The sequence below is a fragment of the Microbacterium sp. 1.5R genome, assembly GCF_001889265.1.
Taxonomy (GTDB): Bacteria; Actinomycetota; Actinomycetes; order Actinomycetales; family Microbacteriaceae; genus Microbacterium.
Genome location: NZ_CP018151.1, coordinates 1,250,496 through 1,365,838 on the forward strand (window position 1 = coordinate 1,250,496; position 115,343 = coordinate 1,365,838).

The 115,343-nt window shown below is 68.0% G+C and carries 103 protein-coding genes and 1 tRNA gene (2 of these 104 cut by a window edge); 62 read left to right on the plus strand and 42 right to left on the minus strand.

All coding sequences use genetic code 11. From position 1 onward, the window contains the following. The 4 genes from BMW26_RS05830 to BMW26_RS05845 form a co-directional block, all read left to right on the plus strand. On the plus strand, window positions 1–456 hold the final stretch of the coding sequence (locus BMW26_RS05830; RefSeq protein WP_072591018.1) for a hypothetical protein. Its footprint begins 864 nt before the window's first position; only the last 456 of its 1,320 coding nucleotides appear in the window; the start codon falls outside the window, past its left edge; the stop codon is at window positions 454–456. A gap of 4 nt (window positions 457–460) precedes the next feature. After that, the gene (locus BMW26_RS05835) at window positions 461–928 is read left to right on the plus strand and encodes a hypothetical protein (RefSeq protein WP_053095607.1); all 468 of its coding nucleotides are present in this window, start codon (window positions 461–463) and stop codon (window positions 926–928) included. Window positions 929–1,563: 635 nt separating this feature from the next. Further along, window positions 1,564–2,010, plus strand: a complete 447-nt coding sequence (locus tag BMW26_RS05840; protein WP_198032387.1) for a hypothetical protein — start codon at window positions 1,564–1,566, stop codon at window positions 2,008–2,010. Window positions 2,011–2,192: 182 nt separating this feature from the next. Continuing rightward, entirely contained in the window at window positions 2,193–3,761 is a 1,569-nt protein-coding gene (locus tag BMW26_RS05845; RefSeq protein ID WP_083569301.1) for a DUF5677 domain-containing protein, read from the plus strand. Window positions 3,762–3,961: 200 nt separating this feature from the next. On the opposite strand, the gene BMW26_RS05850 is transcribed toward BMW26_RS05845, so the two are convergent. Next, window positions 3,962–4,035: transfer RNA gene (locus BMW26_RS05850), tRNA-Met, on the minus strand. Between the two features lie 79 nt (window positions 4,036–4,114). Here BMW26_RS05850 and BMW26_RS05855 point away from each other — a divergent pair. Beyond that, window positions 4,115–4,936 (plus strand): carbon-nitrogen hydrolase family protein, encoded by an 822-nt coding sequence (locus BMW26_RS05855; protein WP_072591021.1) that lies wholly within the window; start codon window positions 4,115–4,117, stop codon window positions 4,934–4,936. Window positions 4,937–4,946: 10 nt separating this feature from the next. On the opposite strand, the gene BMW26_RS05860 is transcribed toward BMW26_RS05855, so the two are convergent. Then, window positions 4,947–6,146, minus strand: coding sequence for an aminotransferase class I/II-fold pyridoxal phosphate-dependent enzyme (locus tag BMW26_RS05860; RefSeq protein WP_072591022.1), 1,200 nt, complete (start codon window positions 6,144–6,146; stop codon window positions 4,947–4,949). Between the two features lie 100 nt (window positions 6,147–6,246). Between BMW26_RS05860 and BMW26_RS05865 the strand changes: the two genes are divergently transcribed. The 3 genes from BMW26_RS05865 to BMW26_RS05875 are packed head-to-tail and all read left to right on the plus strand — an operon-like array spanning window position 6,247 to window position 10,579. Further along, on the plus strand, window positions 6,247–7,839 hold the full coding sequence (locus BMW26_RS05865; RefSeq protein WP_072591023.1) for a S1C family serine protease: 1,593 nt from the start codon (window positions 6,247–6,249) through the stop codon (window positions 7,837–7,839). Window positions 7,840–7,892: 53 nt separating this feature from the next. Next, entirely contained in the window at window positions 7,893–9,146 is a 1,254-nt protein-coding gene (locus tag BMW26_RS05870; protein WP_072591024.1) for a CDP-glycerol glycerophosphotransferase family protein, read from the plus strand. Beyond that, the gene (locus BMW26_RS05875; RefSeq protein WP_072591025.1) at window positions 9,143–10,579 is read left to right on the plus strand and encodes a CDP-glycerol glycerophosphotransferase family protein; all 1,437 of its coding nucleotides are present in this window, start codon (window positions 9,143–9,145) and stop codon (window positions 10,577–10,579) included. The genes BMW26_RS05870 and BMW26_RS05875 overlap by 4 nt, the downstream gene beginning before the upstream one ends. Before the next feature lie 21 nt (window positions 10,580–10,600). Here the strand turns inward: BMW26_RS05875 and BMW26_RS05880 are convergent, their stop codons facing one another. Next, window positions 10,601–11,626 carry a glycosyltransferase gene (locus tag BMW26_RS05880; protein ID WP_053099055.1) on the minus strand — a complete coding sequence of 342 codons (1,026 nt, stop codon included), beginning with the start codon at window positions 11,624–11,626 and terminating at the stop codon, window positions 10,601–10,603. A 153-nt stretch (window positions 11,627–11,779) separates the two neighbouring features. Between BMW26_RS05880 and BMW26_RS05885 the strand changes: the two genes are divergently transcribed. From BMW26_RS05885 to BMW26_RS05910, 6 genes are all read left to right on the plus strand, one after another. Further along, window positions 11,780–13,063 (plus strand): CDP-glycerol glycerophosphotransferase family protein, encoded by a 1,284-nt coding sequence (locus BMW26_RS05885; RefSeq protein WP_072591026.1) that lies wholly within the window; start codon window positions 11,780–11,782, stop codon window positions 13,061–13,063. A gap of 1 nt (window position 13,064) precedes the next feature. After that, a complete protein-coding gene (locus BMW26_RS05890) occupies window positions 13,065–13,829 on the plus strand; it encodes a biotin--[acetyl-CoA-carboxylase] ligase (RefSeq protein WP_072591027.1) in 765 nt (254 codons plus the stop codon). Between the two features lie 57 nt (window positions 13,830–13,886). Continuing rightward, window positions 13,887–14,441, plus strand: coding sequence for a PH domain-containing protein (locus tag BMW26_RS05895; RefSeq protein ID WP_053095615.1), 555 nt, complete (start codon window positions 13,887–13,889; stop codon window positions 14,439–14,441). A 90-nt stretch (window positions 14,442–14,531) separates the two neighbouring features. Further along, window positions 14,532–15,656 carry a 5-(carboxyamino)imidazole ribonucleotide synthase gene (locus BMW26_RS05900; RefSeq protein ID WP_072591028.1) on the plus strand — a complete coding sequence of 375 codons (1,125 nt, stop codon included), beginning with the start codon at window positions 14,532–14,534 and terminating at the stop codon, window positions 15,654–15,656. A 109-nt stretch (window positions 15,657–15,765) separates the two neighbouring features. Continuing rightward, window positions 15,766–16,233, plus strand: a complete 468-nt coding sequence (gene purE / locus BMW26_RS05905) for a 5-(carboxyamino)imidazole ribonucleotide mutase (protein WP_053099056.1) — start codon at window positions 15,766–15,768, stop codon at window positions 16,231–16,233. A gap of 80 nt (window positions 16,234–16,313) precedes the next feature. Continuing rightward, a complete protein-coding gene (locus BMW26_RS05910; protein WP_232224533.1) occupies window positions 16,314–17,684 on the plus strand; it encodes an LCP family glycopolymer transferase in 1,371 nt (456 codons plus the stop codon). A 189-nt stretch (window positions 17,685–17,873) separates the two neighbouring features. On the opposite strand, the gene BMW26_RS05915 is transcribed toward BMW26_RS05910, so the two are convergent. Next, window positions 17,874–18,455, minus strand: a complete 582-nt coding sequence (locus BMW26_RS05915) for a hypothetical protein (RefSeq protein ID WP_072591030.1) — start codon at window positions 18,453–18,455, stop codon at window positions 17,874–17,876. Window positions 18,456–18,598: 143 nt separating this feature from the next. Then, complete coding sequence (locus BMW26_RS05920) at window positions 18,599–20,359, minus strand: DUF4012 domain-containing protein (protein WP_072591031.1); 1,761 nt, start codon at window positions 20,357–20,359, stop codon at window positions 18,599–18,601. Between the two features lie 109 nt (window positions 20,360–20,468). Here BMW26_RS05920 and BMW26_RS05925 point away from each other — a divergent pair, with 109 nt between their 5' ends. Continuing rightward, window positions 20,469–21,542, plus strand: coding sequence for a glycosyltransferase (locus BMW26_RS05925; protein WP_072591032.1), 1,074 nt, complete (start codon window positions 20,469–20,471; stop codon window positions 21,540–21,542). A gap of 55 nt (window positions 21,543–21,597) precedes the next feature. On the opposite strand, the gene BMW26_RS05930 is transcribed toward BMW26_RS05925, so the two are convergent. Both BMW26_RS05930 and BMW26_RS05935 read right to left on the minus strand, forming a co-directional pair. Then, entirely contained in the window at window positions 21,598–22,341 is a 744-nt protein-coding gene (locus BMW26_RS05930) for an ABC transporter ATP-binding protein (protein WP_053095621.1), read from the minus strand. After that, window positions 22,325–23,158 carry an ABC transporter permease gene (locus BMW26_RS05935; RefSeq protein WP_053099057.1) on the minus strand — a complete coding sequence of 278 codons (834 nt, stop codon included), beginning with the start codon at window positions 23,156–23,158 and terminating at the stop codon, window positions 22,325–22,327. The genes BMW26_RS05930 and BMW26_RS05935 overlap by 17 nt, the downstream gene beginning before the upstream one ends. Before the next feature lie 231 nt (window positions 23,159–23,389). On the opposite strand from BMW26_RS05935, the gene BMW26_RS05940 reads away from it, so the two are divergent. The 4 genes from BMW26_RS05940 to BMW26_RS05955 are packed head-to-tail and all read left to right on the plus strand — an operon-like array spanning window position 23,390 to window position 28,795. After that, window positions 23,390–25,075, plus strand: coding sequence for a glycosyltransferase (locus BMW26_RS05940; protein ID WP_056278150.1), 1,686 nt, complete (start codon window positions 23,390–23,392; stop codon window positions 25,073–25,075). Then, window positions 25,069–25,971 carry a glycosyltransferase family 2 protein gene (locus BMW26_RS05945; RefSeq protein WP_056278153.1) on the plus strand — a complete coding sequence of 301 codons (903 nt, stop codon included), beginning with the start codon at window positions 25,069–25,071 and terminating at the stop codon, window positions 25,969–25,971. Before BMW26_RS05940 ends, BMW26_RS05945 begins: the two co-directional genes overlap by 7 nt. Then, on the plus strand, window positions 25,968–27,908 hold the full coding sequence (locus BMW26_RS05950) for a DUF6541 family protein (RefSeq protein WP_072591033.1): 1,941 nt from the start codon (window positions 25,968–25,970) through the stop codon (window positions 27,906–27,908). The genes BMW26_RS05945 and BMW26_RS05950 overlap by 4 nt, the downstream gene beginning before the upstream one ends. After that, window positions 27,905–28,795, plus strand: coding sequence for a glycosyltransferase (locus BMW26_RS05955; RefSeq protein ID WP_072591034.1), 891 nt, complete (start codon window positions 27,905–27,907; stop codon window positions 28,793–28,795). Before BMW26_RS05950 ends, BMW26_RS05955 begins: the two co-directional genes overlap by 4 nt. A 31-nt stretch (window positions 28,796–28,826) precedes the next feature. Here the strand turns inward: BMW26_RS05955 and BMW26_RS05960 are convergent, their stop codons facing one another. Together BMW26_RS05960 and BMW26_RS05965 are read right to left on the minus strand one after the other, a co-directional pair. After that, window positions 28,827–29,600 (minus strand): glycosyltransferase, encoded by a 774-nt coding sequence (locus BMW26_RS05960; RefSeq protein ID WP_053095626.1) that lies wholly within the window; start codon window positions 29,598–29,600, stop codon window positions 28,827–28,829. Further along, window positions 29,593–30,855, minus strand: a complete 1,263-nt coding sequence (locus BMW26_RS05965; protein ID WP_072591035.1) for a lipopolysaccharide biosynthesis protein — start codon at window positions 30,853–30,855, stop codon at window positions 29,593–29,595. Before BMW26_RS05965 ends, BMW26_RS05960 begins: the two co-directional genes overlap by 8 nt. 110 nt (window positions 30,856–30,965) lie before the next feature. Here BMW26_RS05965 and BMW26_RS05970 point away from each other — a divergent pair, with 110 nt between their 5' ends. Further along, window positions 30,966–31,967 (plus strand): glycosyltransferase, encoded by a 1,002-nt coding sequence (locus BMW26_RS05970; RefSeq protein WP_072591036.1) that lies wholly within the window; start codon window positions 30,966–30,968, stop codon window positions 31,965–31,967. 27 nt (window positions 31,968–31,994) lie between these two features. Here BMW26_RS05970 and BMW26_RS05975 read toward each other — a convergent pair whose 3' ends face one another. From BMW26_RS05975 to BMW26_RS05990, 4 genes are read right to left on the minus strand one after another with little or no spacing between them, the layout of a single operon-like run. Beyond that, on the minus strand, window positions 31,995–32,924 hold the full coding sequence (locus BMW26_RS05975) for a glycosyltransferase (RefSeq protein WP_072591037.1): 930 nt from the start codon (window positions 32,922–32,924) through the stop codon (window positions 31,995–31,997). Continuing rightward, window positions 32,921–33,319 carry a DUF2304 domain-containing protein gene (locus tag BMW26_RS05980; protein ID WP_053095630.1) on the minus strand — a complete coding sequence of 133 codons (399 nt, stop codon included), beginning with the start codon at window positions 33,317–33,319 and terminating at the stop codon, window positions 32,921–32,923. Before BMW26_RS05980 ends, BMW26_RS05975 begins: the two co-directional genes overlap by 4 nt. After that, on the minus strand, window positions 33,316–34,071 hold the full coding sequence (locus BMW26_RS05985; protein WP_053095631.1) for a glycosyltransferase family 2 protein: 756 nt from the start codon (window positions 34,069–34,071) through the stop codon (window positions 33,316–33,318). The genes BMW26_RS05980 and BMW26_RS05985 overlap by 4 nt, the downstream gene beginning before the upstream one ends. A 37-nt stretch (window positions 34,072–34,108) precedes the next feature. Then, window positions 34,109–36,394 (minus strand): hypothetical protein, encoded by a 2,286-nt coding sequence (locus tag BMW26_RS05990; RefSeq protein WP_072591038.1) that lies wholly within the window; start codon window positions 36,392–36,394, stop codon window positions 34,109–34,111. 104 nt (window positions 36,395–36,498) lie between these two features. Between BMW26_RS05990 and rfbA the strand changes: the two genes are divergently transcribed. The 8 genes from rfbA to BMW26_RS06030 all read left to right on the plus strand — a co-directional run bounded on the left by rfbA (window position 36,499) and on the right by BMW26_RS06030 (window position 46,868). Further along, window positions 36,499–37,368 carry a glucose-1-phosphate thymidylyltransferase RfbA gene (gene rfbA, locus BMW26_RS05995; protein WP_053095633.1) on the plus strand — a complete coding sequence of 290 codons (870 nt, stop codon included), beginning with the start codon at window positions 36,499–36,501 and terminating at the stop codon, window positions 37,366–37,368. Further along, a complete protein-coding gene (gene rfbB, locus BMW26_RS06000) occupies window positions 37,368–38,366 on the plus strand; it encodes a dTDP-glucose 4,6-dehydratase (protein WP_053095634.1) in 999 nt (332 codons plus the stop codon). Before rfbA ends, rfbB begins: the two co-directional genes overlap by 1 nt. A gap of 4 nt (window positions 38,367–38,370) precedes the next feature. Continuing rightward, window positions 38,371–39,786 (plus strand): dTDP-4-dehydrorhamnose reductase, encoded by a 1,416-nt coding sequence (gene rfbD, locus BMW26_RS06005; RefSeq protein WP_072591039.1) that lies wholly within the window; start codon window positions 38,371–38,373, stop codon window positions 39,784–39,786. Then, window positions 39,783–41,927 (plus strand): acyltransferase family protein, encoded by a 2,145-nt coding sequence (locus tag BMW26_RS06010; RefSeq protein ID WP_072591040.1) that lies wholly within the window; start codon window positions 39,783–39,785, stop codon window positions 41,925–41,927. Before rfbD ends, BMW26_RS06010 begins: the two co-directional genes overlap by 4 nt. Before the next feature lie 67 nt (window positions 41,928–41,994). Further along, the gene (locus BMW26_RS06015; RefSeq protein WP_072591041.1) at window positions 41,995–44,073 is read left to right on the plus strand and encodes an acyltransferase family protein; all 2,079 of its coding nucleotides are present in this window, start codon (window positions 41,995–41,997) and stop codon (window positions 44,071–44,073) included. Window positions 44,074–44,165: 92 nt separating this feature from the next. After that, on the plus strand, window positions 44,166–45,302 hold the full coding sequence (gene glf, locus BMW26_RS06020; protein WP_072591042.1) for a UDP-galactopyranose mutase: 1,137 nt from the start codon (window positions 44,166–44,168) through the stop codon (window positions 45,300–45,302). Window positions 45,303–45,312: 10 nt separating this feature from the next. Beyond that, the gene (locus tag BMW26_RS06025; protein WP_056278189.1) at window positions 45,313–46,134 is read left to right on the plus strand and encodes an ABC transporter permease; all 822 of its coding nucleotides are present in this window, start codon (window positions 45,313–45,315) and stop codon (window positions 46,132–46,134) included. Next, the gene (locus BMW26_RS06030; protein ID WP_056278192.1) at window positions 46,131–46,868 is read left to right on the plus strand and encodes an ABC transporter ATP-binding protein; all 738 of its coding nucleotides are present in this window, start codon (window positions 46,131–46,133) and stop codon (window positions 46,866–46,868) included. The genes BMW26_RS06025 and BMW26_RS06030 overlap by 4 nt, the downstream gene beginning before the upstream one ends. Before the next feature lie 25 nt (window positions 46,869–46,893). On the opposite strand, the gene BMW26_RS06035 is transcribed toward BMW26_RS06030, so the two are convergent. The 3 genes from BMW26_RS06035 to pseB are packed head-to-tail and all read right to left on the minus strand — an operon-like array spanning window position 46,894 to window position 49,738. Further along, window positions 46,894–47,736: a glycosyltransferase family protein gene (locus tag BMW26_RS06035; protein ID WP_269635022.1), complete on the minus strand. Its 843-nt coding sequence runs from the start codon at window positions 47,734–47,736 to the stop codon at window positions 46,894–46,896. After that, a complete protein-coding gene (locus tag BMW26_RS06040) occupies window positions 47,622–48,746 on the minus strand; it encodes a DegT/DnrJ/EryC1/StrS family aminotransferase (RefSeq protein WP_056278194.1) in 1,125 nt (374 codons plus the stop codon). Before BMW26_RS06040 ends, BMW26_RS06035 begins: the two co-directional genes overlap by 115 nt. A 2-nt stretch (window positions 48,747–48,748) precedes the next feature. After that, a complete protein-coding gene (pseB, locus tag BMW26_RS06045; RefSeq protein ID WP_056278197.1) occupies window positions 48,749–49,738 on the minus strand; it encodes a UDP-N-acetylglucosamine 4,6-dehydratase (inverting) in 990 nt (329 codons plus the stop codon). 106 nt (window positions 49,739–49,844) lie between these two features. Here pseB and BMW26_RS06050 point away from each other — a divergent pair, with 106 nt between their 5' ends. Continuing rightward, window positions 49,845–51,329, plus strand: coding sequence for a bifunctional UDP-2,4-diacetamido-2,4,6-trideoxy-beta-L-altropyranose hydrolase/GNAT family N-acetyltransferase (locus tag BMW26_RS06050; RefSeq protein WP_072591044.1), 1,485 nt, complete (start codon window positions 49,845–49,847; stop codon window positions 51,327–51,329). A 10-nt stretch (window positions 51,330–51,339) separates the two neighbouring features. On the opposite strand, the gene pseI is transcribed toward BMW26_RS06050, so the two are convergent. Continuing rightward, window positions 51,340–52,401, minus strand: a complete 1,062-nt coding sequence (pseI, locus tag BMW26_RS06055; protein WP_072591045.1) for a pseudaminic acid synthase — start codon at window positions 52,399–52,401, stop codon at window positions 51,340–51,342. 92 nt (window positions 52,402–52,493) lie between these two features. Between pseI and BMW26_RS06060 the strand changes: the two genes are divergently transcribed. Next, entirely contained in the window at window positions 52,494–53,183 is a 690-nt protein-coding gene (locus BMW26_RS06060; protein ID WP_198032389.1) for a hypothetical protein, read from the plus strand. A 43-nt stretch (window positions 53,184–53,226) separates the two neighbouring features. Beyond that, the gene (locus tag BMW26_RS06065) at window positions 53,227–53,592 is read left to right on the plus strand and encodes a hypothetical protein (RefSeq protein ID WP_053095645.1); all 366 of its coding nucleotides are present in this window, start codon (window positions 53,227–53,229) and stop codon (window positions 53,590–53,592) included. Between the two features lie 29 nt (window positions 53,593–53,621). Here the strand turns inward: BMW26_RS06065 and BMW26_RS06070 are convergent, their stop codons facing one another. The 4 genes from BMW26_RS06070 to BMW26_RS06085 form a co-directional block, all read right to left on the minus strand. Further along, window positions 53,622–54,242 carry a hypothetical protein gene (locus tag BMW26_RS06070; protein WP_053095646.1) on the minus strand — a complete coding sequence of 207 codons (621 nt, stop codon included), beginning with the start codon at window positions 54,240–54,242 and terminating at the stop codon, window positions 53,622–53,624. 4 nt (window positions 54,243–54,246) lie between these two features. Further along, complete coding sequence (locus BMW26_RS06075; protein ID WP_053095647.1) at window positions 54,247–55,203, minus strand: glycosyltransferase family 2 protein; 957 nt, start codon at window positions 55,201–55,203, stop codon at window positions 54,247–54,249. A gap of 98 nt (window positions 55,204–55,301) precedes the next feature. Then, window positions 55,302–56,600 carry an O-antigen ligase family protein gene (locus BMW26_RS06080; RefSeq protein WP_053095648.1) on the minus strand — a complete coding sequence of 433 codons (1,299 nt, stop codon included), beginning with the start codon at window positions 56,598–56,600 and terminating at the stop codon, window positions 55,302–55,304. Next, window positions 56,597–58,012, minus strand: coding sequence for an O-antigen ligase family protein (locus BMW26_RS06085; protein ID WP_072591046.1), 1,416 nt, complete (start codon window positions 58,010–58,012; stop codon window positions 56,597–56,599). Before BMW26_RS06085 ends, BMW26_RS06080 begins: the two co-directional genes overlap by 4 nt. Window positions 58,013–58,096: 84 nt before the next feature. Here BMW26_RS06085 and manA point away from each other — a divergent pair, with 84 nt between their 5' ends. The 4 genes from manA (at window position 58,097) to BMW26_RS06105 (ending at window position 64,168) form a co-directional block, all read left to right on the plus strand. After that, on the plus strand, window positions 58,097–59,239 hold the full coding sequence (gene manA / locus BMW26_RS06090; RefSeq protein WP_072591047.1) for a mannose-6-phosphate isomerase, class I: 1,143 nt from the start codon (window positions 58,097–58,099) through the stop codon (window positions 59,237–59,239). Window positions 59,240–59,397: 158 nt separating this feature from the next. Beyond that, entirely contained in the window at window positions 59,398–59,715 is a 318-nt protein-coding gene (locus tag BMW26_RS18030) for a WhiB family transcriptional regulator (protein ID WP_072591048.1), read from the plus strand. 92 nt (window positions 59,716–59,807) lie between these two features. After that, entirely contained in the window at window positions 59,808–62,789 is a 2,982-nt protein-coding gene (locus BMW26_RS06100) for a glycosyltransferase (protein ID WP_083569303.1), read from the plus strand. Beyond that, entirely contained in the window at window positions 62,786–64,168 is a 1,383-nt protein-coding gene (locus BMW26_RS06105; protein WP_072591049.1) for a DUF5719 family protein, read from the plus strand. The genes BMW26_RS06100 and BMW26_RS06105 overlap by 4 nt, the downstream gene beginning before the upstream one ends. A 30-nt stretch (window positions 64,169–64,198) precedes the next feature. Here the strand turns inward: BMW26_RS06105 and BMW26_RS06110 are convergent, their stop codons facing one another. Next, a complete protein-coding gene (locus tag BMW26_RS06110; protein ID WP_072591050.1) occupies window positions 64,199–64,540 on the minus strand; it encodes a metallopeptidase family protein in 342 nt (113 codons plus the stop codon). Window positions 64,541–64,705: 165 nt separating this feature from the next. Here BMW26_RS06110 and BMW26_RS06115 point away from each other — a divergent pair, with 165 nt between their 5' ends. The 4 genes from BMW26_RS06115 (at window position 64,706) to BMW26_RS06130 (ending at window position 68,014) form a co-directional block, all read left to right on the plus strand. Continuing rightward, on the plus strand, window positions 64,706–64,912 hold the full coding sequence (locus BMW26_RS06115) for a DUF3499 family protein (protein WP_053095653.1): 207 nt from the start codon (window positions 64,706–64,708) through the stop codon (window positions 64,910–64,912). Window positions 64,913–64,992: 80 nt separating this feature from the next. Beyond that, on the plus strand, window positions 64,993–65,952 hold the full coding sequence (locus BMW26_RS06120) for an efflux RND transporter periplasmic adaptor subunit (protein ID WP_232224534.1): 960 nt from the start codon (window positions 64,993–64,995) through the stop codon (window positions 65,950–65,952). Beyond that, on the plus strand, window positions 65,949–66,803 hold the full coding sequence (locus BMW26_RS06125) for an ABC transporter ATP-binding protein (RefSeq protein ID WP_083569439.1): 855 nt from the start codon (window positions 65,949–65,951) through the stop codon (window positions 66,801–66,803). Before BMW26_RS06120 ends, BMW26_RS06125 begins: the two co-directional genes overlap by 4 nt. After that, complete coding sequence (locus BMW26_RS06130; RefSeq protein ID WP_072591051.1) at window positions 66,800–68,014, plus strand: ABC transporter permease; 1,215 nt, start codon at window positions 66,800–66,802, stop codon at window positions 68,012–68,014. Before BMW26_RS06125 ends, BMW26_RS06130 begins: the two co-directional genes overlap by 4 nt. A gap of 32 nt (window positions 68,015–68,046) precedes the next feature. On the opposite strand, the gene BMW26_RS06135 is transcribed toward BMW26_RS06130, so the two are convergent. Then, window positions 68,047–68,856 (minus strand): RDD family protein, encoded by an 810-nt coding sequence (locus BMW26_RS06135; RefSeq protein ID WP_053095655.1) that lies wholly within the window; start codon window positions 68,854–68,856, stop codon window positions 68,047–68,049. Window positions 68,857–68,872: 16 nt separating this feature from the next. On the opposite strand from BMW26_RS06135, the gene BMW26_RS06140 reads away from it, so the two are divergent. Further along, the gene (locus BMW26_RS06140) at window positions 68,873–69,865 is read left to right on the plus strand and encodes a stage II sporulation protein M (RefSeq protein WP_053095656.1); all 993 of its coding nucleotides are present in this window, start codon (window positions 68,873–68,875) and stop codon (window positions 69,863–69,865) included. A gap of 10 nt (window positions 69,866–69,875) precedes the next feature. On the opposite strand, the gene BMW26_RS06145 is transcribed toward BMW26_RS06140, so the two are convergent. From BMW26_RS06145 to BMW26_RS06165, 5 genes are all read right to left on the minus strand, one after another. After that, the gene (locus BMW26_RS06145) at window positions 69,876–71,183 is read right to left on the minus strand and encodes a DUF58 domain-containing protein (RefSeq protein WP_072591052.1); all 1,308 of its coding nucleotides are present in this window, start codon (window positions 71,181–71,183) and stop codon (window positions 69,876–69,878) included. Continuing rightward, entirely contained in the window at window positions 71,184–72,107 is a 924-nt protein-coding gene (locus tag BMW26_RS06150; protein ID WP_222839202.1) for an AAA family ATPase, read from the minus strand. 99 nt (window positions 72,108–72,206) lie between these two features. Then, on the minus strand, window positions 72,207–73,400 hold the full coding sequence (locus tag BMW26_RS06155; RefSeq protein WP_083569304.1) for a DUF4350 domain-containing protein: 1,194 nt from the start codon (window positions 73,398–73,400) through the stop codon (window positions 72,207–72,209). After that, window positions 73,397–74,038, minus strand: coding sequence for a DUF4129 domain-containing protein (locus BMW26_RS06160; RefSeq protein ID WP_072591053.1), 642 nt, complete (start codon window positions 74,036–74,038; stop codon window positions 73,397–73,399). Before BMW26_RS06160 ends, BMW26_RS06155 begins: the two co-directional genes overlap by 4 nt. Further along, window positions 74,035–75,459, minus strand: coding sequence for a hypothetical protein (locus BMW26_RS06165; protein WP_072592250.1), 1,425 nt, complete (start codon window positions 75,457–75,459; stop codon window positions 74,035–74,037). Before BMW26_RS06165 ends, BMW26_RS06160 begins: the two co-directional genes overlap by 4 nt. A 96-nt stretch (window positions 75,460–75,555) precedes the next feature. On the opposite strand from BMW26_RS06165, the gene mtrA reads away from it, so the two are divergent. From mtrA to hpf, 5 genes are all read left to right on the plus strand, one after another. Continuing rightward, window positions 75,556–76,236 carry an MtrAB system response regulator MtrA gene (gene mtrA, locus BMW26_RS06170; protein WP_053095661.1) on the plus strand — a complete coding sequence of 227 codons (681 nt, stop codon included), beginning with the start codon at window positions 75,556–75,558 and terminating at the stop codon, window positions 76,234–76,236. A gap of 7 nt (window positions 76,237–76,243) precedes the next feature. Continuing rightward, a complete protein-coding gene (gene mtrB / locus BMW26_RS06175; RefSeq protein ID WP_072591054.1) occupies window positions 76,244–77,920 on the plus strand; it encodes an MtrAB system histidine kinase MtrB in 1,677 nt (558 codons plus the stop codon). Continuing rightward, window positions 77,917–79,635: a GerMN domain-containing protein gene (locus BMW26_RS06180; protein WP_053095663.1), complete on the plus strand. Its 1,719-nt coding sequence runs from the start codon at window positions 77,917–77,919 to the stop codon at window positions 79,633–79,635. The genes mtrB and BMW26_RS06180 overlap by 4 nt, the downstream gene beginning before the upstream one ends. Window positions 79,636–79,744: 109 nt before the next feature. After that, a complete protein-coding gene (locus BMW26_RS06185) occupies window positions 79,745–80,434 on the plus strand; it encodes a ComF family protein (protein WP_072591055.1) in 690 nt (229 codons plus the stop codon). A gap of 94 nt (window positions 80,435–80,528) precedes the next feature. After that, window positions 80,529–81,185: a ribosome hibernation-promoting factor, HPF/YfiA family gene (gene hpf, locus BMW26_RS06190; protein ID WP_053095665.1), complete on the plus strand. Its 657-nt coding sequence runs from the start codon at window positions 80,529–80,531 to the stop codon at window positions 81,183–81,185. A gap of 63 nt (window positions 81,186–81,248) precedes the next feature. Here hpf and BMW26_RS06195 read toward each other — a convergent pair whose 3' ends face one another. Further along, window positions 81,249–82,586 (minus strand): hypothetical protein, encoded by a 1,338-nt coding sequence (locus BMW26_RS06195; protein ID WP_072591056.1) that lies wholly within the window; start codon window positions 82,584–82,586, stop codon window positions 81,249–81,251. A gap of 62 nt (window positions 82,587–82,648) precedes the next feature. Further along, window positions 82,649–83,251, minus strand: coding sequence for a PadR family transcriptional regulator (locus BMW26_RS06200; protein ID WP_072591057.1), 603 nt, complete (start codon window positions 83,249–83,251; stop codon window positions 82,649–82,651). 175 nt (window positions 83,252–83,426) lie between these two features. Here BMW26_RS06200 and secA point away from each other — a divergent pair, with 175 nt between their 5' ends. Continuing rightward, window positions 83,427–86,234 carry a preprotein translocase subunit SecA gene (gene secA / locus BMW26_RS06205; protein ID WP_072592251.1) on the plus strand — a complete coding sequence of 936 codons (2,808 nt, stop codon included), beginning with the start codon at window positions 83,427–83,429 and terminating at the stop codon, window positions 86,232–86,234. Between the two features lie 67 nt (window positions 86,235–86,301). Next, window positions 86,302–87,528: a pyridoxal phosphate-dependent aminotransferase gene (locus BMW26_RS06210; RefSeq protein WP_053095668.1), complete on the plus strand. Its 1,227-nt coding sequence runs from the start codon at window positions 86,302–86,304 to the stop codon at window positions 87,526–87,528. Here the strand turns inward: BMW26_RS06210 and BMW26_RS06215 are convergent. Both BMW26_RS06215 and BMW26_RS06220 read right to left on the minus strand, forming a co-directional pair. After that, a complete protein-coding gene (locus BMW26_RS06215) occupies window positions 87,452–88,693 on the minus strand; it encodes an AAA family ATPase (protein ID WP_072591058.1) in 1,242 nt (413 codons plus the stop codon). The genes BMW26_RS06210 and BMW26_RS06215 overlap by 77 nt on opposite strands. Continuing rightward, complete coding sequence (locus tag BMW26_RS06220) at window positions 88,690–89,310, minus strand: hypothetical protein (RefSeq protein WP_072591059.1); 621 nt, start codon at window positions 89,308–89,310, stop codon at window positions 88,690–88,692. Before BMW26_RS06220 ends, BMW26_RS06215 begins: the two co-directional genes overlap by 4 nt. A 97-nt stretch (window positions 89,311–89,407) precedes the next feature. Between BMW26_RS06220 and BMW26_RS06225 the strand changes: the two genes are divergently transcribed. Continuing rightward, on the plus strand, window positions 89,408–89,686 hold the full coding sequence (locus BMW26_RS06225) for a helix-turn-helix domain-containing protein (protein WP_056278255.1): 279 nt from the start codon (window positions 89,408–89,410) through the stop codon (window positions 89,684–89,686). Here BMW26_RS06225 and BMW26_RS06230 read toward each other — a convergent pair. After that, window positions 89,674–90,285 carry a hypothetical protein gene (locus BMW26_RS06230; protein WP_072592252.1) on the minus strand — a complete coding sequence of 204 codons (612 nt, stop codon included), beginning with the start codon at window positions 90,283–90,285 and terminating at the stop codon, window positions 89,674–89,676. The genes BMW26_RS06225 and BMW26_RS06230 overlap by 13 nt on opposite strands. A gap of 127 nt (window positions 90,286–90,412) precedes the next feature. Here BMW26_RS06230 and BMW26_RS06235 point away from each other — a divergent pair, with 127 nt between their 5' ends. Further along, the gene (locus BMW26_RS06235; protein ID WP_198032390.1) at window positions 90,413–90,799 is read left to right on the plus strand and encodes an Rv3235 family protein; all 387 of its coding nucleotides are present in this window, start codon (window positions 90,413–90,415) and stop codon (window positions 90,797–90,799) included. A gap of 24 nt (window positions 90,800–90,823) precedes the next feature. After that, window positions 90,824–92,308, plus strand: coding sequence for a sensor histidine kinase (locus tag BMW26_RS06240; RefSeq protein ID WP_053095672.1), 1,485 nt, complete (start codon window positions 90,824–90,826; stop codon window positions 92,306–92,308). 71 nt (window positions 92,309–92,379) lie between these two features. Here BMW26_RS06240 and BMW26_RS06245 read toward each other — a convergent pair whose 3' ends face one another. Continuing rightward, entirely contained in the window at window positions 92,380–92,628 is a 249-nt protein-coding gene (locus BMW26_RS06245; RefSeq protein ID WP_028503730.1) for a WhiB family transcriptional regulator, read from the minus strand. A 235-nt stretch (window positions 92,629–92,863) separates the two neighbouring features. On the opposite strand from BMW26_RS06245, the gene BMW26_RS06250 reads away from it, so the two are divergent. Continuing rightward, window positions 92,864–93,247 (plus strand): hypothetical protein, encoded by a 384-nt coding sequence (locus BMW26_RS06250; protein WP_053095673.1) that lies wholly within the window; start codon window positions 92,864–92,866, stop codon window positions 93,245–93,247. Window positions 93,248–93,250: 3 nt separating this feature from the next. Here the strand turns inward: BMW26_RS06250 and bcp are convergent, their stop codons facing one another. The 3 genes from bcp to aroA are packed head-to-tail and all read right to left on the minus strand — an operon-like array spanning window position 93,251 to window position 96,126. Continuing rightward, window positions 93,251–93,724: a thioredoxin-dependent thiol peroxidase gene (gene bcp / locus BMW26_RS06255; RefSeq protein WP_072591060.1), complete on the minus strand. Its 474-nt coding sequence runs from the start codon at window positions 93,722–93,724 to the stop codon at window positions 93,251–93,253. Between the two features lie 9 nt (window positions 93,725–93,733). Then, window positions 93,734–94,804: a ribosome small subunit-dependent GTPase A gene (rsgA, locus tag BMW26_RS06260; RefSeq protein WP_053099066.1), complete on the minus strand. Its 1,071-nt coding sequence runs from the start codon at window positions 94,802–94,804 to the stop codon at window positions 93,734–93,736. Further along, a complete protein-coding gene (gene aroA, locus BMW26_RS06265; RefSeq protein WP_072591061.1) occupies window positions 94,801–96,126 on the minus strand; it encodes a 3-phosphoshikimate 1-carboxyvinyltransferase in 1,326 nt (441 codons plus the stop codon). Before aroA ends, rsgA begins: the two co-directional genes overlap by 4 nt. A 69-nt stretch (window positions 96,127–96,195) precedes the next feature. Between aroA and BMW26_RS06270 the strand changes: the two genes are divergently transcribed. The 3 genes from BMW26_RS06270 (at window position 96,196) to BMW26_RS06280 (ending at window position 98,475) form a co-directional block, all read left to right on the plus strand. After that, entirely contained in the window at window positions 96,196–96,864 is a 669-nt protein-coding gene (locus tag BMW26_RS06270) for a sigma-70 family RNA polymerase sigma factor (protein WP_053095676.1), read from the plus strand. Beyond that, on the plus strand, window positions 96,861–97,106 hold the full coding sequence (locus tag BMW26_RS06275; protein ID WP_053095677.1) for a zf-HC2 domain-containing protein: 246 nt from the start codon (window positions 96,861–96,863) through the stop codon (window positions 97,104–97,106). The genes BMW26_RS06270 and BMW26_RS06275 overlap by 4 nt, the downstream gene beginning before the upstream one ends. Before the next feature lie 64 nt (window positions 97,107–97,170). Next, entirely contained in the window at window positions 97,171–98,475 is a 1,305-nt protein-coding gene (locus BMW26_RS06280; RefSeq protein WP_072591062.1) for a GNAT family N-acetyltransferase, read from the plus strand. A 62-nt stretch (window positions 98,476–98,537) separates the two neighbouring features. Here BMW26_RS06280 and BMW26_RS06285 read toward each other — a convergent pair whose 3' ends face one another. Continuing rightward, window positions 98,538–102,221 (minus strand): multifunctional oxoglutarate decarboxylase/oxoglutarate dehydrogenase thiamine pyrophosphate-binding subunit/dihydrolipoyllysine-residue succinyltransferase subunit, encoded by a 3,684-nt coding sequence (locus tag BMW26_RS06285; protein WP_072591063.1) that lies wholly within the window; start codon window positions 102,219–102,221, stop codon window positions 98,538–98,540. Between the two features lie 159 nt (window positions 102,222–102,380). Between BMW26_RS06285 and BMW26_RS06290 the strand changes: the two genes are divergently transcribed. From BMW26_RS06290 to BMW26_RS06300, 3 genes are all read left to right on the plus strand, one after another. Then, on the plus strand, window positions 102,381–103,835 hold the full coding sequence (locus tag BMW26_RS06290; RefSeq protein ID WP_053095680.1) for a GuaB1 family IMP dehydrogenase-related protein: 1,455 nt from the start codon (window positions 102,381–102,383) through the stop codon (window positions 103,833–103,835). Window positions 103,836–103,949: 114 nt separating this feature from the next. Next, entirely contained in the window at window positions 103,950–105,266 is a 1,317-nt protein-coding gene (locus BMW26_RS06295) for a hemolysin family protein (RefSeq protein WP_053095681.1), read from the plus strand. Next, complete coding sequence (locus BMW26_RS06300) at window positions 105,263–106,324, plus strand: hemolysin family protein (RefSeq protein ID WP_053095682.1); 1,062 nt, start codon at window positions 105,263–105,265, stop codon at window positions 106,322–106,324. Before BMW26_RS06295 ends, BMW26_RS06300 begins: the two co-directional genes overlap by 4 nt. Window positions 106,325–106,384: 60 nt before the next feature. Here BMW26_RS06300 and BMW26_RS06305 read toward each other — a convergent pair whose 3' ends face one another. Continuing rightward, window positions 106,385–107,452 (minus strand): NADH:flavin oxidoreductase/NADH oxidase, encoded by a 1,068-nt coding sequence (locus tag BMW26_RS06305; RefSeq protein WP_072591064.1) that lies wholly within the window; start codon window positions 107,450–107,452, stop codon window positions 106,385–106,387. Between the two features lie 56 nt (window positions 107,453–107,508). Between BMW26_RS06305 and BMW26_RS06310 the strand changes: the two genes are divergently transcribed. From BMW26_RS06310 to BMW26_RS06330, 5 genes are read left to right on the plus strand one after another with little or no spacing between them, the layout of a single operon-like run. Next, complete coding sequence (locus BMW26_RS06310; RefSeq protein ID WP_072591065.1) at window positions 107,509–108,345, plus strand: NAD(P)H-hydrate dehydratase; 837 nt, start codon at window positions 107,509–107,511, stop codon at window positions 108,343–108,345. Continuing rightward, window positions 108,342–109,580, plus strand: a complete 1,239-nt coding sequence (locus tag BMW26_RS06315) for a glycosyltransferase 87 family protein (protein ID WP_072591066.1) — start codon at window positions 108,342–108,344, stop codon at window positions 109,578–109,580. The genes BMW26_RS06310 and BMW26_RS06315 overlap by 4 nt, the downstream gene beginning before the upstream one ends. A gap of 4 nt (window positions 109,581–109,584) precedes the next feature. After that, window positions 109,585–109,917, plus strand: coding sequence for a thiamine-binding protein (locus tag BMW26_RS06320; protein ID WP_072591067.1), 333 nt, complete (start codon window positions 109,585–109,587; stop codon window positions 109,915–109,917). Between the two features lie 9 nt (window positions 109,918–109,926). Continuing rightward, a complete protein-coding gene (locus BMW26_RS06325; protein WP_053095686.1) occupies window positions 109,927–111,147 on the plus strand; it encodes an MFS transporter in 1,221 nt (406 codons plus the stop codon). Between the two features lie 28 nt (window positions 111,148–111,175). Then, the gene (locus tag BMW26_RS06330; protein WP_072591068.1) at window positions 111,176–111,784 is read left to right on the plus strand and encodes an NUDIX hydrolase; all 609 of its coding nucleotides are present in this window, start codon (window positions 111,176–111,178) and stop codon (window positions 111,782–111,784) included. Here the strand turns inward: BMW26_RS06330 and metX are convergent. From metX to BMW26_RS06345, 3 genes are all read right to left on the minus strand, one after another. Further along, a complete protein-coding gene (gene metX / locus BMW26_RS06335) occupies window positions 111,781–112,989 on the minus strand; it encodes a homoserine O-acetyltransferase MetX (RefSeq protein WP_053095688.1) in 1,209 nt (402 codons plus the stop codon). The two genes, BMW26_RS06330 and metX, sit on opposite strands and share 4 nt — an antisense overlap. Before the next feature lie 83 nt (window positions 112,990–113,072). Next, entirely contained in the window at window positions 113,073–113,918 is an 846-nt protein-coding gene (locus BMW26_RS06340) for an endonuclease/exonuclease/phosphatase family protein (RefSeq protein WP_232224555.1), read from the minus strand. A gap of 209 nt (window positions 113,919–114,127) precedes the next feature. Next, on the minus strand, window positions 114,128–115,343 hold the 3' portion of the coding sequence (locus BMW26_RS06345) for a bifunctional o-acetylhomoserine/o-acetylserine sulfhydrylase (protein WP_056278296.1). 107 nt of this gene lie beyond the right edge of the window; the window shows 1,216 of its 1,323 coding nt (coding positions 108–1,323); the start codon falls outside the window, past its right edge; it ends in the stop codon at window positions 114,128–114,130.

Below are 115,343 nucleotides of genomic sequence, written 5' to 3' on the forward strand. Positions count from 1 at the left end.
GAGAACGAGCTCAACGACGCGATGGCCGAAGCCGCGAGCATCATCCGCTCCGACAACGCCACCTACAATCTGGACGCGTTCGCTCTCGGCCCGTACCCGGTCGGTGACGGCACGATGAGCATGGACAGGAGCAATGCGACCGTGGTGTCGAACAGCATGGGCCGGATCGATACGGAGCTCGCCAGTGCCGCAGCGGCGCTCGGGAGCGCGCCGGCGTCGAACCCGACTCCCCGCGGCGCCGGTGTCGGGCGCTCGTCGAACGGCACGCATTACGCGGCGAGCGACCTCTACGCGCTGACGGCGCGCTGCCTGGCCCTCACCGTGGCCGAGTATGCCCGAGGGCATCAGCTGTTCGACGCGACTGTCGAGGACTTCTTCTCGTCGGATTCCGCGGCTTCGCAGGAGGTCTCGCGCCTCCTTGCCGAAGAGATCCTCAGCGCGAATCTGGGGGTGTGAGCTGATGGAGAGCCGTCATCTCGGACAGATCACCCTCGACGGCGGAACCGGAGGAGGCGCGATGAACGGCTCGGTGCCGTTCGACGGAGACGATGTGCAGGTGCGCATCGAGATCGACTATCCGGACCGCTTCGACGAGTCCGTCCTCAACGACGTCGATATGGTTCTCGACAATCTCGCCTTCCTCGACGAGATGGCGCGCACCACCATCTCCGAGGGAGTGCAGCGCGACAGCTCACCCGCGGCGAGTGTCTTCCGCACCTGGGAACAGGGCCGGGTCGGGGGCGCCTCGGCGGGTGACTTCGTGGACGCGCTCTCGGTCGCGCGCGTTCTCATCCTGCCGGACGGCGGAACCGCGAACAGGGACCGCGTCGTGATGAGCTACGTCGCGGCCGGCGCGGCGGCGCTGGGCAGCGTCCGAGTCAAGTTCGTCGAGCCGACCGGTCCTGAGCTCACACTCAGCTACCGCTGATCCTTCGCAGCCGAGCGATCTCGATGTCGCTCGGCTGCGAGGCCGGCGTGAGGTACACATGCGAAAGGCCCCTGATCGGAATATCTCCCGATCAAGGGCCTTTCGTGTGTCGCATTCTCGTTGCGGGGACAGGATTTGAACCTGCGACCTCCGGGTTATGAGGCCAGCGAATTGCCGAATGATTCCCTCTCGATGCAAACTTGCGGTCTAAGGCGAACAAGGTTCAAATAATTTGTCGCTGCTACGACGGCGTACTTACCGCTCCTTGCCTTTGCTCACATGGGTTCTAGTTCAGGCTGATTGCTGGAGGGTCGAGCTCAATCTGCCTCGGATAACTCCTGAGGCCGATGCCTCGGCCACACCCAACTTCGCATCTATGGGTAGTGCTGGAGCCACAAAGAGAAAAGTTTGTGTCCACTTTTGTGTCCAACTTTTTGTGTCCATATATACCCAAAACCGCTGTCTAGCCGCGCTCAAGCTGACTCGTTGAAGAGTCGTGCGCACCTTCTTGAGTCATGATTCGATGCGAGTCGGCTGTACTTGTCGTGTTGCATCACGTCGTGGTGCGGTCTAATACCGGGTGGACCGAGAACATCGCGCTGCGCAACGGGGCGCACCGATGGGTGCTCGAGGCGATGCCCATCATTGAGACACGGCTGCCGTTCCGCCCGACTGGGATTGACAGCGACAACGGCGGGGAGTTCATCAACGAGGCCATCATAAGCTGGGCGCAGGAACGTGACCTGTTCTTCACCCGCTCCCGCCCCTACCACTCCAACGACAGCGCCCACGTCGAGCAGAAGAACGGCGACGTAGTGCGCCGCCACGCATTCCACTACCGCTGCGACGCAGCGACCGAGCTACGGCTGCTGAACGAGCTCTACACGCTCGTCAGAGTCAGACTGAACCTGTTCACCGGGACCACCAAAGCGATCGGATACCGAACCAACCGCAACGGCAAGAGTGTCCGCGTCTACGACAAACGACGCGCCGAGATCGAACACCGCGACAATGTCGGCGATGAGGCACAGGACGCCGCGGAGCTCGCCGACGACCCCAAGAGCGCTCAGTGCCCAGGCTGAGCGCCGGTCGGGATCATCGGTGACCTGCGCCGGCAGTCAGCGTGACAATCCTTTCTGGGCGAGCGGCCACCGGTGTCGGATCAACGCGCTACGTTCCTCATATGAGCCTGCCTAAGCCAAACCAGCATTCGGGACCGATGGCTGACCATGTGCGAAAGGGGCGTGTATTCGAATCTCCGCTCATGGCCACTGGGTCACTGATCATCGGGAACTGGATCAAGGACGACCTGCCGGACCTTCTTTGGCCAGCCCTTGTCTTGGCAGAGCAGAGCAATGCCAGCATGCGGCAGTTCATCAAGTGGCAGAAAGCCGTCCAAGAGGCGCTGGTCGACCACGACGACGCCGCGTCCGTGGCGGAGTTGCTAGATGGGCGTCTAACGAATCTTGCTCGTCTTGCCGATAAGTATCCCGACGCGATCGAGATCGTCACAGATCAGGGCAAGCATCATGGATTGCTTTCCACGGCGGTGCGACGCGCGCTTGCGTCGTACTCGATCCACCCGGCACCGTGGCTTGTTGGCGAGATCGTCGTGGACGCTCCAGAGCAGGCAGATATGGAGTTAGTCGCGGACGCGCTGTGGTCCGTAATGCGTGATGGTCATCGACAAGCCCTCATCAAGTGCATGCGGATCTGGAGCACAGTCCAGGCTGGCACATTCAGCTCAGATGCCCAGACGATCGAGTTCCTACAGGACTATCCGGTCAACCTGAGTAGGCGTGATTCCGTGGACTCCATGGTTCGTTCTCTCTGGGGAGCCCACAAAGGGTTGCTCGAGGGGGACAACCCGAACCCCTTTGACGAGTCAATCAAGTGGGCAAAAATGTTCTGGGGAATGAATTCGATGACATCCAGATGCCTTCGAAAGCGTGAGGTCGAAGCTTCGGATAAAGCTCAAGCTGAATCCGCTGATGGTGAGCTGGCCGATCCGCAGGCGTCTGCAATACCCACTGAGCAAGCAGAACCCACACCCATGCCAGACGGCGGTGAGAATCTGCGCAGGTTCACAATGGACGTCTTCAGCAGCTTCGTCGAAGCACTCGAGACGGCACCAGCTCACCTGTATGAGAACGAGCGACAAGAGGTCGTCTCCGGGCTTGTGGCCCGTGCCGGACGCGATGTCATCGCGGTGCTGGGCGTGCCTGACATGTGGTGCCTCGAGCACGGAGCGCACGTCGGACGGATGCTTGTGGAGACCAAGATATATCTCCGATGGATGGCCCGGCAGGACGCGTCGATCTACAAGCAGTTCAAGGAGTACGGCGCAGGCAAGGCCAAGTTGTATGCGCGAATCGTGGATGAGATACCCGCCGAGGCGCGCACGGTCGGTTTCAACGAAAGCATCGACGAGCTCAAGAGGCTCAGCTACAACGACGACGTATTGGACTACCGGACGGTGGACACTCGGGACACTTTCGCCGGTGGCAAGTCGGTCCGTGCAATGGCGGAAGAAGCAGGCCTCATTGACCTCTACCGACAGGCATATTCGATGTCGAGCGGCGTTGTCCACTCAGAGTGGTGGTCAGTCGAGGCGCAAGCCATGGAGCGGTGCATGAATGTGCTCCACGGCGGCCACCTCATCCCCAGCATGTCGCTGAACCAGGGTGGCAACGTTCCGTTCGCTCAGGCTTGGGTTGACCAGTTCTACTCACTCGCGCTGGACGGGCTGACCATCCTCCGCACCGACGAGGAAGCGGTAGCAGCAGCCTTCGCCTGGATGAACGACGATGAAGAATCGAAAGCGGCGTCGTAGACGACTGCGCTGCCCAGTTTTCTAAGGCGGACGTAGCCAGAAGAAGCAGTGACTCGCGCCGGCAAGGGCGGGCACTACTTCTTCCGTTATCTGAGGTTCAATAACCACTGTGTCCACTTTTGTGTCCACTTCGCAGTTTCAGAGGGCAAAGCAAAAGGCTCCTGATCGGGATAAATCCCTGATCAGGAGCCTTTTCTTTGTTGCGGGGACAGGATTTGAACCTGCGACCTCCGGGTTATGAGCCCGGCGAGCTACCGAACTGCTCCACCCCGCGGCACGATCAATAGCCTAACACGCGAATCAGGAGCGCGCGAATCGAGGCCGCGAGGACGCGTGTGCGAGAGGATGGGAGCATGCCAGAGACCCCCGCCGTGCCCGCCGCTGTGCCCGTCGCCGTCTGTCAGTTCGCCCCCACCGCCTCCCGTGCGGCCAACCGTGATCGGATCGCGGAGCTGACGGCGGAGGCCGCCGCACGCGGTGCCAGGCTGGTCGTGTTCCCCGAGTACTCGAGCTACTTCGTGGATCCGATGGACGCCACTCTCGCCGAGAATGCGGAGCCACTCAATGGTGAGTTCGTGTCGACACTGACTGCGCTGGCCTCCGACTACGCAGTGGTGATCGTGGCGGGGCTGGCCGAGCAGGCCTCGGACGCCGCTCATGTGAGGAACACGGTGGTCGCGGTGCGCGGCGACGGCATCCTCGCGACCTATCGCAAGCAGCACCTGTATGACGCCTTCGGCCAGACCGAGTCCGACTGGGTCGAGGCGGGGGAGATCGGGGGAGCGGCGACGTTCGAGCTCGCGGGCATCCGATTCGGACTGATGACCTGTTACGACCTGCGATTCCCCGAGGTGTCGCGCACTCTGATGGATGCCGGCGCCGACGCCCTGGTGGTGCCGGCCGAGTGGGTCCGCGGTCCGCTCAAGGAGCACCACTGGACCACGCTGCTGGCGGCACGCGCCATCGAGAACACCGCGTACGTGATCGCCGCCGACCACCCGACCCCGATCGGCGTCGGGCACTCGCAGATCGTCGATCCGCAGGGCGTCGTGCTCGCCGGGGTGGGAACGAACGAGGGCATCGCGGTCGCGACAGTCGAGCGGAGCACGATCGATCGCGTGCGGGCAGTGAACCCGTCCCTGCGCGGGCGCCGATACGCCGTCGGTCCGCGCTGAACGAGAGCGTTCAGAAGCTCGTCGCGAGCCTCGTCGCCGCGTCCTCCAGGATCTCGACGCGTTTGCACGCCGCGAAGCGGACGAGCCCGGCGTACTCGCGTCGGCGTGACTGCGACACGAAGGCGGTCAGCGGGATCGCGACCACTCCTGCGCGTTCGGGAAGTGCGCGGCAGAACTCCGCGGCATCCGCTCCGCCGAGCGCTGACGCGTCGGCCACCGTGAAATAGCCGCCCTGGGGCGGATGCACGGTGAACCCGGCGGCGCGCAGGCCGGCGCCGAGTATCTCGTGCTTGCGCGCCAGCGTCGACGCGGCACCCGCGAAGAACGCATCTCCGAGGCGCAGACCCACGGCGATCGCCGGCTGGAACGGCGAGCCGTTCACGTATGTCAGATACTGCTTCACGGTCAGCACAGCGGTGATGAGATCGGCGGGGCCGTGCACCCAGCCGATCTTCCAGCCGGTCGCGGAGAACGTCTTGCCCGCCGACGAGATCGTGAGCGTGCGCTCGGCGCCACCCGGCAGGGTGGCGACGGGGGTGTGCGGGATCTCGAACGCGAGATGCTCGTAGACCTCATCGGTGACGATGATCGCATCGTGCAGATCGGCGAGACGGACGACCTCCGAGAGCACCTCGCGACCGAAGACGGCTCCGGTGGGGTTGTGGGGGTCATTGACCAGGATGATGCGCGTGCGGTCGGACACCACGTCCGCCAGCTGCTCGAGATCGGGCTGGAAGTCCGGAGCGCGCAACGGCACCGTGCGCAGTCGCGCGCCGGCGAGAGCGACCGCCGCCGCGTAGGAGTCGTAGTACGGCTCGAAGACGACGACCTCGTCGTCAGGACCGTCGATGAGGGCGAGCAGCGTCGCGGTCAGCGCCTCGGTGGCACCGGCCGTCACGATCACCTCTGTGGAGGGGTCGACCTCGAGCCCGTAGAAGCGCCGCTGGTGTTCGCTGATCGCGGCGAGCAGGTCGGGGTTCCCTCTTCCGGGCGGGTACTGGTTCACCCCGCGGGAGATCGCGTCCCTGGCAGCGTCGAGCACCTCTGCAGGACCGTCCTCGTCGGGGAAGCCCTGGCCGAGATTGATCGCACCGGTTCGGGCCGCAGCAGCGGACATCTCTGCGAAGATGGTGGGCGCGACGGTTCCGTCTGGTGCGAGCAGACCGGCTCCCGCTGCCGTGCGCCGCCATGCGCCGGGGATGACACTCATGAAGAACAGGCTAAGGCCATAGGTGAAACTCATCTTCGCCATACGAAACGCACAGATACAGGCGTCACTCTGAGAGGGCGTTGTTGAAGGAGCACACACCATGAACGAAGACAGCACCCAGGACCACACGGCACCTGCGTCGAATGACGCAGCGCCGTCCACCGAGGCAGCAGAGGTCGTCGACCGTTCGACGACGGATGCCGCCGCTCAGACCCCCGGCATCGTCGCCGCCCCGGGGCCATATCAGGGACACCACGTTCCCGCGACGTTCACGTCGTCACCCGCGCCGGCATTCGAGGCGCCGGCCGCCCCGGTGGCGCCGGACGCCCAGACCGTCCCGCAGCAGTACCTCGGAGCGCCGGGACACCACCCTGGCCACGCATCGGGACCGGTCGGCGGACCGGCCGCGGCCTCTCCCGGTGCGGCGTTCGGTCTGCACACCGGAGCGCAGCCCGGGCAGCCGGTCGACGGCTCCGTCAAGGTCAAAGAGCAGAAGCCGCGCGCCGGAGTGAAGTTCGCCGCAATCGTCGTGGCGGCTGCGCTCGTCGGCGGTGTCGCGGGCTTCGGCGGCGGAGCGATCCTCAACGGGATCTCCGACCAGAGTTCGACGGGCGTCGCCCAGGGTCCCGAGACCATCACCGTCAACAACCCCGGCTCCGTCAACGAGACGACGGCCGTCGCGACCGCGGCGCTCCCGTCGGTCGTCACCATCGAGGTGGCCGGCTCCGATCAGGGCGGCAGCGGATCGGGCGTCATCATCAGCGACGACGGCTACGTGCTCACGAACACTCACGTGGTGACGCTCGGCGGCGCAGTCGCCGATCCCACGATCCGCGTCACCACGTCGGACGGCCGCATCTTCTCGGCGACCGTCGTCGGGACCGACCCGATCTACGACCTCGCCGTCATCAAGCTCGAGGACGCGACAGATCTCACCCCGATCGACTTCGCAGACTCCTCCAAGCTCAACGTGGGGGACACCGCGGTGGCTCTGGGCGCGCCGCTCGGCCTGTCGAACTCGGTCACGACCGGAATCGTCAGTGCTCTGAACCGCAGCATCCAGATCGCGTCGTCGGCGCTTCCGGACTCGTCCTCGGAAGATGCTCCGCAGAACGAGCAGCAGACGCCTGAGGAGGGCGAGGGCCCGTTCCAGTTCGATCTGCCCGGCAACACCTCGCAGCAGACGTCGGAGTCGATCTCGATCGCCGTGATCCAGACGGATGCCGCCATCAACCACGGCAACTCCGGCGGCGCGCTCGTGAACAGCAAGGGCGAGCTCATCGGCATCAACGTCGCGATCGCGAGCTCCGGGAGCTCGGAGGAGTCGGGATCCATCGGGATCGGCTTCGCCATCCCCGCGAACATCGCTCAGCGGGTGTCGGAGGAGATCATCGCCGACGGCGCAGCCACCCATGGCCTGCTCGGGGCGTCGGTGCAGGATGCGGCCAGCGTCAAGGATGCCGACGTGTCGGGTGCCTACATCGCGGATGTCACCGGTGGCGGCGCCGCCGCGGCCGGCGGGCTGAAGGCCGATGACATCGTGACCGCGTTCAACGGCGTGCCCATCACGAGCGCCAGCGACCTCACGGCGCAGGTGCGGGCGGCAGCCGGGGGCAGCGACGCGAAGGTCACGTACATCCGTGGCGGCAAGGAATACGAGGCCGATGTGACCCTGGGCGACCTCGCCGGCTGACTCCGGCAACCGTGCTCACCGAGAAGGACGCCACCCCGCGATAGGCTCGCGGGGTGGCGTCCTTCTCTTTCGGCTCCGGCAATGCGGCCAAGCTGCTTCGGATACCGCTCTACCTCGCCGGACGCGCCGGCACCCTCGTGATTCCGCGCGGGGCCCGATGGGTGTTCGGGTGCGGTGCAGGCGTCGGGGATGGGGCTCTCGCCCTGCACCGTGTCGCCGCAGCAGAGGGGCACGACACCGTGTGGCTCACGTCCTCCGATCGGGAAGACCGCGATGCCGCGGCGCTCGGCCTCCGCACGGTGCGCAAGGGCAGCCTGCGAGGGTGGTGGGCGACGGCGCGTGCCCGCGTCGTCGTCGTCACGCACGGCCTCGGCGACGTCAACCGCTATGCGGTGTCCGGTGCCTTCGTCGTGCAGCTCTGGCACGGCATCCCCCTCAAGCGGATCGGATTGGACTCACCCGCGACCACGCAGGTCCCGGACGTCCCCGGTGCGCCGCTGCTGCGTCGTCTCGTCGGCTTCCTGTACTGCCGAGCCGCTCAGCGGATCCGAGTCTTCCCGGCCGCATCGCACCGGTCGAGGGGTCGGCTCGAGTCGGCCTTCGCGCTCGGCGACGGCCGCGTCGTCGTCACGGGCGAGCCGCGCGTCGACGTGCTGTCCGCAGGCGACCCGACCGAGCGTCGGGCCGCCGCGTCCGATGCGCTGGCGCGCGTCGTCGGCGAATTGCCGACCGCATCTCGGACGATCCTCTACGCCCCGACCTGGCGCGACGGAGCCGATGATCCGGCAGTCCCGTCGGCGACTCAGTGGGTGCGGATCATCCAGATGCTCGAGCAGCGGGATGCCGTGCTGCTCGTTCGCTCCCACCCGCTCGGAGAGGGCGGGTATGCGCCTCCGCTGCCCAGCAGAAGGGTGCGGATGCTCGGCTCCGGCCTGCTGACCGACGTCACGCCGGTGCTGCCGGCGATCGATGTGCTCATCACCGACTACTCCTCGCTGGCGTACGACGTGGGACTCTTGAGAATGCCGGTGCTGTTCCTCGCTCCCGACGCCGAGGACTACGCGCGGACGAGAGGCTTCTACGGTCGGTTCCAGGACGTCGCCGGCGACGACGCCGCGACCGGCTGGGACTCGCTCTTGCCGCAGCTGTCTGCACTTCTGGACGACGAGGACCTCTTCTCTGCACGCGCCGAGCGTTCGGATACGCTCAGCGCGGAGATGCACGCCTTCCGCGACGGCGGCAACACCCGGCGCGTCTACGAGACAATCCGTGCGCGGGGGATCCCCGCGCCGAAGGGAGCAGCATGACCACGGCCCGGATCGATGAGGCGGCAGAGACGCTGGTCATCGCAGGCGCCGGCCAGCGCCCCACCACCGCCGAGCTGATCGGGCCGCGCGCCCGGGTCGGCGCGCGCATCACCGGCGGAGGCAAGACCTGGAAGGCGACGTTCCCGCTGCGCGCAGCACGGTGGGGCGGCCCTGAGCTTCCCCTGCCGACTGGGGACTACGAGCTGCACATTGCAGACGTGGAGCTCGGTGATCTCCTCGTCGCAGCGGAGGTGCTGACCGGCGTGCGCGTCGCCGTCGACGGGACGACCGTGCGCATCGCGGCGCCGATCGATCCCGCCTATGAGACGAGCGAGGGGCAGGCGACGCTCGAGGGCCGCTACCTCGCGCATCCCGGGGCGACCGAGAACGCCGTCTTCTTCGAGAGCTTCTACGGACGTGCCGTCGGCTGCAACCCGCAGGCGATCGACCGCGCCTTGTTCGCGCAGGCGCCGGACGTCACGCGCTACTGGAGTGTGGTCGACCTGTCGGTTGCGGTTCCCGACGGGGCGATCGCGGTGGTCGAGGGCAGCCCGGAGTGGTGGCGTGCCCGCGCGGCATCCCGCCTGCTCGTGGTCAATGACTGGCTGCGCCGCCGCTTCGCTCGCAAGCCCGGCCAGAAGGTGCTGCAGACCTGGCACGGCACGCCCCTGAAGCGGCTGGCGCTGCACCGTCCGGGGTTCGCTCCTCGACGGATGGCGGCGGTCATCAAGGAGTCTCGACGCTGGGACGTGCTTCTGGCACAGAATACCTACTCCGAGCGCATTCTCCGCAAGGCATACGCATTCTTCGGACGGCCCATCTGGGTCGAGGGGTATCCGCGGAACGACGCTCTGGTCACCGGGGATGCCGCAGCGATCCGCGCCGCCCTGGGCATCGCCGACGGCGAGCGCGTGCTGCTGTATGCGCCCACCTGGCGCGACGACCGACCCGAGATGGTCGACTTCATCGACGCGGAGGAGCTCGCCAGGCAGACGGACTCCGTCGTGCTCGTGCGCGGCCACTCGCGCACGATCGACACGGGACGGGACCGAGCGGGCGCTCGCGTGATCGACGTCACCGGATACCCCGAGACCTCGCAGCTTCTGCTCGCCGCGGACGTGTTGATCACCGACTATTCCTCGGTGATGTTCGATTTCAGTGTCACGGGCAAGCCGATGTTCTTCCTCGTGCCCGACCTCGACCACTATCGCGGAGAGCTCCGTGGGTTCTACTTCGATCTCGAGACCCGCGCCCCCGGCCCTCTGGTCCGCACGCAGGATGAACTGGTCGCGGCACTCGCCGACGGCGAGCACGGGAACGTCTATGCCGAGCGATATCGTGCCTGGCGGGCGCAGTTCAACCCGCGGGATGACGGTCGCTCCGCCGAGCGGGTCGTCGCGCGGATCCTGGACCAGGGGTACGTCACCCGGTGAGCCGGTCGGCGGTGCGGCGCGTCAGGGGAGTGGCGTGTTGCGGGTGCCGAGTCGGGACGCGTCGACCGTGTCGCGAGCGCCGCGCAGCACGCCCTCGATGAAGCCGAGGCCCCAGGAGAGGTGCATGGTGGGCAGAACCAGCAGTGTCCACAGTCTCTGGCGCAGCCCGCCACCGCCGGGGAGGCAGGCGACGCCCACCACGAGCAGCAGATACGCCACCAGCGGCAGATAGACCACGGCCCCGACGACGAGCGAGAGAGCGCCGGAGAGGATGCCGGTCAACTGCAGGACGCCGGTGAGGAGAGCGGCCGCGACGAGGACGACGAGCGCCGGGGGAGCGAAGTACCGGATGCCGTTGCGGCGTCCGTATCGTCGCACGAGTTCGCCGCGCCACGCGCCCGTGGCCCGGAACTGGCGGGCGAGGCGCAGCCAGCTCTCGCGAGGCCAGTAGGTCACCGAGAGATCGGGATCGAACCAGACGAGATGTCCTGCCTGGCGGATGCGGAGGTTGAGCTCCCAGTCCTCTCCGCGGCGGATCGACTCGTCGAAGAGCCCGACCTCGTCGAGCACCGACCGACGCATGACGCCGAGGTAGGCGGATTCGGCCTCGCCCTCGTGGGTGCCGCCGTGGTAAGCCCCGCCGCCGAGGCCGACGGGGGAGTTGTAGAGGCGCGCGACGGAGGTCTGGAACGGCGTGCGCCCGTCAGCGCGCATCACACCGCCGACGTTCGCGGCACCCGTGCGTTCGAGAGTCGCGAGGGCGAGGGCCGCATAGCCCGGAGCGAGTTCGGAATGGGCGTCGACGCGGACGATCGTCGCGAAGCGGCTGGCCCGGATCGCGGCGTTCAACCCGACCGGGATGTGAGCTGCGGGGTTGTCGACGAGGCGGATCCGCGCGTCCCCGGCGGCCAGGCGCTGAGCGAGTTCCGTCGTGCCGTCGGTGGAGGGCCCGAGCGCGAGCACCAGCTCTGCGGGGACAGTGAGCTCCTGCTGGAGCACGGAGGCGACTGCGTGCTCCAGATAGGCGCGCTCGTTGAGCACGGGCATGACGAAAGACACTCCGTTCTCCGGGGCGGCGATGTCGTTGTCAGGCACATGACGATCATGGCATGCGCTTCTCGCGCGTTCGCTGATTCCCGGCACCGGTGATCTCGGAAGGCGTCAGGCGGGGCGAGCCGCCGCACTCGGTATCCTGGAGGGATGGGTGCTGTGTCCGATGCGAAGAAGGCCTACCGTCTGCTGAAGCGGGCGCTCGCCTCGCGCAAGGCTGTGCAGCGAGTGCGGCGGCGCCTCGCCGAGCGCGAACCGCACCCGCCGGAGCACTACCAGGTGGCGGTGTACTTCGCCGACGGCGACGTGAACATGTACCAGATGCGGCAGTGGTATCGCCCTCTCGTGGAGCTGTCGAAGCACTGGCCCGTCGTCGTGCTGTCCCGGTCGGCGACGGGCGCCGACAAGCTGCTCGACGAGGCCGGTCCTCCCGTCGCCTTCGTCCCGACGATCCGCGATCTCGAACGGTTCCTCAGCACGCAGGACATCCGTGTCGTCCTCTACGTGAATCAGAACACCCGCAACTTCCAGATGTTCCGCTACGGCAGGCGCTGGCACGTGTTCATCAATCACGGCGAGTCGGACAAGATGTACATGACGACCAATCAGTACAAGGCGTACGACTACGCCCTGGTCGCAGGACAGGCTGCCCGTGACCGCCTGTCACGGACTCTCTGGGACTGGGACATCGATCGACGGACGATCGAGATCGGCCGGCCGCAGGCCGACCACTACTCGGGCACGCTGCCGTACGTTCCGGACGAGCGCACCGTGGTGCTCTACGCCCCGACGTGGGAGGGCGACCGCCCGAGCGCGCACTACGGGTCGATCGCCACCCACGGCGAGACCCTCGTCACGACGCTGCTCGCCTCGGAGAGGCACCGCGTGATCTACCGCCCGCACCCGCGAAGCGGCGTGATCGACGACGCGTACGGTGCCGCGCACCGACGCATCATCGCCGCCATCGCGGCCGCCAACGCCGCGGATCCGTCCGCACAGCACGTCTACGACGACGGCGCGGAGCTCGGATGGCAGCTGGCCGCCGCCGATGTCGCGATCGTCGACATCTCGGCGATGGTCTACGACCGCCTCGCAGTAGGCAAGCCGCTGATGATCACACGGCCGGCCGACGAGAGGGCATCGATCGACACCAACGGCTACCTGTCGGACTGTGAATGGCTCGACGCCGGCGCTGCGGGTGACATCGTCGCCGAGGTGGAACGCGTGCGTGCCGACGAGGTCGCCATCGCGAGGCTGCGCATGTGGGTGCAGCACTACTTCGGAGACACGACCCCCGGAGTGGCCACAGAGAAGTTCCACGCCGCGATCGCGCAGCTCATGCAGAAGTGGGATCGTTGGCAGGCGAACGAGATCGGGGCAGTGCGCACCGATGAGGACGATGACGACGAAGAGGCCGACGAAGAGGAGGTCTGACGTGGACCTTCCACTCACTGCCGCGGTCGCCTCATGTCTCGAGGTGCTGACCGAAGCAGGCTCGACGAACGACATCTTGAGCGAGCGAGCGCGCGATTCGCCGTCGACGCCGCACCTGTCCGTTGTCGTCACCGACAACCAGACGGCGGGGCGCGGCAGACTCGGCCGCTCCTGGACATCCGCGCCTGGCGCATCGCTCGCCGTCTCCGTGCTGCTGCGGAGGCTGCCCTCGGCGGCGGATTCGCGAGGCTGGATCCCGCTCGCGGCCGGAGTGGCGATGGCGGATGCGATCGCCGAACAGCTTCCCGACCACGACGTGGCGGTCAAATGGCCGAACGACATCTTGGTCGACGGTCGCAAGATCTGCGGAATCCTGGCGCAGGCGACTCAGGATGCGGTCGTCGTCGGAACCGGTGTGAACACGGCGATGACACGGTCGGAGCTTCCGGTGCCGACCGCGACGTCCTTCGCGATCCTCGGCGTCGAGGCCGACGCCGACAGGCTTCTCGCCACCTACCTGCGCGCACTCGATCAGCTGGTCGCCGAGCTCGCCGGAGCGGGCGACGCCGTCTCGAGCGGTCTCCACGCCGCCGCGACCGAGCGGTGCGCCACGATCGGTCTCGACGTCAGGGTCTCCCTTCCCGGCGACTTCGTCCTCGTCGGAAGAGCCACCGGACTCGACGTGGACGGTCGGCTCGTCGTGCAGGCGGAGGGCGGCGACACGTCGATCTCTGCCGGAGATGTGGTGCACGTCCGTCCGGCGTGAGTCTGACACGCCCGGCGCGCGAGCGGCGATGTCGGCGGTTGCGGGCACAATGGAGGGGTGACTCAGCCCGTGACTCTCGGCGGAAGGCCGACGATGCCACCGCCGGGTGCGCCCGCGGAAGAGCTGCTCATCGCCCGGTTCCGCACTCACGCCCGGAGGCTCTTCTGGTCGGCGCTCGTGCTCATCGCCGTCTTCGGTGCGACGTCCTTCTTCTACGACAACCTCCCGGCGCCGTTCGAGAACTGGATGCTGCTGAGTGCAGCCGGAGCGATCGTCCTCCTGTTGGTCGTCGTGCCCTGGGTCATCTGGTACTCGCGCTCCGTGACTCTCACCACGCGGAGGGTCATCGTCAATCACGGTGTCGGCGCCCGCAACAGGCGGGAGATGTCGCACGCTCGGGGATACACGATCGGCGTCCGCCGCGGCATGATCCAGCGGATGTGGGGCGTCGGAACGATCACGCTCTCGAACGGGGTCGATGCGCCGTTGCGTCTGCCCAATGTTCCGAACGTGACGCTCGTGCACGAGACACTGGCCGATCAGATCGAGGTGAGCCAGATTCTGGCGCACCGCGATGCGCAGTCAGGTCACGACGGCACTGCCGGATTCTGAGCGCGGTACCGCGTCGGCGGGTCGGGCGGGACGCGTGAACGGCGCTCGCGCTGATGCGCGAGAATGGTCAGGACGAAATGGAGGCGGCCCATGGCGCTGCGCGTTGGTGTGATCGGTGGAGGCCAGCTGGCTCGGATGATGATCGCTCCGGCGGTCGAACTCGGACTCGAGCTGAGGGTGCTCGCTGAGGACGAGGGGATGTCCGCGCAGCTCGCCGCGACGGCGGTCGGCGACTACCACGACCTCGAGGTCGTCCGCGCGTTCGTCCGCGACGTGGACGTCGTCACCTTCGACCACGAGCACGTGCCGCAGGAGGTGCTGCGGGCACTGGTCGCCGACGGGGTCGCCGTGCACCCGGGGCCGGACGCCCTGCAGTTCGCCCAGGACAAGCTCCTGATGAGGGCGAGGCTCGAAGAGCTCGGGGTTCCTCAGCCGGACTGGGCGCCGGTGCGCGACTCCTCCGAGCTGCAGGCATTCCTCGACGAGCACGACGGGCAGGGTGTCGTGAAGACGCCCCGCGGCGGATACGACGGCAAGGGAGTCCGCGTGGTCCGAGAGGCCGGCGAGGCTCAGGACTGGTTCGACGGGCTCGCCGACGGCGAGGCGCTGCTGGTCGAGGAGCTGGTCGGATTCGTGCGCGAGCTCGCGCAGCAGGTGGCTCGTCGTCCGGGCGGCCAGATCGTCGCCTACCCGGTGGTCGAGACGGTGCAGCGCGGGGGCGTGTGCGCAGAGGTCATCGCGCCGGCGCCTCATGCGGCCGAGCGCCTCGTCCGGGTCGCCGAGGAGATCGGTCGATCGATCGCGGAAGGACTCGGGGTCACCGGGATGCTCGCGGTCGAGCTCTTCGAGACCGACGATGAGCGCATCCTCGTGAACGAACTCGCCATGCGTCCGCACAACAGCGGCCACTGGAGCCAGGACGGCGCAGTGACCGGGCAGTTCGAACAGCACCTGCGCGCTGTCGCGGACCTGCCCCTCGGCGACACCGCGCCTCACGCGGCGTGGTCCGTGATGGTGAACATCCTCGGAGGACCGCAGACCGGCACGCTCGGCGACCGTTTCGCCGGAGCCATGTCCGAGCATCCGTCGGCGAAGATCCACACCTACGGAAAGAGCCCGCGACCGGGTCGCAAGGTCGGGCACGTCAATGTGACGGGCGACGACCTCGACGACGCGGTGTACGTCGCGCGCGCCGCGGCGGCGCACTTCGACTGAGCGTGCGGTCAGGGGTGTGCCGTTCGGGGTTTCTCCCAGCACCAGACCGTAGCCTGAGTGGGTGACTGAGCCACTGCACTCCTCCACCGCGCCCCTCGTCGGCGTCGTCATGGGTTCCGACTCCGACTGGCGCGTGATGAGCGACGCCTCTCAGTCGCTGAGCGACTTCGCTATCCCGCACGAGGTGGAGGTCGTCTCGGCGCACCGCACCCCCGACAAGCTCATGCAGTACGCGCGGGAAGCGCGCGGTCGCGGCATCCGTGTGATCATCGCAGGTGCCGGCGGGGCCGCTCATCTTCCCGGGATGCTGGCCTCGATGACCGCGTTGCCGGTCATCGGAGTCCCCGTTCCGCTCGCGTACCTCGACGGGATGGACTCGCTTCTCTCCATCGTGCAGATGCCCGCCGGAATCCCGGTCGCGACGGTGTCGATAGCGGGAGCGCGCAACGCGGGCATCCTCGCGGCGCGGATCCTCGGCACCTCGGACGATGACCTCGCGGATCGTGTCGAGGCCTACGCGCTCGACCTCGAAGCGCAGGTCGAGGAGAAGAACGATCGGCTGAAGGGGTCCCTGTGACCCTTGCGCCGCCGCGAGGTACGGCGCGACCGCTGATCGAGAGCCGCCCGATCCGGCATCCGAACACCGCAGATGCGGGGATGATGACCAAACGCGGGTGGTGGCTGGTGCTGCTCAACCTGCTGGTGCCCGGTTCGGCCCAGGTTCTCGCCGGCAATCGCAGGCTCGGACGCTTCGGTCTCGGGGCGACGCTGACCGCATGGCTGCTCGTGATCGTGGGCGCAGGGCTGGCGCTGTTCGCTCGTCCTGTGCTGCTGTGGCTCACGGTCGGCGGAGGCTGGTTCTCCGCGGTCATCCTGACTCTCGTCCAGGTGCTGCTGATCGCCTACCTCGTGCTGTGGGTGGTGCTCACCTTCGATGTGCTGCGGCTCGTCCGACTGGTCAGGGTCCCGGGCCCGTCCAAGTTCGCGATCCCACTCGTCGCCCTGCTTCTGCTCGGTCTCGTCGGAACCGGAACGGCATACGCGGCGTCGTACGTCGGCACAGCCCGGGGAACGATCAGTACGATCTTCGGACAGAGCGGGCCCAGCCTGCCGCCGAGCGAGGGGTATTACAACATCCTGCTGCTCGGAGCGGACAGCGGCGAGGGCCGAGACTCGATGAGGTTCGACAGCATCTCGGTGGTCTCGGTGAACGCGACCACTGGCGCCGTGACGATCACCGGGATCCCGCGCGAGCTGCCCAATGCACCCTTCAGCGAGGGAAGCCCGATGCAGGCTCTGTATCCGAACGGCTTCGAGGGTCACAGCTCCAGCGCGTGCGGCTGGAACGGCTGGATGAACCACGTGCGCAATGCCGCAGAGATCTGCCGTGACGACAACGGCACCGGCCTGTACCCGGACGCCGCATCGCACGGTTCCGATCCCGGCATCGAGGCGACCAAGGATGCGGCGGAGGGCGTTCTCGGCATCGAGATCCCGTACTACGTCTTCGTCGACATGCACGGCTTCGCGGCGCTCGTCGACGCGCTCGGCGGTGTGGACATCACTGTGACGGAGCGGCTGCCCAAGGGTGGCCCACCCGAGGGCACCGACCCGTATGACGTCGACGCATGGGCGATCGGGTGGATCGAGGTCGGCGAGCAGCACATGGACGGTGACACGGCGCAGTGGTATGCGCGATCGCGGTACACGACGAGCGACTGGGATCGGATGAAGCGCCAGCGCGAACTGCAGGAGGCGATCCTCGCGCAGTTCACCCCGCAGACGGTGCTCACGCGCTTCAACGAGGTGGCCGCCGCGGGTACCGCGCTGATCAGCACCGATCTGCCTCAGGACAAGCTGCCCGAGTTCTTCGACCTGATGACGAAGGCCCGAGAGCAGACCGTCGCCACGACCGAGCTCACTCCTGACAACGGGGTGGACGAGCACACCCCTGACTACGGGTACATCCACGAGCTGGTCCGGCAGACGCTGCACCCGCCGACGGAGACGCCGACGCCGACTCCGTGATCGGTGACGTCGATCGGGATGTTCTCCCTCGAACGGCCGGTGCACATGAGTGAGCCCACGGCCGCCACCTGAGAGTGAAGGTGGCGGCCGTGGGCCTCCGGTTCAGGACCGGATTCACCAGACGACGGTGATCGGAGGGGGAGGGATCACCGTCGTCCAGTCGGTTCCCGCTGAAAGCGGGGACCTGACCTAGGCGCGCTTACGGCGCGTGACGCCTGTGGCGACGAGAACTCCACCAGCCACCAGAGCAGCTGCCCCACCTCCGAGAACCCACGGCGAGACGCTGCCGCCCGTGAGGGCGAGCTCGAGCCCGCCGCCGGTGAGCGGAAGCTCCGTGCCCGCGGCCGCGACACCGGGATCGTGGTCGCAGCTCACCGCTGAATCGTGGCCGTGCGAGACGGTGATCGTCGCCGTGTACGACCGCGACCCGTCGAAGGCGAGCGCGTAGGAGCCCTCGCCGTCGGACGGCGGGCGGAAGGTGACGACGAGACTGCCGTCCGCCGCGGCCGTGTTACCCGAGACAGCGGAGTCGCCCGCGTTGAGGCCCGAGACCGACACTCCGACGTTCTCAGACGGCAGGAAATAGCCTGCGCCGAAGACGACGGTGGACACTTCGCAGATGTCGATGATCGGATCATCGACGCTCACCCGCGGCGTGCCGGCATATGAGTCGGACTCGGTCGGAACGACCGGCGAGGCGGAGGCGACAGCAGGTGCCATGAGCACGAGTACGCCAGCGGTAAGGCTGATGGCAGCCAGTTTCTTCAGCATGATTCTCCCCAGAAATACACGCGGAATCGCCTTCGGATACACCCCTGCATCCGACTGCGTGAGCTCTTCCTGTCCCCACGACAGAATTGCAGAACTCAGATATTCCCCAGTGAGAATGACCCTACATCATCGAAACAGGAAAGTCACGACGCGCAACGCAGTTGTTCGCGGGACACGTCAGGCGCGGTGACCATGGGCGTGTGATCGACCACCGTCAGTCGTTCTCCGGCGCCGGTTCCCTGATATTCGACGGTGATCGTCGACGATTCGCCCGGAGCCACCAGCACCTCGTGCTGAACGGCGGAGCGGGAGCCGAGCAGAGCCGTCTGCACGCTGATCTCTTCCCCGTCGCCGTCGATGTGGGAGGGGGTGGCACCCTCGGGCCCGTACACCGTGACCAGGGTCCTGGTCGACCCGGCGGGCACTCCGTAGAACCCGTTAGCGGTCACGTATGGCGGCAGCGCCGTCCCGGCGTCCGCGGGCGCGTCGTTCTTCCAGGTCACCGTCACCTGCGTGGTCGGTTCGCCGTCGCACGTGCCGATCGACGTCGTGATGGCCGCGTCCGCGTAGAAGTCCATCTTCCCGCCGGTCGTGTCGTTGAAGAGCACGCCGACGTGGGTCTGGGGGCCGTCCTCGGGCAGCGCCCCGCCGAGCGTCGACGCCGACAGGATCGCCTCCTCATCCTCATGCGCGCTCCAGATGCGGATGCGTCGCTCATCGGCAGACTCCGCGAGAGCGGCGACGAGATCCTTCGGGGCGGCCTCCGTGAGCGCGGCGGACAGAAGCGCTCCCGCGGCCTGCGAGAAGACCTCGTCCTGCGCGGACGGGTCGGGCACGCTCGCGTAGATCTCTGAGAGCAGCAGGTTCACGACGGTGTCCTCCGTGGCGGTGAACGGCCCGAACGCGAGCGGACCCGTGGCTGCGATCAGGTCTTCCGTCATCACCGCGTCGACCGCGATGACGCCGTCGACAGATTGCCCGAAGCGGTTCTGCCAGCGCGTCGCGATCGCCGGCCCGGCCTCGGTGAAGTCGGGGATGCTCGTCAGGTTCTGCAGGTATCGACCGGGGCGGTCCTCGAAGAGGGCCACGGTCGATTCGCTGAGCGGGATCGGCGTGTCGAGGGCCGGGAAGTCCTGCGTGGAGGCCTGCTGCACGAGCGTGATCCGGCCGTTCTCGGCGTGCAGCAGGGCGATCGCCCCGATGATTCCGCCGGACGATCGCAGCTCGGCATTGTTCTGCATCGCGAGCACATAATTGCGGGGACCCTCTCCGCCGAGCATGCTCGGCAGCAGCGCGGACGCTCCATGCAGCGCTCCCACGACGGTGGCAGCCTGCGTGACGGCCGATCGCATCTCTCGCACGGCATCAGCGAGCGGAGGAATCGTCGCGCCCGCGTCGATGTCGAGCGCTCGCGTCTCCGCAGAGGTCAGCGTGGCACTCGCCTCAGCCAACGGGGGCTCGATCTGCGCGAAAGGCGTGAGGTCCACGACGCCGCCCGAGAGGCCCAGACTCGCCAGATCGAGTTCCTCAGCGGCGGCCAGCACCGGAACGAGCGCGTCCGACGCGACGTCGTCGGCGATCTCGGCGACGTCTCTCACCGCTGAGAAGTTCGGTCCGAGCCAGGGCAGCAGACCGAAGCCTGACCAGATCGGATCTGATGTCAGGTCGTGCGCGGACCCCGCGTGGTGAGCGATGCGCGCAGAGAGCGCCGCGGCCGTGTCGAGGTCGCCCTGCCCGATCGCCTGCTTGAGCTTCGACGACGCCGCGGAGACCTGCTGCAGATCGTTCACAGCACCGATCCCACGGATGCCGACCCAGCCGATCGCGAGCACGATGAGGGTCACGATCACGCCGATGGTCCACCGCAACCATCGACGACGCACAGGCAGACGTCCGTCACTCACCCCTGCATTCAAGCACGAAGCGAGATATCTGCGGCGGACGGCCCCGCAATCCTCCGCGCACCCGGTGCTGCTCCCAGGTTCGGGGCGGGTGGGCGATTACTGTTGTCGCATGGGTGCTCGGCTGCGTGTTGTTCTGGATCAGCTGACGCATGTCGTGCACGCGGACCACGCCTCAGCGGCGTCGGACCTCACCGCTGCGCTCATCTCGACCGCCCCCTCCGGGTGCGAGGTCGAGGCCATCGTCCCGTCGGGCGTCGACGTGCAGATCCCGGGTCTGGTCGACGTGCGCAGACTGTCACTCGCGCGGCGCGAGCTCGCGGCGTCCTGGCAGTTGGGCATCGTCCCCGGGGTGGGCGGGGGGCTCATCCACTCGCCGACCCTGATGGCTCCGCTGGTGCGTCACGACCGCTTGCACGACCTCGATCAGACGACAGTCACGCTGTGGGATCTGCAGGCGTGGGACGAGCCGGATTCGCTCACCAAGTCCGTGGTCGCCTGGCAGCGGGCGATGCTGAAGCGAGCCGTCAAGCACGCGGATGCCGTCGTGGTGCCCTCCCACTCGGTCGGTGAGCGACTGGCGGAGATCGCGAAGCTGAGCGGACGGATTCGCGTCATCCCTGGGGCCGCCCCAACTGCTCTGGTGATGCCACTCGACGCGCGAGAACGACGAGCCGCTCTGTCCCTGACGGAAGGGTATGTGCTGCTCACCGGATCGGCGCAGTCGCTCGAGCACGGCTTCCGGGCAGCTGTCGCATCCGGCAGGGATGCCGTCGTGCTCGATGCTCCGGAAGGGGCAGAACCGCGACTCGTCGAGGTCGCAGTGGCCGCAGGGCTGCCTGAAGCACGGGCCCACATCCGTGGCGCTCTGTCGACGGAGGATCGGGCGGCCGTCTTCGCCGGGGCGTCGGCGCTGGTCGCGACCAGCCCACGCGCTGCGTGGCCATGGCGTGCGGTCGAGGCCATGACCCTCGGTGTGCCGGTGGTCGCCGTGGACAGCGGAGTCCATCAGGATGTGATCGCTGACGGGGGCGCGATCGTGCCGTCGACCGAGATGGCCGAGGCCGTCGTCGATGCGGTCGGCGACGGCGCACGGCGTCTGAGCGTGCTCGGCGCGGATCGATCGAGGTCGTTCTCCTGGCTCGGCGCGGCCGAGCGTGTGTGGGGACTCCACGCGGATCTCTGAGACGCACATCCGCGCGCGCGGTCGCCGAGCGCGCTGCGCCGGCGTCCGAGCGCTCTCAGGAGCGCATGACCTCGACGGCTTCCGCGCTCGGTCCGTCGAAGCGCACTTTGCCCTTCTGAAGCAGGATGCCGCGGTCGCAGAGGTTCGAGACCATGTTGAGGTCGTGGCTGACCACGACGAGCGTCTTCCCCTCAGCGTGCAGTTCGCGCACGCGAGCGAGGCACTTCTTCTGGAACGGCTCGTCGCCGACCGAGAGGATCTCGTCGATCAGCAGGACGTCCATCTCGGTGTGGATCGCCACGGAGAACGCGAGTCTGAGGAACATGCCGGACGAATAGTGCTTCACCTCGGTGTCGATGAACTGCTCGATCTCGCTGAACGCGACGATCTCGTCGTACCGAGCCTCGGTCTCCTTCTTGCTCATGCCGAGGATCGCGGCGTTGAGGAAGATGTTCTCGCGTCCGGACAGATCGGGGTGGAACCCCGCGCCGACCTCGATCAGGCCGGCGATGCGGCCGCGAGTGAGCACGGTGCCGGCATCGGGCTCGAGAACACCCGAGATCAGCTTGAGCATCGTCGACTTGCCCGATCCGTTGAAACCGAGGAGAGCGACGGATTCGCCCTGCTGGATGTCGAACGACACGCCGTCCAGGGCGTGGAAGTCGGTCGTCAGCGGCTTGCGACGGATCGCGGCGAGAGCCGTCTCCTTGATCGAATGCGTGTGCCGGAGCTTGAAGGTCTTGTGGACGTCGTCGATGATGATCCGCGGAAGTGGCTGCGCATCAGAGATCTTGGGCAAAGCGGCCCTCCAGTCGGCGGAAGACGAGCTGGCCGATGACCAGCGCGATGAGAGACGTCACGAGGGCGATGAGCCCGTACATCCACACGTCGGGGAGCGGGGACGCGTCAGGCCCGAGCGGGAACCAGACGCCGTAGTGGAAGAGCTCCACGGCGGCGGTGATGGGGTTCAGTCGATAGAGGACGAAGAGCCAGTCGGGTACGACATTGGCGACCTGCGTCCACTCGTACATCACGGGGGAGGCCCAGATCGCGACCATCACGATGATCTCGACGAAGCTCTGCGCATCGCGGAACGTCACGTTGATCGACCCGAAGAAGAGCCCGAGGCCACTGGCGAGCACGGCGATGATGACGAGTGCGAGAAGGATGGCGCCGAGCGAGGCGAAGGTGGGCGCCCACCCGAAGAACAGCGAGATGGCGATCACGACGATGATCTGCGGCACCGTGTTCACGGCGGCGATCATCATGCTGGCGATCGGGAACATCTCGCGAGGCAGGTAGATCTTCTTGATGAGCGCCGCGTTGTCGACCAGGGACCGGGTGCCGTTGGAGAACGCCTCGTTGAAGAAGGTGACGACGGTGATGCCCGAGAGCAGATAGATCGGGAAGTAGTCGACGCGGTCGTTCAGGCCGAGGAACACGCCGATCGCGACGAAGAACACCACGAACTGCACGAGTGGCTTCACGTACGACCACAGCCAGCCGAAGATGGAACCCCGATACCGGATCTGGACTTCCTTGCGCACGATGAGCGAGAGGAGATGCCGTTGCCGGAAGACCTCGAGGAGCCCTCGATTCGCGCCAGGAGTCGTCATTCTCTGGTCGTCGGCTGTGCGAGCCTGTTGCACCGCGATTCCACCTTCCGAGGCGCCGACGGTCTCGGGCGCACCGAGAGCAATCATACGATCCTCCGCGCGGTGTCCCTGGCAGATCGATGGGGATGCGTCCGAACGCGCGGCACAGGCGCAACCCAGGGTCAGGGGCTGGGCCGCTGGTAGGATCGCGGAGGTCTCGTGCGTCCGTCGATCCGAAAGCAAACTGTATCCGTGACACCTCTTCAAGCTCTCGATCAGCCTGCACTCTTCCGCTTCGAGGACCCGCAGACGGGCGCCGATCTGTCGGAGCGCGAACGCCGCCTTCTCGTCGGCGCGTTGAACTTCCACGCGCTCATGGCACCTCAGCGAAAGCTGCGGATCCATCTCTACGACGGCTCGGTGGAGACGACGCCTCGACTGACCGACGACAGCACGTTCGACGGACTCTCGAGGAACAACCGACACCGCATCGGGAGCTTCGACATCGTCAGCTCCGTCTCCGTCGAAGAGCGTGAGCCCGAGCGTGCGGAAGCGGCCTCGGCCCGTCTCGTGGCGTCGCCCGCCAGGCATCTGCACGTGTCATCCGACGATGTGCTCGACTCGGACCCTTACCGCCCGCAGCGTCCCGGCCTGGTCGGCCGGATCGCACGGAGCGTCAAGTCGCGCGCGCCGCTGCTCTACGACGACGCCCGGGACCTCTCGCTGCTCAGATTCCGCCGCAAGCTCACGACGGCCATCGAGCCTCGCGATTACGAGGCGGAGTTCCGTCCGGGGGGCGCACACGAGGACGACGTGATCGTGCCGGCCGGCCCGGTTCTCGACGGGGCGCCGAAGGCCGTGATCATCGGACTCCACTGGTTCGAGCTCGGTGGCGCCGAACTCTGGGCGTTCGAGACGGTGCGTCTGGTGCGCGAAGCCGGCTTCCTTCCCATCGTGCTGACCAATCGGGACTCTCACCAGCCATGGGTCACGCGGCCCGAGCTCGACGGAGCGCTGCTCATCCCGTTCTCCGAGCCCACCGTCACCTCGCAGACCGCCGGCGTCGAACCGCTGCTCCGCTCGCTGCTGCGCACCTTCGACGTGCGCGGTGTCGTCATCCACCACAACCAGTGGCTGTACGACCGGGTCGCCTGGATCGCCGCATCGCGTCCCGGCATCCCCATCATCGACAGCACTCACATCGTCGAGTACACCGGCGGCGGGTATCCGCTGAGCAGTGCGATCGCGTCCCGATCGATCACGACGCATCACGTCATCTCGCCGAGCCTCGCCCGCTGGATGACCGATGTGCAGCGCATCCCTGCTGACCGTGTGGTCATGGCACCGCTCGGCGGACTCACCGTGAAGCCGAAGGATGCCGTGTTCCGTCCGCGGACAGCGGGTGAGCAGTTCACCGTCGCGTTCATCGGCCGGATGGCCCGGCAGAAGGCGCCCGAGGTGTACATCACCATGGCGAGGCGGTTGAAGCGCCAGGGATACTCGCTGCGTTTCATCCTTCACGGCGGCGGCGAGCTGTCGAGCTGGGTCGATGACATCATCCGTGCCGAGGGGCTGGGGGAGGACATCGTCCGACGCAGCTCGGACACCCCTGTCTCCGAGACGCTCGATGAAGCGCATGTGCTCGTCGTCGCGTCGCACAATGAGGGACTCACGCTCACGACGCTCGAGGCGATCGCACACGGTGTGCCCGTGATCTCGACGGATGTCGGGGCACAGAGCGACATCATCCCCGAATCCGCTCTGGTTCCGCGTCACGCACGTGTCGCCGCGCGTCGACTCGCCGAGGCGGTGGCCCCGCTCGTCGACGACGAGGAGTCGAGGGAAGCGCTGTGGCGGAAGGAGCGCAAGGCGGAGAAGAAGTTGCTGTCCCAGCAGTCCGCGAGTTCATGGTTCAAGGAAGAGGTGGGCTCATGGTGAGTGTCGCTGGAGTGGTCGTCACGTTCAATCGGCTCGAGAAGCTGAAGACGGTGATCGCATCGATCGAGGCGCAGACGCACGCCGTCGAGACGCTGTTCGTCATCGACAACGCCTCGACCGACGGCACGGCGGAGTACCTGGCATCCCTCGAGACGTCCGTCCCCCTCGAAGTCGTGACCATGTCGACCAACTCCGGGGGAGCGGGTGGCTTCTCCGAGGGGATGCTGCGCGGATACGCCTCCGGCGCGGACCACGTGTGGATCATGGACGATGACTGCTATCCGAAGCCGGAAGCGCTCGAGAGCCTCATCGCCGGATTCGACGGGGCCGTCCAGGAACTCGGCGGCGACGTCCCCTTCGCATGCTCCGTCGTCGAGTTCACCGACGGCAGCATCTGCGAGATGAACAACCCCGTGACGACGTGGGACTGGGGTCGTCTGCTCGTCAAGGGCCAGAACAATGTCATGGTCACAGCGTGCTCGTTCGTCTCCGTGCTCATTCCACGCTGGGCGATCGCGGAGTACGGGCTTCCCTACTCCGAGTACTTCATCTGGTTCGACGACCGCGAGTACACCCTTCGCCTCACCGCTCGCTGTCCCGGCGTGCAGGTGCTCGACAGCGTCGTGGTCCACGACATGGGCGACAACCGCGGAGTGAACTTCGCGATGGTCGACCGCAAGAGCCTCTGGAAGTTCTCGTACGGCGTGCGCAACGAGGCCTCCTGGCAGTTGCACCATCGCGGATTCCTGTACTTCATCGAGTTCGGCGCACGGCTCTTCGTGAGCCTGCACCGCGGTCGCGTCCCGCTGGATCTGCGCGCGAAGCTGCTCGGCAAGTGGCTGAAGGGCATCACCTTCAATCCGAAGGTCCGCTACCCGGAGGCTGAGGCGGCGTGAGCTGGGTCTCGATCCTGCCCGCACTGATCGTCACCGGAGCTCTTCTCTTCCTCCCGGGACTCCTGCTCGGCTTCCTCCTCCGCCTGCGCGGAATGAGACTCCTCGCGCTGGCACCGGCGCTCAGCGTCTCCCTCGTCGCGGTCGCCGCCATCGCAGCGCCTTTCGTGGGAATCCGATGGAGCATCCTGCCCGTCCTCGTACTCACCGCGGTGGCGTCGCTCGCCGCCTTCTTCTGGTCGAAGCACGTCGGAGTCCCGGCGCGACCACGCACGCACGTGAGCGCGAGGCAGCTGGTCGCGATCATCGTCTCCATCGCAGTGCCCGCTGCGCTGATCGCGTTCGTGCTCGTGCGGAGCATGCACGACCCGGAGTTCTTCTCGCAGCGTTACGACAACTTCTTCCATCTGAACGCCGTGCAGTACGTCCTGGACACCGGGAACGCATCGCCGCTGTGGCTGGGAAGCATGACGTCGCCGGCCGGCGTCCCCTTCTACCCGTCCGGATGGCACGCGCTCGTCTCCATCGTCGTCGCCCTGAGCGGGGCATCCGTGCCCCTCGCCACCAATGCGATGATCATCGTCGTCGCGGCGGTCGTCTGGCCGATCGGCGCGGTGTTCCTCGTGCGCGAGCTCCTGGGACGAAACCAGATCATGACGGTGATCGCGGGCGCTCTGGCTGCCGCCTTCCCCGCGTTCCCCTTCCTGCTCCTGCACTACGGGGTGCTCTATCCGCTGTTCCTCGGCCTGGCCGTGGCTCCGGCCGCGATCGTCGTCGCCTGGTGGCTTCTCAGGCCCGGGCGAGTGTCGCGTCGCCAGGACTGGGCCCTGCTGTTGGTGCTCGTCGTGCCGGGCCTGGGTGTCGCGCACCCCGGGGCTCTCATGGCGGTCGTCGCTCTCACGGTGCCCTTCGTCCTCGCCAGGCTTCTGCATCAGATGAGGGCTCCCGGACGCCCGCGGGTGATCGCGATCGGCCTGCTCGTCGCCTACGCCGCCGTCGGCGTGGTCCTCCTGCAGGTCGTGCGTCCTCCCGGAAGCCAGATCTACTGGCCCATCATCAACACCGTGCCCGACTCCATCGGAGAGGTCGTCGCGGCGAGCGTGTACGGCTACCCGAGTTCGCTCGGGATCACCGCGCTGATGATCATCGGCGCGTACAGCGTGATCCGCCGGGGCACCTATGCGCGGTGGTCGGTCCTGGCGATGGCGGTCATCTCCGCCGTGCTCTACATCATCGTGTCGGCGTCACCGTATGAGACGCTCCGGTTCTGGTTCACGGCCCCGTGGTACAACAACCCGCCTCGTATCGCCGCGTTCTGGGCGATCGGAGTCCTCCCGCTCGCTGCGCTCGGCGGCATCGTGCTGGTCACGTGGCTTCTGCGCCAGCGGCTGCTCGCGCCGGTGCGGCGCTTCTCCGAGCGTCTGCCGATCGTCCTGATCGCCGTCGTCGTGATCGCACTCGTCGGAGTCACCCAGAACGCCGCGATCCGGCAGGCCGCAGCAGATATCGAGTTCACCTACGAGCTGCGACCGGGTGGGCCGATCCTGTCTCCGGACGAGCTCGATCTCATGGAGGATCTCGACGAGCTCGTTCCCGAGGACGCCGTCATCGCGGGAGACCCGTGGACCGGAGCGTCCTTCGCCTATGGCGTGAGTGGACGACGCGTCCTCATGCCGCATCTCCTGATGGACCTCACTGACGACGCCGAGGCGATCAACACGAAGCTGAACACAGACGGCGACTCTCCGCAGGTGTGCGACGCCCTCGAGGACACCGGTGTCGCATACGTCCTCGACTTCAGCGCCGACGGCGACTTCCAGGAGAACGACGGCGACTACTCGGGACTCGACGACCTCGAGAGCTCGCCTTACGTCGAGCTCGTCGAGCAGCGCGGAGATGCGAAGCTCTACAAGATCGTCTCGTGCGGACTCGGCTCATGACGTACGAGATCTTCGTGCCTTTCTGGGGAGACCCCGAACAGCTCTACGAGACCGTCGAATCGGTGCGCGCCCAGACGGACCCGGACTGGCGGCTGACAATCATCGACGACTGCTATCCCGATGAGTCCGTCGCGGCGCACTTCGACGAAGAGTCGGACGAGCGGATCATCTACACCCGGAACGAGCACAACGTCGGGATCACCGAGAACTTCCGGGAGTCGGTCCGCCGCGCGTCCGGGGACTTCGTCACGATCCTCGGCTGCGACGACCTCCTGCACCCGAACTACGTGGCGGTCGTCCGCGCCGCGGCGCGTGCCGTGCCCCACGCGGATGTGATCCAGCCGGGAGTCCAGGTCATCGATGAGCGCGGCGCGGTCGTGCTGCCCCTCGTCGATCGGATCAAGCAGCGCCTGCTCACCCCGAAGGGTCAGGGGATCACCGTGTTCAACGGCCCTGACATGGCCACGACGCTGATCCGGGGCAACTGGCTGTATTGGCCCTCGCTCTCGCTGCGGGTCGAGACGCTGCGCAGGATCGACTTCACGGATGACCTCGCCGTCATCCAGGATCTCGCTCTCCTCATGGACATCGCGTTCGACGGGGGCACGCTGGCGTATACGCCGCCGCTCGCGTTCTCCTATCGGCGTCATCTGGCGAGCGCGTCTCAGAAGACGTTGCTCGACGGCAGTCGCTTCCTCGACGAGCGTCGGTACTACCGCATCGCGCGTCGATCGGCCGCTGCGCGGGGATGGAGCCGCACAGCGCGGACCGCGAGAGTACGTCTCATGGCCCGTCTGCACGGGATCGCCGCGTTGCCCCTCGTCCTGAGGCATGGCACGGCGCGGGGTGTGCGGTCGGCCCTGGCGCACGTCGCGGATCCCCGCTGAGGGTCGGCACGGGAAACTGCTCCGCCGCTGTCTACGGGGCTGAGCGGCCTCGGCTGAGTCGCCGTGCCGCGGCGACGCGACGTGATGCCTCGCGCCAGGCACGGAGAAGCATCCACCGCGACTGCAGAGCCTTGCGGAGACCCCGTGGCCTCGGTGCCGACGCATTGGCATCGTGCAGCCGACGTCGCAGAACCGGGCTCTGCACATGCGCGAGCACACGGGCCGTGTTGCCGACCGTCGCGATCCACAGGTCGTGGGACTCGACCAGGAACCCCGGGAAAGGCAGGATCAGCTCCGAGGCCTCACGTCGGATCGCCATCGCGCAGCCGTAGTAGGGGGCATCGCCGGCCAGCAGACGCAGCTCGTTCGCCAGCGATCCGCCCGAGGGCAGCGGAGCGAGGCGCCAGGGTCGTCCGGTGAGCGGCGAGCTCAGTGGCGAGTCGTCAGGGAGCAGCACCAGGTCGCCGGCGGCGATCGAGCGGTCGCGGAGTGCCTCGACCAACAGGTCGCGACGCCCGGGGACCCACTCATCGTCCTGGTCGGAGAGGAAGATGACGTCACGGTCCGCCAGCGACAGCGCACGCTCGAACGTCTTGACGTAACCGAGGTTCTTCGGGTTTCTGTACACGGTCACGCGCGCATCGCGGTATGTCTCGAGAAGGGCGACGGTGCCGTCGGTACTCGCGTCGTCGACGATGACGACCTGATCGTCCGGCCGCAGTCCCGCGAGGATCGAGTCGAGTTGCTCGCGCAGATACCCTGTGCCGTTGTACGTCGCCATGCATACGCACACGGTCTCAGTCATGTGCGACTCCTCCCTCAGACGGTGCCACGAGAGCGAAAGCCGCCCGCCTCTCCCGCAGCAGATGATGTGTTCCGGCCGACCCGACGACGGCGAGGATCACGAGCTCCGAGGCGGCGAGGCCGGCGATGATCCCGCTGAGACCCCACTGGGACGCCCAGATCATGAGCGGCACTCCGACGACAGCGGCGCCGAGGGTGCCGTAGAGCACGTAGCGGTTGAGGCCGGCCGGCACCAGGACGTTGCGGATGAAGGGGGTCGTCAGGCTCGTCAGCGCGAAGGTGGCGCCGAAGCCCAGGAACACGGCGATCTCGGGCGTCGCTGCCCGGCCGAACAGGAGCGTGGACAGCACAGGGCCGAGCAGAGCCAGCGCCGTACCGCCGAAGAGAGCGAGGGCTGTGTGGAGGCCGAATGCCACGAGATGGCGGCGCGCCCGGCCATGCGCATAAGACACTTCGAGCACCCACTTCTGCAGAGTGTTCGACAGCACCGTGACGGCGAAGAGGGCGATGCGGAAGAACTTGTCGGCGGAGGTCGCCTGACCACTGGCCGTCGCGCCGAGGAGGCCCTGGGCGAGCGGGATGGGCGCAGAGGTGTAGGTTCCGCCGATCGTCTCGGCCGCGGCGACCGAGACGTTCGCGCGATATGCGCGCAGGATGCGCCGCCCGGCGAACGGAGGCACGGGTCGTCGGTAGAGGCGGAGGTTCAGAAGCAACGGGCCGGTGAGGAAGCCGATCAGAGTGAGGACCGGATACCACAGCAGCTGCTCGGTGAGCAGGAGGAGCGGGATCGCGAGAGCGACGCTGAGGCTCACCGGCACGGTCTCGAACAGCAGGACGACCCGCGCATCCCCGACGCCGACTGCGTACCAGACGACGGTCATGGCCGCGGCAGTGGTCGCCAGCGTGACGAGGGCGGCGACAAGGCGGAACTCGGGGGGAACCAGGGCCGAGCTGAGGGCGGCACCGACGAGTCCCGCCGCGACGACGAGCAGTCCGCGGCACCAGAACGAATCACCGAAGAGCTGACGTCGGGCGTCGTCGTCGGCACTGAGCGCGATGCGCGCTCCGCCCGAGATGTTCCAGCCGAATCCCGCGACTATCGCGCAGACGGTTCCCACGGCCTGAGCCGTGCCCACGGAGCCCCACGCCGCCAGACCGAAGACGTTCGGGATGATCGGCAGCAGGAACAGCGGCGCGATGAATGAGATCAGAGGAACGGCGCTGAAGCCCGCGAAGCGTGACAGCAGAACCTTCATCGATGGGACTCCTCGGACCATTGCGGCCCGACACCATTCCGGATGGCGCGGACGTGAACGCGTGCGACCCTAGACTACTTGAGTCGGCGTGAACGAGAGGTCAGGGTCCCATGGTTGGTGTCATCGTGCTCGCCGCCTACCGACCTTCCCGGGAACTCTTCACCCGCCAGCTCGCCTCTATTCGCGATCAGACGGTCACCGACTGGGAGTGCATCATCTCCGTCGACGGAGAACTGGAGACCGTCGAGGAGGTCGTCGCCGAGGTCGCGGCCGGGGACGAGCGCTTCCGCATCGTCGCGGACGGCAGACGCCTGGGTTTCTACCTGAACTTCGAGAGGGGTCTCGCAGCGGTGCCCGCCGAGACCGAGTGGGTGGCGCTGAGCGACCAGGACGACTTCTGGTATCCCGACAAGCTCGAGAAGCTGCTCCCGTACCTCTCGGATTCGGCGATCGTCTCCGGGCAGGCGCGTCTGGTGTCCCATCCCGGTGACGAGGTGCTCGGATTCACCGACCGCCGGCAGCTCGACGCCGCATCGACGATGATCGTGAATCAGTTCACCGGTTCGTTGTGCCTCTTCCGCCGAGACCTGCTGACGACGGCGCTGCCGTTTCCCCGCCTCTCCTCACACACGGTCGCGCACGATCACTGGCTCGCTGTCGTCGGGATGGCGCAGGGAGGCGGTCGCATCGTGGATGAGGTCGTGCAGGACTACGTGCAGCACTCCGCGAACGTGTTCGGCGACCCGAGCAGGCTGAGACTCGGACCGATCGCGACTCTGCGGAGAGCCTGGGGCAATGCCGTCACGTTCGCCGTGCGGTACGAGGGGGCGGCGACGCCGTCCGCGATGACCCGGATGCTGTTCTGGATCTATGTGGGGTGGCGCCAGCTCATGGCGCAGACGCTCCTGGAGCGTGATCCCCGCGCGGCACGCGCGATCGAGTTGGATCGGCTCTTCGGCTCGGGTCGGCGACTGCCGGTGACCCTGGGGATGTTGCGGACGGTGCGCCGCGCGCGGGCCGTCCCGACGCCTTTCGTCATCGCCTATGTCGCGAGCTGGGCAGCGGGGTGGCTGATCCGGGGCCGGCGGCGCACTCCGACGGTGGCACGCTGAGCGGTCCGTTCGCAGATCTCGCGCCGGTCACACAGGGCGCGCGCGCCAGGTGACTCGAGCGGCGTCAGCGGCGAGTTCCGGGCTCATCCTGCCCAGGCGCTCAGCGCGTCCGTCACGGAACCCCGCGATGAGCAGCTTGCGCATGGTGGATCGGGGCCTGGCCAGCATCCACGCGATGAGGAAGTACGCGTAGTCGGCTCGCGCGTCGCGACGCAGGCGCGACCGATGACGCGGATGCCGCCGTCCCACGACGATCCGATTCCTCGCCCTGTAGTAGTACCGGAACGGCGTGCTCAGCGTGAGGGTGGGAAGCACCGCTCCGAGCGGGCCGGGTACCCGGTAGCGTGCACCCAGGCGGTGGGGCAGGCGGAGGCCGGGGGCGACGATGCACGGCAGGTCGGCATCCAGGCAGCGGATCTCGAAGTCCGTATCCACGAGGTCGATGAAGAGGGCTTCGTCCATCAGCCCGACCCGTTCGAGCACCTCTGACGGAAGATACATGCCGGACTGGATCGCGTGGGCGGCGTGGACCACCCCCTGCGGCGTCGATGACCCGGCCTGGGAGACGTCCGCGAAGAACTCCGGAACCACGGGGCCCGCGGGAACGTCGTGCGCGCGCGCATGCTCGTGCGCGGCGCCCAGAGCGGCGACGAAGCCGGGGGCGATGGTCGAGTCCTGGTCGAATGTCACGACCGCGCTCGCGCCGTGTTCGATGGCGCAGCGGATGCCGTGATTCAGTGCCGCACCGATGCCGCGGTTGCTCTCCAACGTGATCACCTGCGCACCGGTCGATGCGATGTCCGCGCGGATCACGTCGAACTCTGCACCGCTGCCGTCATCGACCACGATGATGCCGGTGACTTGCGGAGCGAGATCTCCCAGAAGCGGAGGCACCTGTGCCGGGCGATGCACGGTGACGACGCCCCAGACATCGGCGCGCGGGGCTCCGGACGTCATGCCGGGGGAGCGCTGTCGGCGTCGCGGCCGCGGTGCTGAGCCTCCAGAGCGGCGATGCGGCGATCCAACCTGTCGATCTCGGCGCGCGACAGCGCCGCTTCCTCCGCGACGCGGCGGATCTCGTCCTCTGCCTGGGAGAGCTCCCAGGAGAGGTGCAGCGCGACTCCCAGGAGCAGGGTGATCGCGAGAGCGAACAGCAGGTTCGCCGGCACTTGCACACCGAGCAGCGATGTCGCCCAGAGCAGGAGCTGGGGGAAGATCCCGAGCAGCAGGACGCTCAGCGCGATGACGATCCACATGACCGCGTACTTCTCGCGAAGACGTCGCGTCAGCAGCATCCAGAAGACCAGTGCGAGGATGACGAGAGCGAGAGCGATCCCGACGATGACGATCATCGTGCGACCTCCGGTTCGCCCACGGATGTGGACCGACTCGTCGAACCGGGTCGTCGCAGCATCGCCAGGCCGAGGGTGAACACCGAACGCAGCAGGTAGATCGATGCTCCGATCGGGCCCTGACTCGGGGTGCCGTGCACGCGCGGGCGCATCGCCACCGGCACCTGCGTCACTGTCAATCCGGCGTGGCACGCTGCGACGAGCGAGTCGATGGTGTCGCCGAGGTACTCGGCGGGGTAATAGCGGACGTACTGTTCGATGGCTCTGCTGTTGGCAGCGCGGAAGCCGCTCGTCACGTCTGTCAGACGGGTCTTCGCGACCCGGGACACGGTCTTGGCCAGGAACACCATCGCCCAGTGGCGCGGGCCGCGAACCGAATAGTCGCCGACGTCCGCGAAACGTGCGCCGATCGAGATGTCCGCGGTGTCGAGACCGTCGAGGACTCGCGCGATGTCGACGGGGTTGTGCTGGCCGTCGGCGTCGACCTGGATGGCCCGGGTGTAGCCGTGGCGCTTCGCGTACGTGAAGCCGGTGCGCATCGCTCCGCCGACGCCGAGGTTGAAGGGGAGGGAGATGACCGTGGCGCCGGCCTCTCGCGCGACCGCGCTCGTGTCATCGGTCGATCCGTCGTCGACGACGAGCAGATCGAAGTCGGCGCTCGCTGCCCGGATCTCGTGCACGGTGCGTCCGACGTTGCGGGCCTCGTTCCATGCGGGGACGATCACGAGGACACGGTCCGACGACAAGCTCATAGTTCACCGATCCTATCCGATCGGCCGAACGCGACGATCACGTGATCGGAGCGCCCATGGCGTAGTCGGCCTTGAAGGCGGGGGCGAGCTGGAGCACTGCGGGTGCACGCCCTCCACCGAGCCGGAGGAGAACCCCGATCGACGTCACATGCCGGAGCTTGCCGTTCTCGTAGAAGTAGATCTCCGGCGCGCCGGTGAACTGCACGAAGTCGGTTCCGCTGGTCAGCAGAGGGGATCCCACCTTGTATCGCGACAGCTGATCACCCGGGAGCACGTATTCGCGCGGCGCGGTTCCCCCGTTCAGCTGGAGCAGGGTCTTGATGCTGCGGACGTGACGCAACGTCCCGTTCTCGTATCGGTAGATCTCCTCGCGCCCGGTGAAGCGCACGAACGACTTCTCGGGCAGGTTCGCCGCACCGGTGCCGAACCATTCGACGGTGGCCGGTGACCAGGGCAGCACCTTCAACGGCCTGGACCCGTTGAGGGCCAGCAGGTCGGCAGGGGACGGCACATGACGCAGCGTGCCGCCCGAGACGACGTAGATCTCCGGGGCTCCCTGCGGCTGGATGAACAGAGGTGCGGAGACCGTGGTCTTCGAGCGGGGCATCGCGCCGCATTCCCCGCTGCCCAGCGTGGTCGGCTTGATGCCGCCATACTGCGTGCCCGACACCGGATGGAGCTTGCCGCCCGCGGCGATCAGAGTGCTGCTGCCGCACGAGACGATCGGGGTGAGCGTCGAACCGACTCTCGTGTTGGCTGCGACCGAGCTGCTCGGCACCACGGTGATGCCGGCAGCGCCGAACTCACGGGCGAGGGCGGTGCTCGGTACGCGCAGCAGGCGGTCGCCGAGAAGCGTGAGGAACACATCCTGTGTTCCCGCGGCGCGGATCAGGCTGTTCGCCTTGATGACGAGGAGCCCGTTGCCGATCGATGCGGCCGCGGACGGCTTCATCGACGCGACGTACCCGGATGTTCCTTTGGAGACCTCGAGCCAGGTCTGCTGGTTGGCCACATGCCTGCGCAGACCGCCCTGGTAGAGGTAGACCTCGGGGTCCGCCCCCGAGCGGAAGAACGAACCGACAGGGGCACCCTCGGAGAATCGGTCCGCAGTGGTGCCGGTGAGGTTGACGTACGAGCTGAACGCGTATCCGAACAAGGCGACCTGAGCAGCGTCGACGAAGCGATGGCGGGTGCCGTCCGGTTCCAGGAGGTACAGCGTCCCGGTCCGAGGGTCGTGCACGTACCGCGTGACCGGCTTGCCCTCGGGCATCGGGTCGAGGTACGCCGCGGCCACGGACACGGCACCGCCGAGCCTCGACCGCAGCGCGGCGAGGTCCTCGGCAGCGACGACATGGTGGCGGACACCGGACTGCACGAGGTAGATCTCCGCGCGACCCGGCACCTGCGCGAGGGTGGCCGGAGCGGCGCCCGTCGTCTGAGTGCTGCCGAACCAATCGGTGAAGAGCTGGTAGAAGTTGCGATTGCCGTAGCTGGAGCATCCGTCCCCGGTGCCGTATCCGGCGTTGAGCGCCGCCCGATTCGGCTGGTAGGGCGTGTAGTAATACAGAGCGGCGGTCGCCTTGTTCTCGACCCTGACCGGGGCGGACCCGCAGGCCCGGTTGGGGTGGTAGAGGATGTTCCAGGTCTTCCCCGGCGCGTAGTACGTGAACCAGCGTCCCTCGGCGTAGATCTGCATCTGCCGGGCGGCGCCGTAGATCTGGTAGAAGAAGCCTGCGTAGGCCGGATCGCACGGCGCAGTGTCCGGGCACCCCTGGCCGAGGGCCATGTCGAAGCGCCAGGTGCTCGGCCACGTGTGCGTGACAAGGCTCTGCTCCTTCTCGAGCATGACGATGAGCACCCGCGGGTTGATGCCGCAGGACTGCGCGACCCGCGCGATGATCGTCGCCGCCGACTCGTTCGGCGCTCCGGAGTATCCGCGGCAGTAGCTGTCCGCAGGACGGTTCGGTGTGTTCTGGCGGTAGTCCTTGAGGCAGACGTACCCACCTCGGCACGAAGCCACCTTCCCACGGAAGAACGAGTCGATCTGGCCGGCGGACATGGTGTCGCTCTGGAAGAACACGCCATCGGAGATGATGTTCCCCGGCTTGAACTGCGCGAGGTTCGCGGTGTCCCGGATGGATGCGTCCGCGGAACCCGTCGCTGCGGTCGAGGATGTCAGCGTGGCCCCTGCAGCCGACAGAGCGCCGGAGGAGGAGGGCGCGACGGCGTTGGCCGGCGTCGCCACGAGCAGGGATGCGGCGAAGACGACAGCCGCTGCACTGGCGATGAGGCCGAGCAGGTGGGGGGATTTTGAGCCGGTCACCTGCTCATTGTGACGGAAATGCACAGACGATGCCAGTGTGAACGATGTGACGCAAGTAAATCGTGCCTGTCTGAGTCCCAGCTGGGATGTGGCACGATATGGGGGTGAAAGGCATAATTCTCGCTGGTGGCTCAGGAACCCGACTGCATCCGATCACGATCGGCATCTCGAAGCAGCTGATTCCCGTGTACGACAAGCCGATGGTCTACTACCCGCTGTCGACGTTGATGCTGGCCGGGATCCGAGACATCCTGATCATCACCACGCCTCACGACGCCGAGCAGTTCGAGCGGCTTCTCGGAGACGGCTCGCAGTTCGGAGTGAACCTCACCTTCGCACAGCAGCCCTCGCCGGACGGCCTGGCACAGGCCTTCGTGATCGGAGCGGACTTCATCGGCGACGACAAGGTCGCGCTCGTGCTCGGTGACAACCTGCTCTACGGCCCGGGGCTCGGAACGCAGCTCAAGCGCTACACCGATGTCGAGGGCGGCGCCGTGTTCGCCTACTGGGTGGCGGAGCCCAACGCCTACGGAGTGGTCGAGTTCGATGCCGACGGTCGTGCCGTCTCGCTCGAGGAGAAGCCGGAGCACCCCAAGAGCAACTACGCCGTACCCGGACTCTATTTCTACGACAACGACGTCGTCGAGATCGCTCGCGCCCTCGAGCCCAGCGCTCGCGGCGAGTACGAGATCACCGACATCAACCGCGCCTATCTCGAACGAGGCGCGCTCCAGGTGGAGGTGCTCCCGCGCGGAACAGCGTGGCTCGACACCGGGACCTTCGACCAGATGTCGGATGCCGGCGACTACGTGCGCACCATGGAGCGCCGCACGGGTCTGCGCATCGGCGTCCCCGAGGAGGTCGCCTGGCGTCAGGGCTTCCTCACCGACGATGACCTGCGCGAGCGGGCCACGAAGCTCGTGAAGTCCGGATACGGCACCTACCTGCTCGAGACCCTGGAAAGAGGTCGTTGATGTCGAACATCCTCGTCACCGGAGGCGCCGGTTTCATCGGCTCGAACTTCGTCCACTACGCGGTGGAGAACACCGATCACACGGTCACGGTGCTCGACGCGCTGACCTATGCCGGAAACCGGGCGTCGCTCGAGGGGCTCCCCGAGAACCGGGTGCGATTCGTGCACGGTGACATCACCGATGCCGAGCTCGTCGACGGGCTCACCGCAGAAGCGGACGCCGTAGTGCACTACGCGGCGGAGTCGCACAACGACAACTCGCTGCACAGTCCTCGTCCCTTCCTGGACACGAACATCATCGGCACGTACACGCTGCTGGAAGCGGCGCGTCGGCACGAGACGCGGTTCCACCACATCTCGACCGACGAGGTGTACGGCGACCTCGAACTCGACGACCCCGAGCGGTTCACCGAGCAGACGCCGTACAACCCGTCGTCGCCGTACTCGTCGACGAAGGCCGGCAGCGACCTGCTCGTGCGCGCGTGGGTCCGCTCGTTCGGCGTCCAGGCGACGATCTCGAACTGCTCCAACAACTACGGCCCCTATCAGCACGTCGAGAAGTTCATCCCTCGGCAGATCACCAATGTCATCCGCGGTATCCGGCCGAAGCTGTACGGTGCCGGGGAGAACGTCCGGGACTGGATCCACGCGAACGATCACTCGTCCGCCGTGCTCACGATCCTGGAGAAGGGTCGGATCGGCGAGACCTATCTGATCGGCGCCGACGGGGAGCGGAACAACAAGGACGTCGTCGAGCTCATCCTCGAGGAGATGGGCCAGCCGCGAGACGCGTACGACCACGTCACGGACCGCGCAGGTCACGATCTGCGGTACGCGATCGACTCCACCAAGCTCCGCACCGAGCTGGGCTGGAAGCCGGAGTTCGCCGACTTCGAGTCCGGACTCGCCGCGACCATCGCCTGGTACCGCGACAACGAATCGTGGTGGGCGCCGTCCAAGGACCAGACCGAGGCGTTCTACGCGTCGAAGGGACAGTGACCCGGTGAGCGAGATCGACTTCGGAAAGCCTCTGAGTCGCACCGAGACGACGATTCCCGGGCTCGAGATCTTCGATCTGCCCGTGCACGGCGACTCGCGCGGATGGTTCAAGGAGAACTGGCAGCGCGAGAAGATGACCGCACTGGGCCTCGCCGATTTCGGTCCGGTGCAGAACAACGTCTCCTTCAACGACGCCGTCGGCACGACTCGCGGGATCCACGCCGAGCCGTGGGACAAGTGGGTGTCGATCGCGACCGGTCGGATCTTCGGGGCCTGGGTCGACCTGCGAGAAGGCCCGACATTCGGAGCGGTCTTCACGGCGGAGTTGGATCCCTCGAAGGCGATCTTCGTGCCTCGCGGCGTCGGCAATTCCTACCAGACCCTCGAGCCTGACACCGCGTACACCTACCTCGTGAACGATCACTGGTCGCCGGACGCCTCGTACTCGTTCCTGAATCTCGCTGACGAGACCGTCGCGATCGAGTGGCCCATCCCGCTCGCCGAGGCCGAGGTGTCTGCGAAGGACCTCGCACACCCGCGTCTCGCGGATGTCGAGCCGGTCGCCCCGAAGAAGACCCTCGTCATCGGCTCGGGCGGGCAGCTCGGAACGGCGCTGCGAGCCGAGTTCGAAGGCGTCGGCAGCGTCGAATGGACGACGCGCGCCGATTTCGATCTCGGATCGACGACTCTGACCGACGCGCGACGGTGGCGCGACTACGACACGATCATCAACGCCGCCGCGTACACGGCCGTGGATCGTGCGGAGACGCCCGAGGGCAGGCGGGATGCGTGGGCGGTCAACGCCGCCGGACCGGCAGCTCTCGCTCGCATCGCTGCGGAGCACGGCATCACCCTCGTGCATGTCTCGAGTGACTACGTCTTCGACGGATCCGCCGAGCGACCGTACACGGAGGACGACGTCGTGTGTCCACTCGGCGTCTACGGCCAGTCGAAGGCGGCGGGCGATCTCGCCGTCTCCACAGCCCCTCGTCACTACATCGTCCGCACCTCGTGGGTGATCGGGAGTGGTGGGAACTTCGTGCGCACCATGGCGTCGCTGGCCGCGAAGGGAGTCGACCCGAAGGTCGTCGACGACCAGCGGGGGAGACTCACGTTCGCGGCCGAGATCGCGCGCCTCATCCGCACCCTCGTCGAGACCCGCCCGCCGTTCGGCGTCTACAACCTGACGTCCGAGGGCGAGAGCGTCACCTGGGCCGACATCGCCCGCCGTGTGTTCGAACTCGTCGGCGAGGATCCGGCGCGGGTCACGGGTGTGTCGACTGACGCGTACTTCGCCGCGGCGACGTCGCCCGTCGCTCCGCGCCCCACGAACAGCGTCCTCGACCTGACCCGGGTGCAGAGCATCGGCTTCACCCCTCGCGTGGGAGACGAACTCCTCAGGGAGTATCTCGGGTCGTGAGCGTGTCGTTGCGGAGCGCAGACGCTCCGACCGCGGCGCCGAAGGCGCGGGTGTTCCGAACCGACATCCAAGCACTTCGCGCCGTGGCCATCGGCCTGGTGGTGCTCAATCACCTCTGGCCGATGCGCCTGCCCGGCGGCTACGTCGGCGTCGATGTGTTCTTCGTGATCTCCGGCTTCCTCATCACGGGGCACCTGGTGGGCGAGATGACACTGACCGGGGGAGTGCGCCTCGGTGCGTTCTACGCCCGACGGATCCGGCGCCTGCTTCCGGCGGCGCTGCTCGTCCTCGCGGTGTCGCTCGTGCTTCTCGTGCTGTTCCTTCCCTACCCTCGCTGGGAGCGGGGCGCCTGGGAGGTCGCAGCGAGCGCGGGGTACGTCGAGAACTGGTTCCTGGCATCGATGTCGGTCAACTACTCGGCGCTCAATGATGCGGCGAGCGTGGTCCAGCACTATTGGTCGCTCTCGGTCGAAGAGCAGTTCTACATCGTCTGGCCCGTGCTGCTGGTGGCCGCGCTGGCCGTGTCGCGGCGCACCGGACGACCGGACACGCGACGCGGAGTGAGAGCGCGGACGGCCACGGCGCTGATCGCGGTCGTCGCGCTGGTGGGGGTCGCCTCCTTCGTCGCCAGCGTCGTCTACACGACCATGGCTCCGCCTCAGGCGTACTTCGCGACGTTCACGCGCGGGTGGGAATTCGCGATCGGCGGGGCGGTCGCGCTGCTCGGCAGCCGAATCCCGCTCGGACGCGCCGCGGCCGACATCGTCAGCCTGCTCGGATTCGGCCTCATCGTCGTCGCCGCCTTCGCCTATGATCATGCGACTTCTTTCCCCGGGTACGCCGCACTGGTGCCGGTTCTCGGCACCGCAGCGGTGATCCTCGCCGGAAACTCGCACGCCGCTCTCTGGCATGCGAAGGTGACCGCACTGAGACCTGTGCAGTGGATCGGCGGAGTCTCGTACTCGCTCTATCTCTGGCACTGGCCGCTCATCGTCGTCGCCCCGTTCGTCATCGGTGGCGAAGCGAGCACTCTCTCGAAGGTCGCGGTTCTGGCCATCTCGCTGGTGTTGGCCGTGCTCACGAAGAGGTTCGTCGAAGACGCCGGACAGACCTGGGGATATTGGCGCGGCTCCTCGCGCCGCGCGTTCGGGCTCATGGTCACGGGGATGCTCGTCATTGCGGCGCTCGTGGCGGCGGTCCTTGCCGCATATGCGGCGAGGGTCGAGGCGGACAGCCCACCGGACGACCTCGCCGCGTCGACGTGCGAAGGGCCTTCGGCGCTCGCACCGGGGGCTGAGTGCGACGACCCTTTCGGGGCTGCGGACTATTCGGTGATGACCAAGAAGAACGAGTACTTCTACACGCCTGCGGAGTGCGGCGAGTTCCTGCCGATTCTCACGTATGGGGACCTCAAGACCACCCACGAGTGCGATTTCTCGCGAGGCGAAGAGGATCCGACGAGGGTGTGGCTCATCGGGGACTCCCATGCGCAGCAGTGGCAGGGAGCTGTGTTCGACATCGCAGAGGAGCACGGCTGGATCGTCGACACGAGTTTCTACGGCGGGTGTCCCGCAGCCGACGTCGAGTTCATCGGGTTCCGCAGCGCGTGGGGTGCCGCCGACGTCGAGAGGTGCCGCGAGTGGTCGAGCGACCTCGCCGACACCGTCGCCGAAGAGGATCCGGACCTCGTCATCACCGCGATGGCGTCGCGGCTCCAGCTGGTGGACGACGGCAGCGACCGGCCGCAGGTCGATCAGATGTCGGACGGACTGCTCGATTACTGGACGCGGTGGAGCGAGGAGGGGATCAAGGTGCTCGCGCTGGCGGATCCTCCGTTCAACGCTGAGGTCAGAAGTCCCGACTGCGTGCTGCACAATGCCGAGGACCCGAAGTCCTGCGCGCGCCCTCGAGCCGAGGCGCACCCGGTCGACCCGGTGGTCGTGGCGGGCGCACAGGCAGCGTCACCGTCGATCAGCGTGCTGGATCTGACCGACCGATTCTGCGACGCGACATCGTGCTACGCCGTGGTCGGCGGCATCCCCGTCTACTACGACGCGGATCATCTCAATCTCGAATACGCCAGACTGCTGGGAACCGAGATCGACGCGGCGGCCGAGCGACTGCTCGCAACGGGCGGATAGGCTGGCAGAGGCAGACGGTCGACCCGAGACGACTGCGGCGACACCCATCGCCGATACGCCGCCCCTCATGAAAACGACGCACCCGACACCGCTTCCTCCGACCGCGCCTGTCGCCGGGGATCCGCTCACCCGCCGCGCGGACATCGACGGTCTGCGCGCGCTCGCCATCCTGCTGGTCGTGGCGTACCACGTGTGGCTGGGGCGCGTCTCGGGCGGCGTCGACGTGTTCCTGATGGTCTCCGCCTTCTTCCTCACCGCGTCGTTCGTGCGACGAGTCGGGTCGGAGCGTCCGCTCGCGCTCGCGTCCTTCTGGTTGCGCCGCTTCCGGCGGCTGCTGCCCGCCGCGGCCGTGACGATCGTCGGCGTCCTCGGCGTCGCGTTCGCGGCGTATCCGCAGACCGAGTGGCCGCGCGTCTGGCGTGAGGCCTGGTCGAGTCTCTTCTACGTCGAGAACTGGACGCTGGCCCTGTCGGAGGTCGACTACTACGCTCGCGACTCCGCGACCCCGAGTCCGTTTCAGCACTTCTGGTCGCTGTCGGTCCAAGGACAGGTCTTCATCCTGTGGCCGCTCATCATCGCCGCGGTCTGGCTGATCCTCCGTCGTCGGCGCCACCTCGTCATCCCCGCACTCGCCGTCGTCTTCGGGACGATCTTCGTCGCCTCGCTCGCATTCTCGGTCGTCGAGACGATGCGCGCCCAGTCCTTCGCCTATTTCGACACCCGCACGCGACTGTGGGAGTTCGCGGCCGGCTCGCTCGTCGCGATCGCTCTCCCGCATGTCCGCGTCCGACCGTCGATCGCCGCACTCCTCGGTTGGGTCGGGATCGTCGGCATCGTCATGTGCGGAATCGTGCTCGACGTGCAGGGCGGATTCCCCGGGTATCTCGCTCTGTGGCCGGTGATCTGCACGGCGCTCGTCATCGTCGCCGGGCGCGACCGCCCGCGTGGCGGCCCCGCGATGATCCTCGAGTCGGCGCCGCTGCGATTCGTCTCCCATGACGCGTACGCGCTCTACCTCGTCCACTGGCCGGTCCTCGTGACCTGGATGATGGTGAGCGGCAGGTCCGAGCCGGGATGGCTGGCCGGCGCCGGTATCGTCCTGGTCTCGTTCGTGCTGGCGCGGATCGTGTCGACGCTCGTGGAGCGCCCGATCCGCGACGCCGCGTTCTTCGATGGCTCCCGTCGTCTCGGCGTCCTCGCACTCGCGGCCTCGGTCCTGCTGGTCGCCGCACCCCTCGCCGCCTGGCAGCTCACGATCCAGCATCGTGCGGCGGCGCTGATGGACAGCGACAGCGGCGGGTATCCGGGTGCCGCCCAGATCGACTCGCCGATCGATCTCGCCGTCACCGACCTCCCGCTGATGCCGCCGGCCACGGCGCTCGATGACGAGTGGGTGGACCTGAACGGCAGCTGCGCGGGAGACCTCGAACCTGTGGAGCCTGCGCTGGCAGGCAGCTGCGCCCAGACCGCGGCAGCGGAGGACTCCGACGCCTGGCGAGTGCTCGTGATGGGGGATTCGCACGCACAGCAGCTCATGTCGCCTCTCGCCGTTCTCGCCGATCAGCAGGGATGGGGCCTCGTCGCTCTGCTGAAGGGAGGGTGCGCCATCGGCATCGGAGCTCCGACCTGGTCGGCGGCGGGTACACCCTGCGACGATTGGCGCGCCGCGGCGATCGAGTATGCGATGAGGGTCCAGCCGGATGCGGTCTACCTGGTCGCGACCCGGGCGACGCCCTCGTCTCCCGAGGTTCTCGTCGAGGGGATCCGCGAGATCGCGGAGGAGCTCACGGCGAACGGCATCCAGGTGATCGCCGTGCGCGACAATCCTCGCTTCGATTTCGACATGTACGAGTGCGTGTCGGAGGATTCGGAGGTCGTTCCGGGTGCCGACGCCGCATCGTGCGACGTGCCCGAACTCGCCTTCGTCGACGGAGAGGATTTCGACGATCTCACGGCGGCTGACGGGGTGATCGCGGTGGACTTCCGACCCTGGCTGTGTCCTGAGGGCGTGTGCAGGGGCTCGATCGGCAACGTCGCCGTCTACATCGACGACAATCACCTCTCCGACTCGTATGGGCGCACGCTCGCCCCGATGCTCCAGCAGATGCTGGACGTGGGAGGGCCTCTCGGCACCGAGGCGGGCTGACAGGCAGCGCCGAGTGCGCTGCAGGTAGAGTTGTCTGCTGTGTGCCGCGCGACGCCGTGCGGATGTCAGCCTTGTGGGCAGAAAGCAGCAACATGGATCTTCTTGTCGTCGGGTCGGGCTTCTTCGGCCTCACCATCGCAGAACGCGCCGCCGATGCAGGCCGCAAGGTGACGGTCATCGACCGTCGCCACCACATCGGCGGGAACGCCTACAGCGAGGCCGAGCCCGAGACGGGCATCGAGGTCCACCGCTACGGCGCGCATCTGTTCCACACCTCCAACGCCACGGTGTGGGAGTATGTCAACCGTTTCACGAGCTTCACGAACTACGTGCACCGCGTGTACACGACGCACAAGGGCACTGTGTTCCCGATGCCGGTCAACCTCGGCACGATCAACCAGTTCTTCCAGTCGGCCTACACGCCCGACCAGGCACGGGCCCTCGTGCGCGAGCAGGCGGGGGAGTTCGACGTCAAGACGGCGTCCAACTTCGAGGAGAAGGGCATCGCGCTCGTCGGCCGCCCCCTGTTCGAGGCGTTCTTCCGCGACTACACCGCGAAGCAGTGGCAGACGGATCCGCAGAAGCTGTCCGGCGACATCATCAGCCGCCTGCCTGTGCGATACACATACGACAACCGCTACTTCAACGACACGTGGGAGGGGCTGCCGACGGACGGCTACACCGCGTGGATCGAGCGGATGGCCGATCACCCCAACATCGAGGTGAAGCTGAACGTCGACTTCTTCGATGAGGCTCAGCCCCTGAACAAGAAGGCGACGGTCGGACAGCTGCCCATCGTCTACACAGGCCCCGTGGACCGCTACTTCGACTACACGGCGGGTGCCCTCAGCTGGCGCACGCTCGACTTCGAGCAGGAGGTGCTGAACATCGGCGACTTCCAGGGCACCAGCGTGATGAACTACCCCGACATGGACGTGCCGTACACGCGCATCCACGAGTTCAAGCATTTCCACCCGGAGCGTAAGGACGTCTACGAGTCGGACAAGACGGTCATCATGCGGGAGTTCTCTCGCTTCGCGAACCGCGAGGACGAGCCGTACTACCCGGTGAACACCCCGACGGACCGTGACGGCCTGCTCGCCTATCGCGAGCTCACGAGGGGCGAGAAGGACGTGCACTTCGGCGGACGCCTCGGCACGTACCAGTACCTCGACATGCACATGGCCATCGGCTCGGCGCTGTCGCTGTGGAACAACTCGCTCTCGTAGACTCGACACCGTGAGTCACGCTGCTGTCGGGGCGCCCGGGACGCCCCGGCGTTATCTGCATTCTCTGTGGTTGTTGTCGGCCAGAGACCTCAAGGTGCGGTACTCGACGAGCCTGCTCGGCTATCTGTGGTCGGTGCTCGATCCGCTCGTCATGAGCGTGATCTACTGGTTCGTCTTCACGCAGATCTTCAACCGCGACGTCGGCGAGGACCCGTACATCGTGTTCCTCATCAGCGCTCTGCTGCCCTGGGTGTGGTTCAACACGTCGGTCACGGACTTCACGCGCGCGTTCAAGAAGGATGCGCGGCTCGTACGATCCACCGCGATCCCGCGCTCGATCTGGGTCAACCGCATCGTGTTGAGCAAGGGAATCGAGTTCCTCTTCTCGCTGCCTGTGCTCGCTGCCTTCGTGATCATCAACCTGCTGGTCGAGCAGGATCCGGCGCACACGGTGCAGGTGGGCTGGGGAGTCCTCTGGGTGCCGGTCGCGGTGTTCCTCCAGACCGTCCTCCTCGTGGGACTCGGCCTGCTGGTCGCTCCGCTCTGCGTCCTCTTCGTCGACCTCGAACGGACGACCGCATTGATCCTCCGAGCCATGTTCTACGCGACGCCGATCATCTACAACGTCACCGACCTCCCCGGCATCTTCCAGACGCTCGGTGCATTCAATCCTCTCGCCGGGATCTTCATGCTCTATCGGATGCCGTTCTTCCCCGACCAGTGGAACCCCTTCACACTGCTGGTCAGCGTGGGCATGACCCTGGTGATCCTGGCCCTCGGCGTGTGGACGTTCCGCTCCCTCGAGCGCTCCGTGCTGAAGGAGCTGGGATGACCGTCGCGATCGAGGCCAAGGATCTCGGTGTCCGCTTCCGTCGGAACCGCCGTGGAAGCCGAAACTTCAAGGACCTGTTCGCGGGTGCGTCGCGTCGCTCGCGTCCGGGCGAGTTCTGGGCGCTGCGTGACGTCTCGTTCACGGTGCAGCAAGGAGAATCGATCGGCGTCGTCGGGCGCAACGGTCAGGGGAAGTCCACGCTTCTCCGTCTCGTCGCCAAGGTGCTGCTCCCCGACGAGGGATCGGTGACCGTGCACGGCGGGGTCGCTCCGCTGATCGAGATCACGGGCGGATTCGTGGGGGACCTGACCGTGCGGGAGAACGTCGCTCTGACGGCGGGCCTGCATGGCATGTCGCGAGACGAGGTGGCGCGACGATACGACGACATCATCGCCTTCGCTGAACTCGCCGGATTCGAGGACACTCCCTACAAGCACCTGTCGAACGGGATGAAGGTGCGGCTGGCGTTCTCCGTCGTCTCGCAGCTCGATGAGCCGATCCTGTTGGTCGACGAGGTGCTGGCGGTCGGAGACAAGGCTTTCCGGGAGAAGTGCTACAAGCGCATCGACGAGCTGCTCGCCGAGGGGCGCACCCTCTTCTTCGTGAGTCACCACGAGCGCGACCTCCGCCGTTTCTGCACCCGCGGTCTTTATCTCGACAAGGGCGGGCTCGTGCTCGACGGGCCGATCGCGGACGTCCTCGATCGCTACAACGCCGACTACAACCGCGGCTAAGCGGGATTCGCCGGCGATCTCCCGGTCATTCCCCGAGCTTCTTCTGTTCGACGTGCGCGTTGAACGCGGCGAGCTCGGGATGCGCGTCGAGCACCGCCACGATCCCGGTCGCGTCCAGCGACGCGGCACCGTGCTCTTCGATCAGCCTGCGGATGACCGTCAGGTCCTCCGGAGTGTCCAGCGTCACCCGATAGCGCGAGGCATCGACGTCCTGCGTGATCGAGTGGATGTTCGCCCGCGGTGACCCGCCCGCGTAGAGATAAGGGGTGACGTGCTCGCGCTCCGCCGGCTCGGTGGCGTTCCTGTCGGCGTCGGCGAGAGCGGCCGCGGAGAACACCTCGAAGTCGAAGCCTCGCGGGTACGTGCGCTGGAGGACGTTGGAGACATGAGCGTGAGGATCGTCCAGCTCGATGAATCGACGGACGCCTTCGAGGACCACGGCGGGATCGATCAGCGGGCAGTCCGACGTCACTCGGACGACGACATCCAACTCGGCGGAGGAAGCCGCCCCCGAGAACCGACTCAGCACATCGGTCTCGCTGCCGCGGAACACGTCGATGCCGCGTGCGTGCCCCAGGGCCGCGAGAGGGTCGTCTGCGGCGTTCGTGGTGGTGGCGAGCACGATCGGCAGATCGGCGGCGGCGAGCCTGTCGAGGTGGTGGTCGAGCATGGAGCGGCCGCCGGCCGGGATCAGCACCTTCCCCGGAAGACGGGTGCTGGTCATCCGCGCCTGCGTGATGATCCCGATCCGCGTCAACGCAGAGCCCTGAGGAGCGACTCGACGACCTGGTCGACCTGGTCGTCGGTGAGCTCGGGGTGGATGGGGAGCGAGAGCTCCTCGGCGTAGAAGGCCTCCGCGTTCGGGCACATTCCGCGGCGATAACCGGCGTCCGCGTACACGGGGTGCCAGTACACGGGCATGTAGTTGACCTGCACCCCGATGCCGTCCGCGCGCATCCGGTCGAAGACCGTCCGACGGCGTCCGTCGAGGATGCGCACCGGATAGAGATGCCGGATCAGCTCGACGTCGTCACGCTGGATCGGAGTACGGACCCCGTCGACGCCTGCGAGAGCCGCGTCGTAGCGCCGCGTGATCTCGGCGCGTCGCCGCCGGAACGAGTCGAGCCGCGCCAGCTGGGCGATCCCGAGTGCACAGGCGATGTCGTCGAGGCGATAGTTGAACCCGAACTCATGGACTTCCTGATGCCACGCGCCTTCCGTCGTCATCGCGAAGCGATCGGCATCCCGCACCAGCCCGATGAAGTGGAACTCATGGGCGCGCTGGGCGATCTTCGGATCCTTGGCGACGAGCGCACCGCCCTCGCCGGTCGTGAGGTTCTTCGTCGGGAAGAACGAGAACGTCGTCAGGTCCGCGAGATCGCCGACCGGCCGACCCCGGTACGTGCTGCCGATCGAATGGGCGGCGTCGTCGAGGACGAGCGCGTCCACACGCGCCGCGATCTCTGTCAGTCTGTCGTAGTCGGCGGGGTGTCCCGCATAGTCCACGGCGGCGATCACCTTGGTGCGTTCATCGACCAGGGCGTCGACCGCGTCCGGGTCGATGAGCGCTGTGTCCTCCTCGACGTCTGCGAAGACGATGTCGGCCCCGAGGACCGACGCCATCGAGGTCGTGGCGATGAAGGTCATCGGAGTCGAGATCACGGTGTCTCCGTGCGTGACCCCCGCAGCCGCGTACGCCATGTGCAGCGCCGCCGTGCCCGAGGTCGCGGTGACCGCCCGGTGCCCGCCGGCGATCTCGCCGAGTCGCGCTTCGAATGCGGCCACTGCCGGGCCGGTCGTGAGCCAGTCGCCACGGAGCACCTCGACGACGGCCTGGATGTCCTCCTCGGAGATCGACTGCCGTCCGTAGGGCAGCATCGTCAGATCCCCGCCTCGATGATCTCGGAGATCTCCTGCTGCGAGTACCACTGATCGTTGCTGTCCGACCGGTACGCGAAGCCCTCCGGCACGGGTACGGCTCCGGCGGGCATCTGATAGCCCCAGGACGCGAGGTCGGGCTGGATGATGAAGTACTTCCCATCGCTGACCGTGACGGCGCGACGGCCCTCTTCCGGGCTGATCATCTCCTCGTGGAGCTTCTCGCCCGGGCGCAGGCCCACATCGACGAGTTCCGCTCCCGGCACGACGGCGTGGGCGAGATCGGTGACCTTCATCGACGGGATCCGCGGAACGAGGAGCTCGCCGCCCTGCATGAGCTCGAACGTGTCGATCACCATCTCGACCGCCTGGGGGAGTGTGATGAAGAACCGCGTGCATCGAAGATCAGTGATGGGAAGCGGCTTTCCCTCGGCACCCAGGCGGGAGAAGAAGGGGATGACCGAGCCGCGGGATCCCATGACGTTGCCGTAGCGGACCACCGCGAACCGCGTGTCGTACGCGGCTGCGTAGTGATTGCCGGTGATGAAGAGCTTGTCGGCCGTGAGCTTGGTCGCACCGTAGAGGTTGATCGGACTCGAGGCCTTGTCCGTCGACAGCGCGACGACGCGCTTCACACCGGCGTCGATCGACGCCTCGATCACGTTCTGGCTGCCGAGGATGTTCGTCTTCACGAACTCGAACGGGTTGTACTCGGCCGTGTCCACCTGCTTGAGGGCAGCGGCGTGAACGACGTAGTCGACGCCGTGCAGCGCGCGAGCGAGTCGCCTCTCGTCGCGGATGTCGCCGATGAACCACCGGAGTCGAGGGTCGTCGCCGAACTGCTGCCGCACCTCGTACTGCTTGAGTTCGTCGCGCGAGAAGATGACGAGACGCCGGGGATTGATGTGGGTCAGGGCGTGACGTATGAACGCCTTGCCGAACGACCCGGTGCCGCCAGTGATGAGGATGCTCGCGCCCTCGAGAACCGACACTCTGTCTCCTCAGCGTTGTCGTGATGGCACGGATGCTCGGGTTGTTCCATGCCCGGCCTATCCTATCGGGTGGGCGCAGCCGCGCCCCCGAGGAGAGGGACGTGTGATGAGCGGGCGACGGGTCCTCCTGCACTGCAATGCCGGTGTCGAGGCGGGCATGGGGCACCTCATGCGCACTCTCACCATCGCCCGCGAGGCGCGGGACCGGGGGTGGGCGGCGTCGGTGTTCGGCGATGTGGATGCGGTCGGTGCGGAGGTCCTGCGCCGGATGGATCCGGAACTCGAGCTGCTCACCGTGGACGGCGTCGCGGCGAGCCTCGGCGACTTCGCGGAGCTCGGGCGGGACGCCGACGTGATCCATCTGGACACCTATCGCGAAGTCCCCGATCTCTCGTCCCTCGCAGTGCTGCTCAGCAACATGCAGGATGGTCCGTTCGGTGTGCGCGATGCCGATCTGGCCATCGATGCCAATCTGGCGTCCGAGCGCACCTTCGCGAGTCCTGAACGCAGCCGGAGTCATCTGGCCGGGATCGACGCGGCTGTCGTACGCGCTCAGGTGCTCGCTCAGCGTGACGCCCGGAAAACGGCGGCGGCAGCGCCTCGCGTGCTGATCGTGATGGGCGGCACGGACCCTCACGGCGTGACCGCGCGCGTCGTCGCCGCGTTCGATCGCGTTCCTTCTCCGGTGGAGATCACGGTGATCGACCCCCGGCGGCGTCCCGACGTGCTGTCCGCGGCGGGGTCCTCGCGTCATGCCGTCCAGGTCCTCGGCTTCGTCGAGGACCTCCCCGCGATCGCCGCGTCCCACGACCTGGCCGTGACGGCTGCCGGCACCTCGGTCTGGGACTTCGCGTGCATGGGTCTTCCCATGGCGCTCGTCTGCGTGGCGGACAACCAGCGGGTCGGCTACCGTCAGGTCGTCGAACAGGGGCTCGCGGTGGGCCTCGGGGAGCCGCCCCATCACGGACTCGAGGAGAGGATCGGCGCGCTCGCCGATCTCCTGGCTTCTCCGGCATCGCTCGCCCGGACGGCCGCCGAGCTGAAGCGGACCGTCGACGGACTCGGGAGCTGGCGGATCGTGGCGTCCTGGGAACAGCTGCTGACGACCCGCCCTTCCGTCGAGCCTCCCTCCGGACTCGTCGCCCGTGCGGCGAACGTCGACGACGGGCGGAGACTGTTCGAGTGGCGCAACGACCCGGAGGTCCGCTCCGGCTCGCGCTCACGCGGCGAGATCGACTGGAGATCGCACACCGATTGGCTCGCGCGAAGCCTGCGGAACCCCGACCGGCGACTCCTGATCGTCGAGTCCGACGGAGTGCCGGTCGCCACCTGCCGATGGGACCGACGGTCGGCCGACGAGTGGGAGATCTCGATCACGGTCGCACCCGAGAGCCGTGGCCGCGGGCTGGCGGCATCGGTGCTCCAGGCCGCGGAGCGAGCCCTCGCCGCACAGCCGCCGGTGCGCATGGTGGCCACCGTGCACGGCGACAACGTCGCATCACGACGATTGTTCGAGCGCGCCGGCTATCTGCCGTACCTGCCCGCCGACGATGACGGCTTCCTCACCCTCGCCCGGTGGCGGCTCTCGTAGGACTCGCGGTCTAGAGCGCATCCCAGGTCAGCGGGGTGCCGCGTTCGACGTCTCGCGTGAACGTGCGTCCGCTCACCAGGGCGAAGTCATCGGGGCGGAGTCCGCCGGCGGGGCGGATCGACCGCACGTTCTCGGGTCCCACGGTGTCGCCCGCTCGGACGTCGGTGACGACGAACAGCGAACGGCGAAGGGCGAGCACCGCTTCTTCCTGAGCGGTCGGTCCGAAGGACACACCGCTCGCGGACGCGACGCGCGCCTGTTCGGAGGCCACGACGAGAGCGCTGAACTCGTCGGGTGTGAGAGAGAAGTCCGCGTCGACGCCGCCGTCCGTTCGGTCGAGCGTGACGTGCTTCTCGATCACGACCGCGCCGAGGGCCGCAGCGGCGACCGCGACCCCGATCCCGAGCGTGTGGTCCGAGAGCCCCACCGGCACGTCGAAGGCGTCTCGGAGCGCCGCGATGTTGCCGAGTCGCGCCTCTTCGGGAACCGCGGGGTAGGCCGCTGTGCAGGCCAGCAGCACGAGCTGGGTGCCTCCGGCACCGCGGATGGCGGTGACCGCCGCATCGATCTCCGAGAGCGTCGCCATGCCGGTCGACACGATCATCGGCTTACCGGTGCGGGCGACCTCCCGGAGGAGCGGGATATCGACGATCTCAGCGGATGCCGTCTTGTAGATCTCGACCCCCAGCTCTTCGAGGAACGAGACCGAGCTCGGATCGAAGGGCGTCGAGAAGGGGATCAGTCCATGGCTGCGCGCGCGATCGAAGATCGGCGCATGCCACTCCCACGGCGTGTGAGCCTCCTGGTAGAGGGAATAGAGGTTCCTGCCGCCCCAGAGCCCGTGGTCGCTCGCGACCCGGAAGGCGGGCTTGTCGGAGTCGATCGTGAGCGTGTCGGCGGTGTAAGTCTGGATCTTGAGAGCGTCGGCGCCGGTGGCGGCGACCGCGTCGACGATCGCGAGCGCCCGATCGATGTCGCCGTTGTGGTTTCCCGACATCTCAGCGATCGTGAACACGGGGGAGCCGGTGCCGATGCTCGCCGTGGAGAGCGGGATGGTCTGCGAAGAAGTCACGCCGACAACTCTAGACGCGTCCTCTCCGTGACTCGCCGCCCCGCCGATGGGACAGCCGCCGCGGTGCCCTAAGCTGAGGTCTCATGGGGCGTGTGACGGATCTTGTCGGTGATGACAGGGCGATTGCCGGAGAGGTCGACTTCTACGACCGACTCCGTCCGCTCGTCACGGCATACGGGCGAGCGGATACCGCTCGTCGGATCGCCGTCGTCGGAAATCAGCCGCTCGAGCCGTCCGACGAGCGCGCCGCGATGATCGACACGGCTGACATCGTGTTCCGAGTCAACGGCTTCCGTGTCGACGACGTCGACGGCATGCCGTCGGTGGGTCGGCGCGCCGACGTCGTCGTGTTCAATCGTGGTGTGCGTCCGACGCCCTGGTTCTTCGAGGGCTACTCCGAGCGCCTCTACCTGATGATCGAACCCGGGCGCCTGCTCTGGGAGAACCCGAAGCTCCCGGCCTTCTGGCCCGCGGATCTCGGAATCGTGACGATGCCGAACCGCGAGGTGGTGCTGCCACTCGGCGAGGCGATGGGAGCCGATCCGCGCAGCGGTGGCCAGTGGGCGACGACGGGGACGGTGATGCTCTGGATCGCCACCCGCCTGTTCCCGGACGCCACGGTCGATGCGGCCGGATTCTCCTTCGTCGACGCGCCGGATCAGACATCATGGAACCACGCCTACGGAGACCCCTCGGCGGTCGGAGCAGAGCACCGGATCGACCTGGAGTCGGCGCTCGTGCGGCACTGGATCGACTCCGGCCGCGTCACGTATCACCGCTGAATCCCACAGACCATCGACAATCACCCGAATGATTGAGGACTGAATGCTGAACCGACTCCGTCGCAGACTCGACGCCGTCGTCGAACGCCGTGTAGACGCGAGAGTGGACGCCCGCATGGGGCGTGCTCTCGAGCAGGTCGAGCACGCGCAGCGCGACTACGAGGCACGCCTCGCGGGAACCCAGGCCGACTTCTCTTACATCAGATCCGAGTTCGATCGCATCGCTCCTCAGGTCGCCGCGCTCGAGCAGCGGTTCGAGTGGCTGCGCGTGCGCCTCGATGTGGCTGATCTGGAAGCCGACGAGGCGCTCAGCCGCGCCCAGTCGGAGCACGAGCGCGCGCGACTGCGCCTCGAACTCGCGGCGCACTACGAGGAGCGCCTGCGCCGCCTCGAGTCCGACGGCGACTGAGCCGAACGGATCGGGCCGCCGCCGCGGGGTCAGAGCCCGACGAGGCCTCGAAGCTGATTCGCAGCCGAGCGTGCGCTGTCGACGCTCGGCTGCATCCCTGCGGCCGCGTCGGAGTGCAGCGAGCTGAGCGCCTGGTCGTACTCGCTCAGCGCGCTGCCCCAGGCGGATTCGATGGATGAGGGCGGAGCGCTCTCGCCGAGCCGCTGCGCGTCGGCCTGGAGGCTCTCGATGACCTCGGTCGCGTCCTGTCCACTGGACTCGCTGACGATCTGCAGTCCTGTCAGCGCATCATCGAGCCAGCCCTGAACCTGTCCGCGGAAGGCGTCGACCGAGGGGTCCGCGACGGGGGGCGGGGTCGTGATCGGTGTCATCGTCGGCGCGGGCTCCGCCGTCGGCTGAGGGGTCTCGGTCTGCGTCGGCGACGCTGACGGGGACGGGGACGGGGATGTCGATGCCGACGCAGAAGGGGAGGGCGAGCCGCTGGCTCCCGGAGTCGGGGTCTCGCCCCGCGGGAGGAGGAAGAACAGCAGCACGCCCACGATGACGAGCACGGCGACGACGAGCCCGACGATGAGCCAGACACGACCACGATTGCTCGGCTTCGGCTCCAGTGGCGCCCAGCGGAGTTCCGGCTGCGGTTCGTCGGTCATGCGGTCAGTCCTCCAGAGCGGGCATGGGCGTCCAGGAGCGATCGCGGCCGAGCTTGCCGCCCTCCTTGAGTCCCCGGAACAGATTGCTCGTCCCTCGCACCGTGCGCTCGACGAACAGGAGCCGGATGAGCTCCTTCGCGAACGTCATCGACGTCCCGAGCCCGAACAGCACCGGGTTGTAGTTGCGGTGAACGCGGTAGTACTGCTTGATGTACGCCCGGTTGCGCATGATGTAGAACCGGTAGGCGTTGCTCGAGGCGTTCATGTGGCGGATGCCCATGTCCCACTGCTTGATCTCGCGAGTGCGTCGCAGGACGAACTCGTCGACGATCACCGCAGTGGTCTTGCGCGAGGCGAGCCACCCGTACATCTGGTCATCCCAGTAGATGAAGAAGCGGTGGTCGGGCAGACCGATCTGCTTCACGATGGACCGATGGATGAACATGCCTTCGAAGCATCCGCTGTTCATCTCCTTGTAGCCCGACGCATCGAACCCGGACGGCGCGAACGGGATCGGGATGCCCATGCGCTCGGCGATCCGGTACTGCCAGTAGAACTCGCTGCCGTCGTAGTCGTACCGGCGGCCCTGGATGCTCTTGAACCGCGGGGCCCACTTGCCCATCTTCGCCAGGCCGTCGGTCACGACCTCGACGTCGTCATCCATCATCCAGATCCACTCCGAACCCAGCTCGTACGCCGTGCGCATGCCTTCGCTGAAGCCGCCCGACCCGCCGGTGTTCGTCTCGAGGCGTCGGTAGATGATCTCGGTGCCGAGCCGAGGACGGAAGGAGTCGACGACCTCGGTGGTGTCGTCGGACGAGGCGTTGTCGATGATCACGACGTGGCCCGGCTTCGGGTCCATCGCCGTGATGCTCTCGAGGAGGCCGGTCAGGAGGTGAGACCGGTTGTACGTGACGATGACGATCGTCGCGGAGGCCGGGTCGAAGGGGGCGTGAGTCACGAGGTGAAATCTCCGGAGGCTCGGGGCCCGCAGGGCGCCGCGAGCAGATCCACCCTACCCGGAGCAGTTCGGAATCCGCCGAGGGCGCGGCGCGGAGGTCAGCGTTCGGGACGCAGCGTCGGGATCGCTCCGGTGTGCGCGGCGTCGATGTTCTCCCGCCATGACCTCGTCTGGCCGGCCCGCAGCGCACAGAGCACGAGCATGAACCAGCCCGCGCCGACGATCGTGAAGCTCTCGAACATCGACTCGACGGCGAGTGTGACGAGCATGAGCGGGGTCCAGGCGTAGACCACCGAACGTCGAGCGCTCGCGACGAGCCAGGACCGGACGGTGGCGATGCCGCCGAACAGGAGGAAGAGCACGAGGCCGGCGGCGCCCAGTTGCAGCAGGACGTCGAAGTACGCGTTCAGCGCGCTCTGGTGGTGGTCGTCGAGCAGGAAGTTGATGTACGTGAACGGGAACTCTCCGCGGGCCCACGCGCCGTACCAGCCCCACCCCTCGACCGGCTTGAGAGCGACGAAGTCGAGGATCGTGTTCCACAGGGTCGCTCTGATCGAGAAGTCCGACCCGGCATCGAGCAGCGCGATGATCACATGGCGCAGTGCGAACGCGGCGGCGAGGGCGAGAGCGACGAGGACACCGAGCACCCACTGCACGATGGTCCGCCGCTCGGGCGGGGTGTGACGGACGATCGCGAGCGCGACGGCGACGACGCCGACTGCGGCCGCGAGCACGAGCACGGTGGGGGAGGAGGAGAAGAAGGCCAGCAGCGCCGCGAGCGCGATCGAGGGGATCGCGATGCGAGCGGTCAGCGACTGCGACCGCCACTCCACCACGAAAGTGATGAGTGCGATCACGGTGACGAAACCGAGCATGTTCCTGCTGCCGAAGATCCCCTGCACGGGCCCGCCGACGGCCAGGTCTCCCTGGATGCCGAGGAAGAGGAAGGGCGTGTCGAGCAGCACGCCGGAGAGGAGCTCCAGGCCCAGCGACACGAGGAGGAGGAACCTCAGCGAGTCGCCCAGGGCGCGGACGGTCTGGAGGGTGTCGCGGATGTGGCCGACGGTGATCGCCAGGAAGGCGAAGCCGAAGAGCTCCATCCAACCGAAAGCGGTGTCGGACTTGTCGGTCGTCCACACGATGCTGACGGCGGCCCACGCCAGGAAGGCCAGCAGCGACGACGGGGCGATCCGCAGCAGCGACAGCTCCTCCCTGCGCACCCACAGGATCCAGGCGCCGACGACGCACAGGACGGCGATGATCGTCGCGAGGGTGACCGATGAGGCGATGTGCTCGATCGCGAACGACGAGAAGACCGCTGTGAGGACCGCGATCGTGTACGCGCGGGCGAACTCGGCCGAGCCGAGCAGATCGCTCAGACGACGTTCGGGCGTCACGGAACCCGCCGGCTTCGCTCGCCGCGCTCGATCACACGCTCGCGTTCACCGACGCCGACCAGGGGCACGACCTTGATCTTGAACGAGAGCAGGACCAGCAGCATCCAGCCCCAGAGCATGATCGGGGTCGATTCCGTCAGACCCTGCACGAGCAGCACGACCGTGAAGAGGCTCGGAAGCAGAGTGATCGCCGAATAGTCGCGGTCCGACCTCAGATCCCAGCGCGGGCGGTCGATGGCGAAGAACCACGAACGCCAGAGCAGGCTGAGATAGGCGAGAGCCATGAGGACGACCCCCACCACGCCCAGCTGCATCAGGACGTCGAGCCACATGTTGTGCGCGTGGAACACGGTGATTCCGTGATCCTCGATCCATCCGGCGAAGGCAGGATCGAAGGGGACCCAGGGACTCGAGAACCCGTTGCCGAAGATCGGATGCTCCGCGGCGCGCGCGAGGACCTTGTCCCAGATCTTGTCGGAGCGCCCGGTGAGGTCTGCGCTGCGACCGATGAGGGCGAACAGGGGTTCACGCAGGAGCCAGACGGCGGATCCGATGACCACGGCGCCGCCGATGAACAGCACATACAGTCGGGTTCGTGCGCCCGGAGACGTCGCGCGGCGCATCAGCAGGGCGACGACCAGGACTGCGGCGGCAGCGGCGACGCACACGTATGCCGTCGCGGATCCGGCCCGGACGAGGAAGTATCCGGCGAGGAGGGCCCAGAGCGCGAGAGTGGTGCGCCAGCGCGTGCGCGCGGCGAACAGCACGCCGAAGGTGAGTATCGCGAACAGGCAGATGATGGCGAGCACGTTCGAATTGCCCACGATGCCCTGGATCCGGCCGCCGTCCACGAGGTTGCCGCGAACCCAGTACCAGTGGGCGTTGGTCTCGCCGTCCGGCCGCACGAAGAAGTTCGGCAGGATCGGAGCGTGGACCACAAGGGCGACCCACAGTTCGAGCGCGAGGGACAGGCCGAGGATCCACTTGAACGCGGAAGCGAGCGCCCGCACGATCTCGTGCCAGGTCAGCACATGGACGATGAAGAGCGCGTTCACCGTGACGGTGGCGAGCAGGACCCAGGTGATGATGGTCGCTCCGCGCCACTGAGACCACGCGACCGAGAGCAGGGCCAGCGTGGTGTACGCGACCGCGGCCCAGGGCAGGCGACGCCACGCGAACGCGGCAGGTCGCCGACGGGCGATCATCGGAACGCCGATGGAGAGCGTCGCGATCAGGAAGACGAGGAGGGTGATGAATGCGCCGATCTCGCCCACGAGGTTGTACACCGCCGAGTGCGCGAAGGTAGCGAACAGCACCAGGCCGATGTACCCGCGCAGCAGAAGATGCCCCGTGGACTCGCGCTCGGGAGCGGCGGGCGGGGCGGCGACCGGGTGCTTCGTGTATTGCGCCATCGCGTTCAGGCTACCGCGCGGAAGTCGGGAGTCACCGATGGGACGGTCGTGGCACCGTGGGTTCCCTGCCAATAGCCTGGTGGCATGCTGCTCAGTCTCTCGAATGCACCCCGTGATTACGCGTGGGGATCCCCGACGCTCCTGGCCGACCTGGAAAGCCGCACCCCCACGGGTGCGCCTGAGGCGGAGGTGTGGTTCGGCGACCACCCGGGAGACCCGTCCGACGTGCAGGGCGGCGGGACGCTGGACGCCGTCACGGGCGGTGCTCTGCCGTACCTGCTCAAGCTCCTCGCGGCCGCATCGCCCCTGTCCATCCAGGTGCACCCGACCGTCGAGCAGGCGAGAGCCGGGTGGGCGAGGGAATCGACGCTCGACGCCACGGACCCGACTCGCAACTACCGCGATGACAACCACAAGCCCGAGCTGATCGTCGCCCTGAGCGAACGGTTCGAATCCCTGAGCGGGCTGCGCCCCGTCGGCGACACCCTGGGCTTGTTGGGGGAGTTGAAGCAGAGCGCCGGGGTCGAGGAACTCGCTGATCGTCTCCGCGGTGAGGGCGACGTCCTGCGCGACACGATCGGCTGGCTGCTGTCCGGCGATGCGCGGTCCGTGGTCGACGACGTCGTCGCCTCGGTGAGCGCGGCCGCAGCCTCCGCGTCGGGCGAATGGGCCGAGACGCTCCGCGGTGTGGCGGCGATCGCGGAGACCTATCCGGGAGACCCCGGTGTGGTCGTCGCGCTGCTCATGAACCACGTGGTGCTTCGCAGGGGCGAGGGCATCTTCCTGCGGGCCGGGCTCCTGCATGCCTACATCGCCGGTCTCGGAGTGGAGATCATGGCGGCGAGCGACAACGTCCTGCGCGGCGGTCTCACGCCCAAGCGCATCGATGTGGCCGAGCTGCTCTCGGTCCTCGACACGACGACCGGCGAGGTGCCGGTGCTGCGCCCGACGACGGATGGTGCGATCACGGAGTACCCGGTGCCCGTCGCGGACTTCTCGCTGAGAAGGGTCGAACTCGACGGCCAGGACGTCGTCATCGATGTGGACGGACCGACGATGGTCCTCGCGACGTCCGGTCGCGTCAGGGTGGGCGGTGCGGACGGTGCAGTGCTCGATGTTCCGATCGGCACCGTCGCGTTCGCGTCCGCCGACGAGGTTCGATTGACCGTCGGCGGCCAGGGCGAGGTGTTCGTCGCATCGCCCGGCGATCTCACCTCCGGCCGCTGACTCCTCGGGCGGACGTGCGACACGCCGTACGGAGGTCAAAAACCTTCAAGACCGGATTGAGGGTTTACGATCCGCGACTTGACCGATGGGAATGACACGGGTGTAATTAGTTGAGCACGGCCCGCCGAGGGGGCGGAATTTAGGGGTTGGAGAGCGAGATGACGGGTTACCGTTCAGACGTACCGGAGAACTGGTTCGTCGATCCGATCAACCTCGGTGTTCCCGGGGTTCGCAAGGTCGAGACCGACGATGACAATGCTCTCGCATGGCAGAGCGATGCACTGTGCTCGCAGACTGATCCTGAGGCCTTCTTCCCCGAGAAGGGCGGATCGACCCGCGACGCCAAGAGGATCTGCACGTCCTGCGATGTCCGCGGCGAGTGCCTCGAGTACGCGCTCAACAACGACGAGCGCTTCGGAATCTGGGGCGGGCTCTCCGAGCGCGAGCGCCGCAAGCTCAAGCGTCGCGCGAGCTGACCCGGCAGTGATTCGTCCGCGTTCATAGCTTCGCGGCCACGCCGGGTCGGGTCAGCCCCCGATTCCTGTCGCACGCATAGGCTGACCACGTCATGCCAGCCCGAGTTCACGCAATCATCGTCGCGCGCCCCGGTTCCTCCGCCCGCGCGCAGCTGCTCCGCACACTCGATGCGTTGCGCTCCCAGACGACGCCCGCAGCCGCCATCACCCTGGTGATGTGCGGCGACGCGGCGTCGGCTCGCGAGAGCGAGGCCGTGACGAGCACAGTCGAGGGCATCATCCAGGCGCGCGGCAACACCTCATTCGCGGATGCCGTCGAACTCGCCAGACCCCGCATCCTCGAGGGCAGCGCCGTCTGGCTGCTCGCACAGGACACCGCTCCGCACCCGCGAGCGCTCGAGCGCCTGATAGGCACTCTCGAACGATCTCCGTCGGCGGCGATCGTGGCGCCCAAGCTCGTGCAGACCGACAACGACCGCGAGATCGTCTCTCTGGGCGTCAGCATGACGACTCTGGGGCGCTCGGTGGAGCTGGCCGGCGGCGAGCTCGACCAAGGACAGCACGATGCCAGCGACGACGCGCTCGGTGCGGACATCCGCGGCATGCTGATCCGCGGCGAGGTCCGCGATGCGCTGCGTCCGGATCCGGCGCTCGCGGGAGCCGACCTGGGTCTCGACCTCGGAGTCCGTGCCCGCCTCGGTGGCGGACGCGTCGTGCTCGCGCCCTCGGCGCGCGTATCCGTGTCACCGGACGGACCAGGGACACCTCCGACCGCGCGGGGCAGGCGCGCGTTCGCGACCAGACTCGCCCAGCTGCACCGCCGCCTCGCTTATGCCCCGGCGATCTCCGTCCCGCTGCACTGGCTCACTCTGCTTCCTCTCGCGCTCTGGCGATCCATGGCCGACCTGATCGGCAAGCGGCCGGAGGCCGTCGCGCCCGAGTGGGCGGCTGCGGTGACGGCGATGTTCCGCTTCGGCGCGATCGCGCGGTCTCGTTCTCGCATCCGCTCCTTCCGCACCTCGAGCTGGTCGAGCATCGCCCCGCTGCGTGTGAGCAGCTCCGATCTTCGTCGTCGGCTGGATGACGGCCACGGCAGCGAGGGCGGAGCGGTCAGTGAGCTCCGGTTCTTCTCGGGCGGCGGCGCCTGGGCGGTGCTGGGCGCCCTCGTCGTCAGCATCGCGACCTTCACCACGATCCTCGCGTGGCCCGTGCTCGGTGGCGGTGCGCTGCTTCCGCTGCGGTCGACGGTGGGTGCGCTGTGGAATGACGCCGCCTGGGGGCTGCGCGGTCTCGGAGTCGACGTCGTCGGCCCCGCGGACCCCTTCTCCGGAGTGCTCGCTGTGCTCGGCTCTCTCTGGCCGGCCGCCCCGTCGTTCTCCCTTGTGCTCCTCTGGGTGCTGGCGCTGCCCCTCGCCGTGCTCGGCGGCTGGTTCGCGGCCACGCGAGTGACCGATCGTGCGGGTCTGCGCATCTTCGCCGGAGTCGTGTGGGCGCTCGCTCCCACCTTCCTCACCGCGCTCGTCGACGGTCGCCCCGCCGCTGTGCTGGTGCACCTCCTCCTGCCCTGGCTCTTCCACGCAGGGGCGGTGGCCCATCGTTCGTGGGGCGCGGCAGGTGCAGCATCGCTCCTCTTCGCCGCGGTCACGGCATGTGCGCCCTCGCTCGCCCCGGCACTCCTCCTGCTGTGGGTCGTGGCGCTCGGCATCACCCTCGCCGGCGCTCGTATCCGCGGAGCCGTCCGCCTGGTCTGGGTGCCGATTCCCGCCGTCGCCCTCTTCGCGCCGCTCGTGGTCTGGCAGCTGAGCCGCGGAGACATCCTCGCGGTGCTCGCGGATCCCGGCTCGATCTGGGCCGGTCCGCAGGCAGCGGCCGATGCCGCAGGCAGACTCGCGTTGGCCAGCGGATTCCCCAGCGGTGACATGGCCGGGTGGGCGACGTGGCTCGGCCTCGAGCTCGCGCCGTGGGTGGGGGTGCTGCTCGCCCCGCTCGCGCTCCTCGCTCTCGCATCAGCGGTCGCCCCGCGCTGGCGAGCCGGAATCACTCTTCTGCTCGTCGCGCTCTGCGGCCTGGCCACCGCGTTCTTGGCCGTGGGAGTCGCCGTGTCCTTCGCCCAAGGGACTCCCGTCGCCATCTGGCCGGGTTCGGGTCTCAGCCTCGCGTGGATCGGCGTCACCGGAGCCGCCCTCGTGACGCTCGACACCGCGGTGACCATGCCACGGGTCCGGGTGCTCAGCGCGGCGGTCGCCGGTCTTGCGATCGCCGTGTGCGCTGTTCCTGCCCTGGCCGCGGTCCACGCGGACGAGTCGGAGCTCCGAGACGGTCCCGCATCGACGCTGCCGGCGTATGTCGCAGCGCAGGCGGGTGCCGACCGTCAGATCGGAACCCTCGTGCTCACCCCGCAGAACGATGGCGGCCTGGCGACCGAGGTGGCGTGGGGCGGAAGCGAGACGCTGAGCGCCCAGACGACGATCCTCTCGACAGCGACGGAGCTGCGCGGCTCCGACCTCACGACGCTCGCGGTCGATCTGCTCTCGGCCAGGGACTTCGATGCGGCTGATGAGCTGGCTCGGACGGGGATCTCGTACGTCCTGCTCGCACAGGTCTCGGGTGAGGAGTCGGACCGTGCTCGCTCTCTGCGCACGGCCGCGGTGACATCGCTCGACCAGCGGGCTGGTTTCGTCCAGGCCGGCTCGACCGACCGCGGTGTGCTCTACAGGCTCGAGGCCGACGCCTCGCCACGGGCTCCGCTCTCGACCGCTCAGCAGGCGACAGCGCGCCTCGTGATCACGGTCCAGCTCGTGCTCGTGCTCGCGGCGCTGCTGCTGTCCGTGCCGACACGTGCGTCGCGGCGAGCAGCCCGCGCCCGCTCGCGCATCGTCGGACGAGCACCGGAAGAGCCGCTCGTGCTGCCTCGGCACCCCGAGGACCGCGACGGCGCCGCAGAACCGCACGGCGATCCGGAGGTCGCTGAGACAGCCGCAACAGCCGACGCCGCGCCCTCGGTCGGGCCCGAGCCGGATGCGGCAGTCGAGGCCCAGCCGTCGACCGAACAGGGTGAGGAGGAGCGGCGATGACCCGCAACCGCGCATTCCGGGTGGCGGCGACCGGCGCTCGAGTCCTGACAGGCGCCGTCGTCGCAGGAGCGTGCGTCGTCGGTGTCGTCGTCGGCATCACCGCACCGTGGCCGACTGTCTCGCACGAGCCCGCTCAGGCGCAGGTGGCGCCCCTTCCGGGTGACACCGTTCTCGTCTGCAACGGTGACCTTCGCGCTGTCGGTCGAGATCCCTCCAACCCGCTCGAGATGGTGTCGGCGGCGTCTCCCCAAGTGACCTCCGAGGGGTCGTCCGGGCGACCGGAGTCGAGTCCCCTGCCTGCGAAGGACCTCGCCGACGGCGGATCGGCGCAACGCCTCGTGGGCCCTGTCGAGGGACGCCAGGCGCCGCTGCTCGGCGCCACGGAGTCGGTCAGCGTGCAGGAGGCGGACCTGTTCGGTCTCGCCGCGGCGCCCTGCCGTCCTGCGGGCATCGAGTCGTGGCTCGTCGGCGGAACGGTCGCCACCGGGACCGAGGACCTGATCGTTCTCACGAACCCCGGGGTCGTGCCCTCCACTGTTTCTCTCGGCGTGTTCGGGTCTGCGCGGGCGTCCAGCACCGTGATCGTCCCCGCGGAGTCTCAGGTCGCGCTCGCGCTGTCATCGATCGCCGCCGGATCGGACTTCCCGATCGTCAAGGTGACCGCGACAGGGTCGCCCGTGCGCGCTGTACTGCAGTCGTCGCTCACCCGGACCCTCGATCCCTCGGGCATCGACCTGCAGGATGCGGTTCCCGCTGCGCAGCGTCAGCCGGTGCTCCCGGGCATCCAGGTCTTCGAGAACCAGGGCGACAACGCAGACATGGCGGTTCTGCGGCTGATGTCACCCGAGGTCGATTCCCAGGCCGTCGTGACGGTCAGAGAGGTCGGTGCGTCCACGATCGCCGACGAGTTCACGGTTCCGCTCACCGCCGACGCGCCCACCGAGCTGTCGCTCTCCGCGCTGTCGCCGGGGGACTACACGATGAGCATCGAATCGGACAACCCTGTGCTCGCCGCGGTGCGGCAGCAGGATGTCGCCGGGCCGCAGGACGATTTCGCCTGGGTCACGCCGGCGCCGGAGCTCGAGGATGACGTGTACGTCGCCGTTCCTGCCGGGCCGACGCCGCGCCTCGTGCTCGCCAACGACGAGGATTCCGATGCGACGGTGCAGGTCGCATCGACATCGGGCGGAGAGCCCGTCGAGGTCACTGTCCCCGCCCACTCGTCGGCGTCGGTCGATGTGACGCCGCGCACAGTGTATGCGCTGTCGACCTCGGCGCCGGTGCATGCCTCCGTCACGATGAGCGCGCCCGGAGCGCTCGCGGTCTGGCCGGTATGGCCGGCTGCGGGAGCGCAGCAGAGCATCACCGTCTACCCGTGACCTGCGGACCGGCGAGGACGGTCTCTGAGCTCAGTGCTCGTGGCCGCCGAGGTCCCAGGGCTCGCGGCCGACGTACTCGGCCGCAGCTCTGAACACGGCGCTCTCGATCGCCATCCTGCGGTGGGCGGAGTCGTCGTGCCCCGGCGGCAGCAGCCGTTCGATGGGAAGCCGGAAGAGCAGGATGCGCGCCTTCTCGTGATCGAGGTACCAGCGCGGGACCTCGTCTGCGGCCTCGAACGCGGGCATGGCGCCGATCTCGAACCGCACCTCCTGCAGTTCGGGCCAGGTTCCTCGAAGGAACTCCACCGCAGTGCCGACGGTCAGATCGAACCGGTCGATGCGCCCGTCGAGAGGGGCGAGTGGAGGGCGCACGACCTCGCTGCGTCCGAGCCGACCGTGGCGCCCGTGCCTGGCCCCGCGGCGGGGTGCGTCAGAGGTGCGGGAGCGACGGGGCATAGCGAAAGTCTAGGCCGAGTCCGACGGGCGCGGCGGCGCGGCATCCGCTCATCCGATGAACCTCGACGTAGCCTGGCGTGAATGGACGGAAGACTCTGCTCTAAGGTCGGCTGCGCGCGCGAGGCCGTGGCCACTCTCACCTACGACTACGGCGATCAGATGGCCGCGCTCGGGCCCCTGGGGATGGCGCGCCACCCGAACGCGCACGATCTGTGCGCACAGCATGCGGACCGCCTGTCCGTTCCTGCGGGATGGCTCGTCGTCCGGCACGAGGCGCTTCGCGCCTGATATACCGTCCGCATCGCCGACGGGGACACGCCGCCTCGGGGCGGGTGGGTCATCGACGCATGCCGATACGCTGACCGCGGATGCGCCAGGGCGGCGCCGCCGGAAAGGCAGCCGTGATCGTCTGGCGACGCTGGATCTTCCCTCTTCTTCTCGTTCTCGTCTTCGGCGCGTGCGCCGCGGCTCTCGTGAAGATCGCGTTCTTCCCGGACGCCACAGAGGCGATGGTCAGCCCCGAGTCGTCGATCGTCGATCCCGTCATCCCGGTCGAACGGGGCTCGGTGGTGAACGCTCTCACCCTGAGCGGCAATGTCGCACGCGACGACGCGTTCCCGGTGCGGTCGGAGATCACCGGAACGGTCATCGCGGTGCATGTCCCCGAGGGGGCGACCGTCGCGGCGGGGCAGAAGCTCTTCACGATCAGGCAGGACGAGCCCAAGAAGGATGTGGACGTCGTCGCGCCGGAGGCCGGCGACGTCTCGGAGATCGCTCTCGTGAAGGGTCAGGCGACATCCACCGGAACCGAGATCTTCACGCTCACGCCCGCGCGCTACCACCTGCTCGCGACCGTCGAGCCGGTCCAGCTGTACCGCCTGGTGAATGCGCCGGCCGACGCATCGGTGACGATCACCGGGGGGCCCGCGCCGTTCGTGTGCACAGGAGTGCGGGTGCAGGTGAGCGCCGAGGGCACAGCGAGCGTGCGATGCGCGGTGCCCGGTGACCAGGTCGTCTTCGCCGGTCTGCCGGCGACGATGGATCTGGCGCTCGGGCAGGTGGACGACGCCCTGGTGGTGCCGGTCACCGCTGTGCAGGGTGGCGCGGGCACGGGCAACGTCTGGGTCGATGCCGGCGACGGCGCTGAACCGGAAGAGCGAGCGGTCGAGCTCGGCGTGAGTGACGGGGCCATGGTCGAGGTGGTCTCCGGCCTCGAAGAGGGGGAGTCGATCCGCCAGTTCGTCCCCGGCTTCGTCGCCCCGGTCGAGGAGGTCTGCTACGAGGTGGCTCCCGGAGTCGAGCAGTGCGACAGCGGGGTCAGCTGGTGACTCTCGTCGCGCTGAGCGATGTGACGAAGAGCGTGCGGCTCGCTGACGACTCGGAGCTGGAGATCCTGCGAGGGATCACGCTCGAGGTCAGTGCGGGCGATCACGTCTCGATCGTCGGCAGGTCGGGCTCCGGGAAGTCGACGCTGCTCAACATCCTCGGGATGCTCGACGCTCCGACCACCGGCTCCGTGTCGTTCGAGGATCGCGAAGTGCGTCGGATGCGGTCGGGGCGGCTGGACCGGCTGCGCGGCGACAACGTCGGCTTCGTGTTCCAGCAGTTCAATCTGCTCCCGGGGCGCACCGCGCTCGACAATGTGATGATGCCACTCGGCCATGCGCGCGGTCGGCTGTTCTGGAACAGGAGGCAGATCGCCGCTGACATGCTCGAGAGAGTCGGCCTCGGTCATCGCATCGAGCAGATCGCCGATCGACTCTCGGGAGGAGAGCAGCAGCGGGTCGCGATCGCGAGGGCCCTCGTGCGCAGGCCCGTGCTGATCCTCGCGGACGAGCCGACCGGCGCACTCGACATCGACACGGGCGCGTCCGTCATGTCGCTGCTCGACGAGGTCGCGACCGAGACCGACGCGGCGCTCGTGACCATCACGCACGACCTCCATGTGGCCGCCCGTGCCCGACGGCACTACCGACTCGACGCCGGGGTCCTCGAGCCTGCGGATCTCAGCCGCGCCTTCGAAGCCTCGACCCTCGCGGCATCCGTTCCCTCCGCATCCGTTCCCTCTTCATCCGTCCCGGCCGCATCCGCACCGGCGGCTGCGTCCACCGGGGCCGAGATGCCGACACCCGGCAGCATGCCGGCCATGCCGTACTCGCGTCGCGGAGCCGCGTCATGACCGGCATCCTCGGAGCGCTGTCGGATGCGTGGGCGGAGATCCGCGTCCACAAGCTGCGTGTGCTGCTCAGCCTGATCGGCATCGCGGTCTCGGTGGCAGCCCTCACCGGGGTCGTCGCCGTCTCGGAATATCAGCGTCAGTTCCAGGCGGAGCAGTCGGATCGCTGGGGAGGCAGGGCGGCGACCCTGGTCGTCACGATCAGCAGCGACGACGGGGCGCCGGTCGACTTCGACGCCTTCGATGAGAGGTTCACGCGCGTCACGGAGCGGTTCGAGTTCAGCCACACGGCCCGGATCGCGCAGGGCATGGTCGTTCCGGTGCAGCTGCCGGACGGCATCGTCGATGTCAACACACGATTGATCGATCCGCTCTACTCCGAGATCCACCGCGAGCAGCTGCTCGTGGGCCGATGGATGCGGGATGCGGATGCCGACGCACTCTCCCCGCCCGTCGTGATCACGGAGGCGCTGTGGGATCGCATCGGTCGCACGCCCGTCGCGGAGCATCCGATTCTCACGCTCGCGGGGCCTGCGGGTGGCACTTATCAGGTCGTGGGTGTCGTGCCTCGCCAGGGGTTCGGAGACGAGGAGCTTCGGGTCGACATCCTCTACGACGCGTATCGTGCCCGCGTCGATGCTCTGCCGGAGGGCGCCTGGCCGCAGTACGAGGTCTGGCTCGGACAGGAGCAGGTCGACGAGATCGCACCCGTGCTCGCCATGGATCTTCGCGCAGGGCTCCCGGACGGGCAGACGGTGTCGGTCAGCCGCTCGGACTGGGCCGCCCAGCCCGGTGCGCTGGATGCGCAGGCGACGTTCGAGATGGTCACCGGCGGCATCGCTGCCGTGATCCTCGCGCTGGGAGCTCTGAGTCTGATCAACATCCAGCTCGTCGCGATGCGGCAGCGAGTGCGTGAGATCGGCGTGCGTCGCGCATTCGGCGCCACCTCGGGCCGGGTCTTCTTCTCGGTCTTCCTCGAGAGCCTCGTCGCGACGACGGTGGCGGGGCTCGTCGGCATCGCGATCGTCGTCGCGGTGCTCCGTTCGGACTGGGTCGTCACCTCGCTGTTCTACGGGATCCAGGACGTGCCGCCGTTCCCGATGCGCGCGGCCTTCGTGGGGCTCGCCGCGTCGATCCTGGTGGGCGCCGTCGCCGGCTTCATCCCTGCACTGGTCGCCCTTCGCGTCAAGGTGATCGACGCGATCCGATTCTGACGGCGCCGGGGTTCGCGAAGTGGCCGGTGTGCTCAGGCCCCGACGCGTCGACCGGTGAGCTTCTCCGCTCGGCGGTCGGCGTTCTCCAGCGCTCTGCGCTCCCGCTCGCGCCGCAGCACGGTGATGCCGATGAGCGCAACCTCCGGGGCGGCCTGAGGCAGAGGCGAGACGAACGGCGATGCCTCGGTCAGGAGATCCTGCGCCACTCGGGCGCGAGCTGACGGGACCATCCGCTGAGCGCTCTGCAGGAACTGCGAGATGCGGCGCGCGAGACGGTCGGGGAGGCGCGCGACATCGGCGATCTGCGCCCAGCCGGCGAGCATCGGCGGCAGCACGGGGACGCTCGGGATCAGCTTCGGCGTGCGCACGCGCTGGCTGTAGGTGCCGGCGACCATGTCTCCCAGCCGCTGCGAGCGGGCGCTGAACGCTCCGGCGAGCACCGCGATGCTGCCCAGCGTCATGTAGATCTCGAGGACGCCGAGGAGTGCCCTGATGAACGCATGGCGGAAACCGGTCGCGCCACCGTCGAGTCGCACGATCCGACCCCCGACGGCGAGCTTGCCCAGGCTGCGGCCCTTGAGGGCGACCTCCATGGTGATCGGCAGCACCACGAAGCTGATCACGATCGAGGCGATCAAGGCGATCGTGTCTGTCGCCTGGGTCAGGACGCCGATGTCGAGGAGCCAGATCCGCAGGAAGATCGTCGACAGGAACACCGCGAGCCCGACCAGGAGGTCGATGATCGCGCCCGCGGCTCGCAACACGAAGCCGATCGGCTGCACGTCGATCGCGACGGCCTCGCCCGAGAGGACCTCGTCGGATGCATCGAGCGCGGCGGACATGAGTACAGTAAATCAGGTGGATGCCGATGCGCTGACAGATGCACGCCGCGCCGAGTGGGAACGGCTCGACCAGCTGAGCCGTGCTCGGCTCGACGGCGCGGGCGTCGACGAGCTGATCGTCCGCTACCGCGCGGCGTCCGCGGATCTCGCTGAGCTCAAGACCTCGGTGGGGGAGTCACCTCAAGGTGCGTACCTCTCGACGATCCTCGTGCGCGCGCGGCTGCGACTCACCGGGGCGTCCGACAGCATCCTCACCCAGACCGGCCGATTCTTCTCGCTGCAGCTGCCCGCCGCGCTCTATCGACTGCGCTGGACGACGCTCGTGATCGCGGCGTCATTCATCGCGATCGTCGTCGGGACCGCGACATGGATCTCCGCAGATCCGGCACTCCTCGCGACCCTCGGCCCGCCGGACCTGCTGGAGCAGTACGCCGACGAGAGCTTCACCGGCTATTACACCGAGAACCCGGCCGCGGTGTTCATGGGCATGGTCTGGTGGAACAACGCCTGGATCGCCCTGCAATGCGTGCTGTTCGGCATCACCGGCATCTGGCCGATCAACGTCCTCGTGCAGAACGCGATGGGGCTGGGCGTGTCGGGCGCCGTCATGGCCGCACACGACCAGGTCGATGTGATGATCCTCTACATCCTCCCGCACGGACTCCTGGAGATGACGTCGATCTTCGTCGCGGCTGCGGCGGGTCTGCACCTGTTCTGGTCGTGGGTCGCGCCGGGACACCGTTCGAGAGGCGAGTCACTCGCGTCCGAGGGACGCTCGCTCGCGACTGTGGCGATCGGACTCGTCTTCGCGCTGTTCGTGTCCGGACTGATCGAGGGATTCGTGACGGGGTGGGCGCTGCCCTGGCCGGTCAAGATCGGCATCGGCGTCGCCGCCCTCGCCGCGTTCCTCATCTATATGCTCGTGATCGGCGGTCGAGCGTATCGCCGCGGCGAGACCGGAGACCTCGTCGAGTACGAGGCAGGTACGCCCAGGCTCCTGGCCGGCTGACTCTCCGCGATCAGAGGCGCCCGGCGGCCTTCAGCTCCAGGTACCGGTCTGCGACCCTCGGAGGCAGCGACTCGGGGTCAGCGGCGATCGCCTCGCCTCCCGCGCGGCGCACCGCGTCGGCCACGTTCTCCGCGTCGCGCATCGTGCGTTCGGCCGCCGCAGCGAGGTAGATCTCCTCCCGAGATCCGCGCCGCGTCGTGAGATCCGCGATGCCGTCGTCGGTGACCGAACCGACGAGGATCGATGTCGACCTGCTCGCGTCGGGGAACGCACCGAGGAATCCGCGAGCCGACTCAGCCGCATCCTGAGCGGTGAGCACCACGATGAGCGACGGACGGGTCGTGAGCGTGCGCACGGCAGCGAAAGCACCCGGCCAATCGGTGTCGACGAGACGCGCGTGCACCGGAGCCATCGCATCGGTCAGCGCCGGAAGCAGCGCTGTCCCCTCCACACCGGTCACGCGCGCCCGCACGACCCGGTCGTACATGAGCAGATGCACGTGGTCGCCCGCACGCGCGGCGAGGGCCGCGAGCAGAAGAGACGCCTCCAGGGCGGCATCGACCCTCGTGCCGTCGCCGACGCGCGCGGCGGCCGTGCGGCCGGTGTCGATGATGATCACGACGTGGCGATCGCGCTCCGGTCGCCACGTCCTCAGCATCGTGGTGCCCGCGCGAGCGGTGGCGCGCCAGTCGATCGACCGCACGTCATCCCCTCGGACGTACTCACGGAGCGAGTCGAACTCGGTGCCCTGACCGCGCACCTGGATGCTCGTGTTCCCGTCGAGCTCCCGCAGACGGGCGAGGCGGGAGGGGAGGTGCTTCCGCGACGAGAAGGCGGGCAGCACCCGGATGGTCCCGCGTACGAGGTGACGGGCCTGCCGGCCGGCGAGGCCGAGCGGACCGAGCGAGCGGATCATCACGAACTCGCTCGCCAGCTCGCCGCGACGTCGTGGCAGTAGGGGGATGGAGACGCGTCGCCGTTCACCCGGCGGGACGCTGAGTCGCTGACGGGCCTCACCCGCTCCGGCCGTCGGCTGCCAGGCATCGCGGATCAGCGCATGGAGCGTCCGGGGACCCTGATTCTGCAGCGCGACGCTCACGGGGACCTGCTCGCCGATGCGGGTGCGCGTCGGCACGCGCCTGGTCACGGCGACTGAGCGGGGGCTCGGAGCCAGCAGCACATCGACGACGATCAGCAGGACGCAGAGCAGCACCCAGATGCCGAGGGCGGCATAGGGCGGGAAGTCCGCCAGCCCGGCGAGGACGAGCGGGACGATGCCGACGGCGACGGCAAGCGCGAGACGGCCGGTGACGAACACCTAGATCGGCACCCTGGTCTGCTGGACGACGGATGTGAGCACGGCATCCGCGGACACGCCCTCCATCTGGGCGTCCGGGCGGAGCTGCAGACGGTGCCGCCAGACGGGGACGAGCATCGTCTGCACGTGATCCGGCGTGACGGCAGAGGATGCGTTGAGCCACGCCCATGCCTTCGCAGCGGCGAGCAGACCCGTGGAAGCGCGGGGGCTCGCGCCGAGCTCGACCGAGGGCGACTGCCTCGTGGCTCTGGCGAGGTCGACGACATAGCCGAGGACGTCATCGGTGACCTCGACGCGTCCTGCCGCATCCTGAGCCGCACGGATCTCGTCCGCGGAGACGGTCGCCTCCACGCCGGTGAGCTCGCGCGGGGAGAAGCCGGAGGCGTGCTTGCGCAACACGGACACCTCGGCATCCCGCTCCGGCATTCCCACGACCAGCTTCATCAGGAAGCGGTCGAGCTGGGCCTCCGGCAGCGAATACGTGCCCTCGTGCTCGATCGGGTTCTGCGTCGCGGCGACGAGGAACGGGTCGGGCAGAGCTCGGCTGACACCGTCGGCGGACACCTGACGTTCTTCCATTGCCTCGAGCAGGGCGGCCTGGGTCTTCGGAGGCGTGCGGTTGATCTCGTCGGCGAGAAGGATGTTCGTGAACACCGGACCCGCACGGAAGTCGAACTCGCCCGTGCGGGCGTCGTAGACCAGCGAACCGGTGACGTCTCCCGGCATGAGGTCGGGGGTGAACTGCACGCGCTTCGTGTCGAGGCCGAGCGCCCGGGCGAACGAGCGCACGACCAGGGTCTTCGCCACCCCGGGCACGCCCTCGAGCAGCACATGTCCTCGCGCGAGCAGCGACACCAGCAGGCCGGTCACCGTGCCCGCCTGGCCCACGACGGCCTTGTCGACCTCCGTGCGCACGCGGTGCATGGCCTGACGCAGCTCGGCGTCGTTGAAGTTCTCAGCGGTCACGTGGTGTCCTCGGCTTCCGGTCGGATGATGGATGGACGGCGGTTCGGCGGGGGCGGTTCATTCGGATCTCCGCTCCGTGAAGGACGAGGCGTCGACGGCGCTCTCGAGTTCCTGCAGTCGGCGCGCGAGGTCGATCAGTGACGGATCGTCGACGGGTGGCGCGCCCGCGAGCAGCTCGTGCAGCGAGCCACGCGGCACGCGCAGCCGGTCGGCTGCGGCATCCGCGACCTCCTCGGCACTCGCGGTGACAGCGAGGCCGAGCCTGCGCGCCAGGCGGCGCCCGCTCCCGTCTCGGATAGCTTCGCCCGCGTGCGCGGCGTCGCCGGCCTTCGCGGTCAGACGTGCGCGACCGTGCATGGTCTCCGAGGCGCGGACCGTCACCGGCAGCGTCTCGGCGACGAGCGGTCCGAAGCGCTGACCGCGCCACAGTGCTGCCGCGACGCCGGCCAGCATGAGCAGCAGGATGGCCGGTGTCACCCATCCCGGTGTGAGCGACCCGAGGGTGTCCTCGGTCTCACCCTCGATGTCCGTGTCGCCGAAACTGGGCACGTACCAGACGACGCGCTCGGTCTGTCCGAGCAGCGCGAGCGCGAGTGCGGCGTTGCCGTCATCCGCGAGATAGGCGTTGCTGAAGAGGCGCGCACCCTCGACGACGACATGCGTGGCTCCGTCGCTCTCATCGATGAGCACGGCCGCCGCGTCGTCGTCGCCGAAGCATCCCTCCACGCCGTCGGCGGGCGTGAACAGCCGATCAGGACGGATCGAGCCGACGTCCGCGAACTCGGGTGCGTCGCAGTCCGCCTGCACCGGGGTGAAATCCGGGGTGGCGTTGTCGCCGATCCTCAAGAGGCTCAGCAGGTGCGTACTGCTCGACAGGAAGACCACCCGGTCGGCGGGCTCGATGAGCTCGGTGATCGCCTCGTCGGAGAGCGTGTACGGATTCGCCATCACGAGCGTGGCGTTGTCATCGAGCGCTTGGCGTGCCTCGGTGCGCGAACGGAAGACCGAGACCTCGACACCGTTCTCCTGCAGGATCTGCGCGATGGCCATGGCACCCGAGTCGCTCACGCTCTCGGGATCGAGCGAACCCCGCTGATCGGGCATGCGCACACCGACCTGAATCGCGACGAAGACGCCGCCGAGGACGAGGGCCACGATGATCAGCCATCCGAGCAGAGCTCGCGATCGTCGGCCTCGAGGCGCGCGTTCGGTGGTCGACGCGGGGACGTCCCGCTGCTCGAGAACGCTCACGCGGTCACTGCTTCCGGGCGCAGGGCACTGAGACGGTCGTCTGTCGATGCGAGCTCCGCGTAGCGATCAGCGGTCGCGGGATGCCGCAGATAGCGCACGTCATCGAAGAACACGGCGGCCTGGCGGACGGGCGTCGTCTCCGCAGGGAACACGACAGAGACCTCGCGCGCGATCGCCTGGGCCGTCGCGCCGGGGGACGGCTCGATGAGGTCGCGCTCGAGGAGTCCTCTCGCCAGCGCGCGGAACCGCAGGACCGTCGCCTCGTCCCAGTCCGCCGCTCGCGCGGCGCGGTCGGCATCCGCACGCAGCTGCGCCGCCGAGCGGTCATCCTCGGCGCCGAGAAGCCCGGCACCCGGCCGACGGATCGCCTGGGAGCGGCGAGGGCGACCCCAGATGATGAGGGCCGCCACAAGAGCGCCGAAGACGATGACGCTGACGATGATCAGTGCAGACGGCCCGACGCTGGCGCCGTTGTCGGAGCTGAACAGATCGGCGAGGAACCGTCCGATGTCACGCGCGACGAGATCGAACCACGTCGGCTTCGCATCGGCATAGCGCGGGTCGGAGAGCTCCTGCTCGGCCCACTGTCTCGCCTCGTCTCCGTCGGGCACCAGCACATCGTCCAGCGGGCGGATCATGCAGATCCTTCGCTGCCCGCTCCGGGGGCCGCCCAGGTGGAGTCGTCCGCGGGCGCTGAGGATGCCGGGGGAGCGGCGGGCGCCGGTGCCGGCCGATACGCCGGTGGCTGAGGCGAGACGGTCGCAGCCGGCGGCGCGTACGGCGGCTGTGAAGGGGGAGGCTGAGTCGGGTACCCGTACTGCTGCCCGGGGTACGGCTGTGCCGGGTACTGCTGCCCGGGGTACGGCTGTGCCGGGTATGGCTGTGCCGGGTACGGCTGCCCTCCATACGGCTGCCCTCCATACGGCTGCGCCTCATAGCCGGCCGGCGTCATCGTCGCCCATTCGGGCACCTGCTTGGGCGGCGGTGCACTCGAGACGGCGCGCGAGGCGTCGACGACGAAGGGGTCGCCGAGCTGTTCCTCCGTCCACCCCAGGTCGCGTCGCTCGACATGACTGATCAGCGCCTGGTCGAGACCCTCGTAGCGCATCCGACTGTCGAGATACACGAGGGTTCCTGCGGTGCTCTGCACCACGAGCGTGATGGCCTGCAGCACGAGGAGCAGGATCTGCGGGGCGAGGAGGGCGAAGACGAACCCCATGATCGCGGCAGTGTCCGCAGAGCCGGTCGGGGCGATGACCGATCCGAGCATCGAGCTCAGCAGCGACACGGGGAGATTCACGAGCTGCATCGCGGCGCCCATGATGGCGCCGATCAGGAAGGTGACTCCCCAGGCGATCCAGAAGCGACCGCGGGTGAGTCGCCACGAGCGCACGAGCGCATCGCGGAGCTTCGCGCGCTCGAGGACGAGGATGGACGGCACCAGCAGCAGCTTGGTCGTCAGCCAGACCAGGAGGGGGATCGTCGTGAGCAGGACGAGCAGCACGAGGATGACGACGCCGCCGATGGCCTCAGCGGATCCGCCGAGCCCGCTGGCGACGAAGCCGGCGACGATGACGAAGAGGATGACGATCACACCGAAGATGAAGATGACCGAGAGTGAAGCGAAGGCGGCCAGCCGCCAGAACGACGGGGTCATCTTGCGCCAGAGGGTCTTCAGCGTGGCCTTCACGTCGATCGCGGCGTAGCCGATCTCGGCTGCGACGACGCCCTGCATCAGAGCGGTGAACGCGACGGACGCGAGACCGACGGAGATGCCCGCGACGATGTTCATCGCGATCGTTCCGGCGAACACGGCCTCGAAGTCCGGGGAGGAGGGAGAGAGCGACTCGAGCCGCGTGAACGTCGTGACGAACACGAAGCCCATCACCGTGGCGCTGAGCACCACGACCGCGAGCTGGATCACGACGCCGAAGCCGAAGAGGACCTTGGGGTTGTGGCGCAGCGCGACGAACGACTTGCTCAACAGCATCCCGAACGTCAGCGGATGCAGGGGGATGATGCCCTTCTTCGGGGCAGGGGTCCATGTCTGGCCGCTCACCGGCACTCCCTCCGTCGTGCGCTCCCATCGTGTCACATGACCCGTCGGGCGCGTAGACAGGAGGACCGTGGTACTGAGTGCCATAAGGTAACAGTTATGACCTCACGCATTCTTGTGGTCGACGACGACACCGCGCTCGCCGAGATGATCGGCATCGTGCTGCGCACGGAAGGGTTCGAGCCGGTGTTCTGCGCCGACGGTGCGCGGGCGGTCGACGAGTGGCGCGCACAGCGTCCCGATCTCGTGCTGCTTGACCTGATGCTGCCCGGGATGGACGGCATCGAGATCTGCACACGCATCCGCGCCGAATCCGGAGTCCCCGTCATCATGCTCACCGCCCGCAGCGACACCGCTGATGTGGTCAGAGGACTCGAGGTCGGAGCCGACGACTACATCGTCAAGCCCTTCAACCCGAAGGAGCTCGTCGCTCGTATCAGAACCCGACTGCGGCCCACGTCGCAGAATGTGGGGGAGCAGCTGCGCGTGGGAGACCTCACCGTCGACGTCGACGCCCATGAGGTGCGCCGCGGCACGGCTCCGATCGCTCTCACGCCCCTGGAGTTTCAACTGCTCGTCGCGCTCGCGTCGAAGCCCCAGCAGGTGTTCTCGAGGGAGATGCTGCTCGAGCAGGTGTGGGGTTACCACTACAAGGCCGATACGCGGCTGGTCAACGTGCACGTGCAGCGTCTGCGGGCGAAGGTCGAACTCGACCCGGACAACCCCAAGATCGTCATGACGGTACGGGGCGTCGGCTACCGTGCCGGGAGCGCGGGCTAGGCCCACGATGGCCGCGACCACAGCGACCACCACGGCGGTCGCTGTCATCCGCGACTGGCGTGGCTGGCCGACCGTCGTCCAGGCGTTGTGGCGCAGTTCTCTGCGATTCCGGACGCTCACGATCACGCTTCTGCTGACGTCCACCGCGATCCTGATCACCTGCGTGACGATGGCGCTGGTTATCCAGAACGATCTGTTCGAATCCCGCAAGAACGAGGCGCTCGAAGACGCGGCCCGCTCGGTGAACCAGGCGCAGGCGACCCTGGACGCGACGGCGCTGGGTGATGACCCGGCAGCCTTGCCGGAGCTGTGGGACAGCGTGCAGGAGGACCTCGGACGGAATTCAACGGCCGAGGGTCTTGCCGGATTCCGCATGGAGGTCGACCCCGACGTCCCGCTCAACGGCTTCACCGCCGGGCTGAGCGACAATCTGATCACCTCGGGCCTCAGGAACCGGGTGGTCGAGTTCGACGACTGGCAGTCCTGGCAGTCCGTATCGCTCGAGGTCGGCGGCCGAGCTGTCCCCGGGATCATCGTGGGGCAGCAGCTGCGGGTTCCCGAGGCGGGGCCGTTCGAGATCTACTTCGCGTACGACCTCGCGGATGCAGACAACACTCTCACCTTCGTGCAGCGCACCCTGTGGGTCGCCGGCATAGGTCTGGTGGCGATCGTCGCCGCGATCTCCTTCATCGTTCTCCGCACCGTGTCGACGCCTATCGTCGAGGCTGCCGAGACGAGCGCGCGTCTGGCCTCGGGCGACCTCGGCGTCCGCATCGACGTGCACGGGGAAGACGAGATCGCGACCCTGGGACGCTCCTTCAACGCCATGGCCGACAGCATCGAATCCCAGATCAAGGAGCTCGGCGAGCTGTCACTCGTGCAGCAGCGCTTCGTGTCAGATGTGTCGCATGAGCTGCGGACTCCGCTCACCACGATCCGCCTCGCCGCAGACATGCTGAACGATCAGCGGGAGGAGTTCGATCCGACGACCGCTCGCACCACCGAGCTCCTGCACACGCAGGTGCAGCGGTTCGAGACGCTGCTGTCGGATCTGCTCGAGATCAGCCGCTACGACGCAGGCTCCGTGCAGCTCGAGCTCGAGGCGACGAGCCTCGCACATCTGGCAGAGGACATCATCGAGCAGATGCGTCCTCTCGCCGACGATCGCGGCAGCGAGCTGAGGCTCTTCGCCCCCGGCGGTTATTCGCCGGTCGACATGGATCCGCGGCGGGTGCGACGAGTCCTGCGCAACCTGATCGGCAATGCGATCGAGCACGGCGAGGGCCGACCGATCGTGGTCACCGTCGACAGCAATCAGCATGCGGTCGCCGCCGGCGTCCGCGACTTCGGGCTCGGCATGGACCCGGCGGATGCCGAGCGGGTGTTCGACCGATTCTGGCGCGCTGACCCCTCCCGCCAGCGCACTCTCGGGGGCACGGGGCTCGGACTGTCGATCGCGCTCGGCGATGCGACTCTCCACGGCGGATCGCTCGCGGTGTGGTCCGAACTCGGCGTCGGGACGAACTTCGTTCTGACCCTGCCTCGCCGTGGCGATGCGACGGATGGGCCTTCGCCCATCCCGATCGAGCCGCAGGAGCCGCTCGCCGAACTCGGCGATGCCACGCAGCCGATCCAGCTCGCCGATGTCCCGGCGGAGCTCTTCGATCGAGGGAGCATCGAATGACCGCGCGGACTCGGCGCGCGCTGCGTGGTCTCGTGATCGCGGCGACCGTGCTCATCCTGTCAGCGTGCACAGGTCTTCCGACCAGCGGAGACGCACAGCCGGGAAAGCCTCTCGGGGCGTCCCCCGAGGGGCAGGACTTCCTCCCGCTCGCTTCGGGTCCGGTGGACGGCGCGGGGCCTGCGGCGATCGTCGAAGGCTTCATGGAGGCCGCGATCACCCCGGCCGACAACTGGAACACCGCTCGCAGCTTTCTCACCCCGGAGCTCGCATCGACCTGGCGTCCGAACACCGGCGTGTCGATCGATGTGAGCTCGGCGACTCGCTCGTTCAGCTCGAATGTCGACGAAGACGACGATGCCGATGACGGCGACACGGCCGACGTGAGGGTCGCCTTCGATCAGGTCGCCAGCGTCGACGCGACCGGAGCGTACTCCGAGGCGTTCGGCGCCTCGAACTCGGCCTTCGTGGTCGAACTCACAGACGGCCAGTGGCGGATCGCCGAGGCGCCGGACGGCGTGGTGATCGACGAATCCAGGTTCTCGCGCGTGTACGACGACTACGCGCTGCAGTACTTCGATCAGACGTGGGAACGACTCGTGCCCGATGTGCGCTGGTTCCCTCGACGCGCCACGGTGGCGACGACCATCGCGCAGTCGCTGATCGGCGGCGCGCCCAGCCCCTGGCTCGATCCGGCCGTGCAGAGCGCGTTCCCGCAGGAGGTGCAGCTCGCACGGGACTCCGTGCCGATCGACCCCGACCAGATCGCCGACGTCGCCCTGAACCGGGCGGCGCTGGGCCTCGACCCGACCACCCTCGCGCGCATGCGCACTCAGCTCCAGGCGACCCTGACCGCCGGGGGCGTGCAGATCGACCAGGTGCGCTTCACGGTCGACGGCCGCACACTGGAGGCCGGGGTCGTCGAGGTCGTGACGGACAAGGCCGATCCGGGCAGCCTCGTGCTGAAGGACGGGACTTTCGGCATGCTGGTCGGTGGAGAGATCACGCCGATCCCCGGCGTCTCGGACCAGATCGTGAACGCGGGTCAGCCCGTCACAGCGGTCGACGTGTCGGTCGACAGCTCCCACGCGGCCGTGCAGCTCATCGACGGGCACGTGTGGCTCGCAGGTGAAGGCAGCTTCAACGAGCTGGACGACCGCCCATCGCTGGTGCGGCCGTCCATGGATCCCTACGACTACACGTGGTCGGTCCCGTCTAACGCACCGGCGGCTCTGCAGGCGATCGGCAGCGATGTCGCCCCTCAGAGCATCGCGGGCGCGTGGCCGGAGGCCTCCTCCGTATCCGCCATCCGCGTCTCGGCGGATGGGGCCCGCGTCGCCGCGGCCGTCGTGATCGGGGGCGAGCGCTGGATCGTGGTGTCATCGGTGATCCGCGATGAGGCCGGGCTTCCGACCGAGCTCGGGCCCACCGAGCCGCTGGCGCAGCTCGACGGCGGCGCCATCGGCCTCGTCTGGCTGGGCGCGGATCGTCTCGGACTGCTGACGGATCCCGCAGACCGGATGGTCGTCACGCAGGTGGTCGGAGGGCCTGGCACGTCAGAGGTGGCTCCGACCGGCGCGGTGTCCCTGGCGGGTGCGCGCGCAGCCACCGGTCTGCGAGTGCTGGGCGCGGACGGCGCCGTGTTCGCCCGTGCGGGCTCGGCATGGAGCGAGTCGATCAGCGGAGTCTCACTTCTCGCGACGCGTGCGGGGCACTGAGCGCGACTGTCCCTGCACGGCCGTCCGATATCGACTGACAGTCCATGACGGCCGCGTTCCGCGCAGCCTCTGCAGCCCCGGCGCCGGATTGTTGCGAGAGCATCGACGGATGTCACCGCATCCACCGGCCCGCGCCGTAGGACTCGAGATACTCGCCCTTCTGCTCGCGGCGACCTGCGCGGGGTGCGACCGGCCCGAGACGCTGCTCTGCGGCTCGTGCCGACAGAGCATCCGACCGGAGCCGCTCGTCCGCCGCACGCCCGCCGGACTGGAGGTCCGCGCGGCGATGCCCTTCGAGTCGGTCGCGGCGCGATGCATCCGCAGGATGAAGGACGACGGCGAGACGCTGCTCGCTCGCCCGTTCGGATCGGCGCTGGGGGAGGTGGTCGACGTGCTCGAGGCGCGCCCGGATGCCGATCGGCCGCTCCACCTCGTGCCGATCCCGACATCGGTGGCCGCCTTTCGACGGCGCGGCTACCGGGTGCCCGAGCTGCTGATCCGGCGGGCGGGTCGGCTTCCCGACCGGTTGCTCGTTCTGCGGGGTCGGCGCACGGATCAGCGAGGCCTCGATTCCGTGAGCCGAGCGGAGAACGTCCGCGGGAGCATGCGAGCGCGACGTGTGCTCGAGGGTGAGACCGTCGTGCTCGTCGACGACGTGGTCACGACGGGTGCGACGTTCGATGAGGCGGCTCGCGCGCTGAAAGACGCGGGCGCCCATGTCCTGGCAGCGGTCGCGCTCGCCGCCACGCCGCGTCACAGCGAACGGAATGTGAACGCATCGGGGACACGCAGCAACTGACCCGTGACATCCGAGGTCAGGCCGACTACCGTGGGGGGTCACAAGGCGACCACGGTCCGCCCTTGGCCGGGAGGACCGGGACAAGGAGGCAGCAATGGAAACGAGCATCGTTGGCGTCGGGGTGGGTATCACCGATCGATTCCGAGCCGTTGTCGAAGAGAAGATCGCCAAGATCCAGACGTTCGCGTCCCGTGCGCAACGGCTGGATGTCAAGGTCACCCACCGGGTGTACCGCAACGGTCACGTGCCGGACGAGACCGTGGAGCTCACGCTCGTCAGCAAGGGCCCCGTCGTGCGCGCTGAAGCCACGGACGGAGACAAGTTCGTCGCACTCGACATGGCCGTCGACAAGATGGCCGAGCAGCTTCGTCGAGCGAAGGAGAAGCGAGTCGACGGACGCCAGCACCCACGCGGGGCGCACTTCGAGAAGGAGAGCGGAGCGCTGGAGGGCATCGATGTCCAGCCGGCATCCGTGGATGTCCTGCGGGCCGTCGCGACCGGCAACGTGCCGATCCAGAACGAGGACGACGAGGTCTACTCGCCGGTGGTCATCCGCACCAAGAACTTCGGAGCGGAATGGATGACCGTCGAAGAGGCCGTCGACCGGATGGAGTTGGTCGGGCACGATTTCTTCCTGTTCGTGGACGTGCGCACCGACCACCCGAGCGTCGTCTACCGACGCAAGGGCTGGGATTACGGTGTGATCGCTCTCGAGACGCAGGCTCCGCCCACTGAGGCGCTCGCCTCCTGAGGCTGAGACGACGACGGCCCGGCTCCAGAGGGAGCCGGGCCGTCGTCGCGTTGTGCGACGGCGTCAGTCGAAGATGCCGTCGAGGATGCTGCCGATGACGAGACCGCCGAGGATGCCCGAGGCGACGTCGCCGCCACCGCCGCGTCGGCCCCCGCCGCTCCAGCCGCCGCCGCCCCAGCCGTTTCCGCCGCCCCAGCCCTGATCCTGCGGCCGTGAGGAATCGATGTCGCGCTGGGCGAGCTGCAGAGCCTCAGAAGCCAGGTGTGCGACGCGTCGTGCACTGGCCAGAGCCTCGTCGCGCGTCTCTTCCGCCGGAAGCAGATCCGACAGATCGACCCGCAGCCTCTCGGCCTCGGCGAGGCGCGTGCGCGCGTCGGCGCCGATCCAGCCGCGGTGCCCGGCGATGAGTCCGCGGGCGACGCCGAGCTGGCGGTCGGCATCATCGATCGCATGCTGCACCTGCTGGATGCTGGGCAGCGGGTGCGCCTCGCGATGCCGAGCGGTGGCGATCGCGTCGTCGAGAGCCGTGTTCGCGTCGCGCAGCTGCGACAGCTCGGCGAAGGGATCCCCGGGGGTGCCCGCGGGCGACAGGGCGCTCAGCGCGTCCTGCAGCGCGGAGACGGCGGCCGCGACGGCCGGCGCCTGGGGTGCGGTGCGCGCGGCGATGAGGTCGTTGCGTGAATCCGCGACGACCTCGGCAAGGGTCGACTCCGCACGCAGCGCTTCGATCTCGAAGTCCTCCACGGCGTCGAGCAGCGCGGAAGCGCGCCGCGTGGCCTCGGTGGCGGTCTCCAGTGCGAGGTTCGCCTCCTCGTTCTGCTTCGCTGCGCGGCGACGTTCTGAGACGGCCGCGCCGTGCGTTGCGAACGCGATCAGCTGCTCTGCTTCGGCGGCGCTCGCCGTGATCTGGTGCATCGCCGAGTCCGAGTAACGCGCGGAGAGACGCGCGACGGTCTCGTTCGTGTGCGGGATCCGTGCGCTCAGCGCCTCGGCATCGGCACGCACCTGGGCGATGATCTCGGGTGCGCGACGCACCTTCGAGATCGATGCGGCGAGATCGGACGTCTTCTCGTCGAGCAGATCCTGCGCCCAGTCGCACAGCTGGATGATCCTCGCGTTGCGGGTGCGGAGCTCCTCAGGCGTGTCGGGAATCTCATCGTGGTTGAGCTGGTGGAGCTGGAATGCCTCGCGCAGATGCGTGCGCACCGCAGCGAGCGCCTTCTTCAGGTCGCGAGTCAGCTGCTCCCCGAGTTCGGCCTCCGCGAACGCCAGTTCGTCGGAGGTGCTCCTGATGCGCTCGTCCGCCGAGACGAGTGCCTGCTCTGCGCGGCGAGCCAGGTCGGCGTCCTGTGCGGCCAGCTCTTCCTGCTCGCGCTTGCGTCTGCCCCATATTCCAGCCATAGGACTGATCCTAGTTTCCCGGGCGACGCCGCTGGCTGTGCATACGCTTGAGGCGAAACCCGTCAGACGAGTGCCGCCACGTCTGACCTCGACGGCCTGCCACGTTTGGGTCGATCGGTCGTCAACTCGAGAGCGAGGGCGTGGACAGGGTGCTGGGCGAGCCGGGTCTGCACGTGGTCGAGCCAGCGGATCTCGGCCTCCGCCGTGAAGATCATCGAATCGACGACGAGCGACCATGCGAGCCCCTCGGGGCTGTCGTCCTCGCGCGTCGCCCTCGTCGCGGTGAGATCTGCGAGATGCTCTTCCGACGCCGCGCGCTGGGCCGCGATGACTCGGGCGGCGTCCGCGCCGGGGAGGGTTGCCGCCACAGCCAGCTTGATCGCGAGCTCGTTGCGCGTCGCCTGGCTTCGTGGCGCGGGAGACGCGAGCCAGCGGTCCACCTCGGACGCGCCGGTGGCCGTGATCTCCCAGTAGACGTGGCCGTGCTCGTCCGCTGCACCGCGAGCGACGAGCCCGTCACGCTCGAGGCGCTCGAGCGTGTTGTAGATCTGACCGACGTTGAGCGGCCATACCGAGCCCGTGCGGCGGTCGAACTCGTGCCGCAACTGGTAGCCGTAGCAGGGGCCCTGAGCGAGGATCGCGAGCAGACTCTGTCGGACCGACATATGGACCTCCCGGTGTCGTGGACCAATATATACATACTCGGAAACGCGTTGGAGGCACGCCATGCAGACGACGTGCAGACGACGTGCAGGTCACGGACCGGTAACATGACAAGGTATGCCTGGCACGCGCCCGACACGCGGCGCCGCCGGAACCATCGACAGGGAGATGACATCTGTGGCCAATCCTCTTGAGAAGCTGCTGCGCGCTGGAGAAGGGCGGGTCATCCGACGCCTGAACCAGGTGGTCAAGGCCGTGAACGCGCTGGAAGAGGACATCTCCAAGCTCACGGACGACGAACTTCGCAACGAGACCACCGAGCTGCGTGAGCGGTTCGCGAAGGGCGAGTCGCTCGATCAGCTCATGCCCGAGGCGTTCGCCGCCGTGCGCGAAGCGGCGAAGCGCACCCTCGGTATGCGCGCGTACGACGTGCAGATCATGGGTGGTGCTGCTCTCCACCTCGGCAACATCGCAGAGATGAAGACCGGTGAGGGCAAGACCCTGGTCGCCACCTTCCCGGCGTACCTCAATGCGATCGCGGGCGAGGGCGTCCACGTGATCACGGTCAACGACTTCCTCGCGAGCTATCAGGCAGAGCTCATGGGGCGCGTGTACCGGGCCCTCGGCATGTCGACGGGAATCATCGTCTCGGGCCAGACCCCGGCTGTGCGCCGCGAGCAGTATGCGTCCGACATCACCTACGGCACGAACAACGAGTTCGGCTTCGACTACCTCCGCGACAACATGGCGTGGCGCAAGGAAGACCTCGTCCAGCGCGAGCACTACTTCGCGATCGTCGACGAGGTCGACTCCATCCTGATCGATGAGGCGCGCACGCCGCTGATCATCTCAGGACCGTCTTCCGGTGAGGCGAACCGCTGGTTCGCGGAGTTCGCGAAGATCGCGCGCACCCTCGAGGCGGGCGTCGACTACGAGGTCGACGAGAAGAAGCGCACCGTCGGCGTTCTCGAACCCGGCATCGAGAAGGTCGAGGACTACCTCGGCATCGACAACCTGTACGAGTCCGCGAACACGCCGCTGATCTCGTTCCTCAACAACTCGATCAAGGCCCTCGCCCTGTTCAAGAAGGACACCGACTACGTCGTCATGAACGACGAGGTCATGATCGTCGACGAGCACACCGGTCGCATCCTGGTCGGACGTCGCTACAACGAGGGCATCCACCAGGCCATCGAGGCGAAGGAGGCCGTGCCGGTCAAGGCCGAGAACCAGACTCTCGCCACGGTCACGCTTCAGAACTACTTCCGCCTGTACGACAAGCTCGCCGGCATGACCGGTACAGCCGAGACCGAGGCGGCCGAGTTCATGTCGACCTACAAGCTCGGTGTCATCCCGATCCCGACGAACCGTCCGATGATTCGCAAGGACCAGTCCGACCTCGTCTACAAGAACGAGACCGCCAAATTCGCGCAGGTGGTCGAGGACATCGCCGAGCGTCACGCGCAGGGGCAGCCGGTGCTCGTGGGCACCGTGAGCGTCGAGAAGAGCGAGTACCTGTCGCGGCTCCTCGCGAAGAAGGGCGTCAAGCACGAGGTCCTCAACGCGAAGAACCACGCGCGCGAGGCCGAGATCGTCGCACGCGCAGGGCGCCTCGGCGCCGTGACCGTCGCCACCAACATGGCCGGTCGTGGAACCGACATCATGCTCGGCGGCAACGCCGAGTTCCTCGCCGTGCAGGAGCTCAAGGGCAAGGGACTCGACCCCGTCGAGACGCCCGAGGAGTACGAGATCGCGTGGGACGAGACGTACGAGGCGATGAAGTCCATCGTGTCCGAAGAGGCCGAGAAGGTCATCGAGGCCGGTGGGCTCTATGTCCTGGGCACGGAGCGCCACGAGTCGCGCCGCATCGACAACCAGCTGCGCGGTCGCTCGGGTCGTCAGGGCGACCCTGGTGAGAGCCGTTTCTATCTGAGCCTCACCGACGATCTCATGCGCCTGTTCCAGTCGGGCGCCGCCGAGGCGATCCTCGCGCGCACCAACTTCCCCGACGACGTCCCGATCGAGTCGGGCCTGGTGTCGCGGGCGATCCGCAGCGCGCAGTCGCAGGTCGAGTCGCGCAACGCCGAGATGCGCAAGAACGTCCTCAAGTACGACGACGTCCTGAACCGTCAGCGCGAGGCGATCTACGCCGACCGCCGCCACATCCTGCAGGGCGATGACATCGCCGACCGCGTCCAGCACTTCATCGAGGACGCGATCAGTGGAGTGGTGCGCGATCACACCGGCGAGGGTCACAACGAGAGCTGGGACTTCGACGCACTCTGGACCGAGCTCAAGACGCTGTACCCGGTGAGCGTGACCATCGACGAGGTCGTGTCCGAGGCTGCCGGCCGCAAGGGTGGCATCACCGCAGAGGGTCTGACCCGCGAGCTGCTGTCGGACGCGAAGATCGCATACGAGACTCGTGAGGAGTCGCTCGGAGAAGCGGCGACGCGTGAGCTCGAACGACGCGTGGTGCTGCAGGTGCTCGATCGCCGCTGGCGCGACCACCTCTACGAGATGGACTACCTCAAGGACGGCATCGGTCTCCGTGCGATGGCGCAGCGCGACCCGCTCATCGAGTACCAGCGCGAGGGCTACGCGATGTTCCAGTCGATGATGGGGCAGATCAAGGAGGAGTCGGTCGGCTACCTCTACAATCTCGAGGTCGAGGTGCGTCGGGCGGGCGATTCGCAGACGGCCGAGGTCGAGGCGAAGGGCCTCGCCGAAGACGGTGGAGACCAGCGGCTCGAGTACTCCGCCGCGAACGACGCCGGCGAGGTCGAGGTCCGCAACGACCGCGGTCAGGTTCAGCAGGCCGCGACCGAGAAGCTTCGTCAGGCAGCGGCCGCGCGTCAGGCTCCCGCCGAGGAGGCCGAGTCGGCTGAGGCTCCGCGCGGCGCGTTCGGGCAGCGCACCGAGGGCTCGGCAGCTCCCGCGGGCAACCGCGAGCAGCGGCGGGCGCAGGGCAAGAAGAAGAAGTAGCAGAGCGCATGACGAGGGGCCGGTCCGTGGGGATCGGCCCCTCGTCGCGTCATTGTAGGCTTGCTCAATGACACCAACGCGCCACTTCGACCAGTCGTCGAAGCTCAAGAACGTCCTGTACGAGATCCGTGGAAACACGCTCGTCGAGGCGGCGCGGCTCGAGGCCGAGGGACATCGGATCCTCAAGCTCAACACGGGCAACCCCGCGATCTTCGGCTTCGAGGCACCCCACCAGATCGTGCACGACATGCTGGCCGCGCTTCCGACCGCCCACGGGTACAGCGACAGCAAGGGGATCATCTCGGCACGGCGAGCAGTCGTCAGCCGGTACGAGGAGATCCCCGGGTTCCCGCGATTCGATCCCGAGGATGTCTTCCTCGGCAACGGCGTCTCCGAGCTCATCACGATGACGATGCAGGCTCTTCTCGACGAGGGCGATGAGGTGCTCATCCCGGCACCCGACTACCCGCTGTGGACCGCCATGACGAGTCTTGCTGACGGCACCCCGGTCCATTACCTGTGCGATGAGGACAACGGATGGCAGCCCGACCTCGAGGACATCCGATCCAAGATCACTCCGCGCACCAAGGCTCTCGTCATCATCAACCCCAACAACCCGACCGGCGTGGTCTACTCACGCGAAGTTCTCGAGGGCATGGTGCAGATCGCCCGTGAGAACCAGCTGCTGCTGCTTTCCGACGAGATCTACGATCGCATCCTGTTCGATGATGCGGTGCACATCCCGACGGCGACCCTGGCGCCGGACCTGCTGTGTCTGACGTTCAACGGGCTCTCGAAGACCTACCGGGTCGCCGGCTTCCGGTCCGGGTGGCTCGTGATCACCGGGCCGCAGGACCACGCGAAGGGGTTCCTCGAGGGGATCAACCTGCTCGCCTCGACGCGTCTCTGCCCGAACGTCCCCGCCCAGTACGCGGTTCAGGCGGCTCTCGGGGGAGTGCAGTCCATCGACTCGCTGATCGCGCCGACCGGGCGCCTGCATGAGCAGCGTGACATCGCCTGGAAGGGACTCGAATCAATCCCCGGTGTCTCGTGCGTCAAGCCCGTCGGCGCGTTGTACGCCTTCCCTCGTCTGGACCCGAACGTCCACGAGATCAGGGACGACGCGAAGCTGGTCTACGACCTGCTGGTCTCCGAACACATCCTCCTCGTGCAGGGAACCGGCTTCAACTGGCCGACCCCCGACCACCTCCGACTGGTCACGCTCCCCGAGCCCCGCGTGCTCGCAGAAGCCGTCGAGCGCCTCGGGAACTTCCTCTCGAGCTACCGCCAGTAGGCGGCTCTGCTGATGTGGAGACGAGAGTCTCCACGACGCGGCGCACGCCGGCGACGAGGGACGAGCGCGGAGTGAGGTCCGCCATCGGTCGGGCGTGCAGGAGGGCGGCGTCGGCTGCCCGCTGATCGAAAGGGAGGAACGCGACGTCCGCGATGCCGGCGAACCTCTCGAGCGTGCGCCGGATCTGACCTCGCGCATCCATGCCCAGGGGGCCGGGGCGCACGCGGTTCACCACCACTCTGATGGGCGTCGGGGTCGTGAGCCGTCGTAGCTCGGCATGCTCCCTGATGAACCTGCTCATGCCGAGCGGGTCGGCCGCCGCGATGGCGATGATCAGGTCTGCCTCCTGCAGCGCGGCAACGGTGGCTGCGTGGCGACGCGGGCCGGTGAGGTCGTACGTCGCCTCATCGTCGGCGTCGAAGGCGCTCGCGACGTCGACGACGGTCTCCTCTGCCCAGCTGCGGCATGCGCGCAGCGTCGCCTCCAATCGACGTGCGCCGAGTTCCGGCCAGCGCCCAGGGCGATTGATGCCCCCGAGGACCTCGATCTCTCCTGCGCTCGTGTCGAGGACGGTCGCAAGCCGCGTGAGTTCTGCCGAGTCGAGTGCGCCGAGTTCTGCCCGACGGCACGCGGCGGCGATCCCGGGTGCATCATCGCTGAGTCCCAGCAGCAGCGCGAGGGAGGGAGCGACGGTGTCGGCATCCACCAGGGCAGTGCGGCGTCCTGCCCTGGACAGCTCGACGGCGAGCTGGATCGCGACGGTCGATCGTCCCGGCGCACCGGACGGACCCCAGACCACCGTGACACGACGCGGAGATTGCGCGATTCGCTCGACGGAGCCCGCAAGGTCGGCGGTGAGCGCGGCAGCGATCTCCCAGCCGCGCGCTTCTGTCGGGAGTGCGGCCGCGAGGCCGTAGCGCCCGAGCAGTCTGCTGTCGCCGTCGCCGAGCGGCAGGATCCGCACCCCTGCCCTGTCGCACTCGGCGACGAGCGCGGGCGTCAGCACCGCGCGGCTGGCGGGAACGATGACGGCATCGACGCCGTCGGGCAGGGGCAGGATCCTGCTCGGCGCGACGACGGAAACCACGCTGATGCCTTCGAGCTCGAGTTCCTCGGCCAGGGTGCGCGCACGGGAATCGGGTAGGGCGATGATTACCGACGTCACGAGGTCGAGCCGATCGGCACGACGGACAGGACAGAGCCGCCGGTGATCGCGGACAGCACATCGGCGACATCCGCTCGGTCGATCACGATCTCAGCCGTGGTGCCGTCGGCGGCGAGCATTCCTTCGGTCTTCGTCACCGATGTGACGATCGCATCGGCGACGAGGATGCGCGGCGTCCCCGGGAGGGCGCCTTCGTCCACCGGAGGAGATTGCCAGAGTTCGATGATGCTCCCGGCGCCCACATCGGCCGGGATGCCGGTGCTGCTCTCGACGACGATCGTGGTGGTTCTGTTCGCATCCGCGTCCTCGGCGGCAGAAGTCGGCATCAGCTCGCCGTCGACGACCGTCCGGGACGCGATCTGACCGGGCCGAAGGTCTTGGGGCGCGAGGTAGCGATCCGAGACGGCGCCGAGTCCCACGTCCACCACCTGGAAGTCACCGGAGACGAGCGCTTCGCCGAGCGGTATCGTTCGCGTCGCCTGGAGTACCGGTGTCGTGGCGCCGGAGGAGGAGACGACGGCCCACACGCCGGCGACAGACAGCGCGACCACGGCGATGCCGATCAGGAAGCGGGCATCACCCCAGACGGCACGCCGTGAACGGGAGAACTTGCTCATGGCGACATGGTCACAGAAATCGCCGCGGCTGCTCGAGACTTATCCACAGCATCGGATCGGCCCTGGCGTATCGGCACGGCAGGGGGAGAATGGGAGCATGCCCCATTCCTCTCCGGCCACGCAGCGCTTCCTGGCGCCGGCGCAGGTGGCGGAACTGCTGAGCATCGGGGTCGACGAGGTCATCGAACTCGTCTACGCGGGACGTCTGCGCGGGTCCAAGCTCGGAGCACCCGCCCGGTGGCGCGTCGAGGAGTCGAGCCTTTCGGAGTATCTCGCCGAGCAGTCCGAAGAGGCCAGACGGATGGCGCTGTGGCGTGAGGCGAATGAGGCGAGTTTCCCAGAGGTCTGGGGCACATCCCGCCGTCACGGCATCTGATCTCCCGCGGTCTGAACCGACGTGACGGCTGCGAACGGGATGATCTGGAACGCACGCACCGCCGAGGCGGTCCTCGCCTCGCCCGGGTCGTGCAGGGCGAGATCCAGATGGTCCGCACCCGCTCGGTCGATCGTCCCGTGGAGGTCGGATGCATCGACGCTGACGATTCTGACCGGAACCCGTCGCCGGGCGAGGTCACGGAGGACGAACCCGAGCGACATGCGCTCGCGGAGCACGGGGGCGGGGTCGTCCTCTTCGTCCAGGCTCGACAGCAGCAGGCCGTGATCGACGGTGAGTCCGCGGAGCGCGTGGAGGGGGACGATCACGGTCGACCGCGTCGTCCGTGATTCCTCGGCCTGCGCGATCGTCGCAGCGATCCAATCGGAGCCCAGCGCGTTCAGTCGTGCCCGAACGCGAGCTCCACCCGGCAGATCCAGGGTGGCGGGAGCGGCCGATGCACAGAGCACTCTGAGCCGGCTGCGAAGCTCGAGCCTCGAGATGCGCAGGCGCTCCGACTCGGCGTCGAGCGCCGCGCGCTCGCTCTCCCACTCGGAGGCCAGCTGGCCTTCGAGGTCTTCGAACAGTCGATCCCAGTGCACGCGGACCACCGTAAATGAAGTCCGGGAGCGCATGTACGAGTTATCCACATACATCACGAACGCGACCGGATCGGCCAGTCGACGCATGCTCTACTTGGCGCAGTCTTCCCGATGGAGAGTGCCTCAGATGATGCTTCACGAGTACTTCGCACCACAGCCGACGCCCCGCGCCGACCTGCCGGATCCGAGTCCGCTGCTGCGGAGCCTGACCCAGGGCGTGCTCGAGGTGCTCGCGGGAGTCAGAGAAGTCGATCAGCTCGCCCGCTGGTTCAATGAAGACGCGTACCGGAGTTTGGTGACGCGGGCGAATCTGTCGGCGAGGGCGCGCAGCGCGAGGGGGGTCTCGCCTGCGCGCCCGACTTTCGAGATCCTGTCGATCCGCGTGACGGAACCGGTGGACGGCAAGGTAGAGGCCGTCGTCGTGGTCGCGGGTCCCGGTCGCACCCGGGCGGTGGCGATTCGCCTCGAAGGTCTCGACCGACGCTGGCGGGCGACGTCGCTGGCCGTTCTCTGAGCGGACGCGCTCTAGGCTGGTGGGGTGTCAACGCTCAGCGACCTCGCCAATGCCCAGGGCCGTCTTGCCGAGAACGATGTCGAGTGGCTGCATCGACTCGCCGGCGACGGTCAGCTTCTCGCGGACCTCGCGTCGGCGGACATCGTCGTCTGGATCGAGACCGACGACGGATCGTTCGTCGCCGTAGCCCACGCCCGTCCGAGCGGAGCGGCCACCCTGTTCTACCGCGACATCGTGGGAGAGCGGGTGCGGCCGCAGTGGCGCACGCAGGTACAGGGGGCGTTCGATTCGGCGGAGATCGTGGACTCGTCCTCGCCGGATTGGTTCGAGGAGACCCCGACGCGCGTGAGGGCGGTGCCGATCGTCAACGAGCGCCGCGGCAGTGAGCACCAGGGGACCGTCATCGGCGTCGTCACCCGGCACACGAACCTCGGCGAGGCCCGGACGCCGTCGCGACAGCAGATCACGTTCGACGAGTGCGCGAACGACATCTTCCGGATGATCGCCGACGGCAGCTTTCCCGATCCAGCGGCTCCGACCTCCCCGCGCCGCGGAGCTCCCCGAGCGTCAGACGGCTTGATCCGGATCGACGTCGACGGCATCACGACGTTCGCCAGTCCGAACGCGCTCTCGGCGTTCAATCGCATGGGTTTCGATGACGAACTGGAGGGCGAGTCTCTCGCCGAGGTCACCACCAGGCTCGTGCCGCCGTCGCGACAGGTCGACGAGTCGCTGCCCGTCGTCGTGACGGGGCGCGCCCCGTGGCGCACCGACATCGAAGCGCGCGGCGTCACTGTCTCGCTGCGGGCGATTCCCCTCAAGGATCACGGGACGCGCATCGGTGCCATCGTCCTGTGCCGGGACGTGTCGGAGCTGCGTCATCAGGAGCAGGAGCTCATCACCAAGGACGCGACGATCCGTGAGATCCATCACCGTGTCAAGAACAACCTGCAGACGGTCGCATCGCTGTTGCGCATCCAGGCGCGTCGTACGCACTCGGACGAGGCGCGCGATGCGCTGACCCAGGCGATGAGACGTGTGGACTCCATCGCTGTGGTTCACGACACCCTCGCTCAGGGGCTGACTCAGAAGGTCGACTTCGACGAGGTGTTCCACCGGGTTCTGAAGCTCGTCGCCGAGGTCGCATCCGCGCCGAACACCCGTGCGCGCACTCGGTCGACCGGGCGCTTCGGGGTCCTGCCGAGCGAGTATGCGACGCCGTTGGCTCTCGCGCTCACCGAGGTCGTCACGAACGCGGTGGAGCACGGCCTCGCAGGGCAGGAGGGCATGGTCACGATCGACGCCGCGCGCACCGAGGAGAATCTGCGCGTCACGGTGCACGACACCGGCAAGGGCCTGCCGGAGGGGCGCATCGGTCAGGGACTGGGAACGCAGATCATCCGCACCCTGATCCAGGGGGAACTCAGCGGATCGATCGAGTGGCGGGGGAGCGAGGGAGAGGGCACCGAGGTCGTCATCGACATCCCGCTCCGCTGGCTCACCGCGTGACGAGTCCGCCGCGACGGTGAGCAGATACGCAGAAGCGGCCCGAGACATCGTCTCGGGCCGCTTCTCGATGTTCAGGAGGCGCGGCGGGCGCGGGCGGCGCGGCGCTTGAGTGCGCGGCGCTCGTCCTCGGAGAGGCCGCCCCACACGCCCGAGTCCTGGCTGGACTCGAGGGCGTACTGCAGGCAGATCTCGGTCACCGTGCAGGTGGCGCAGACGGTCTTCGCCTTCTCGATCTGGTCGACGGCCGGACCCGTGTTCCCGACAGGGAAGAACAGTTCGGGGTCGACAGTCAAGCAGGCGGCCTTATCGCGCCAGTCCATGGGGGCTCCTCGGTGTGGTTTTTCAGAAATCGACGCACTGCGACGACTCGGATTTCGGGTGCAGATCGGGTTCAGCTACCCTGTATGAGATACGGACGGATGCCCGCTTTCTGTGATGCGAGCTCGAAGCCCGCCCCACGCCGCTGTGGGAGCACATGACGTTGTCTATTCTGTTACATGAAACCGGCGAAATCAAGGGTTTCCGCCGTTCTCATCCGATTCTCAGGAGACAACTGTGCGCTCACCCGGCCTCGCTCTGGCGGCATCCGCGGTTCTCGCGGCGGAGGGCGCCGCCTTGATCGTCTTCGCTCTCATCGAGCTCGTGGGCCTCGGTGCGGGGGACGCAGCCTCACTGCCGACAGCGCTCGCTCTCATCGTGCTCACTCTCCTCGGCGCCGCCGCGCTCATCGCGTTCGCGATCGGGACGAGGACGGGGCGGTCATGGGCGCGATCGGGTGGCGTCGTCTTCCAGGTGCTCGCCATCGCGCTCGCGCTCGCCTCGCTGACGCTGCAGCCGGTCGCGTGGGCGTTCACCGTCGGAGTGGGTCTGCCAGCACTGCTGTGCTTCGCGCTGCTGATCGCCAGCACGCGAGCCGAGAACGAGCGCCCGGCGGAGTGACCGTCAGGCGTCGACGCCGAGGAGCTTGCGCAGGCGCGCGACGTGTCCGGTGGCCTTGACGTTGTACTGGGCGAGTGCGATCGTGCCCTGCTCATCGAGCACGAAGGTCGATCGGATGACGCCCTCCACGACCTTGCCGTAGTTCATCTTCTCACCCCATACGCCGTACGCGGAGTGCACCGCGTGGTCGGGGTCGCTGAGAAGGGTGAAGGTGAGGCCGTCGCGCTCGCGGAACTCGGCGAGCTTTGCGGGCTCGTCGCGCGAGACCCCGATCACCCGGTATCCGGCGCCGTCGAGCGACGAGATGCTGTCGCGGAAGTCGCAGGCCTGCGTCGTGCAGCCCGGGGTCATGGCCGCGGGATAGAAGTACAGCACCGTCTTGCGGCCGCGCAGATCGTCGAGGGTGACGGTCTGTCCGTCTTGGTCGAGGAGAGCGAAGTCGGGGGCAGCGGTTCCGGGTTCCAGGCGCACAGTCACCCCTCCAGCCTAGCGGCCGGGCGTCTGCTCCGCCTTGTCGGCGAAGGTCTGCAGGAGCCGCTGGAGGGAGTCCAGACGCGCTCGTCCCGTCTCGCTGAGCTCGCCGCTCTCCGCGGCTTCGATGAGAGCGCAATCCGGGGCATCGGCGAGGTGCGTGCATCCGCGCGGACAGTTCTCGGCGATCTCGGCGAGTTCGGTGAATGCGGCGAGGATGTTCGCGGGGTTGACGTGCCCGAGTCCGAAGGACCGGACCCCCGGGGTGTCGATCACCCAGCCGCGACCTTCGGGGCCGACGTACCGCAGAGAGACGGTGGACGAGGAGGTGTGCCTGCCACGGCCGGTGACCTGGTTGACGTGCCCTGTAGCGCGGAGCGCGCTGGGCACCAGGGCGTTCACGAGCGTCGACTTGCCCACGCCGGAGTGGCCGACGAAGACCGTCGAGTGACCGACCAGTGCCGCGCCGATCTCATCGACGGGCATCTCGTCCTGCGCACTCGTGAAGACGCGCAGGTCGAGGCCGTCGAAGTGCGACAGGAAGGCGCTGGGATCGGCCAGGTCGGTCTTGGTCACGACGAGGAGCGGGCGGATGCCGGCGTCCAGAGCGGCGACGAGATAGCGGTCGACCAGTCGGGCTCGCGGCTCGGGGTCGGCCGCGGCGACGACGACCAGCATCTGATCGGCGTTCGCGACGATGACGCGCTCGACCTGGTCGGTGTCGTCGGCGCTGCGCCTGAGCAGAGAGGTGCGATCGGCGATGCCGATGATGCGCCCCAGCGTGCCGTCCTCGCCGGAGATGTCACCGACGACCTTCGCCTGGTCGCCCGTCACGATCGGGTTCCTGCGGAGTTCTCGTGCCCGTGCCGCGGTGATCATCCGCTCGTCGGGCGTGTCCTCATCGAGCAGCACGGAGTAGCGGCCGCGGTCGACACCGAGGACGCGTCCGATCTGCGCATCGTCATGGGCGGGCCGCCGCTTCGTGCGGGGGCGATTCGCCTTCGGGTTCGGACGCGCGCGGATGCTGCTCTCATCGAAGTCCTCGAAGTCGTCCTCGAGGTCGTCGGAGTCGTCGAGCCAGCTCACGCGGACGCGCCCCGCAGCATGCGCTCCCACAGGAGGGTGAATTCCGGGAGGGTCTTCGATGTCGTTCCGATGTCGTCGATCTCGACTCCCGGGATCCGCAGGCCGATGAGGGCGCCCGTCGTCGCCATGCGGTGGTCGTGGTGCGCCGCCCAGCCGCCGCCGTGCAGATCCCGCGGGATGATGCGCAGACCGTCGGAGAGCTCCTCGGCCTCGCCTCCCAGCGCGCGGATGTTGCCCACGAGGGCCGCGATGCGATCGGTCTCGTGGAGTCGGATGTGACCGATTCCGCGGATCGTCGTCGGGCCGGACGCGAACGCCGCGAGCCCGACGAGGGTGGGAGTCAGCTCGCTCGCTGCGGACAGGTCCATGTCGAGTCCGCGGATCTCGGAGCCGGCCCTGACCGTCAGCGTCCCGCTGTGCCGGCCGACGTGCGCGCCCATCGCCTGCAGGATCTCGGGAAGCAGTGCGCCGGGCTGGGTGGAGTGCACCGGCCAGCCGGGAACCGACACCGCCCCGCCCGTGACCAGGGCCGCGGCGAGGAACGGCGCGGCGTTCGAGAGATCGGGCTCGATGGCGATCTCCTTGGCGCGGGGCACCCCGGCTTCGACGAGCCACTCTCCGGTGGCGGGCCGCTCGATGCGAATGCCACGACGACTCAGCGCCTCGATCGTCATGTCGATGTGGGGCAGGCTCGGCAGATGCTCGCCGGTGTGCACCAGGTGCAGACCCACGTCGAACCGCGGCGCCGCGAGCAGCAGTCCCGAGACGAACTGGCTGGATGCCGAGGCATCGATCTCGACCCGTCCACCGCGGATGCGGCCGTGCCCGCGGACGGTGAACGGCAGCGCCCACGTCCCCTCGTCGTCGATGTCGACTCCCAGGTCGCGCAGTGCGCTGATGAGGCCGCCCATCGGCCTGTGGAGCGCGGTCTCGTGAGCGGTGAGGTGCACGTCGTGCTGCGCGAGGCCCGCGAGCGGCGCGATGAAGCGCATGACCGTGCCGGCCTGGCCGCAGTCGATCGTGGTGCCGCCGACGAGTTTGGCGGGAGTGATCGCCAGATCGGGGCCGAAGTCTCCGTTGCCGTCGACCTCCTCGATGCCCACACCCAACGCCCGCAGCGCGTCGATCATCCGACGGGAGTCGTCGGAGTGCAGCGGAGCGATGAGCCGGCCCGGTCCGTCAGCGATCGCGGCGATGATGAGCTCGCGATTCGTGAGCGATTTCGAGCCCGGGATCGTCACGGTCGCGTGGACGGCGTTCGCGCTGGTCGGCGCGACGTAGACGCCCTGGACAGGGGAGGGGGAATACCTGTTGGCGCTCATCGGTTCCCACCTTAGTAAACGCGAGTGCTCGCATGACGGAATCCGGGCGCTCGACGACAAGGAGAGAGCATGCTCGCAACGCTGGAACGCGAGTCGGTGGACCTCGCCCGCCTAGACTGGCCGGTGATGGATGACACGGCAACCGCAGAGACGGTCAGCGACCCTCGGCGCGAATTCGAGGAACAGGCGATCCCGTTCATGGATCAGCTCTACGCCGCGGCGATGCGCATGACGCGCAACCCGGCTGATGCTGCTGACCTCGTGCAGGAGACCTTCGTCAAGGCGTACGGATCCTGGGCGACGTTCTCGCAGGGCACGAACCTCAAGGCGTGGCTCTATCGGATCCTCACGAACACCTACATCAACATCTACCGCAAGAAGCAGCGGGAGCCTTTCCAGGGCACGATCGACGAGCTCGAGGACTGGCAGATGGGCGGTGCGGAGTCGACCACGACCACCGCGTCGCACAGCCGTTCGGCCGAGGCGGAAGCCATCGACCACATGCCCGCATCGGTCGTCAAGGACGCGTTGCAGGCCGTACCCGAGGACTTCCGGCTGGCGGTGTACCTCGCGGACGTCGAGGGCTTCGCCTACCAGGAGATCGCGGACATCATGAAGACGCCCATCGGCACCGTGATGAGTCGCCTGCATAGAGGCAGGCGGATGCTGCGGGAGCTGCTGGCTGACTACGCCGTGGAGCGGGGAATCTCCGCGGCCGACCCGAGGAGCAAGAAATGACCGACTGCGGCTGCGACAAGGCCCGCAAGGATCTCGAGGAGTACCTCCGCAACGAGGTCTGCAACACCGAGCACACGGAGATCCGCGAGCATCTCGAGAACTGCCCGTCCTGTCGGGACGAGGCACTCGTGGCGACGACCCTCACCGAGGTCGTGGCGCGCGCCTGCAAGGAGACGGCTCCGGAGGAGCTGCGCGACCAGGTGTTCGCGCGACTGCGCGAGGTGCAGTCCGCTCAGCACTGACCGCGGGCGAGCAGCCGTCGACCCCTGAGATCGTGATGTCGGCATCCGCCCATAGGCTGGAAGCATGACGCTCATCGATTCACGCGACATCCCGGCCGATCCGACCTCCACCGAGCGACTGGCGGCGGAATCGCTGGTCTACCGGGTCGTCGACACCGCTGACGACGCACAGTCCGAGAGCTTCCAGAGGGCGATGACCCGAGGTTTCCTCGGCGCGGAGCCCACACCGGAGGTGCTCGCCTTCGGCCGAGCGGCCTTCGAGTCGCGACGCAACATCGGCGTCTACGACGCAGCGGCGACGGACGCCCCTCCGGTCGCCACGATCGACTCCTGGGTCACGCCGCTGACGCTGCCCGGTGGGGGCGAGATCCCGATGTGGGCGATCAGCGGAGTCACGGTGTCGGCCACGCACCGACGTCGCGGCATCGCGCGAGCGCTCCTCGAGGGCGAGCTCAGGGCAGCGGCGACGGCAGGAGTGCCGATCGCGGGGCTGACGGTCTCGGAGGCGACCATCTACGGCAGGTACGGCTTCGGGTCGGCTGTGCATATGTCGCGCGTCACGGTCGATACCCGTCGCGCCGGCTGGGCAGGTCCGTCTTCGGACGGCCGCGTCGAATACCTCGACCGCGAGTCGCTCGCCGCGGAACTCGGAGCGGTGCATGATCGGGTCCGCGGTCATCGTGGCGGTCAGATCCCCGGGTGGCACTCCCGCTGGACCGGCATCGCCGGCCTGTCACCGAGTGACACCGACCGCGATCAGGTGCGCGGCATCCGCTTCGTCGACGCGGACGGCGAGGTGCGCGGGGCGATGGCCTTCACCCTCAGCGAGCGCACCGGATCCTTCCGATTCGCCCTCGCCGTGCGCCTGCTGGTCGCGGAGACTCCCGAAGCGACTGCCGCCCTGTGGGGGTTCGCGCTGCAGCACGATCTCGTCGACGAGGTCACCGCCGATCTGCGTCCGCTCGACGACGCGCTTCCGTGGCTGGTTCGCGACCCGCGTGGTGTCACCCAGACGGTGCACGACCATGGCTGGCTGCGCCTGCTCGACGTCCCCGCGGCTCTCCCTGCGCGACGGTACTCGGCGCCCATCGATGTGATTCTGCGCGTTCGCGATCCGCTCGGCTTCGCGTCGGGTGACTGGCGTCTGCGCGTCGACGAGACGGGGGAGGCATCCGTCGAGGCCGTGGACGATGCCGCGGCCGTGGATGCGGAGCTCGATGTGTCCGCGCTCTCCATCCTCTATGCCGGGGGTGTGCGGGCCTCGTCTCTGCACGTCGCCGGACGGATCGATGCCGACGCCGCCGTCGTCGAAGAGCTGGACCGCGCGTTCGTGGCATTCCCCGCGCCGGCACTCGACATCTGGTACTGAACTCTCAGACGAAAGGGGCGCCTCGACCGAAGTCGAGGCGCCCCTTTCATGTCTGCCGGGTATCAGCCGAGCGTGAGGGCATCCCGCAGCAGCTTCGCCTGTTCGGCCGCGTGCACCTTCGACGAGCCCGTCGCGGGCGATGCCGAAGCCGGACGCGACACCGGACGGAAGCTGCGGTCACCCGGGACGTCGGCGAAGGCGAGTGCCAGGAACGGCCAGGCTCCCTGGTTCTCCGGCTCCTCCTGCACCCACACCAGCTCGGCGTTCGGGTACGAATCGGTGATGGCCTTCAGTCCGTCGATCGGGGTCGGGTAGAGCTGCTCGAGCCTGACCAGCGCGATCTCGGGGTTCGGGTTCTTCTCGAGTTCGGCTTTGAGATCCCAGTGCACCTTGCCGGAGTGCACGAGGACGCGCTTCACGGCATTGCGATCGAGGCCCCGGTTGTCGTCGAGAACCGGCTCGAAACGGCCCTGCGTGAAGGCCTCGACCGGGCTCGTCGCCCCACGCAGACGCAGCATGGCCTTCGGGGTGAAGACGATGAGCGGCTTGCGCGGACGCGCGTAGGCCTGGCGGCGCAGCAGGTGGAAGTACGACGCGGGCGTCGAGGGGCGCGCGACGATCATGTTGTCCTGCGCGCACATCTGCAGGAACCGCTCGATGCGCGAGGAGGAGTGGTCCGGCCCCTGACCCTCGTAGCCGTGGGGAAGGAGCAGCGTGACGCTGGACTGCTGTCCCCACTTCTGCTCCGCCGCCGAGATGTACTCGTCGATGACCGACTGAGCGCCGTTGACGAAGTCGCCGAACTGGGCCTCCCACAGCACGAGGGCCTCGGGAGCCTCGACGGAGTAGCCGTACTCGAAGCCGAGCGCCGCATACTCGCTGAGGAGCGAGTCGTAGACGAAGAAGCGGCCCTGGGACTCGGAGAGGTTCGACAGCGGCAGCCACTCCTGGCCGTTCGCGCGGTCGTGCAGAGTCGCGTGACGCTGCACGAATGTGCCGCGTCGCGAGTCCTGCCCGGCGAGCCGCACGGGCGTTCCCTCGACGAGGAGCGAACCGAAGGCGAGAAGCTCGCCGAAGCCCCAGTCGATGTTGCCGTTGCGGCTCATGTCGAGACGCTTCTCGAGCTGCTGCTGCAGCTTGGGGTGCACGGTGAAGCCCTCGGGCTTGTTCACGAACGCGTCGCCGATGAGCTGGATGACCTCGTTCGAGACTCCGGTGATCTCCGGAGCGCCGACCTGCTCGTCGACCGGCGGCAGATCCTGCGCGACCGGGTTGGCGCCGGTCTCGGCGGCGTGCGTCTCGGCGAACGCGATCTCCAGACGGTTCTGGAAGTCGGCCTTGGCCTCGTCGTACTCCTCTTCGGTGATGTCGCCACGACCGACGAGCGACTCCGTGTACAGCTTGCGCACCGATCGCTTCGCCTGGATCAGGTCGGTCATCAGCGGCTGCGTCATCGAGGGGTCGTCTCCCTCGTTGTGACCACGGCGGCGGTAGCAGACGAGGTCGATGACGACGTCGCGGTGGAACCGCTCGCGGTATTCGAACGCGAGCTGCGCGACGTGGATCACAGCCTCGGGGTCGTCGCCGTTCACGTGGAACACGGGTGCCTGGATGGTCTTCGCGACATCGGTCGAGTACACCGAGGAACGCGAGTCGTTCGGGAGGGTCGTGAAGCCGACCTGGTTGTTGACCACCACGTGGATCGTGCCGCCGGTGCGATACCCGCGCAGCTGAGACATCTGCAGCGTCTCGACCACCACGCCCTGACCGGCGAACGCGGCGTCGCCGTGCACGAGGATCGGCAGCCAGGCGAACGTGCCGATCGGCTTGCGGTCCTGCTTGGCGCGCACGATGCCCTCGAGGACTCCGTCGACCGTCTCGAGGTGAGACGGGTTCGCGGCCAGATACACCGGGAGCTCGGAGCCGTCATCGGCGACGAACGTTCCCTCGGTGCCCAGGTGGTACTTCACATCGCCCGAGCCGCGCTGGTTGCCGGGGGTCTGCGTGCCCTCGAACTCCTGGAACACGTGGCCGTAGGTCTTGCCCGCGATGTTCGTCAGCACGTTCAGACGGCCGCGGTGCGCCATGCCGATCGCGGCGCCCTCGAGTCCGGATGTGGCCGCACCCTGGAGGATCTCGTCGAGCAGCGGGACGAGAGACTCGCCGCCCTCGAGTGAGAACCGCTTCTGACCGACGAACTTGGTCTGCAGGAAGGTCTCGAACGCCTCGGCCTCGTTGAGCTTGCGGAGAACCCGCAGCTGCTCGTCGTGGCCGGGCTTCTGGTACTTGACCTCGACCTTCTCCTGGAACCAGCGGCGCTGCTCCGGGTCCTGGATGTGCATGTACTCGATGCCGAGCGTGCGGCAGTACGAGTCGCGAAGGACGCCGAGGATGTCGCGCAGCTTGGCGACACGGCGGCCACCGAACCCGCCGGTCACGAACTCGCGGTCGAGATCCCAGAAGGTGAGCCCGTGGCTCTCGATCTCGAGGTCGGGGTGCGAGCGCTGGACGTACTCGAGCGGATCGATGTCGGCCATCAGGTGACCGCGCACTCGGAACGAGTTGATGAGCTCCTGCACGCGGGACTGCTTGTCGACGCGCTCGGCGAGATCCACCGCGATGTCGGGGTTCCAGCGGATGGGGGAGTACGGGATGCGCAGAGCGGCGAAGATGTCGTCGTAGAAGCCGCGCTGTCCGATCAGGAGCTCGTGGACCTTCTTCAGGAACTCGCCGGAGCCGGCGCCCTGGATGACTCGGTGGTCATAGGTGCTCGTCAGCGTGATCGTCTTGCCGATCGCCAGCTCGTTGAGCGTCTTCTCGCTCGCTCCCTGGAACTCGGCCGGGTACTCGAGGGCACCGGCGCCGATGATGCAGCCCTGCCCCTTCATCAGACGAGGCACGGAGTGCACGGTGCCGATGCCGCCGGGGTTGGTGAGTGAGACCGTGGTGCCCTGGAAGTCGGCCGCCGTCAGCTTGTTGTTGCGGGCGCGCGTCACGAGGTCTTCGTAGGCGACGAGATACTCGCTGAAGGTCAGCGTGTCGGCGCGCTTGATGCTGGGGACCATCAGAGCGCGCGTGCCGTCGGGCTTGGGCAGATCGATCGCGATGCCGAGGTTCACGTGAGCCGGAGCCACGACCGAGGGCTTGCCGTCGATCTCGGCGTAGAAGACGTTCTGGCTGCGGAACTCGTCGAGCGTGCGGATCAGCGCCCAGCCGATGAGGTGGGTGAAGCTGATCTTGCCGCCGCGCGTGCGCGCCATGTGGTTGTTGATGACGATCCGGTTGTCGATCATCAGCTTCGCGGGCACCGTGCGCACGCTCGTCGCGGTCGGAACCGTCAGCGACTCGTCCATGTTCGCGGCGAGGGTCTTGGGCAGACCGCGAAGGGGCGTGACCTTGTCCTCTTCGACGGGCTCGGCTGACTCGGGCGCCTCGGCCTTGGCTGCGGGCTTCGGAGCCTGCGCGGGGATCGGGGCTGCAGCGGCGGGCTTGGTCGTGGTCCGTGCGACGGGCTGTGCGCCGATGACCGGGATGGGCGCGGTCACGGGGTGAGCCGGCTGCTCCGTGGCGGCTGCGGGGACCGCGCTGCCGGTCGCGGCATCCGACTGGTACTTCTCGAGGATCGGCCACCACTCCTTGTCGACGGAGTCGCGGTTCACCTTGTACTGCTCGTAGAGCTCTTCCACGAGCCAGGAATTGGCTCCGAACCCCCCGTCGCCCCCGACGCCGGTCACCTGGTTCGACACGCTCGATCGCCCTCTTTCATCGCTGAAGTCCATATATGCACACCAGGACGCGTGATGCGTCCGGGCCCGCACACTCTCGACTTCCAAGCCTAACGTGTTTCCTCGGGCATTCGTCGAAGGCATGCGCCCTCGGCGGCGCTATCTGAGTACCGTGGGGGTATGGAGTTCTCCGGTGAGTCACCCGCAGTCGATCTGACCTATTCCGACGTGTTCCTCGTGCCGCGACGATCGGCTGTCACGAGTCGTCTGCAGGTCGATCTGGCGCCGCAGGACGGGACTCCCGCGACGCTCCCGATCGTTGCCTCGAACATGAATTCCGTCACCGGTCCTCGGCTCGCCGCGGTGCTCGCACGGCGGGGCGGGCTCGGAGTGCTTCCGCAGGACATGCCCCTGCAGGGGCTGGACGCCGCGATCCGCGATGTCAAGGCGCAGCCGGTGCTGTGGGACACGCCGATCGTGCTGCCGCCCGAGGCGTCGGTGGCGGATGCCCTTCGTCTGATGCCGGCCACCGCCGGGCACGGCATCGTCGTCGCCACGGGAGAGGCACCGCACGATGCGGAGAGGATCCTCGGCGTCCTGCCCGCGACACGGCTGGCGACCGCGCTGCCCGATGCGCAGCTGGGCGATCTCGTGCACGTCGGCACACCGTCGCTCGACGCCGACGACATCGGATCCGAGCGTCATGCGTTCGACGTGATCACCGACGCGGGCGTCGACATGGTCACGATCACGCACCACGGACATCTCGTGGGCACCCTCAGCGCGCGCAGTGCTCTGCGCTCGACGCTGTATCGGCCGGCCCTGGACCGCGACGGCCGTCTCGCCGTCGCGGCGGCGGTCGGCATCAACGGAGACGTCGCCGCCAAGGCGAAGGCGCTGGCGGCCGCAGGCGTCGACGTGCTCGTGGTCGACACGGCGCACGGGCACCAGGAGGGGATGCTGCGTGCGCTGAGCGCCGTGGCCGCTCTGGACCTCGGCATCCCGATCGTGGCGGGGAACATCGTCACCGCCGACGGCGTCAAGGACCTCGTCGAGGCGGGCGCCTCGATCCTCAAGGTCGGCGTGGGGCCCGGTGCCATGTGCACGACGCGGATGATGACCGCGGTCGGCCGACCGCAGTTCTCCGCCGTGCTCGAGACCGCAGAAGCGGCACGCGAGCAGGGCGCGCACGTCTGGGCGGACGGGGGCGTGCGATATCCGCGTGATGTGGCGCTCGCGCTCGCCGCAGGCGCAGCATCCGTCATGGTCGGCTCCTGGTTCGCCGGGACGATCGAAGCGCCCGGAGAGCTGCAGAGCGACGCGGAGGGCCGTCTCTACAAGGAATCCTGGGGGATGGCCTCGACGAAGGCGGTGCAGGCCCGATTCGGACGCCTCGATGCCTATGAGCGCGCACGGAAGGAGCTGTTCGCGGAGGGGATCTCCTCGTCGAAGATCTACCTCGATCCGCTGCGCCCGGGACTCGAGGACCTGCTCGACATGATCACCTCGGGCGTGCGGTCGTCGTTCACCTATGCCGGTGCGTCTTCGGTGCCCGAGTTCCACGACAGGGCGCTCGTCGGGCTGCAGTCCGCGGCCGGATACGAAGAGGGCAAGGCGCTGCCGGTCAGCTGGTAGCGGTCCGTCCTCCGTCGCACCGGCATCCCGTAGAATCGTGGACACCATGGACGACCCTCCCAGTTGTAGTACATCGCCCCACTGCCTGCCTCTCCACATCGGGAGGAACGACTGATGGACTACATCCTCTTGGGCGTGGGGCTTCTGCTCACTGTGGGCACGGGGCTGTTCGTCGCGAGCGAGTTCGCGCTGGTCAATCTCGACCGTGCCGACCTCGAAGCCCGCCAGGCCCGGGGCGAGTCCCGCCTGTCGCTGACGATCAGCGCACTCAAGCACACCTCGACCCACCTGTCGTCCGCCCAGCTCGGCATCACCCTGACGACGCTGCTGACCGGGTACACGATGGAGCCGGCGCTCTCGAACCTCCTCGGTCCGACGCTCGTCGCGTGGAGCATCCCCGACGCGGCCGTCGGCCCGATCGCCACCATCGTCGCCATGCTGGTCGCCACGGTGCTGTCGATGATCCTCGGCGAGCTCGTTCCGAAGAACTTCGCTCTCGCCCTGCCGCTCGCGACTGCGAAGCTCGTCATCCCGTTCCAGGTCGCCTTCACCACCGTCTTCAAGCCCGCCGTCGTCGTGCTCAACGGCAGCGCGAACGGGGTCCTGCGGAGCATCGGCATCGAGCCGAAGGAGGAGCTCTCGGGCGCCCGCAGCGCAGAAGAGCTCTCCTCTCTCGTGCGTCGTTCGGCGAGCGCCGGGCTGCTCGAAGCCGACACCGCCAGCCTGCTCGACCGCACCCTGACGTTCTCGCGATTGACGGCCGCCGATGTGATGACGGCTCGGCCGAGCATGCATGCGCTCGCCGTCGGAGACTCGGCGGACGACGTCATCCAGCTCGCTCGCCGGACGGGGCACAGTCGCTTCCCGGTGTACGACGACGATCTCGACGACATCACGGGTGTCGTGCACCTCAAGGCCGCGATCTCCGTGCCGCGCGAGCGACGCGGCGAGGTCCCTGTCGGCGCGCTCTCGACCGATCCGCTGCGCGTGCCGGAGACCGTGCACGTCGATGCGCTCATCTCTGAGCTCAGAGCCCGCGGATATCAGCTGGCGGTGGTCGTCGACGAGTACGGCGGAACTGCCGGTCTCGTCACGCTGGAGGACCTCGTGGAGGAACTCGTTGGCGAGGTCTCCGACGAGCACGACCGCACGCGCGCCGGTGTCGTCCGCAATCGGGACGGCATCACGTTCCCCGGGGAGCTGCGGCCCGACGAGCTGCGCCGCAGAGCGGGCGTGGAGGTTCCCGAGGGAGATGTGTACGACACCGTGGGCGGGTACGTCATGAGCGTCCTCGAGCGCGTGCCGTCGGTGGGCGACGAGGTCGCCCTCGACACGGGCACGCTCCAGGTCGTCCGGATGGACGGTCGCCGCGTCGATCGGATCCGCTACGTTCCGAGTCCGGATCTGCCGGGAGAGGTGGTCGGACGATGAACGACTGGGGAGGACTGGCCTGGCTGGTCGTGCTGCTGGTGGCGAACGCGTTCTTCGTGGGCGCAGAGTTCGCAGTGATCTCCGCGCGTCGATCGCAGATCGAGCCGAAGGCCGACCGCGGGTCGCGCTCGGCCAAGACCGCGCTCTACGCGATGGAGCACGCGACGCTGATGCTCGCGACCTCGCAGCTGGGCATCACCATCTGCTCGCTGCTGATCCTGAACGTCTCAGAGCCCGCCATCCACCATCTGCTCGCCGTGCCGCTGCACGCGATCGGCTGGTCGGACGGCGTCGTCGACGCGGTGTCGTTCACGATCGCCCTGCTCATCGTGTCGTTCCTTCACGTCGTGTTCGGTGAGATGGTGCCGAAGAACCTCGCGTTCTCGGTGCCGGATCGCGCGGTGCTCATCCTCGCGCCGCCGCTCGTGTTGGTGTCCAAGATCTTCATGCCGGTGATCTGGCTGCTGAACGCGGCCGCCAACGGCGTGCTGCGGCTGTTCCGGGTCGAGCCCAAGAACGAGGCGGCGTCGACGTTCACACTCGACGAGGTCGCGACGATCGTCGACCAGTCACGGCGCGAGGGCGTGCTCACCGACACGGCGGGCACGGTCGCGGCCGCCGTGGAGTTCACCGACAAGAAGGCTCGCGACGTGGCTGTTCCGCTCAGCGATCTCGTGACCCTTCCTCAGTCCACGACGCCCGACGACATCGAGAAGGCCGTCGCCCGGTACGGATTCTCGCGCTACGTGATCGTCGACGACGAGGGTGCGCCGGTCGGGTACGTCCACCTGAAGGACATCCTGCGGGCGTCGGACGGGCCGGGCTCTGCCGCGAAGCTGGTCGAGCCGCTGCCCTCGAAGCGCATCAACCACATGGTGCCGATCCAGGAGGACACGGATCTGGAAGACGCACTCGCGGTGATGCGCCGAGCGGGTCGACACCTGGCGAAGGTGCGCGACTCCCAGGGGCGCACGACCGCCGTGCTCTTCCTGGAGGACATCCTCGAGGAGCTCGTGGGCGAGGTGCAGGACGCGACCCGTCGCATCCGCGGCCACTGAGCCGCACACATGACGAAGGCCTCGGTCCGAGCGGACCGGGGCCTTCGCCGTGGGTGGTGGTCAGCGCCAGTGCGCGCGCTCGTACTGCGGCGGCCAGGTGATGTCCGCGCCGAGTTCGTGCGCGGCGCGGAGCGCGAAGTGCGGGTCGCGCAGCCACTCCCGGCCGGCGAAGATCGCGTCGGCGGCCCCGTCGGCGAGCACCTGCTCGGCCTGTTCGGCAGCGGTGATCAGGCCCACGGCGGACACCGGGATGCGTCCGCCCTGGCGTACCGACTCGGCCAGCGGCACCTGGTATCCGGGGAACACGCTGATCTGCTGATGCGCGACGAGCCCGCCGCTGGAGACGTCGATGAGATCGGCCCCGTGCTCGGTGGCCCAGGTGCTCACCGTCGCCGCCTCCTCGGGCGTGAACCCGCCCTCGGCGTGATCGGTCGCCGAGATGCGAACGAACACCGGCACATCGTCACCGGCGACCTCGCGGATCGCGTCGACCACCCGGAGGAGCAGCCGAGCCCGGTTCTCGAGCGATCCGCCGTACTCGTCGTCCCGCAGGTTCGACAGAGGAGAGAGGAACTGGTGCAGCAGGTATCCGTGTGCGCCGTGGACCTCGAGCACGTCGAAGCCGGCGTCGAGCGCCCGTCGAGTGGCGGCGGCGAATCCCGCCACGACGGCGTCGATGCCGGCCGCATCGAGTGCGACCGGTGCGGCGAAGCCCTCGAAGGCGATCGCGGACGGGGCCGTGGTCGTCCATCCGCCGTCGGTCTCGGGCACGGATCCGCGCTCGTCGGCCCAGGGCCACCAGGTCGACGCCTTGCGGCCGGCGTGCGCCAATTGGATGCCCGCAGCGGCACCGCGCGAGTGGATCGCCTCGACGATCGGCGCCCAGGCGTCGCGCTGCTCGTCGTTCCAGAGCCCGGCGTCTCGCGGTGAGATGCGACCTTCCGGCACGACAGCGGTCGCCTCGGCGACGATCAGACCCGCGCCGCCGGAGGCGAACTGCGCGAGGTGAGTGTGGTGCCACTCCTGCACGACGCCCTCCACCGCGCTGTACATGCACATGGGGGACACCCAGAGCCGGTTGCGGAAAGTGGAGGAACGGATGCTCAGGGGAGAGAAGAGAATGCTCACCCCTCGACGCTACTGTGCGGCTGGGGCGAGGAGGGCCGTCGCACTAACGTGGAGTCATGCCCGACGCACGCGATTGGTCCCGCGACGACACCGCCCGCCTCCTGCGCGTGCCGGGCGCGGATGACGACAAGTACTCCCGCGGGGTCGTGGGCCTGCGCACCGGGTCTTCCGACTACCCCGGCGCAGCCGTGCTCGGCGTGGAAGCGGCGTGGCGTGCCGGAGCAGGATTCGTCCGGTATATCGGTGAGGGACGAGCGGCGGATGCCGTGATCGCTCGCCGCCCCGAGACGGTGGTCAGCCCGCGGGCCGCCGGCGCACGCGTCGGCGCCTGGGTCATCGGATCGGGGACGAACGCCGCGAGCAGGACCTCCGACGAGGAACGCGAGCTCCGCGACCTGCTCGACGGCTCCGTCCCGGTGGTCGTCGACGCGGGGGCACTGGATCTCGCGCCCGGGAGCCGCGCGCCGCTCGTGCTGACGCCGCATCGACGCGAGTTCGAGCGGCTGCAGACTCAGCTCGGCTTCGCCGGTGACGATGATCGGGCGACCGCGGTCGCCCGCGTGGCGAGCGAGATCGACGCGACCGTGCTGCTGAAGGGCGCGCAGACGCTGATCGCAGACCCCGACGGCGGCGTCATCCGAGTGGAGGCAGGCACCGGCTGGCTGGCGACGGCCGGCACCGGTGATGTCCTCGGGGGTGTTCTCGGAGCGCTGCTCGCGGGCGAGGTCGACGCATCGACTGCGGAGATCGCGGCCGCCGCCGCCTGGCTGCACGGTCACGCCGGGCGCATCGCTGCGGGCATCGGCGCAATCGGCGGCGCGCAGGGGCATCCGATCGTCGCCCTGGATGTCGCGGAGGCTCTTCCTCGCGCGATCGCGGACGTCATCGCGTGAGTCGCACCACGACGGTTCGTCTCGTCGCGCTGTGGAGCGCGTTCGCGACCGTGCATATCGCGATCGCGGTCACGGGGTGGCTGTACCCGAGCCAGCCGATGGGCGACGTGGTGCTGGTCTACGAACCCTGGTCGACCGCCGCGCTCTCGGGAGGAGCGATCGTCGGGATCACCGAGTCGTGGGTCTATCCCCAGCTCGCGCTCGTTCCCATGCTGCTCGCCAAGGTCCTGTCGGCCCCGCTCATCGCCGTCGTGGGCGCCTCGGAGGCCTACCTGATCGCGTGGGCTGCGCTTGTGACGGTGCTCGATGCGATCGCCTTCGCGGTGCTTCTCGGCCGCGCATCATCTCGTCCGCGGCGTGCGGCGGCGTGGTTCTGGGTCGCCGCTCTGCTTCTGCTCGGCCCGATCGCGATGTACCGCATCGACGCGATCACCGTGCCTCTGGCGGTGATCGGCGGGCTCTGGCTGGTCCGTCGCCCCGCTGCGGCAGCCGCGCTGCTGACGATCGGCGCCTGGATCAAGATCTGGCCGGCCGCCCTCGTGCTCGCCGCCGTGGTCGCGCTCGTGAGCAGGATGCGCGTCCTGCTCACGGCTGCAGCCGTGTCCGCCGTCGTCATCTCGCTGCTGTTCCTGCTCGGAGCCGACACCGAGATCTTCGGATTCCTGACGGAGCAGACCGGGCGGGGCCTCCAGATCGAAGCCGTCGCGGCGACCCCGTTCCTCTGGCTCGCGATCTCGGGTGCCGCTCGCATCGAGTACAGCTTCGACATCCTGACCTTCCAGATCAGTGCTCAGGGTGCGGACGCGGTCAGTGCGGTGCTCACACCGCTGATGGCGGTCCTCGTGGTCGTCGTGATGGTCGTCGGGGGACTCAAGGCTGCGCGGGGCGCATCGTCGGCGCGGCTGTTGCCTCCTCTCGCGCTGAGTCTCGTCACGACCCTGATCGTGATGAACAAGGTGGGCTCACCGCAGTTCCAGACGTGGCTGATCGCTCCGGTCATCCTGTGGTTCGTCTTCGACCGCGCACGAGCCGTCTGGCCCGCCGTGCTCGTGCTCGCGCTCTGTGCCCTCACGTGCCTGGTCTACCCGCTCAGCTACGACGCGCTGCTGCGCGCGGAGCTGCAGCCCATCGTCATCCTGACCGCGCGGAACGTCCTCCTCATCGTGCTCCTCGCCGTCGGCATCCGCGCCGTCGTCCGTGTGCCCGCCCGCAATCCGTCCACCACCCGGGAGTGAACCCATGTTGATCGCCTTCTCCGTCGCGCCGAGCGGCACACCCTCCGACGGATCGGAGCGCTCAGACGCGTCGGTCCACGACGCGGTCGCCGCCGCCGTGCGGGTCGTGCGCGAGTCGGGACTGCCGCACCGCACGACCAGCATGTTCACCGAGATCGAAGGACCGGACTGGGACTCGGTGATGGACGTCGTCAAGCGCGCGACCGAGGCCGTGATGCCGTTCGGGTCGCGGGTCTCGCTGGTGCTCAAGGCTGACATCCGACCCGGGTACGCGGGGGAGCTCGATGCGAAGATCGAGCGGCTCGAAGCGGCGGTCGACGACTCGGACACCCCGTAGACTCGACGGGTGAATCCCTCGACTGAATCGAGGGGTGCGGCGAAGTGGGCGCTCCTCTCCCTCGCCATCGGCAGCTTCGGCATCGGCATGACCGAGTTCGTCGTCATGGGCCTGCTGCCCAACATCGCTGACGAGCTGCTGCCCACGCTGTGGGCCAGCAGCCCCGAAGACGCGCTGAGCCAGGCCGGCTGGCTGATCTCGCTCTACGCTCTCGGCGTCGTCGTCGGAGCTCCCACGATCGCCGGCTTCGTCGCGCGCTACCCGCGGCATCGCGTCATGATCGGGCTGGCTCTGGCGCTGACCCTGTTCAACGCGCTCACGGTCTTCCTCCCGACCTTCGAACTCGTCGGTGCCTCGCGATTCCTCGCGGGGCTGCCTCACGGCGCCTACTTCGGCATCGGCGCGCTGGTCGCGGCTGACGTGATGGGGCCGGGCAACCGAGCCAAGGGCGTCGCCTTCATCCTCACCGGATTGACGGTGGCGAACGTGGTCGGGGTGCCGTTCGGGACCTTCCTCGGTCAGCTCTGGGGGTGGCGGGCAGCCTTCGCGGTCGTGACCCTCGTCTTCGCCCTCGCGACCGTCTGCATCATCTTCTTCGTGCCCGAGCATCCCGGCTCTCCCGGCCGGACCATGCGCGAGGAGCTCGGCGTGTTCCGCATCCCGCAGGTCTGGTTCACGCTCGGCGTCGGTGCGATCGGGTTCGGCGGCTTCTTCGCGGTCTACAGCTACATCGCGCCCCTGGTGACCGAGGTGGCGGGCTCTCCCGAGTGGGCGGTGCCGATCGTGCTGGTGCTGATGGGATTGGGCATGACCGCCGGCAACCTCGTCGGCGGGCATCTCGCCGACATCGACCTGCGACGCACGCTGCTCTTCGGACTCGCAGCGATGGCGCTCGTGTTCGCACTCCTCGCCGTGCTCGCATTCTGGATCGTCAGCCTCGCCCTCCTCGTATTCGTCGTGGGCTTCGTGTCCTCGGTGCTCAGCCCGACGATCCAGACGCGGTTGATGGATGTCGCCGGAGACAATCAGTCGATCGCCGCGGCGATGAACCACTCTGCGCTCAACATCGGCAACAGCCTCGGCGCGTTCCTCGGCGGCATGGTGATCGCGGCCGGATGGGGCTTCGTCGCGCCGTCGTGGACCGGGGCGGCCCTCGCCGTCGCGGGCCTCGTGATCGCGTTGCTGTCGTATCGCACAGAGGCGCGCAAGCCCGTCCTCGTTCAGGCCTGAGCGGCATTGCGCCTCATAGAGTGAGGCTGTGACCGATCTGGACCATCTGCCCGTCGCCGGGACGGCCGTGCTGCTGCGCTCGACACCCGACGGCTTCGCTGTGCTGCTGATGCGCCGGCCGGATCGCGGTTCGTTCGCCGGTGCGTGGGTGTTCCCAGGCGGCAAGGTGGAGCCGTCCGACCGCCGCGCGGGGGCGGAGGAGAGCGACGACGCGCGTCGAGCGGCGATCCGTGAGACGCGCGAGGAGGTCGGCCTGACGATCGCCGATCCGGTGCTGCTGTCCCGCTGGCAGCCGCCGGCCGAGGCGCCGATCCGCATCCGGACGTGGTTCTTCCTCGCCGGAGCGCCGCGAGGGGACTTGCGGTTCTCGCCCGACGAGGTCGTCGACGCGGTCTGGCTGAGCCCTGCCGAAGCTCTGTCGAGGCATGCCACGGGGGAGTGGACGCTCTTCCCGCCGACCTGGGTCACCCTGCATCAGCTCAGCCGGTTCGACACGGCCGAGGACGCTCTCGCGTCGGCTGGCGATGCGCAGCACTTCGCGACCCGAGTGGTCCAGTCGCCACAGGGCACCGACTTCGAGTGGGAGGGCCTGCGGCTGCGCACCGGATCCCTGCCGTGGACGATCGATCCGATCTAGCTCGCGAGCAGCCGCCGCAGGTTGCTGCCGACCGCCTCGGTCTCGATGAGGAAGCCGTCATGCCCGAAATCGCTGTTCAGCACCACGGCTTCGGTGCCGTCGAGGGTGTTCGGGATGCTGCGGGAGATGCGGTGCTGTCCGTCGACGGGGAAGAGGCGGTCGCTGTCGATGCCGAGGACGAGCGTCGTCGCCGTCACGGCGCGCAGCGCCTCTTCGACCCCGCCGCGGTCGCGGCCGACGTCGTGCGAGTTCATCGCCTCGACGAGGGTGATGTAGCTGTTCGCGTCGAAACGGCGGGTGAACTTGTTGCCGTGGAAGTCCAGGTACGACTCGACCGCGAAACGTCCGCCATGGCCGAGAGGCGACACCCCTGACTGCCACGAGCGCTGGAACCGCTGGTTGAGCTCGATCGGACTGCGGTAGTTGAGCAGTGCCATGCGACGGGCGAGCGCCAGGCCGCGGTGCGGGCCGTCGCCGTCGGCCAGATCGTAGTACTCGCCGCCCAGGAACCGGGGATCCATCCGGATGGTCTCGAGCTGCACCGTGTTGAGGGCGATCTGATCGGCTGTCGTGACCGGAGGCGATGACAGCACGGCGAGGCGAGCGACGCGCTCGGGGTGCGAGACCGCCCATTCGAGCGCGTGCATCCCGCCCATGGAGCCGCCGATCACCGCGGCCCAGGTGTCGATGCCCAGCGAGTCGGCGAGGCGTACCTGCGCGGCGACCTGGTCGCGGATCGTCAGGTAGGGGAAGCGCGAGGCCCACTCGTATCCGGAGGGAGCGATGCTGGCCGGGCCGGTGGATCCCTGGCAGCCGCCGAGCATGTTGGGTGCGATGACGAACCAGCGGTCGGTGTCGAGCGGTGCTCCGGGGCCGGTGATGTCCTCCCACCAGCCGGCGGTCGGGTGTCCCGCCCCGGCGGCGCCGCGCACGTGACTGTCGCCGGTGAGCGCATGCAGGACGAGGATCGCGTTGTCCCGGTCGTCGTTCAGCTCGCCCCAGGTCTCGAACGCGAGGCGGAAGCCCGGGAGCTCGGCGCCGCTCTCGGTCGGGAAAGCGCCGAACGAGGTGAAACGCCGTCCGCCGGCCGGGTCCCCGTCGCGCCAGGCGCCGGTGGCGGGAGGTCGTGCGCGAAGCAGGCGCACGTCGGCCTCCGTCACGGGCGCCGACGGCACCGTGTCCTCAGAGGTCGTCTGCCAGTCCATGCTTCCATTCTCGCCTGACGCGCGACGCGCCGGCCGCAGGTTACGCGCCCGGTGCGCCGCGGACGGATGCGTCGTCGGATCGCTCAGAACGCGAGGGTGGTGACCGTCGCCAGGTGGTCGCTGCTGCCTGCCCGCATGGTCGTCGAACCGAGCACGGTCAGGCCGCGCGTGAAGACATGATCGATCCTGGCGAGCGGGAGTGCGGCGGGCCACGTGAACCCGAGGGCGCCGTCGGTCGGCCTGACCCAGTCGAGATGAGATCGGATGGCGCCCAGGGCAGGATCTGCAGAGGCGGCGTTGAAGTCGCCGACGACGACGACCGACCCCGATGAATCGGCGGCGACGGCATCGGCGATGCCGGACAGCATCGCGTCCCGCTCGCTCTGCACGCCCGGGCGGACGGACGCCGCGTGCATGACGTAGACGGCCACGTCGCCGTCCGGCGCATTCACGACCACACGCAGTGCGCGCTTCCAGTCGAGTCCGAGGGACAGCGCCTGCGCATCCGCGATCGGCAGGCGGCTCCACACGGCGACCGTGCCGACGGCATACGAGTGCGGGTAGTCGGCGGCGAGCGTGTCGCGTGCCGCCGCGAGGCTGTCGGCGTCGAGCTCGGTGAGGGCGATGACCTCGGCGCCGGAGCCAGCGAGGTCCGTCGCGGATTCCGCCGCGCCACCGGAGTGGGCGCGCACGTTCTGGCTGACGATCCGCACGCCGGGCGACTCGTCGGCGCTGCCCGAGGCGAAGCCCGGAGCAGACGGAGCGATCGCCAGCATCCACGCGAGGATAGGCACGAGCAGCACCAGGAGGACACGTCGGGCGAGGAGGAGGGCGACCACCGCCAGCACTCCGAGCGCGAGACCGCACCAGGGGAGAAGCGCAGCGGCCGCGGTTCCCACCACGCCCGGGACCCAGACGCACACGATCATGACCAGCACGACCAGTGCGACGACGGCGATGGCTCGCCCCGCGGGTACGTGCGTGCGTCGGCGGGTCGGCGGATGCGTCGTGGCGGCGATCGTGAGCTCCTCGGGTGGGTTCTCATTGTCGTCCGCGCCGCCTGTGCACGGGCCGAACGAGCCGGGGACGAGAAGTGCCCCGAGCCGAAGCCCGGGGCACTTGCTCTGCGTGATGGCGGTCAGGCGCGAGCGGCCTCCGACACGCGGCGAGCCGCGGCGAGTGCCTCGTCGAGGTCTGCCTTGAGGTCGTCGATGTTCTCGATGCCCACCGACAGTCGCACGAGGCCGGGGGTGACGCCGGCCGTGAGCTGCTGCTCGGGCGTGAGCTGCGCGTGGGTGGTCGACGCCGGGTGGATGACGAGAGAGCGCACGTCGCCGATGTTCGCGAGGTGGCTGAACAGCGACAGGCTGTTGACGAACTCGCGACCGGCTTCGACGCCGCCCTTGAGCTCGAACGACAGCACCGCACCGACGCCCTTGGGTGCGTACTGGTTCGCCTTGGCGTACCAGGGGGAAGAGGGCAGGCCAGAGTAGTTGACGGATGCCACGTCGTCCCGGCTGTCGAGCCACTCGGCGATCTCCTGGGCGTTCTGCACGTGACGCTCGATGCGCAGCGACAGCGTCTCGATGCCCTGGATGAGGTTCCAGGCGCTCTGCGGCGCGATGGCCGAGCCGAGGTCGCGGAGCAGCTGCACCCGGGCCTTGATGATGTAGGCGAGCGGGTCACCGACCGCGGCGGTGTAGCTCGCGCCGTGGTACGACGGGTCGGGCTCGGTGAGGCCGGGGAAGCGCTCGACGTTCTTCGACCACTCGAAGGTGCCGCCGTCGATGATCGCGCCGCCGATGGTGGTTCCGTGGCCGCCGAGGAACTTGGTGACCGAGTGCACGACGATGTCGGCGCCGTGCTCGAACGGGCGGATCAGGTACGGAGTCGCGATCGTGTTGTCGACGATCAGCGGGACGCCGCCCTCGTGCGCCACGTCTGCGACGGTGCGGATGTCGAGGATGTTGATCTGCGGGTTGCCGATGGTCTCCGCGAAGAAGAGCTTGGTGTTCGGTCGCAGCGCGCGGCGCCACTCCTCGGGGTCGTCCTGGTTCTCGACGAACGTGACCTCGATGCCGAGCTTGGCGAGCGTGTACTTGAACAGGTTGTACGTGCCGCCGTAGATCGAGCTGGACGAGACGATGTGGTCACCGGCCTGCGCGATGTTCAGCACAGCGAACGTCGACGCCGCCTGACCGCTGGCGAGGACCAGGGCTCCGGTGCCCCCCTCGAGTGCCGCGAGGCGCTGCTCCAGGACGTCCTGCGTCGGGTTCTGGATGCGGGTGTAGATGTTGCCGAACTCCGCCAGGGCGAACAGGTTCGCGGCGTGATCCGCGCTGTCGAACACGTAG

Excerpts from the sequence above, each read along its gene's own strand:
- BMW26_RS05945 (WP_056278153.1), top strand. The coding sequence starts at position 25,069 with ATGGTGAGTGTCGCTGGAGTGGTCGTCACGTTCAATCGGCTCGAGAAG.
- aroA (WP_072591061.1), bottom strand. The coding sequence starts at position 96,126 with ATGAGCGCCAACAGGTATTCCCCCTCCCCTGTCCAGGGCGTCTACGTC.
- BMW26_RS05965 (WP_072591035.1), bottom strand. The coding sequence starts at position 30,855 with ATGAAGGTTCTGCTGTCACGCTTCGCGGGCTTCAGCGCCGTTCCTCTG.
- glf (WP_072591042.1), top strand. The coding sequence starts at position 44,166 with ATGGATCTTCTTGTCGTCGGGTCGGGCTTCTTCGGCCTCACCATCGCA.
- BMW26_RS05845 (WP_083569301.1), top strand. The coding sequence starts at position 2,193 with ATGGCCACTGGGTCACTGATCATCGGGAACTGGATCAAGGACGACCTG.
- BMW26_RS05865 (WP_072591023.1), top strand. The coding sequence starts at position 6,247 with ATGAACGAAGACAGCACCCAGGACCACACGGCACCTGCGTCGAATGAC.
- BMW26_RS05835 (WP_053095607.1), top strand. The coding sequence starts at position 461 with ATGGAGAGCCGTCATCTCGGACAGATCACCCTCGACGGCGGAACCGGA.
- BMW26_RS05925 (WP_072591032.1), top strand. The coding sequence starts at position 20,469 with ATGGGTGCTCGGCTGCGTGTTGTTCTGGATCAGCTGACGCATGTCGTG.
- BMW26_RS06235 (WP_198032390.1), top strand. The coding sequence starts at position 90,413 with ATGATGCTTCACGAGTACTTCGCACCACAGCCGACGCCCCGCGCCGAC.
- BMW26_RS06320 (WP_072591067.1), top strand. The coding sequence starts at position 109,585 with ATGTTGATCGCCTTCTCCGTCGCGCCGAGCGGCACACCCTCCGACGGA.
- BMW26_RS06085 (WP_072591046.1), bottom strand. The coding sequence starts at position 58,012 with ATGGCGCAATACACGAAGCACCCGGTCGCCGCCCCGCCCGCCGCTCCC.
- BMW26_RS05935 (WP_053099057.1), bottom strand. The coding sequence starts at position 23,158 with ATGACGACTCCTGGCGCGAATCGAGGGCTCCTCGAGGTCTTCCGGCAA.
- mtrB (WP_072591054.1), top strand. The coding sequence starts at position 76,244 with ATGGCCGCGACCACAGCGACCACCACGGCGGTCGCTGTCATCCGCGAC.
- BMW26_RS05975 (WP_072591037.1), bottom strand. The coding sequence starts at position 32,924 with ATGACGTCCGGAGCCCCGCGCGCCGATGTCTGGGGCGTCGTCACCGTG.
- BMW26_RS05960 (WP_053095626.1), bottom strand. The coding sequence starts at position 29,600 with ATGACTGAGACCGTGTGCGTATGCATGGCGACGTACAACGGCACAGGG.
- BMW26_RS05885 (WP_072591026.1), top strand. The coding sequence starts at position 11,780 with ATGGGTGCTGTGTCCGATGCGAAGAAGGCCTACCGTCTGCTGAAGCGG.
- BMW26_RS06050 (WP_072591044.1), top strand. The coding sequence starts at position 49,845 with ATGAGCGGGCGACGGGTCCTCCTGCACTGCAATGCCGGTGTCGAGGCG.
- BMW26_RS06340 (WP_232224555.1), bottom strand. The coding sequence starts at position 113,918 with ATGATCGTGTGCGTCTGGGTCCCGGGCGTGGTGGGAACCGCGGCCGCT.
- BMW26_RS05840 (WP_198032387.1), top strand. The coding sequence starts at position 1,564 with ATGCCCATCATTGAGACACGGCTGCCGTTCCGCCCGACTGGGATTGAC.
- BMW26_RS18030 (WP_072591048.1), top strand. The coding sequence starts at position 59,398 with ATGACGGGTTACCGTTCAGACGTACCGGAGAACTGGTTCGTCGATCCG.
- BMW26_RS06275 (WP_053095677.1), top strand. The coding sequence starts at position 96,861 with ATGACCGACTGCGGCTGCGACAAGGCCCGCAAGGATCTCGAGGAGTAC.
- BMW26_RS06065 (WP_053095645.1), top strand. The coding sequence starts at position 53,227 with ATGCTGAACCGACTCCGTCGCAGACTCGACGCCGTCGTCGAACGCCGT.
- BMW26_RS06200 (WP_072591057.1), bottom strand. The coding sequence starts at position 83,251 with ATGTCGGTCCGACAGAGTCTGCTCGCGATCCTCGCTCAGGGCCCCTGC.
- rfbB (WP_053095634.1), top strand. The coding sequence starts at position 37,368 with ATGTCGAACATCCTCGTCACCGGAGGCGCCGGTTTCATCGGCTCGAAC.
- purE (WP_053099056.1), top strand. The coding sequence starts at position 15,766 with ATGGGTTCCGACTCCGACTGGCGCGTGATGAGCGACGCCTCTCAGTCG.
- BMW26_RS06290 (WP_053095680.1), top strand. The coding sequence starts at position 102,381 with ATGGAGTTCTCCGGTGAGTCACCCGCAGTCGATCTGACCTATTCCGAC.
- BMW26_RS06180 (WP_053095663.1), top strand. The coding sequence starts at position 77,917 with ATGACCGCGCGGACTCGGCGCGCGCTGCGTGGTCTCGTGATCGCGGCG.
- mtrA (WP_053095661.1), top strand. The coding sequence starts at position 75,556 with ATGACCTCACGCATTCTTGTGGTCGACGACGACACCGCGCTCGCCGAG.
- BMW26_RS06100 (WP_083569303.1), top strand. The coding sequence starts at position 59,808 with ATGCCAGCCCGAGTTCACGCAATCATCGTCGCGCGCCCCGGTTCCTCC.
- BMW26_RS06120 (WP_232224534.1), top strand. The coding sequence starts at position 64,993 with ATGCGCCAGGGCGGCGCCGCCGGAAAGGCAGCCGTGATCGTCTGGCGA.
- BMW26_RS06210 (WP_053095668.1), top strand. The coding sequence starts at position 86,302 with ATGACACCAACGCGCCACTTCGACCAGTCGTCGAAGCTCAAGAACGTC.
- BMW26_RS05980 (WP_053095630.1), bottom strand. The coding sequence starts at position 33,319 with ATGATCGTCATCGTCGGGATCGCTCTCGCTCTCGTCATCCTCGCACTG.
- BMW26_RS05855 (WP_072591021.1), top strand. The coding sequence starts at position 4,115 with ATGCCAGAGACCCCCGCCGTGCCCGCCGCTGTGCCCGTCGCCGTCTGT.
- BMW26_RS05900 (WP_072591028.1), top strand. The coding sequence starts at position 14,532 with ATGGCGCTGCGCGTTGGTGTGATCGGTGGAGGCCAGCTGGCTCGGATG.
- BMW26_RS05970 (WP_072591036.1), top strand. The coding sequence starts at position 30,966 with ATGGTTGGTGTCATCGTGCTCGCCGCCTACCGACCTTCCCGGGAACTC.
- BMW26_RS06280 (WP_072591062.1), top strand. The coding sequence starts at position 97,171 with ATGACGCTCATCGATTCACGCGACATCCCGGCCGATCCGACCTCCACC.
- BMW26_RS06300 (WP_053095682.1), top strand. The coding sequence starts at position 105,263 with ATGAACGACTGGGGAGGACTGGCCTGGCTGGTCGTGCTGCTGGTGGCG.
- BMW26_RS06040 (WP_056278194.1), bottom strand. The coding sequence starts at position 48,746 with ATGCTGCCCTACGGACGGCAGTCGATCTCCGAGGAGGACATCCAGGCC.
- BMW26_RS06295 (WP_053095681.1), top strand. The coding sequence starts at position 103,950 with ATGGACTACATCCTCTTGGGCGTGGGGCTTCTGCTCACTGTGGGCACG.
- BMW26_RS05880 (WP_053099055.1), bottom strand. The coding sequence starts at position 11,626 with ATGCCCGTGCTCAACGAGCGCGCCTATCTGGAGCACGCAGTCGCCTCC.
- BMW26_RS06270 (WP_053095676.1), top strand. The coding sequence starts at position 96,196 with ATGCTCGCAACGCTGGAACGCGAGTCGGTGGACCTCGCCCGCCTAGAC.
- BMW26_RS06160 (WP_072591053.1), bottom strand. The coding sequence starts at position 74,038 with ATGATCCGCCCGCTGGACGATGTGCTGGTGCCCGACGGAGACGAGGCG.
- BMW26_RS06015 (WP_072591041.1), top strand. The coding sequence starts at position 41,995 with ATGAAAACGACGCACCCGACACCGCTTCCTCCGACCGCGCCTGTCGCC.
- BMW26_RS06130 (WP_072591051.1), top strand. The coding sequence starts at position 66,800 with ATGACCGGCATCCTCGGAGCGCTGTCGGATGCGTGGGCGGAGATCCGC.
- BMW26_RS05985 (WP_053095631.1), bottom strand. The coding sequence starts at position 34,071 with ATGAGCTTGTCGTCGGACCGTGTCCTCGTGATCGTCCCCGCATGGAAC.
- BMW26_RS06105 (WP_072591049.1), top strand. The coding sequence starts at position 62,786 with ATGACCCGCAACCGCGCATTCCGGGTGGCGGCGACCGGCGCTCGAGTC.
- BMW26_RS05915 (WP_072591030.1), bottom strand. The coding sequence starts at position 18,455 with ATGCTGAAGAAACTGGCTGCCATCAGCCTTACCGCTGGCGTACTCGTG.
- hpf (WP_053095665.1), top strand. The coding sequence starts at position 80,529 with ATGGAAACGAGCATCGTTGGCGTCGGGGTGGGTATCACCGATCGATTC.
- BMW26_RS06115 (WP_053095653.1), top strand. The coding sequence starts at position 64,706 with ATGGACGGAAGACTCTGCTCTAAGGTCGGCTGCGCGCGCGAGGCCGTG.
- BMW26_RS06225 (WP_056278255.1), top strand. The coding sequence starts at position 89,408 with ATGCCCCATTCCTCTCCGGCCACGCAGCGCTTCCTGGCGCCGGCGCAG.
- BMW26_RS06310 (WP_072591065.1), top strand. The coding sequence starts at position 107,509 with ATGCCCGACGCACGCGATTGGTCCCGCGACGACACCGCCCGCCTCCTG.
- BMW26_RS06030 (WP_056278192.1), top strand. The coding sequence starts at position 46,131 with ATGACCGTCGCGATCGAGGCCAAGGATCTCGGTGTCCGCTTCCGTCGG.
- BMW26_RS06195 (WP_072591056.1), bottom strand. The coding sequence starts at position 82,586 with ATGGCTGGAATATGGGGCAGACGCAAGCGCGAGCAGGAAGAGCTGGCC.
- BMW26_RS05875 (WP_072591025.1), top strand. The coding sequence starts at position 9,143 with ATGACCACGGCCCGGATCGATGAGGCGGCAGAGACGCTGGTCATCGCA.
- BMW26_RS05955 (WP_072591034.1), top strand. The coding sequence starts at position 27,905 with ATGACGTACGAGATCTTCGTGCCTTTCTGGGGAGACCCCGAACAGCTC.
- BMW26_RS05860 (WP_072591022.1), bottom strand. The coding sequence starts at position 6,146 with ATGAGTGTCATCCCCGGCGCATGGCGGCGCACGGCAGCGGGAGCCGGT.
- metX (WP_053095688.1), bottom strand. The coding sequence starts at position 112,989 with ATGGACTGGCAGACGACCTCTGAGGACACGGTGCCGTCGGCGCCCGTG.
- manA (WP_072591047.1), top strand. The coding sequence starts at position 58,097 with ATGCTGCTCAGTCTCTCGAATGCACCCCGTGATTACGCGTGGGGATCC.
- BMW26_RS05910 (WP_232224533.1), top strand. The coding sequence starts at position 16,314 with ATGATGACCAAACGCGGGTGGTGGCTGGTGCTGCTCAACCTGCTGGTG.
- BMW26_RS06245 (WP_028503730.1), bottom strand. The coding sequence starts at position 92,628 with ATGGACTGGCGCGATAAGGCCGCCTGCTTGACTGTCGACCCCGAACTG.
- BMW26_RS06150 (WP_222839202.1), bottom strand. The coding sequence starts at position 72,107 with ATGCACCGCGTGCGCACGGAGGTCGACAAGGCCGTCGTGGGCCAGGCG.
- BMW26_RS06185 (WP_072591055.1), top strand. The coding sequence starts at position 79,745 with ATGTCACCGCATCCACCGGCCCGCGCCGTAGGACTCGAGATACTCGCC.
- BMW26_RS06220 (WP_072591059.1), bottom strand. The coding sequence starts at position 89,310 with ATGAGCAAGTTCTCCCGTTCACGGCGTGCCGTCTGGGGTGATGCCCGC.
- BMW26_RS06135 (WP_053095655.1), bottom strand. The coding sequence starts at position 68,856 with ATGTCCGCCGCGCTCGATGCATCCGACGAGGTCCTCTCGGGCGAGGCC.
- BMW26_RS06070 (WP_053095646.1), bottom strand. The coding sequence starts at position 54,242 with ATGACCGACGAACCGCAGCCGGAACTCCGCTGGGCGCCACTGGAGCCG.